Annotated in this window: 100 protein-coding genes, 1 tRNA gene, 2 pseudogenes and 1 other annotated feature (1 of these 104 cut by a window edge); of the genes and pseudogenes, 50 read left to right on the top strand and 53 right to left on the bottom strand. The window is 67.8% G+C overall.

Annotated features, from left to right (window positions below):
• Nucleotides 1–32: 32 nt before the first annotated feature.
• Nucleotides 33–884, bottom strand: coding sequence for a fumarylacetoacetate hydrolase family protein (locus tag ACTJKY_RS08920; RefSeq protein ID WP_440845529.1), 852 nt, complete (start codon nt 882–884; stop codon nt 33–35).
• Between the two features lie 202 nt (nt 885–1,086).
• On the opposite strand from ACTJKY_RS08920, the gene cobT reads away from it, so the two are divergent.
• A complete protein-coding gene (cobT, locus tag ACTJKY_RS08925; protein WP_440845531.1) occupies nt 1,087–2,916 on the top strand; it encodes a cobaltochelatase subunit CobT in 1,830 nt (609 codons plus the stop codon).
• A 4-nt stretch (nt 2,917–2,920) separates the two neighbouring features.
• Nucleotides 2,921–3,181: a ribbon-helix-helix domain-containing protein gene (locus ACTJKY_RS08930; protein WP_440845532.1), complete on the top strand. Its 261-nt coding sequence runs from the start codon at nt 2,921–2,923 to the stop codon at nt 3,179–3,181.
• Between the two features lie 146 nt (nt 3,182–3,327).
• On the opposite strand, the gene ACTJKY_RS08935 is transcribed toward ACTJKY_RS08930, so the two are convergent.
• On the bottom strand, nt 3,328–4,284 hold the full coding sequence (locus tag ACTJKY_RS08935) for an alpha/beta hydrolase (RefSeq protein WP_440845533.1): 957 nt from the start codon (nt 4,282–4,284) through the stop codon (nt 3,328–3,330).
• A gap of 362 nt (nt 4,285–4,646) precedes the next feature.
• Between ACTJKY_RS08935 and ACTJKY_RS08940 the strand changes: the two genes are divergently transcribed.
• The 4 genes from ACTJKY_RS08940 (at nt 4,647) to ACTJKY_RS08955 (ending at nt 9,492) form a co-directional block, all read left to right on the top strand.
• Nucleotides 4,647–7,022 (top strand): TonB-dependent receptor, encoded by a 2,376-nt coding sequence (locus ACTJKY_RS08940; RefSeq protein WP_440846312.1) that lies wholly within the window; start codon nt 4,647–4,649, stop codon nt 7,020–7,022.
• 140 nt (nt 7,023–7,162) lie between these two features.
• A complete protein-coding gene (locus ACTJKY_RS08945; protein WP_440845534.1) occupies nt 7,163–7,846 on the top strand; it encodes a Fe2+-dependent dioxygenase in 684 nt (227 codons plus the stop codon).
• A gap of 45 nt (nt 7,847–7,891) precedes the next feature.
• On the top strand, nt 7,892–8,443 hold the full coding sequence (locus ACTJKY_RS08950; protein WP_440845535.1) for a hypothetical protein: 552 nt from the start codon (nt 7,892–7,894) through the stop codon (nt 8,441–8,443).
• A gap of 59 nt (nt 8,444–8,502) precedes the next feature.
• Entirely contained in the window at nt 8,503–9,492 is a 990-nt protein-coding gene (locus ACTJKY_RS08955) for a hypothetical protein (protein WP_440845536.1), read from the top strand.
• Here the strand turns inward: ACTJKY_RS08955 and cobS are convergent.
• Together cobS and ACTJKY_RS08965 are read right to left on the bottom strand one after the other, a co-directional pair.
• On the bottom strand, nt 9,489–10,493 hold the full coding sequence (cobS, locus tag ACTJKY_RS08960) for a cobaltochelatase subunit CobS (RefSeq protein WP_084584531.1): 1,005 nt from the start codon (nt 10,491–10,493) through the stop codon (nt 9,489–9,491). The two genes, ACTJKY_RS08955 and cobS, sit on opposite strands and share 4 nt — an antisense overlap.
• Before the next feature lie 73 nt (nt 10,494–10,566).
• Nucleotides 10,567–11,247 (bottom strand): winged helix-turn-helix transcriptional regulator, encoded by a 681-nt coding sequence (locus ACTJKY_RS08965; protein WP_440845537.1) that lies wholly within the window; start codon nt 11,245–11,247, stop codon nt 10,567–10,569.
• Nucleotides 11,248–11,326: 79 nt separating this feature from the next.
• Here ACTJKY_RS08965 and ACTJKY_RS08970 point away from each other — a divergent pair, with 79 nt between their 5' ends.
• Nucleotides 11,327–11,758, top strand: a complete 432-nt coding sequence (locus ACTJKY_RS08970) for a VOC family protein (RefSeq protein WP_440845538.1) — start codon at nt 11,327–11,329, stop codon at nt 11,756–11,758.
• Nucleotides 11,759–11,786: 28 nt separating this feature from the next.
• Nucleotides 11,787–12,566, top strand: coding sequence for a VOC family protein (locus tag ACTJKY_RS08975; protein WP_440845539.1), 780 nt, complete (start codon nt 11,787–11,789; stop codon nt 12,564–12,566).
• Nucleotides 12,567–12,637: 71 nt separating this feature from the next.
• Here ACTJKY_RS08975 and ACTJKY_RS08980 read toward each other — a convergent pair.
• Nucleotides 12,638–12,919 (bottom strand): annotated as a pseudogene (locus ACTJKY_RS08980) (endonuclease domain-containing protein); the annotation flags it as partial.
• Nucleotides 12,920–13,155: 236 nt separating this feature from the next.
• Entirely contained in the window at nt 13,156–13,767 is a 612-nt protein-coding gene (locus ACTJKY_RS08985) for a J domain-containing protein (RefSeq protein ID WP_440845540.1), read from the bottom strand.
• 35 nt (nt 13,768–13,802) lie between these two features.
• On the opposite strand from ACTJKY_RS08985, the gene ACTJKY_RS08990 reads away from it, so the two are divergent.
• Nucleotides 13,803–14,087, top strand: a complete 285-nt coding sequence (locus tag ACTJKY_RS08990) for a BolA family protein (protein ID WP_093298168.1) — start codon at nt 13,803–13,805, stop codon at nt 14,085–14,087.
• Complete coding sequence (locus ACTJKY_RS08995) at nt 14,084–14,524, top strand: NUDIX hydrolase (protein ID WP_440845542.1); 441 nt, start codon at nt 14,084–14,086, stop codon at nt 14,522–14,524. The genes ACTJKY_RS08990 and ACTJKY_RS08995 overlap by 4 nt, the downstream gene beginning before the upstream one ends.
• Nucleotides 14,525–14,708: 184 nt before the next feature.
• Here ACTJKY_RS08995 and ACTJKY_RS09000 read toward each other — a convergent pair whose 3' ends face one another.
• Together ACTJKY_RS09000 and ACTJKY_RS09005 are read right to left on the bottom strand one after the other, a co-directional pair.
• On the bottom strand, nt 14,709–19,331 hold the full coding sequence (locus ACTJKY_RS09000; protein WP_440845543.1) for an NAD-glutamate dehydrogenase: 4,623 nt from the start codon (nt 19,329–19,331) through the stop codon (nt 14,709–14,711).
• A gap of 103 nt (nt 19,332–19,434) precedes the next feature.
• Complete coding sequence (locus ACTJKY_RS09005) at nt 19,435–20,703, bottom strand: PAS domain-containing protein (RefSeq protein WP_440845545.1); 1,269 nt, start codon at nt 20,701–20,703, stop codon at nt 19,435–19,437.
• Nucleotides 20,704–20,906: 203 nt separating this feature from the next.
• Between ACTJKY_RS09005 and ACTJKY_RS09010 the strand changes: the two genes are divergently transcribed.
• Nucleotides 20,907–20,982 (top strand) — tRNA-Thr (locus ACTJKY_RS09010).
• Nucleotides 20,983–21,416: 434 nt separating this feature from the next.
• Here the strand turns inward: ACTJKY_RS09010 and ACTJKY_RS09015 are convergent.
• Nucleotides 21,417–23,048 (bottom strand): Na+/H+ antiporter, encoded by a 1,632-nt coding sequence (locus ACTJKY_RS09015; protein ID WP_440846313.1) that lies wholly within the window; start codon nt 23,046–23,048, stop codon nt 21,417–21,419.
• 416 nt (nt 23,049–23,464) lie between these two features.
• Here ACTJKY_RS09015 and ACTJKY_RS09020 point away from each other — a divergent pair, with 416 nt between their 5' ends.
• Together ACTJKY_RS09020 and ACTJKY_RS09025 are read left to right on the top strand one after the other, a co-directional pair.
• Nucleotides 23,465–23,647 carry a CsbD family protein gene (locus ACTJKY_RS09020; protein ID WP_440845546.1) on the top strand — a complete coding sequence of 61 codons (183 nt, stop codon included), beginning with the start codon at nt 23,465–23,467 and terminating at the stop codon, nt 23,645–23,647.
• A 121-nt stretch (nt 23,648–23,768) separates the two neighbouring features.
• Nucleotides 23,769–25,280, top strand: a complete 1,512-nt coding sequence (locus ACTJKY_RS09025; protein ID WP_440845547.1) for a sensor histidine kinase — start codon at nt 23,769–23,771, stop codon at nt 25,278–25,280.
• On the opposite strand, the gene ACTJKY_RS09030 is transcribed toward ACTJKY_RS09025, so the two are convergent.
• The 11 genes and pseudogenes from ACTJKY_RS09030 to ACTJKY_RS09080 form a co-directional block, all read right to left on the bottom strand.
• Complete coding sequence (locus ACTJKY_RS09030) at nt 25,270–25,656, bottom strand: response regulator (RefSeq protein WP_440846315.1); 387 nt, start codon at nt 25,654–25,656, stop codon at nt 25,270–25,272. The two genes, ACTJKY_RS09025 and ACTJKY_RS09030, sit on opposite strands and share 11 nt — an antisense overlap.
• Before the next feature lie 137 nt (nt 25,657–25,793).
• A complete protein-coding gene (locus tag ACTJKY_RS09035; protein WP_440846343.1) occupies nt 25,794–25,967 on the bottom strand; it encodes a hypothetical protein in 174 nt (57 codons plus the stop codon).
• Between the two features lie 145 nt (nt 25,968–26,112).
• A pseudogene (locus tag ACTJKY_RS09040) lies at nt 26,113–26,451 on the bottom strand (hypothetical protein); the annotation flags it as partial.
• The gene (locus tag ACTJKY_RS09045; RefSeq protein WP_440845549.1) at nt 26,366–27,178 is read right to left on the bottom strand and encodes a molybdopterin-dependent oxidoreductase; all 813 of its coding nucleotides are present in this window, start codon (nt 27,176–27,178) and stop codon (nt 26,366–26,368) included. The gene ACTJKY_RS09045 and the pseudogene ACTJKY_RS09040, both read right to left, overlap by 86 nt.
• On the bottom strand, nt 27,115–27,615 hold the full coding sequence (locus ACTJKY_RS09050) for a molybdopterin-dependent oxidoreductase (protein ID WP_440845550.1): 501 nt from the start codon (nt 27,613–27,615) through the stop codon (nt 27,115–27,117). Before ACTJKY_RS09050 ends, ACTJKY_RS09045 begins: the two co-directional genes overlap by 64 nt.
• A gap of 15 nt (nt 27,616–27,630) precedes the next feature.
• Nucleotides 27,631–28,746 carry an LLM class flavin-dependent oxidoreductase gene (locus ACTJKY_RS09055; RefSeq protein ID WP_440845551.1) on the bottom strand — a complete coding sequence of 372 codons (1,116 nt, stop codon included), beginning with the start codon at nt 28,744–28,746 and terminating at the stop codon, nt 27,631–27,633.
• A 39-nt stretch (nt 28,747–28,785) separates the two neighbouring features.
• Nucleotides 28,786–29,631 (bottom strand): nitroreductase family protein, encoded by an 846-nt coding sequence (locus ACTJKY_RS09060; RefSeq protein WP_440845553.1) that lies wholly within the window; start codon nt 29,629–29,631, stop codon nt 28,786–28,788.
• Complete coding sequence (locus ACTJKY_RS09065) at nt 29,624–30,394, bottom strand: ABC transporter ATP-binding protein (protein ID WP_440845554.1); 771 nt, start codon at nt 30,392–30,394, stop codon at nt 29,624–29,626. Before ACTJKY_RS09065 ends, ACTJKY_RS09060 begins: the two co-directional genes overlap by 8 nt.
• Nucleotides 30,391–31,125, bottom strand: coding sequence for an ABC transporter permease (locus ACTJKY_RS09070; protein WP_440845555.1), 735 nt, complete (start codon nt 31,123–31,125; stop codon nt 30,391–30,393). The genes ACTJKY_RS09065 and ACTJKY_RS09070 overlap by 4 nt, the downstream gene beginning before the upstream one ends.
• Before the next feature lie 131 nt (nt 31,126–31,256).
• On the bottom strand, nt 31,257–32,351 hold the full coding sequence (locus tag ACTJKY_RS09075) for an ABC transporter substrate-binding protein (protein WP_440845556.1): 1,095 nt from the start codon (nt 32,349–32,351) through the stop codon (nt 31,257–31,259).
• Nucleotides 32,351–33,127 carry an aldo/keto reductase gene (locus ACTJKY_RS09080; RefSeq protein ID WP_440845557.1) on the bottom strand — a complete coding sequence of 259 codons (777 nt, stop codon included), beginning with the start codon at nt 33,125–33,127 and terminating at the stop codon, nt 32,351–32,353. Before ACTJKY_RS09080 ends, ACTJKY_RS09075 begins: the two co-directional genes overlap by 1 nt.
• On the opposite strand from ACTJKY_RS09080, the gene ACTJKY_RS09085 reads away from it, so the two are divergent.
• Complete coding sequence (locus tag ACTJKY_RS09085; protein ID WP_440845559.1) at nt 33,119–34,390, top strand: TonB-dependent receptor domain-containing protein; 1,272 nt, start codon at nt 33,119–33,121, stop codon at nt 34,388–34,390. The two genes, ACTJKY_RS09080 and ACTJKY_RS09085, sit on opposite strands and share 9 nt — an antisense overlap.
• 332 nt (nt 34,391–34,722) lie before the next feature.
• Here the strand turns inward: ACTJKY_RS09085 and ACTJKY_RS09090 are convergent, their stop codons facing one another.
• Nucleotides 34,723–35,460, bottom strand: coding sequence for a DUF72 domain-containing protein (locus ACTJKY_RS09090; RefSeq protein ID WP_440845560.1), 738 nt, complete (start codon nt 35,458–35,460; stop codon nt 34,723–34,725).
• A 94-nt stretch (nt 35,461–35,554) separates the two neighbouring features.
• On the opposite strand from ACTJKY_RS09090, the gene xth reads away from it, so the two are divergent.
• Nucleotides 35,555–36,337, top strand: a complete 783-nt coding sequence (xth, locus tag ACTJKY_RS09095; RefSeq protein ID WP_440845561.1) for an exodeoxyribonuclease III — start codon at nt 35,555–35,557, stop codon at nt 36,335–36,337.
• 24 nt (nt 36,338–36,361) lie between these two features.
• On the opposite strand, the gene ACTJKY_RS09100 is transcribed toward xth, so the two are convergent.
• Together ACTJKY_RS09100 and ACTJKY_RS09105 are read right to left on the bottom strand one after the other, a co-directional pair.
• Nucleotides 36,362–36,583 (bottom strand): hypothetical protein, encoded by a 222-nt coding sequence (locus ACTJKY_RS09100; RefSeq protein WP_440845563.1) that lies wholly within the window; start codon nt 36,581–36,583, stop codon nt 36,362–36,364.
• A 202-nt stretch (nt 36,584–36,785) separates the two neighbouring features.
• Complete coding sequence (locus tag ACTJKY_RS09105) at nt 36,786–37,082, bottom strand: hypothetical protein (protein WP_440845564.1); 297 nt, start codon at nt 37,080–37,082, stop codon at nt 36,786–36,788.
• A gap of 568 nt (nt 37,083–37,650) precedes the next feature.
• Between ACTJKY_RS09105 and ACTJKY_RS09110 the strand changes: the two genes are divergently transcribed.
• Entirely contained in the window at nt 37,651–38,316 is a 666-nt protein-coding gene (locus ACTJKY_RS09110) for an HAD family hydrolase (RefSeq protein WP_440845565.1), read from the top strand.
• Nucleotides 38,317–38,398: 82 nt separating this feature from the next.
• Nucleotides 38,399–38,779, top strand: a complete 381-nt coding sequence (locus tag ACTJKY_RS09115) for a response regulator (protein ID WP_440845566.1) — start codon at nt 38,399–38,401, stop codon at nt 38,777–38,779.
• Nucleotides 38,780–38,874: 95 nt separating this feature from the next.
• Nucleotides 38,875–38,990 (top strand) — a sequence feature (AL1L pseudoknot).
• Between the two features lie 212 nt (nt 38,991–39,202).
• Here the strand turns inward: ACTJKY_RS09115 and ACTJKY_RS09120 are convergent.
• Nucleotides 39,203–40,228, bottom strand: coding sequence for an ATP-dependent DNA ligase (locus ACTJKY_RS09120; RefSeq protein ID WP_440845568.1), 1,026 nt, complete (start codon nt 40,226–40,228; stop codon nt 39,203–39,205).
• A gap of 925 nt (nt 40,229–41,153) precedes the next feature.
• Between ACTJKY_RS09120 and ACTJKY_RS09125 the strand changes: the two genes are divergently transcribed.
• Together ACTJKY_RS09125 and ACTJKY_RS09130 are read left to right on the top strand one after the other, a co-directional pair.
• Complete coding sequence (locus ACTJKY_RS09125) at nt 41,154–43,643, top strand: glycoside hydrolase family 9 protein (protein WP_440845569.1); 2,490 nt, start codon at nt 41,154–41,156, stop codon at nt 43,641–43,643.
• 111 nt (nt 43,644–43,754) lie between these two features.
• Nucleotides 43,755–45,281 carry a sialate O-acetylesterase gene (locus ACTJKY_RS09130; RefSeq protein WP_440845571.1) on the top strand — a complete coding sequence of 509 codons (1,527 nt, stop codon included), beginning with the start codon at nt 43,755–43,757 and terminating at the stop codon, nt 45,279–45,281.
• Nucleotides 45,282–45,325: 44 nt separating this feature from the next.
• Here the strand turns inward: ACTJKY_RS09130 and ACTJKY_RS09135 are convergent, their stop codons facing one another.
• Both ACTJKY_RS09135 and ACTJKY_RS09140 read right to left on the bottom strand, forming a co-directional pair.
• On the bottom strand, nt 45,326–46,156 hold the full coding sequence (locus tag ACTJKY_RS09135; protein WP_440846317.1) for an aldo/keto reductase: 831 nt from the start codon (nt 46,154–46,156) through the stop codon (nt 45,326–45,328).
• Nucleotides 46,156–47,106: an NADP-dependent oxidoreductase gene (locus ACTJKY_RS09140; protein ID WP_440845572.1), complete on the bottom strand. Its 951-nt coding sequence runs from the start codon at nt 47,104–47,106 to the stop codon at nt 46,156–46,158. The genes ACTJKY_RS09135 and ACTJKY_RS09140 overlap by 1 nt, the downstream gene beginning before the upstream one ends.
• A 384-nt stretch (nt 47,107–47,490) precedes the next feature.
• Between ACTJKY_RS09140 and ACTJKY_RS09145 the strand changes: the two genes are divergently transcribed.
• Together ACTJKY_RS09145 and adh are read left to right on the top strand one after the other, a co-directional pair.
• A complete protein-coding gene (locus tag ACTJKY_RS09145; RefSeq protein ID WP_440845573.1) occupies nt 47,491–48,444 on the top strand; it encodes a GAF domain-containing protein in 954 nt (317 codons plus the stop codon).
• Nucleotides 48,445–48,587: 143 nt separating this feature from the next.
• Nucleotides 48,588–50,105, top strand: coding sequence for an aldehyde dehydrogenase (gene adh, locus ACTJKY_RS09150; RefSeq protein ID WP_440846318.1), 1,518 nt, complete (start codon nt 48,588–48,590; stop codon nt 50,103–50,105).
• Between the two features lie 66 nt (nt 50,106–50,171).
• On the opposite strand, the gene adhP is transcribed toward adh, so the two are convergent.
• The 3 genes from adhP to ACTJKY_RS09165 form a co-directional block, all read right to left on the bottom strand.
• Nucleotides 50,172–51,203 (bottom strand): alcohol dehydrogenase AdhP, encoded by a 1,032-nt coding sequence (gene adhP, locus ACTJKY_RS09155; protein WP_440845575.1) that lies wholly within the window; start codon nt 51,201–51,203, stop codon nt 50,172–50,174.
• A gap of 77 nt (nt 51,204–51,280) precedes the next feature.
• Nucleotides 51,281–52,672 carry an NAD-dependent succinate-semialdehyde dehydrogenase gene (locus tag ACTJKY_RS09160; protein ID WP_440845577.1) on the bottom strand — a complete coding sequence of 464 codons (1,392 nt, stop codon included), beginning with the start codon at nt 52,670–52,672 and terminating at the stop codon, nt 51,281–51,283.
• Nucleotides 52,673–52,800: 128 nt separating this feature from the next.
• Entirely contained in the window at nt 52,801–53,904 is a 1,104-nt protein-coding gene (locus tag ACTJKY_RS09165; RefSeq protein WP_440845578.1) for a LysR family transcriptional regulator, read from the bottom strand.
• Here ACTJKY_RS09165 and ACTJKY_RS09170 point away from each other — a divergent pair.
• Nucleotides 53,807–54,769 (top strand): NAD(P)H-binding protein, encoded by a 963-nt coding sequence (locus ACTJKY_RS09170; RefSeq protein ID WP_440845579.1) that lies wholly within the window; start codon nt 53,807–53,809, stop codon nt 54,767–54,769. The genes ACTJKY_RS09165 and ACTJKY_RS09170 overlap by 98 nt on opposite strands.
• Before the next feature lie 80 nt (nt 54,770–54,849).
• Here ACTJKY_RS09170 and ACTJKY_RS09175 read toward each other — a convergent pair whose 3' ends face one another.
• Complete coding sequence (locus ACTJKY_RS09175) at nt 54,850–56,952, bottom strand: malate synthase G (protein ID WP_440845580.1); 2,103 nt, start codon at nt 56,950–56,952, stop codon at nt 54,850–54,852.
• Between the two features lie 104 nt (nt 56,953–57,056).
• On the opposite strand from ACTJKY_RS09175, the gene ACTJKY_RS09180 reads away from it, so the two are divergent.
• The gene (locus ACTJKY_RS09180) at nt 57,057–57,932 is read left to right on the top strand and encodes a LysR family transcriptional regulator (RefSeq protein ID WP_440845581.1); all 876 of its coding nucleotides are present in this window, start codon (nt 57,057–57,059) and stop codon (nt 57,930–57,932) included.
• Between the two features lie 23 nt (nt 57,933–57,955).
• On the opposite strand, the gene ACTJKY_RS09185 is transcribed toward ACTJKY_RS09180, so the two are convergent.
• The 3 genes from ACTJKY_RS09185 to copC all read right to left on the bottom strand — a co-directional run bounded on the left by ACTJKY_RS09185 (nt 57,956) and on the right by copC (nt 61,680).
• On the bottom strand, nt 57,956–60,316 hold the full coding sequence (locus ACTJKY_RS09185) for a heavy metal translocating P-type ATPase (protein WP_440845583.1): 2,361 nt from the start codon (nt 60,314–60,316) through the stop codon (nt 57,956–57,958).
• A gap of 61 nt (nt 60,317–60,377) precedes the next feature.
• Nucleotides 60,378–61,307 carry a copper homeostasis membrane protein CopD gene (copD, locus tag ACTJKY_RS09190; RefSeq protein WP_440845584.1) on the bottom strand — a complete coding sequence of 310 codons (930 nt, stop codon included), beginning with the start codon at nt 61,305–61,307 and terminating at the stop codon, nt 60,378–60,380.
• A 1-nt stretch (nt 61,308) separates the two neighbouring features.
• Complete coding sequence (gene copC, locus ACTJKY_RS09195) at nt 61,309–61,680, bottom strand: copper homeostasis periplasmic binding protein CopC (protein ID WP_440845585.1); 372 nt, start codon at nt 61,678–61,680, stop codon at nt 61,309–61,311.
• Between the two features lie 120 nt (nt 61,681–61,800).
• Here copC and ACTJKY_RS09200 point away from each other — a divergent pair, with 120 nt between their 5' ends.
• From ACTJKY_RS09200 to ACTJKY_RS09220, 5 genes are all read left to right on the top strand, one after another.
• Nucleotides 61,801–62,076, top strand: a complete 276-nt coding sequence (locus ACTJKY_RS09200; protein WP_440845587.1) for a hypothetical protein — start codon at nt 61,801–61,803, stop codon at nt 62,074–62,076.
• The gene (locus tag ACTJKY_RS09205; RefSeq protein WP_440845588.1) at nt 62,073–62,513 is read left to right on the top strand and encodes a periplasmic heavy metal sensor; all 441 of its coding nucleotides are present in this window, start codon (nt 62,073–62,075) and stop codon (nt 62,511–62,513) included. The genes ACTJKY_RS09200 and ACTJKY_RS09205 overlap by 4 nt, the downstream gene beginning before the upstream one ends.
• The gene (locus ACTJKY_RS09210; RefSeq protein WP_440845590.1) at nt 62,510–63,073 is read left to right on the top strand and encodes an RNA polymerase sigma factor; all 564 of its coding nucleotides are present in this window, start codon (nt 62,510–62,512) and stop codon (nt 63,071–63,073) included. Before ACTJKY_RS09205 ends, ACTJKY_RS09210 begins: the two co-directional genes overlap by 4 nt.
• Nucleotides 63,074–63,141: 68 nt before the next feature.
• A complete protein-coding gene (locus ACTJKY_RS09215; RefSeq protein WP_440845592.1) occupies nt 63,142–64,932 on the top strand; it encodes a copper resistance system multicopper oxidase in 1,791 nt (596 codons plus the stop codon).
• Nucleotides 64,929–66,164, top strand: a complete 1,236-nt coding sequence (locus ACTJKY_RS09220) for a copper resistance protein B (RefSeq protein WP_440845593.1) — start codon at nt 64,929–64,931, stop codon at nt 66,162–66,164. The genes ACTJKY_RS09215 and ACTJKY_RS09220 overlap by 4 nt, the downstream gene beginning before the upstream one ends.
• A gap of 67 nt (nt 66,165–66,231) precedes the next feature.
• Here ACTJKY_RS09220 and ACTJKY_RS09225 read toward each other — a convergent pair whose 3' ends face one another.
• Genes ACTJKY_RS09225 through ACTJKY_RS09235 form a run of 3 tightly spaced genes read right to left on the bottom strand, consistent with a single transcriptional unit; the run spans nt 66,232 to nt 69,808 of the window.
• Nucleotides 66,232–66,837, bottom strand: a complete 606-nt coding sequence (locus ACTJKY_RS09225) for a cysteine hydrolase family protein (protein ID WP_440845594.1) — start codon at nt 66,835–66,837, stop codon at nt 66,232–66,234.
• Between the two features lie 20 nt (nt 66,838–66,857).
• Nucleotides 66,858–68,126, bottom strand: a complete 1,269-nt coding sequence (locus tag ACTJKY_RS09230; protein ID WP_440845595.1) for a sigma-54-dependent transcriptional regulator — start codon at nt 68,124–68,126, stop codon at nt 66,858–66,860.
• Nucleotides 68,123–69,808: a sensor histidine kinase gene (locus ACTJKY_RS09235; protein WP_440845596.1), complete on the bottom strand. Its 1,686-nt coding sequence runs from the start codon at nt 69,806–69,808 to the stop codon at nt 68,123–68,125. Before ACTJKY_RS09235 ends, ACTJKY_RS09230 begins: the two co-directional genes overlap by 4 nt.
• Nucleotides 69,809–70,029: 221 nt before the next feature.
• Here ACTJKY_RS09235 and ACTJKY_RS09240 point away from each other — a divergent pair, with 221 nt between their 5' ends.
• Both ACTJKY_RS09240 and ACTJKY_RS09245 read left to right on the top strand, forming a co-directional pair.
• Nucleotides 70,030–71,382: a dicarboxylate/amino acid:cation symporter gene (locus tag ACTJKY_RS09240; protein ID WP_440845597.1), complete on the top strand. Its 1,353-nt coding sequence runs from the start codon at nt 70,030–70,032 to the stop codon at nt 71,380–71,382.
• Between the two features lie 12 nt (nt 71,383–71,394).
• Nucleotides 71,395–72,840: an alginate export family protein gene (locus ACTJKY_RS09245; protein ID WP_440845598.1), complete on the top strand. Its 1,446-nt coding sequence runs from the start codon at nt 71,395–71,397 to the stop codon at nt 72,838–72,840.
• A gap of 13 nt (nt 72,841–72,853) precedes the next feature.
• Here the strand turns inward: ACTJKY_RS09245 and ACTJKY_RS09250 are convergent, their stop codons facing one another.
• The gene (locus ACTJKY_RS09250) at nt 72,854–74,050 is read right to left on the bottom strand and encodes an alpha/beta hydrolase (RefSeq protein ID WP_440845599.1); all 1,197 of its coding nucleotides are present in this window, start codon (nt 74,048–74,050) and stop codon (nt 72,854–72,856) included.
• A gap of 337 nt (nt 74,051–74,387) precedes the next feature.
• On the opposite strand from ACTJKY_RS09250, the gene ACTJKY_RS09255 reads away from it, so the two are divergent.
• Entirely contained in the window at nt 74,388–75,053 is a 666-nt protein-coding gene (locus tag ACTJKY_RS09255) for an acetylxylan esterase (protein ID WP_440845600.1), read from the top strand.
• 8 nt (nt 75,054–75,061) lie between these two features.
• Nucleotides 75,062–76,507 carry a family 43 glycosylhydrolase gene (locus tag ACTJKY_RS09260; protein ID WP_440845601.1) on the top strand — a complete coding sequence of 482 codons (1,446 nt, stop codon included), beginning with the start codon at nt 75,062–75,064 and terminating at the stop codon, nt 76,505–76,507.
• A gap of 7 nt (nt 76,508–76,514) precedes the next feature.
• Here ACTJKY_RS09260 and ACTJKY_RS09265 read toward each other — a convergent pair whose 3' ends face one another.
• On the bottom strand, nt 76,515–76,976 hold the full coding sequence (locus ACTJKY_RS09265) for a hypothetical protein (RefSeq protein ID WP_440845602.1): 462 nt from the start codon (nt 76,974–76,976) through the stop codon (nt 76,515–76,517).
• Nucleotides 76,973–77,917, bottom strand: a complete 945-nt coding sequence (locus ACTJKY_RS09270; RefSeq protein ID WP_440845604.1) for a sterol desaturase family protein — start codon at nt 77,915–77,917, stop codon at nt 76,973–76,975. The genes ACTJKY_RS09265 and ACTJKY_RS09270 overlap by 4 nt, the downstream gene beginning before the upstream one ends.
• Nucleotides 77,918–78,053: 136 nt before the next feature.
• Here ACTJKY_RS09270 and ACTJKY_RS09275 point away from each other — a divergent pair, with 136 nt between their 5' ends.
• Nucleotides 78,054–78,950: an MBL fold metallo-hydrolase gene (locus ACTJKY_RS09275; RefSeq protein ID WP_440845606.1), complete on the top strand. Its 897-nt coding sequence runs from the start codon at nt 78,054–78,056 to the stop codon at nt 78,948–78,950.
• 6 nt (nt 78,951–78,956) lie between these two features.
• On the opposite strand, the gene atzF is transcribed toward ACTJKY_RS09275, so the two are convergent.
• Genes atzF through ACTJKY_RS09315 form a run of 8 tightly spaced genes read right to left on the bottom strand, consistent with a single transcriptional unit; the run spans nt 78,957 to nt 88,944 of the window.
• Entirely contained in the window at nt 78,957–80,711 is a 1,755-nt protein-coding gene (gene atzF, locus ACTJKY_RS09280) for an allophanate hydrolase (RefSeq protein WP_440845607.1), read from the bottom strand.
• Nucleotides 80,708–84,310: an urea carboxylase gene (gene uca, locus ACTJKY_RS09285; protein WP_440845608.1), complete on the bottom strand. Its 3,603-nt coding sequence runs from the start codon at nt 84,308–84,310 to the stop codon at nt 80,708–80,710. The genes atzF and uca overlap by 4 nt, the downstream gene beginning before the upstream one ends.
• Nucleotides 84,307–84,942 (bottom strand): urea amidolyase associated protein UAAP2, encoded by a 636-nt coding sequence (locus ACTJKY_RS09290; RefSeq protein WP_440845610.1) that lies wholly within the window; start codon nt 84,940–84,942, stop codon nt 84,307–84,309. Before ACTJKY_RS09290 ends, uca begins: the two co-directional genes overlap by 4 nt.
• Nucleotides 84,942–85,760 (bottom strand): urea amidolyase associated protein UAAP1, encoded by an 819-nt coding sequence (locus ACTJKY_RS09295; RefSeq protein WP_440845611.1) that lies wholly within the window; start codon nt 85,758–85,760, stop codon nt 84,942–84,944. The genes ACTJKY_RS09290 and ACTJKY_RS09295 overlap by 1 nt, the downstream gene beginning before the upstream one ends.
• On the bottom strand, nt 85,757–86,200 hold the full coding sequence (locus tag ACTJKY_RS09300; protein ID WP_206364592.1) for a CopG family ribbon-helix-helix protein: 444 nt from the start codon (nt 86,198–86,200) through the stop codon (nt 85,757–85,759). Before ACTJKY_RS09300 ends, ACTJKY_RS09295 begins: the two co-directional genes overlap by 4 nt.
• Nucleotides 86,201–86,232: 32 nt before the next feature.
• Complete coding sequence (locus ACTJKY_RS09305) at nt 86,233–87,039, bottom strand: ATP-binding cassette domain-containing protein (protein WP_168845473.1); 807 nt, start codon at nt 87,037–87,039, stop codon at nt 86,233–86,235.
• Nucleotides 87,036–87,851, bottom strand: a complete 816-nt coding sequence (locus tag ACTJKY_RS09310; RefSeq protein WP_440845612.1) for an ABC transporter permease — start codon at nt 87,849–87,851, stop codon at nt 87,036–87,038. Before ACTJKY_RS09310 ends, ACTJKY_RS09305 begins: the two co-directional genes overlap by 4 nt.
• Before the next feature lie 13 nt (nt 87,852–87,864).
• Nucleotides 87,865–88,944 carry a putative urea ABC transporter substrate-binding protein gene (locus tag ACTJKY_RS09315; protein ID WP_440845614.1) on the bottom strand — a complete coding sequence of 360 codons (1,080 nt, stop codon included), beginning with the start codon at nt 88,942–88,944 and terminating at the stop codon, nt 87,865–87,867.
• A 229-nt stretch (nt 88,945–89,173) separates the two neighbouring features.
• Here ACTJKY_RS09315 and ACTJKY_RS09320 point away from each other — a divergent pair, with 229 nt between their 5' ends.
• From ACTJKY_RS09320 to ACTJKY_RS09360, 9 genes are all read left to right on the top strand, one after another.
• Nucleotides 89,174–90,730 carry an ATP-binding response regulator gene (locus ACTJKY_RS09320; protein WP_440845615.1) on the top strand — a complete coding sequence of 519 codons (1,557 nt, stop codon included), beginning with the start codon at nt 89,174–89,176 and terminating at the stop codon, nt 90,728–90,730.
• Nucleotides 90,720–91,637 carry a response regulator gene (locus ACTJKY_RS09325; RefSeq protein WP_440845616.1) on the top strand — a complete coding sequence of 306 codons (918 nt, stop codon included), beginning with the start codon at nt 90,720–90,722 and terminating at the stop codon, nt 91,635–91,637. The genes ACTJKY_RS09320 and ACTJKY_RS09325 overlap by 11 nt, the downstream gene beginning before the upstream one ends.
• A complete protein-coding gene (locus ACTJKY_RS09330) occupies nt 91,634–93,178 on the top strand; it encodes a sulfotransferase (protein WP_440845617.1) in 1,545 nt (514 codons plus the stop codon). The genes ACTJKY_RS09325 and ACTJKY_RS09330 overlap by 4 nt, the downstream gene beginning before the upstream one ends.
• 60 nt (nt 93,179–93,238) lie before the next feature.
• Nucleotides 93,239–93,613, top strand: a complete 375-nt coding sequence (locus tag ACTJKY_RS09335) for a hypothetical protein (protein ID WP_440845618.1) — start codon at nt 93,239–93,241, stop codon at nt 93,611–93,613.
• Nucleotides 93,614–93,819: 206 nt separating this feature from the next.
• Nucleotides 93,820–94,152: a UrcA family protein gene (locus ACTJKY_RS09340; protein WP_440845619.1), complete on the top strand. Its 333-nt coding sequence runs from the start codon at nt 93,820–93,822 to the stop codon at nt 94,150–94,152.
• A gap of 174 nt (nt 94,153–94,326) precedes the next feature.
• Nucleotides 94,327–95,211 carry a sterol desaturase family protein gene (locus tag ACTJKY_RS09345; protein WP_440845620.1) on the top strand — a complete coding sequence of 295 codons (885 nt, stop codon included), beginning with the start codon at nt 94,327–94,329 and terminating at the stop codon, nt 95,209–95,211.
• A gap of 3 nt (nt 95,212–95,214) precedes the next feature.
• On the top strand, nt 95,215–96,138 hold the full coding sequence (locus ACTJKY_RS09350; protein ID WP_440845622.1) for a Vgb family protein: 924 nt from the start codon (nt 95,215–95,217) through the stop codon (nt 96,136–96,138).
• Between the two features lie 317 nt (nt 96,139–96,455).
• Nucleotides 96,456–98,897, top strand: coding sequence for a TonB-dependent receptor (locus ACTJKY_RS09355; RefSeq protein ID WP_440845623.1), 2,442 nt, complete (start codon nt 96,456–96,458; stop codon nt 98,895–98,897).
• Nucleotides 98,898–98,986: 89 nt separating this feature from the next.
• A complete protein-coding gene (locus ACTJKY_RS09360) occupies nt 98,987–99,307 on the top strand; it encodes a 2Fe-2S iron-sulfur cluster-binding protein (protein WP_440845624.1) in 321 nt (106 codons plus the stop codon).
• Nucleotides 99,308–99,377: 70 nt separating this feature from the next.
• On the opposite strand, the gene ACTJKY_RS09365 is transcribed toward ACTJKY_RS09360, so the two are convergent.
• Both ACTJKY_RS09365 and ACTJKY_RS09370 read right to left on the bottom strand, forming a co-directional pair.
• On the bottom strand, nt 99,378–99,827 hold the full coding sequence (locus tag ACTJKY_RS09365) for a PH domain-containing protein (protein WP_440845625.1): 450 nt from the start codon (nt 99,825–99,827) through the stop codon (nt 99,378–99,380).
• A gap of 42 nt (nt 99,828–99,869) precedes the next feature.
• Nucleotides 99,870–100,337 (bottom strand): hypothetical protein, encoded by a 468-nt coding sequence (locus tag ACTJKY_RS09370; RefSeq protein WP_440845626.1) that lies wholly within the window; start codon nt 100,335–100,337, stop codon nt 99,870–99,872.
• A 130-nt stretch (nt 100,338–100,467) separates the two neighbouring features.
• On the opposite strand from ACTJKY_RS09370, the gene purB reads away from it, so the two are divergent.
• The 3 genes from purB (at nt 100,468) to ACTJKY_RS09385 (ending at nt 104,990) form a co-directional block, all read left to right on the top strand.
• Entirely contained in the window at nt 100,468–101,784 is a 1,317-nt protein-coding gene (gene purB / locus ACTJKY_RS09375) for an adenylosuccinate lyase (RefSeq protein ID WP_440845628.1), read from the top strand.
• 89 nt (nt 101,785–101,873) lie between these two features.
• Nucleotides 101,874–102,419, top strand: coding sequence for a biliverdin-producing heme oxygenase (locus tag ACTJKY_RS09380; RefSeq protein ID WP_440845629.1), 546 nt, complete (start codon nt 101,874–101,876; stop codon nt 102,417–102,419).
• Nucleotides 102,420–104,990 carry an HWE histidine kinase domain-containing protein gene (locus tag ACTJKY_RS09385; RefSeq protein ID WP_440845630.1) on the top strand — a complete coding sequence of 857 codons (2,571 nt, stop codon included), beginning with the start codon at nt 102,420–102,422 and terminating at the stop codon, nt 104,988–104,990.
• Nucleotides 104,991–105,011: 21 nt separating this feature from the next.
• Here ACTJKY_RS09385 and ACTJKY_RS09390 read toward each other — a convergent pair whose 3' ends face one another.
• The gene (locus tag ACTJKY_RS09390; protein WP_440845631.1) at nt 105,012–105,494 is read right to left on the bottom strand and encodes a cupin domain-containing protein; all 483 of its coding nucleotides are present in this window, start codon (nt 105,492–105,494) and stop codon (nt 105,012–105,014) included.
• 67 nt (nt 105,495–105,561) lie between these two features.
• Complete coding sequence (locus ACTJKY_RS09395) at nt 105,562–106,455, bottom strand: LysR family transcriptional regulator (protein ID WP_440845632.1); 894 nt, start codon at nt 106,453–106,455, stop codon at nt 105,562–105,564.
• Nucleotides 106,456–106,561: 106 nt separating this feature from the next.
• On the opposite strand from ACTJKY_RS09395, the gene ACTJKY_RS09400 reads away from it, so the two are divergent.
• From ACTJKY_RS09400 to ACTJKY_RS09420, 5 genes are all read left to right on the top strand, one after another.
• Complete coding sequence (locus ACTJKY_RS09400; RefSeq protein WP_440845633.1) at nt 106,562–106,966, top strand: (R)-mandelonitrile lyase; 405 nt, start codon at nt 106,562–106,564, stop codon at nt 106,964–106,966.
• Between the two features lie 37 nt (nt 106,967–107,003).
• Nucleotides 107,004–108,053, top strand: coding sequence for an NAD(P)-dependent alcohol dehydrogenase (locus tag ACTJKY_RS09405; RefSeq protein WP_440845634.1), 1,050 nt, complete (start codon nt 107,004–107,006; stop codon nt 108,051–108,053).
• A gap of 74 nt (nt 108,054–108,127) precedes the next feature.
• Nucleotides 108,128–108,859 (top strand): DNA repair protein RecO, encoded by a 732-nt coding sequence (recO, locus tag ACTJKY_RS09410; RefSeq protein ID WP_440845635.1) that lies wholly within the window; start codon nt 108,128–108,130, stop codon nt 108,857–108,859.
• Nucleotides 108,860–108,917: 58 nt separating this feature from the next.
• The gene (leuB, locus tag ACTJKY_RS09415) at nt 108,918–109,970 is read left to right on the top strand and encodes a 3-isopropylmalate dehydrogenase (protein ID WP_440845636.1); all 1,053 of its coding nucleotides are present in this window, start codon (nt 108,918–108,920) and stop codon (nt 109,968–109,970) included.
• On the top strand, nt 109,967–111,067 hold the full coding sequence (locus ACTJKY_RS09420; protein WP_440845638.1) for a glycosyltransferase: 1,101 nt from the start codon (nt 109,967–109,969) through the stop codon (nt 111,065–111,067). Before leuB ends, ACTJKY_RS09420 begins: the two co-directional genes overlap by 4 nt.
• An 82-nt stretch (nt 111,068–111,149) precedes the next feature.
• Here ACTJKY_RS09420 and ACTJKY_RS09425 read toward each other — a convergent pair whose 3' ends face one another.
• Both ACTJKY_RS09425 and ACTJKY_RS09430 read right to left on the bottom strand, forming a co-directional pair.
• On the bottom strand, nt 111,150–112,265 hold the full coding sequence (locus ACTJKY_RS09425) for an NADH:flavin oxidoreductase (RefSeq protein ID WP_440845639.1): 1,116 nt from the start codon (nt 112,263–112,265) through the stop codon (nt 111,150–111,152).
• Between the two features lie 84 nt (nt 112,266–112,349).
• Nucleotides 112,350–112,970 carry the 3' portion of a phospholipid carrier-dependent glycosyltransferase gene (locus tag ACTJKY_RS09430; RefSeq protein WP_440845641.1) on the bottom strand. 684 nt of this gene lie beyond the right edge of the window, so only the last 621 of its 1,305 coding nucleotides appear in the window; the start codon falls outside the window, past its right edge; it ends in the stop codon at nt 112,350–112,352.

Here is a 112,970-nt window from a genome sequence, read left to right on the forward strand (position 1 = left end):
GCGGGAGGGGGATTTAGAAGAAGGGGAGGGGCTCAGTCGTTGAACGCCCCAAGATCGAACGCGATCACGTCCTGCCGCTGGGTGCCGAGGCCGGTAATCCCCAGCTCCATCACGTCGCCGGGCTTGAGGAAGATCTTCTCCGGCTTCTGGCCCTCGCCGACGCCCGGGGGCGTGCCGGTGATCAGCAGGTCGCCGGGGTGGAGCGTGATGAAGCGGCTCATGTACGCGATGCATTCCGCCACCGGGAAGATCATCGTCGACGTGTTGCCGGTCTGCATGCGCTTGCCGTTGAGGTCGAGATACATGTCGAGCGCCTGGCAGTCCGCCACCTCGTCCGGGGTGACCAGCCACGGGCCGACCGGGCCGAAGGTGTCGCAGCCCTTGCCCTTGTCCCACTGGCTGCCGAGCTCCTTCTGGAAGGCGCGCTCGGACACGTCGTTGGCGAGCACGAAGCCCGCGACATGGTCCAGCGCGTCGGCCTGGTCGACATGGCGGCAGGTCTTGCCGATGATCACGCCCAGCTCGACTTCCCAGTCGCTCTTCTGCGAGCCCTTGGGGATCATCACCGGATCGTTCGGGCCGGTGAGGCACGAGATCGCCTTGGTGAAGAAGATCGGCTCGGGCGGCGGCTCGAGGCCAGCTTCGCGGGCGTGATCGGCATAGTTGAGGCCGATCGCGAGGAACTTGCCGATATTGGCGACGGGCACGCCGAGGCGGACATCGCCCTCGACCAGCGGCAGCGTGGTGGGATCGACCGCGCGGATCCGCTCGATCACGTCGACGGTCAGGTCGGGCACCAGGCCGGTCAGGTCGCGGATGCGGCCCTCTGCGTCCAGGATGCCGGGCTTTTCGCCCCCGCGCGGGCCGTAGCGAAGCAACTTCATGCAAGCGTCCTCATTCAGGAAAGACAGACGATTGCGCCCTAGCGCGGGCCGGCGCCCCGCCAAAGCGGGATTTGCCGATTTGTCGGATAAAGGGACCGGGGCAGGGGACAGCCCGATCCAATCCGCAGTGTCGCACCTGCCCGCTGGGCCACCTCGTGCCCGCCTTCCTTGACTTCTGCCCGATGCGGCGCATGTGGGAGAAATGGCGCAGGACAACCCTCTCGACCGGCTTCGCGACGTGCTCGCGGGCACCGCGCGCGCGCTTTCGGGTGCCGACGAACTCGAATTCGGCTTCACCGCCGACGCGCCGTTCCAGAGCGGCAAGACGATCAAGGTGCCCGCGCCCTCGCGCACGCTGCCGCCCGAGCAGATCGCCGAGGCGCGCGGCTTTGCCGACAGCTTCGCGCTGCGGATGCGGCACCACGATGCGAACCTCCACGGCCGCACCGCACCCCGCGAGCCGGTCGCCCGCGCCGTCTACGACGCGATCGAGGGCGCGCGGGTCGAGGCGCTGGGATCGCGCGGCTATGCCGGCATCACCGACAATCTGGAGCATGCGCTGGCGATGCGGCTGCGCTCCGATCCGATCGGCCGTGCCCGCACCCGCGACGAAGTGCCGCTGTCGACCGCGCTGGGGCTGATGGTGCGCGAGCGGCTTACCGGCCGCGAATCGCCGTCGAGCGCGGCGCTCGGCCTGGCGCTGGTGCGCGACTGGATCGAGGAGAAGGCGGGCGCCGATCTCGACGCGATGGCGATGGCGATCGACGACCAGAACGCCTTCGCCGCGCTCGCCGCCAAGCTGCTCCAGGATCTCGAGCTGACCGAAGGCGAGATGGTCCCTGACGAAGCCGATGAAGGCGGCGGCGAGGAGGAAGGCCAGGAAGAGCAGCAGGAGCAGGGCGAAGAGGCAGGCGAGTCCCAGCAGCAGCAGGGCGAGGGCCAGACCGAGGCGCGCGGCGAGCAGCGCGAATCCGACCAGGGCGAGGAAGGCGACCAGGAGCAAGAGTCCGAAGGCATGGACGACGGCGACGGTGAGCCCGGCGACGACGGCGACGAAGGCATGATGCCCGTCCGCCCGAACCGCCCGTGGAGCGACCTGCCGCCGAGCTTCGAATACCGCGCCTACACTACCCAGTTCGACGAAGTCGTCGCCGCCACCGATCTGTGCGACACCGACGAGCTGGAGCGGCTGCGCTCCTATCTCGACCAGCAGCTGGTGCATCTGCAGGGTGCGGTGACCAAGCTCGCCAACCGGCTGCAGCGCCGCCTGATGGCGCAGCAGAGCCGTAGCTGGGATTTCGACCAGGACGAGGGGCTGCTCGATGCGGCGCGGCTGGCGCGGGTGGTGGTGAACCCGATGCAGTCGCTCAGCTACAAGATCGAGCGCGATACCGAGTTCAAGGACACGGTGGTGACGCTGCTGATCGACAACAGCGGATCGATGCGCGGGCGGCCGATCTCGATCGCGGCGATCAGCGCGGACATTCTGGCGCGTACGCTGGAGCGCGTCGGCGTGAAGACCGAAGTGCTCGGCTTCACCACCCGCGCCTGGAAGGGCGGCCAGTCGCGCGAGAAATGGCTGGGCGAGGGGCGCATCGCGCAGCCCGGCCGGCTCAACGATCTGCGCCACATCATCTACAAGCAGGCCGACGAGCCGTGGCGCCGCGCCAAGAAGTCGCTCGGGTTGATGATGCGCGAGGGGCTGCTGAAGGAGAATATCGACGGCGAGGCGCTGCTCTGGGCGCATAGCCGGCTGATCGCGCGGCCCGAGGATCGCAAGATCCTGATGGTGATTTCGGACGGCGCGCCGGTCGACGATTCGACGCTGTCGGTGAATTCGGGCTCGTACCTGGAGCGGCATCTGCGCCAGGTGATCGGCTGGATCGAGGCGCGCTCGCCGGTGGAGCTGGCGGCGATCGGCATCGGCCATGACGTGACCCGCTATTACAGCCGCGCGGTGACGATCATGGATGCCGAGCAGCTTGCCGGCACGATGGTCGAGCAGCTGGCCGCCTTGTTCGATACCGAGTGACGCGGTGGCGCTGGAGATCACGGCGCCGCCGGGGGGCTTTCACGGGCCGGTGAAGCGCTCGATCACCATCGCCGGGCACCCGACCTCGATCAGCCTGGAGCCGATCTTCTGGGCGGCGCTGGAGGCGGCGGCAGTGGACGCCGCGCTGCCGCTGAGCGCGCTGGTCGCGGCGATCGACCATGCACGGATCAGCGCGGAGGATCCGCCGAACCTGGCGAGCGCGATCCGTACGTGGCTGATGGCGGAGGTATCCCCTCGTCAATGAGCGTATCCTCCCCCTGGCGGGGAGGTGGCCCGCGCAGCAGGTCGGAAGGGGAGGTTGCCAGAACCTCGCCGGCCGGCGTGCTTCCTCCCCCTCCGTCAGGCCTTCGGCCTGCCACCTCCCCCTGGCGGGGGAGGATAGGGTGGTCCTTACGCCCCGGCCTTGATCCAGTCGTGCATCGTCATCCAGCGGACGAATTCGTCGAACCAGCCGGTGCTCGTGGTCTTCTTCGGGTACATGCCGAAGCCGTGGCCGCCCTGCTCGAACAGGTGGAACTCCACCGGCCGCTTGGCGCCGCGCCAGCTGTCGATCAGCCCGAAGCCGGTATTGCCGAACAGCGGATCGTCGGCCGCGAGCGCCACGAACAGCGGCGGCGCGTCGGCGGGGACCTGGAAGGTGGTGAGCGGGCCGTAGATAGTGCCGATAAAGGCGGGCTTGGCATCCTGCCCGTCAAGCGCGGTCGCCAGCGTGAGCATCGCGCCGGCCGAGAAGCCGACCATGCCGATCCTGTCCGGCTGGACATGCCATTCGCCCGCGCGCTTGCGGACCAGCGCAAAGGCGGCGCGGGCATCGGTTACCTGAGTCGCAATGCCCGCCATCATCGCCTTGGGATCGGCAGCCCGCGGCGGGCCGCCGCCGCCGCCGGCGAAGCGCGCCTTCATCGCGGCCTCATAGGCGGCGAGATCCTGCGGCGTCTGGTTGAGTCGGTATTTCAGCACGAAGGCGGCGACCCCGTGCGCGGCGAGCGCCTTGGCGACATCCCAGCCTTCATTCTGCATCGAAAGCGAGGTGAAGCCGCCGCCCGGCGCGACGATCACCGCGGTGCCGTTCGCCCTGGCGGGATCGGGCAGGAACGGGGTGAGCGTCGCGACCGTCACGTTGCGGGCGAACACGCTGCCATATTGGCTGTGCCAGCTCTCGGTCGCGGTGGCGCCGGGCAGCGGGCCGGTGCCGAGTTCGATTGCCGACGGCTGCGCTGGCGTGGCGATGACCGCCATCTTGTCGTTCTGCGCAAGCGCCGGCAGCGGTGCCGCGAGCAGCGCTGCCAGGGCGAGACTCAGGCGCAGCACAGATGTGGGCCGATACTTCAACCGATGTGAATGCATCCGATCCTCCCCAATAGTTGCTTTTATCCAGTATCCGCGCGCGAATGCTGTTTGTCCAACAATTAAGTGGGCCATCGGCGCGATATTGATGCCATCCTCTAAAGAAATATATCCGATAAATAAGGGCGAAAGGAGGAGCGGAGACATCTGAAACCTTGCAGGTCCTTGCCTGCAGTTACCGAGATTACTCTGTCCAGAGGTGCGGGCCGGGCGGCATGCGTGCGGGCCAACCCGCGAAGCGCCACACAGCTGCAATGTTTATGCAAATCGCTCGCAATCGCATTGACAATGCGAATTGGTCGCAATAGGCGCAGCCGTAACGACGTTCAAAGGGGATTTACGTGAATCGCACTTCCGCGAAGATGGCCAGCGCGCCGGCATTCGTTGCACTGGCCTGTGTGGGCTTTCTCGTCTCGGCACCGGCCCAGGCCGACGACAAGCACCCGAACGATGGCACCACTACAAGCGCCACGTCCGACGACTCCGCGCAGGATCGCGACACGATCATCGTCAACGGCCAGCCCTATTCGCCCCACCAGCAGTCGCCCAAGGCGACCCGGCCGGTGCGCGACACGCCGCAGACCATCACCATTCTCACCAACGAAGTGATCGAGCAGCAGAACCTGCTCACCCTGCGCGACATGCTGTCGACCGTGCCCGGCATCACCTTCGGCGCCGGCGAAGGCGGCGGCGGCTATGGCGACTCGATCAACCTGCGCGGCTATTCGGCCAATACCGACATCACCGTCGACGGCATCCGCGACAGCGCGCAGTACACCCGTACCGACCCGTTCAACCTCGAACAGCTCGAAGTCGTCAACGGCCCGAACTCGGCACAAAATGGTGCGGGCTCTGTCGGCGGCTCGATCAACATGGTCACCAAGAAGCCGCAGGCGAATACCCGCATCCTCGCCTCTGGCGGCATCGGCACCGATAATTACTATCGCGGCACGGTCGATGCGAATGTGCGCGTCAACGATCTGATCGCCTTCCGCCTCAACGCGATGAAGCACGACAACGACGTGCCCGGCCGCGACGTAGAAAAGATGAAGCGCTGGGGCGTCGCTCCGGCGGTGACGATCGGCATCGACAGCCCGACCAAGCTGACCCTGCAATATCTCCACCAGGAAGACCACAACACGCCGCAATATGGCGTGCCCTATTTCTCGGTCGCAGGCGGTTCTTTGCCGGGCGTGAGCCGCTCCAGCTATTACGGCTTCCGCAACGTCGACACCCAGGAGAGCAATGTCGATCAGGCGACCGCGACCTTCGAGCATCACTTCAACGACCGGGTGACGATCCGCAACGTCACGCGCTGGCAGGACGTGACCCAGCACAGCATCGTCGATCCGCCCCAGGGCACCTGGTGCCTGGCGAACGGCCTGACCCCCACCGGCACGCCGTGCACCGTCGCCTTCACCGGCGCGACCACGGGCACGCTCACCGTGCCGGCCGGCTATTACTATGCCTCGGGCCCGCGCGGGAACACTCGCAACACCCGCAACCAGCTTGCCTATGACCAGGTCGACCTGATGGCGCGGTTCAACACCGGCTTCATTGAGCATTCGGTCACGCTCGGCACCTCGGCGAGCTGGGAGAAGTTCAACCTCTCCACCGGCAACGTGCTGCGCAATGCCGACGGCACCAGCCCGTTCCTCTATTACCCGCTGATCAGCATCACCAACCCGAACGCGGTGGTGGCAGGTCCGGCGGCAGCGAGCGGGATCGCGCGCACCTATGGCAGCAACGTCTATACCGGCCCGATCAACTTCATCGAAAGCGCGCGGCAGACCGGCGAGCTGACCAACTATGCCGTCTATCTGTTCGACACGATGAAGCTGGGCGAGCACATCGAGATCAATGGCGGCCTGCGCTGGGAGTCGAATGACGGCAGCTACCGCGCCGACACCGTCTCCACCACGACGGCGACGCTGGGCCAGGTGACGCCGGGTACCACCTTCTACAACAGCGACAAGCTGTTCTCCTACCGTGCGGGCCTGGTCTACAAGCCGGTCAAGGCGATCAGCCTCTATGTCGCCTATGGCAATTCGAAGACGCCGTCGAAGACCTCGGTCAACGGCTCGTGCACCGCGCTGACCTGCAACGTCGATCCGGAAACCGCGCGCAACTATGAAGTCGGCGGGAAGGCCGAAGTGTTCGGCGGGCGCCTGCTGCTCACCGCGGCGGTGTTCCGCAACGAGCGCACCAACTACAAGGTGGCGACCGGCGATCCGCTGGTCCCCGAGCAGCAGCTGGACGGCAAGTCGCGCGTTGATGGCATCGCGCTCGGCGCCGTCGGACAGATCACCAAGGCCTGGTCGGTCACCGCCAACTACACCTATCTGGACAGCACGGTGCTGCGCGGCATCGCGAAGAACAGCCCGGCCGGCACGATCGACTATGCCAAGAATGCCGAGCTGCAATATACGCCGGACCATTCGGGCAGCCTGTTCACCACCTATCGCCTGCCGATCGGCCTCACGCTCGGTTACGGCGTGACCTATCAGGGCAAGGCGGCGCTCACCCTGCCGGCGGCGGGCGCTCCCCAGGTGTTCTACAGCCCCGCTTATTGGGTGCACAACGCGTTCCTCTCCTACGAGATCACCCGTGCGCTGACCGCGCAGGTGAACGTGAAGAACGCGACCGACTCGCTCTACTACACGCGTATCCGCAACAATGGCTGGGCGATGCCGGGCGACGGCCGCTCGGCGGTGCTGAGCCTCAACTACCGCTTCTGATCGCGAAGGCCGCGATCCCTCGGCCCCTTCCGGTGCATGCCGGGAGGGGCCGCTTCTTTTCTCCGCCCTTGATCTGGCGCATGTCCCGCAGACCGCGGGCCGATCACAGGGCAGGATGTTTCCCGCGCAGGAGTGTGTGCATGTTGATCCCGATCCCCGACCTGCTCTCGCCCGCCGATCTTGCGCGCGTGCGTGCGCTGGTAGACGCGGCGGAATGGGTGGACGGCAACGTCACCTCGGGGCCGCAGGCGGCGCTCGCCAAGCGCAACGAGCAGCTGCCGGAGACCCATCCGGCCGCGCGCGAGGCGGGGGCGATCATCCTGGATGCGCTGGCACGCTCGCCCCTGTTCATCGCCGCGGCGCTGCCGCTCAAGATCTTCCCGCCCTTGTTCAATCGTTATGCCGGCGGCCAGAATTTCGGGCTGCATGTCGACAATGCCGTGCGCATCCAGCGCGGCAGCGAGTTCCGCGTGCGTTCGGACCTGTCGATGACCGTGTTCCTCGAAGACCCGCAGGCCTATGAGGGCGGGGAACTGCTGATCGAGGGGCTGTTCGGCGCGCAATCGGTGAAGCTGCCGGCGGGGCACGCGATCCTCTATCCATCGTCGAGCCTGCACCGGGTGACGCCGGTGACCAGCGGCGCGCGCGTCGCGAGCTTCTTCTGGCTCCAGTCGATGGTCCGCGACGACGGCGCCCGGCGGATCCTGTTCGACCTCGATCGCTCGATCCAGGGCCTGGTCGGCGAACTGGGGCAGGGTCATGCCGAGGTGGTGGCGCTGACCGGCGTGTACCACAATCTGCTGCGGCGCTGGGCGGACGCGTAAGGGGTCAGCCGGCAACGACAAGAGCGGTGCGAACGTTGTGCCGCCATGCCGGCCGATCCTCCCCAAACCGCCACCGTCGTCACCAGCCGCGCGATCCGCGCCGGGCACGAGCAGGATTTCGAGCGCTGGGCGGCGGCGCTGGGCGACCTGGCCGAGGCCGCGCCCGGCTATCGCGCGGCCATCCGGCTTGGCCAGACCGCCGGCTTCCAGCATCTGCTGTTCCGCTTCGATAACGGTGCGACCGCCGAGGCATGGCATGACAGCGACGCGGTGCGCGCGCATGTCGCCGTCGCCGATCGCTGGTCCACGGCGCTGCGCCAGATCCAGACCGGCGACCGGATCGCCTTTGACCTGCCGAGCGATGCAAGTGCCAGCAAGTGGAAGCGCTTCGTCACCACCTGGCTGACGGTGTTTCCGGTGCTGCTGCTCGTCAGCCTGGGCGTGCGCACCGTGCTGAAGGACGTGCCGCTGCCGCTGCAGCTGCTGCCCTCCTCGTTGCTGCTGACCGCGACGCTGCAATGGATCATCCTGCCGCGGCTGCAGCGCTACACCCGCTTCTGGCTGCTGCAGGACCGTTCGGGCACGCTGAAGACCTGAGCGCTGCGGATCGGCGCGGAACCTGCTATCCAAGGCTGCCATAGCTTTGGGGAAAGCCGATGACCGCCGCACCGTTTGCCGTCCGCCGTTCGGATCTGGGGACGCGGCTCCTGCCGATCCTGGTGCTGGCCGTGGCGGGATGGGCGGTGCGCAGCCCCATCGCGGCGGCGCACCCGCTGGTCGCCGGGCTGCTGTTCCTGTGGATCGCGAGCGACAGCCGGCTGCTGTCGCTGATCGCACGCGCGCCGCGCCGCCGCCCTGCGCCGCGGCAGATCGTCGCCGGGCTCGCGCTGGCCGTGTTCGCGGTGCTGGTCGCTGCGCCGACGGTGGTGCGGGAGGCGCTGCTGCGCCTGCCCGTGCTGGCGGGCGCGATGGCGATCGTGCTGGTCGTCCATCTCGGCTGGGGCGCCTGGGTCGCCTGGGGCCGGCTCCGGACGAGTGCGGAGGCGCGCTGGGTCGCGGCCCTGTCCGAGCTGTTGCCGCCGCAGCTCGTCCGGCTCGCGGCCGCCGAACTCCGCTTGCTCCATCTCGGCCTGTTCCGCTGGGGCGCGGCGCCGGACGTGCCGGACGGGTGCCAGGGCTTTGCCTATCATCGGCACCTGACGCCGATGGCGGTGACGCTGCTGGCGCTGCAGGCGATCGAGGTTGCGATCCACCATCTGCTGCTCGCCCAATGGAGCGCGTTCGCCGCCTACGTCCTCTTCGTGCTGAGCGATGTCGGGCTGATCTACATGATCGCGCTGATCAAGTCGTTCCGCCTGTGCCCGGTGCTGCTGACGCCGGAGGGTGTGCGGGTGCGCGCCGGGCTGCTGATCGACCGATTCGTGCCCTATGGCGCGATCGCAAGCATCGAGACCAGCTTCGATTCCGCGCTGGTGAAGGACAAGGCGACGCTCAACGCCGGGCTGCTCGCCTGGCCGAATCTCGTGCTGCGGCTGGATGCGCCGCTACCCGGCAGGCGCCCGCGTACGGCCATCGCCTTCCGCCTCGACGATCCCGAGCCGTTCGTCCGCGCGCTGCGCTGGCGGCTCGGGACCAATCCCGTTTAGGCGCGACCGACCACGCTCTCCGGCAGGTCCTTGCCGAAGACGCGCTGGTAATATTCGGCCACCTGCGCCCGCTCGGCCTCGTCGCACTTGTTGAGGAACGACAGGCGGAAGGCGAAGCCGATATCGCCGAAGATCAGCGCGTTCTGCGCCCAGGTGATCACGGTACGCGGGCTCATCACGGTCGAGATATCGCCGTTGATGAAGCCTCGGCGGGTGAGCTCGGCCACGCGGACCATGTTCTCCACCGTCTCCTTGCCGCCCGGCTTGTCGTACTCGCCGGACTTGGCGAGCACGATCCGCGCCTCGGTGGCCGCCGGCAGATAATTGAGCGTCACCACGATGTTCCAGCGGTCCATCTGGCCCTGGTTGATCTGCTGGGTGCCATGGTACAGGCCGCTGGTATCGCCCAGGCCCACCGTGTTGGCGGTGGCGAACAGGCGGAACCATGGGCTCGGGCGGATCACGCGGTTCTGGTCGAGCAGGGTCAGCTTGCCCTCGGTCTCCAGCACGCGCTGTATCACGAACATCACGTCCGGGCGGCCCGCGTCATATTCGTCGAACACGAGCGCGGTTGGGGTCTGCAGCGCCCAGGGCAGCAGGCCTTCGCGGAACTCGGTGATCTGCTGGCCATCCTTGAGCACGATCGCGTCGCGGCCGATCAGATCGATGCGGCTGATATGCGCGTCGAGGTTGATGCGGATGCACGGCCAGTTGAGCCGCGCCGCCACCTGCTCGATGTGGCTGGACTTGCCGGTGCCGTGATAGCCCTGGATCATCACGCGGCGATTGTGGGCGAAGCCGGCCAGCACCGCGAGGGTGGTGTCCGGATCGAACACATAGGCGGGGTCCAGATCGGGCACGCGCTCGTCCGCCTCGCTGAACGCGGGGACTTCCATGTCGATGTCGATCCCGAACAGGTCGCGCACCTTCACCATCTTGTCGGGCGCGTCGAGGATCGTGGAGTCCCGGCTGTCGGGCAGGGTGTTGGGGATGTCGGCCATATTAAATCCTTCAGTCGCACCGGACCTAGTGGCTTGTTTGCCGCACTGCAACCGCATGTCCGAAGGGGATGGTTCAGCCGCCGATCTTCGGCGGCAGCAGGAACAGGGCGGCGAAGGCGGCGGCACGGGCCAGGTCGCCTTCGACAACGAACCTGCCCTCGGCGAGTGCCATGGGCAGCGGCATGGTGCCGAACAGCACCGGCAGGAAGTCATTGGGTTCGCCGACGAACACCGCCTCGGTATCGGCGAGCGTGCCCCGGTCGATCGCCAGCGCACCATCGTGCACGGTGACGCGATAGGTTTCCTCGCCGAGCCGGAAGCCTATCCTGCCCGCCCAGCCTGCCGCCTTGTCCGGCAGCAGCAGCATGCGCAGCGCGAGCATCAGCGAGACGCGGGAGAAGGGCAGCGAGGGATCGTGCCGCGGCGATCGCAATGCCCAGCGGCCCATCGCCATCACCACCGGCTCCGCCTCATAGCCCCAGGGCGTGAGCGCATAGACCTGTACGCTGGCCGGCGGCGGCAGCTTCTCGCGCACGACGATCCCGTCGGCCTCCAGCCCCTGCAGCCGCTGGGTGAGCACATTGGCGCTGAGCCCCGGCAGCCCGGCGCGGATCTCGCCGAACCGGCGGGCCCCGAGCAGCAATTCGCGGATGATCAGCAGCGCCCAGCGCTCGCCGACGAACTCCAGGGCGAGGGCGGTGCCGCAGGCATCGTCATAGCGGCGTTTGGGTTTGGTTATATTTTCTAACTTCACGGTTGTTTTTTAGGATCAGACGCGGCACGAATCAAGCAGGACGCGACTCGAAAGTCGTGCCCGAACGGGAGAGACAGCAATGCCGAACGCTGTGTTCGTGAACCTGCCGGTGACAGACGTACCGCGCGCGACCGCCTTCTACGAAGCGATCGGTTGTACGAAGAACCCCCAGTTCAGCGGTCCGACCGCGAGCGCGATGGTATTCTCGGACACGCTTAGTTTCATGCTGCTCCACCGCGACTTCTTCCAGACCTTCACTCCGCGCGCCGTCGCCGATGCGACCAGCACGACCGAGGTGCTGATCGCGCTGCCGCTCGATGATCGCGCGGCTGTCGATGCGCTGGTGGAGAAGGCGATCGCCGCTGGCGGCGCGGGGGACATCCGCCCGGTGCAGGACATGGGCTTCATGTACGGCCGCACCTTCACCGATCCCGACGGCCATATCTTCGAGCCGTTCCACATGGACATGGCAGCAGCGGCCGCCGCGATGGCGCAGGCGGAGCCGGCCTGAACGGGCTGACGACAGGGGAGAGCGAGACGTGACCAATCGGCAGGGCGAAATCATCTGGTACGAACTGATGACGCGCGATGCGGACAGGGCTGCGGCCTTCTATGGCGCGGTGGTCGGCTGGCAGGTCGGCGCGCCGCCGCCGGGCGGGCCCGATTACCGGATGATCGTCGCGCCGGACGGCAATGCCGGGGGCATGCTGCAGCTCGATGTCGCGATGCTGGCAGCGGGGGCGAGCCCGACCTGGCTCGCCTATTTCGGAGTCGACGATGTCGATGCGCGCGTCTCGTCGATCGTCGGCGAGGGCGGCAAGGTGATGGTGCCGGCCTGGGACGCGGCCGGCGTCGGGCGGATCGCAATGGTCACCGATCCGCAGGGCGTGCCCTTCTACGTGATGCGCGGCGCGACCGAGGGGGCGACCAGCACCGTCTACCAGCGGAACGGCGTGGGCCATGTCGGCTGGAACGAGCTGTTCGCGCCCGATAGGGACGCGGCACTCGGCTTCTACCATCGCCAGTTCGGGCTTACCCGCATGGGCGGCATGCCGATGGGGGAGATGGGCGAATACAGCTTCATCGGCCATGAGGGCGGCGAGCCCATGGGCGCGATCATGCGCTGCCCGCCGGGTGCCAAGCCGGGCTGGAGCTTCTACATCCGGGTCGAGGATGTCGACGCGGCGAAGGTGCGGGTCGAAAGCGCCGGCGGGACGGTGATTAACGGGCCAATGGACGTGCCCGGCGGCGAGCGCGTGCTCCAGGCGGTGGATCCGGATGGCGCGACGTTCGGGCTGGTGAGCGGAGCCGGCGCATAACGAAGGCGTGCGGTTTCGAGGATGCGGCGGAGGACGCCGTCGAGATTGTGGAGCAGGGCGTCGGCGGGGATGCGGCGCGTGGCGATGCCGTTGGCGGCGAGCCAGGCGTCGCGGCGAGCGTCGTCCTGGGGGTGGTCGCCATGGGCATGGCCTGTGCCGTCCAGTTCGATCGCGAGACGGGCGCGGGCGCAGTAGAAGTCGAGGACATAAGGGCCGGCTTGATGCTGGCGGCGGAAATGAAGGCCTTCGGGGTCGCCGCGGAGGTGGCGCCAGAGGCGGCGCTCGGCGGGCGACATCTCGCGGCGGAGCTTGCGGGCGAGGCTGCGGGTGCGCGGGGTTCCACGAAGGCGCATTTGGGCGAGTCCCTGCCATTGGGGTCGGGCGGAGGATGTCGTATTTTTTAGAACGAATAAAGAACAACTTTCGCGGCAGGCCCCCTCCACCACCGCCTTCGGCGGCGGTCCCCCTCCCCCGCTTCGCGGGAGAGGAAATGGCAAGGAGACTAGCGTTTCCTCCACCGCGATAGCGGGGGAGGGGGACCGCGCCGCGCTAGCGGCGTGGTGGAAGGGGGGCTCCCCCCGGCCCAAACTCAAGCGAAGGCCGCCGACCCCTTCAACTGCTGATACGCCGCGATCACCCGTTGCAGCCGCGCCTCATGGCTGCGGTCGCCGCCGTTGCGGTCCGGGTGGAACTTCCGCACCAGTTCCGAATAGCGTTTGCGCAGCGTCGTGCGGTCGCAGTCGATCTCCAGGTCGAGCACCTTCAGCGCATCGCGATCCGCGCCGGAGAGCGGCCGCCCGTCCTTGCGCTCGCCGCGATCCTTCATCCGATCCCGGAACCGCGCGCCGATCGCGTCGAGCGGGTCGGCGAAATCGGCCCAGCGCGGCGGCACGTCGGGATTGGCGCTGAACACGCGCGTCTCGCGCTCCCAGCCGGAGATCGGGCGCTGTGCCTCCTGGATTTCGTCGGGGCTCATCCCCGAGAAGAAATTATAGCCCGAGTTGAATGCGCGGACATGATCCAGGCACAGCCAGCGGAATGGCGGCGGCCCGTCGAAGCCGCTGCGCGCGCCTTCCAGCGGCGGCGCGCGGAATTCGCCGGCGGCATTGCAGCCCGGCTCTGCGCACAATCTCCCCTCCGCTTCCACGCGACCGTGGAAACGGGCATTCGGACGATCCTTTTTCGGCGGACGGCTAGCCACGCGACTCCCTCGAACAAACCGCCTATATAGGCGCGATGACCGACCTCGCTACTGGCCCCCTGGCCGATCTTATCGCCGATCGCCTGCGCACCGCGCTCGCCCCGTCGCAGCTCCATGTCAGCAACGACAGCGCCCAGCATCGCGGGCATCTGGGCGACGACGGCACCGGCGAAAGCCACTTCACCGTCACGATTGAAAGCCCCGAATTCGCCGGGCTCAACCGCGTCGCCCGCCAGCGCAAGGTGAATCACGCGCTTGCCGACCTGCTCGCCACGCGCATCCACGCGCTGGCGATCAAGGCGACCGCGCCGGGCGAATGAGCACGCGTGTCGCGCGCCCCGCGGCGCGGATCCTGCTGCTCGACGGCGCGAGGCGCGTGCTGCTGTTCCGCTTTGATCCCAGCGACCGGCCGCCCTTCTGGTGTACGCCGGGCGGGGCGGTCGATCCGGGTGAGAGCTACGAGGCCGCTGCACGGCGCGAGCTGTGGGAGGAGACCGGCATCCGCGCCGATCCCGGGCCGGAGGTCACGCAGCGCGTCGTCGAGTTCGTGACAATCGAGGGCGTGCCGGTGTGGGCCGACGAGCGCTATTTCCTGGTGCGAACCGAGGTGGAGGCGATCGAGACCGGCGGGCATACCGCGCTGGAGCAGCGGGTGATGCGCGGCTGGCGCTGGTTCACCCGCGAGGAGATAGCCGCGCATGGCGAGGCTATCTTCCCGGAGGATTTGCTGGAGATGCTGGCAGCGCTGGAGGCGTAGCGCCTTCTATTCTCCCCTCCCGCTTGCGGGAGGGTGAGTGCTGGAAGCGCAGGCTTTGCTGGAAGAAGGAGGGCTGCGGCGGTGCAGCCTCTTTGCAGCGTGTCGCCTGTCACCCTCACGCACCCTCCCCTAACCCCTCCCGCAAGCGGGAGGGGGACTTAGAAGAAGCAGAGGGACTGCAGGGTTACTCCCTACCGAGCAGTACCCGGGCCTGGCCGGCGATCTGGGCGAGCATCGCCGCATTCGGCACTGCCGACTGCCGCGCACGCCGCACCAGTGCGCTGAACTGGTCGACGCGGGCGCGGTGCTCGGCGAGCCATGCGTCCACCGTCGCCTGCGGATCCTGCCCCTCGACGCGGCCGAGGAAGTCCAGCCGCAGCTGCTGGAAGTCGCGGGCGAGGCCGGCGATCAGCAGGCGTTCCCACACATCGCCGGTGGTGATCCGCGCCGCGGTCGCCTGCGCCCAGTCGAGCCCCAGCGCCTGGCCGAGCGAGGTGAAGGCGCGGGTGAGCACCACCTCGTCGATGCCGCGCCGCTGGCCGAGATCGGCAAGGCCGATACAGCCGTCCAGCTCGAACACATGGACCACGCGGTCGACCAGCTCGGCCGGTGCACCCGCCGTGGTGAGCTTGCTGCAGATCCGGTCGGCCTGGGCGCGCACTTCGGTGAGCATCAGCCCCTTGGCCTCGCGGCCCAGCGCGTCGATGCCCGGCTGCAGCCGCGCAATGACTTCGGCGGGGCTGGCGCCCGGGCGGGTGATGCGCAGCAGATCGGCGATCTGGCCGCGTACCGCCACCGCCAGCTCGTCGAGCAGCGCGACGCGGGCGCCTTCGCTGATCTCGGCGGTTTCCACCGCTTCCCACAGCGCCGGCAGGCCGAGCAGCCGTTCGGCGACGACGAACATCGCGGCGATGTCGCGCATCGAGGCGCCTTCTTCCTCGGCCAGCTCGAACGGGTGGAGCACGCCGAGGCGGTTCACCACGCGATTGGCGAGCTTGGTCGCGACGATTTCGTTGCGCAGGCGATGCTCGTCGATCGCCTTGCCGAAGCGCTCCTGCATCGCCTTCGGGAAGGCAGCGTGGAGATCGCCGACCAGCGCGGCGTCATGGCCCAGGTCGCCCTGTTCGATCGCGTCCTGCAGCGCCAGCTTGGCCGAGGCGAGCAGCACCGCCAGCTCCGGCCGGGTGAGCCCGCGGCCTTCCTGTGCGCGGCGCAGCAGGTCCTCGTTCGAGCCCAGGCCCTCGACATTGCGGTCGAGGCGACCGCTCGCTTCGAGGATCTCGATCACCCGCACATAGCTGGGCAGATCGAGCGCGCCGTCATTCTCCATGAAGGAGAGCGCCAGCGTCTGGAGACGATTGTCCTCCAGCACCAGGTGCGCCACGTCGTCTGTCATCGACACGAGCAGCGCGTTGCGGTCCTCGAAGCCGAGCCGGCCTTCGATCATCTCGCGGTTGAGCGCGATCTTGATGTTGACCTCGTTATCCGAGCAGTCGACGCCGGCCGAATTGTCGATGAAGTCGGTGTTGAGGCGGCCGCCATTGCGCGCGAACGCGATACGCGCCGCCTGGGTCACGCCCAAGTTCGCGCCTTCGCCCACCACCTGCGCACGGACCTGTTCGGCATTGATGCGGATACGATCGTTGGCGGGATCGCCCACCTCGCCGTTGCTCTCGCTCGCGGCCTTCAGATAGGTGCCGATGCCGCCGAACCACAGCAGCCCGACGCGCGCCTTGAGGATCGCGATCATCAGCCCGTTGGGATCGATGCTGTCGACGTCCAGGTCGAGCAGCGCCTTGACCTGCGGGCTGAGCGGGATCGACTTTTCGGTGCGCGGGAACACGCCGCCGCCCTCGGAGATGAGGTCGGGGTTATAGTCTGCCCAGCTCGAGCGCGGCAGTGCGAACATCCGTGCGCGCTCTTCCCAGCTCTTCGACGCGTCCGGGTTGGGATCGAGGAAGATGTGGCGATGGTCGAAGGCCGCGACCAGCTTGATCGTCTTGGACAAGAGCATGCCGTTGCCGAACACGTCGCCCGACATGTCGCCCACGCCCGCCACGGTGACCGGCTCCGACTGGATGTCGGTGCCCATTTCCAGGAAGTGGCGGCGCACCGAGACCCAGGCGCCCTTGGCGGTGATGCCCATCGCCTTGTGGTCGTAGCCGACGCTGCCGCCCGAGGCGAACGCGTCGCCCAGCCAGAAATTGCGCTCGATCGCCAGCGAATTGGCGACGTCCGAGAAGGTCGCCGTGCCCTTGTCCGCCGCGACGACGAAATAGGGATCGTTGCCGTCGAGGATCGTTACGCCCTCGGGATGGACGACCTCGCCCGCGACGATGTTGTCGGTGATCGAGAGCAGCGCACGGATGAAGATGCGGTAGCTCTCGGTGCCCTCGGCCAGCCAGGCGTCACGATCGACGGCGGGCGAGGGCAGGTGCTTGGGATAGAAGCCGCCCTTGGCGCCGGTCGGCACGATGACGGCGTTCTTCACGCGCTGCGCCTTCATCAGGCCCAGGATCTCGGTGCGGAAGTCGTCGCGGCGATCGGACCAGCGCAGGCCGCCGCGGGCGACCGGACCGGCGCGCAGGTGGATGCCCTCGACCCGCGGGCTGTACACCCAGATCTCGCGCCAGGGGAGCGGGGCGGGGAGGCCCGGTACCTTGGCCGAATCAAGCTTGAACGCCAGCGCTTCGGCACCCCCGGGCGCGAAGGCGTTGGTGCGCAGTGTGGCGAGCACCACGCCCTTGAACAGGCGCAGGATGCGATCGTCGTCGATGGCGCTGACCTGGGCGAGGCCCAGATCGATCGCACGGTGCGCATCTTCGATTGCTTCGGCATCGCCGCCGCGTGCAGGATCGTGCGCGGCTTCGAACCGCTCGACCAGCGCCGTGGCGACCAGCGGCGCGCGGCGCAGCGCGTCGACCACGGTGCCGAGGCCGTAGAGCATGCCGGTCTGGCGCAGATAGCGGAACCAGGCGCGCAGCAGCACCACCGCAGACGGGCTGAGGCCCGCTTCTACGATCAGCCGGTTGAACAGGTCGTTCTCGGCGCGGCCTTCGAGCACCGCGGCCACCGCCGCCTCGACGGTCGCTGGATCCTGGTCCAGCATCGTGCTGGGCGTCGCCGGCTCGACCTTGAAGTCGTGGATGAAGGCGCCGTTGGTCAGCTCGGTCGGTACTTCCTCGAGCACGCGGAAGCCGAAATTCTCGAACGCCGGCACCGCATCGGACAGCGCCAGCGCACCGCCCAGTCGGTACAGCTTGATCCGGTATTTGCCCGGCTCACCCTGCAGCGGCACGATCCGCACCGAACGGGCATGCTCGTCTTCGAGCCCGCCGATCCGCACCATGTCCTGCGCGGCTTCCTCCGGGGTGTGGGTGAGGCGGTAGACATCCGGGAAGGCGTTGGCGAGGCGCAGCGACAGGCGGGCGGCGCCGCTGCCGGCGATCTCGCCGAGGCAGGCTTCCACCGCCGGGGCCCAGCCGCGCACCATGCGGGCGATGCGCGCGTCGAGCTCGTCCTCGTCGGGCATCGTCGTGTCGCCGCGCAGGTCGAGCGTGTAGCGCAGCTGCGCCAGCACGCCGTCTTCCAGCGCGATCGACCAGTTGATCATCTTGGCGTGCGCGGCCTCGGTCAGCATAGTGCCGATCGTCTCGCGGTGACCGGCGGCGACCTGCTCGCGCGGCAGCCAGACAAAGGCGAACAGGTGGCGGCCCAGCGTGCTGCGCACCAGCACCAGCTTCGAACGCGGGCGATCCGCGACCGACATCGCGGTGAGCACCAGGCTCTCCAGCGCTTCCAGGTCGAAGGCGGTGGTCAGGTCGTGCGGCAGGCCGGTCAGGGCATGCGTCATCGCCTTGCCGGTATGGCCCGAGGGATCGAAGCCGAACTTCGATTCGAGCATCTCCAGCCGGCCGCGCAGCATCGGCACCATCGCCGGGGGCGTGTTGAGCGCCTGGCTGGTCCACAGCCCGTAATGGATCGACAGGCCGGTGACTTCCTGCCCGGTCATCAGCGGCGTGACGACGATGTCGAGCGGCACGCGGCGATGCACGGTGGAGGTGGCGTTCGACTTCAGCAGCAGCGGAATCTCGCCGCCCATCTCGAAATAATCGACCGCCAGCTTGCGCGAGGTATCGGCGAGCAGCGGCACTTCATGCGTGTAGCGGGCAAGGCCGACCTGGTCGGTGCTCTCGCCGCCGACCGACCATTTCTCATGGCCGAGCAGCGTCATCGCATCGTCGGCGAACCAGCGCAGCAGCGCCTCGCCTTCGCGCGAAGGGACGCGGGCGCCGTCGATCGACAGCGCCTGCTGGAGTGGGCGCCAATCGGAGACGACGTCGCGGACATGCTCCAGCACGCGCTCGATCTCGCTGGTCAGCGCGCGGCGGGTACGGGCGTCGGCGCGCTCCATCTCGATGTAGATCATCGACTCGGGCGAGGCATCCTTCGCCTTTTCGCCGATATCGGACACCACGCCCTTGGCGTCGCGCTCCACCGGCAGGATCGGGTGGATGATGCGGAAGATGCTCAGGTCGAACGAGGCGATCGCCGCCGCGATCGAATCGACCAGGAACGGCATGTCGTCGTTGATCACGGCGAGCCGCATCTTGCGGCTGGCATCGTCCTGATAGGTTTCTAGATTGAGCCGCACGGTCTGCGGCGGGCGTTCGGCCGCCGTCTCCGCGACGAACCGCGCCACTTCCGTGCGCTCGGCGTCGTCCAGTCCTTCCAGCTCTCCGGGCAGGGCACCTTCGAAGATCCGATCCTCAAAAGCCTGCATGATCTTTTTTTCTAGGTTCTTCATGGATGCGGCTATGCTCCCGGGCGAAGGCCACCTCAAGTCTGGAAAAACCGGGAGGAAAGGCGCAGAAGCGCCCTCCGCCGCCGTAAGACTCAGGCAGTGAGGCTCAGGCCGCCGCGCGGCGGACGGCGCGGTCGGTCAGCTGTGCGTCGTCTTCCAGCTTGGCGATGATATCGAGGCCCTGGTCGCCGGCGCGGGCCAGCAGCAGCACGAATTCGGCCTGTCCCGGCGCGATCGCCACGCGGGCGAGCGGCGGCCGCTGGCGCAGCGCTTCGACGGCGCGGGCGAAGGCGGCCGGGCGGCGCTCGCCGGCCACCGAGGCGCGCAGTTCGCGCTCGGCTGCGACGACACCCTTGATCCCGCCGGGGGTGATTTCGAGGAACGCGTCGAGCCCGTCCGCCGGCACCGCCAGCCGCCGGGCATGGGTAAGCACGGCGGCGAATTCAGCCAGCCGCGTCTTGTCATAATCCGCACCGAAGACGAGCTTGGCCACCGGCGTCATCGGCGCGCGCGCCTGGGCGGCGATCCCCGCCTCGGCGAGCAGCGCGGCATAGCCCTCCGCGTCCTTCTCGGCGGCGATCGCGAAGCCATAGGCACGATCGAGCGCGCGGTAGAGCGCCACGCGGCCGCGCAGCTCCGAGGCGCGGGCGGCGGCGGCCGACTCGCGGGCGAGCATCAGCTGGTCGGCGAGCGGCGAGGCGAGTTCGGTGCGCGGCAGCTCCGCCGTGGCGGGCGAATCGAAGCCGGCGCTGGGGCCGTCGGCCCAGACCGACTGGGTCGGTGCGGGATGCGGCACCGCGCGGCGCGAGGCCTCGATCTCGGCATCGAGTCGCGCCTGCATCTCGGCGTCGACCACTTCCTTCCAGTTGATCACGCCGTAGATGAAGTCGATCGCCTCCGGGTTCGACGCGAACGGCATCAGGATGCCGCGATAGAACATCTGGTGGCCGCGCTGGCCGACGAACTCGGCTTCGAAGCCGATTGGGGCGCGGTTGGCGATGATCTGGAGATAATGGTCGGTGAGGCGCGAAAGCAGCGAGCGGCTAGGCACTTCGCCGACATGGGCGATCGGCCCCTCGATCCCGCATTCCTCGCGCAGCGCGGTGCCGAGATAGCGGATCGCCGGGTTCTCGATGCCGGCGGTGAAATCGAGCAGCACGCTGTTCGGGCCGAAATCGGCGATGTTCTCGGGATCGAGATCGTGAATCGCGGGGTAGGGGCGGCCGCGCAGCAGCGAGACCCAGTGGTTATAGGCGCGCACGTGCATCCGCCGCTCGTCGCCGCCGATCGCCACGGGACGTTCGTCGATCGCCTCGTCCGCCACGATCACGGGCTCGGGTTCCGTCGGACGATTGATGCCGCGAGCCATGTTCATGCGGATGCTCCACTGCGGGCAAGGGCCCGAAAACGCTGATCCGGCGCCTTGTGCAGGGTCCATGGTAAATGCTGCGTAAAAGCCGGATCAGGAAAAGCCGCGGGCTGAAGAAAGTTGGCGGCAATGCAAGGAGGTGCTTGCATGCGCCGAAAACGGCTGGTAAGCGCGCCCTCCTCCGGGCAAACCAGCGCCCGGCACCGGGCGCCGCTTTAGCTCAGCTGGTAGAGCATCGCATTCGTAATGCGGGGGTCACAGGTTCGAGTCCTGTAAGCGGCACCAGTACGTCCAGTGAACATCGCTATAAAATCTCGGAAAACTGAGGGAAATGGGCCGAACGCGGTCCCATGCTTTCTCATTATTCCGCTGTGGGCGGCCCTTCAAAAGGGTCCACGAATCATGGGCCACAAACGCTTCGGGAGCCGTCGCCCCATGCTTGCCGTGGTCCAGATTCGAGCGCTTCCGCCGGCACCCCGACCCTTCAAGAATCGATGTGGGTGGGCTCTGGCTGCTCGTTCTATCGGGAACCTAGCGTTTTCTTCATCCCGCATCTGCATTCGACCTTGCGGCCGATCTCCGATGACAGATTGGATGTCGCGCTTCGGCGCCGCGTTCAAAGATGACGAGATGGCCAGCCGCGGCGTTCGTGGCATGGCGACACGCTGCTGAAGGAGTCGTATAGCAAGGAGGTGGGATCCCCTCCTGATGGACTCACGCTAGCGGTAGCGAATTTCCAGTAGATCCAACTCCCGGATGAGCTTCTGCGCTACCGCACTTCCGATCTCTCGCTCCCGGGCGAGACGGAAAATCGTATCGCGTTCGGCCTTGAGGCCGGCAAGGCGGAGGTCTCGGTCGATCTTGGTATACACCTGCATCTGGCTCTGGAGCCCGCCGTCCTGTGCCCGGCTGTCGATGCGTTCGCGATAAAGATCCATGATGCGCGTGCCGGCGACCGCGTAGACATCCACGTCCTTGCGCCCTTTGCCGAGGCGATGCTGGGTATTTTCGACGGCCTTGATCGCGGCATGCGCGGCGGCGACGCGTGCTCGGTCCTCTTCGGCCTGGCGCGACGGTTCGGCCGGCATATCGAGGCCGCGCAGCAGGAGCGGGAGACCGATGCTGGCCACGACGAGCGACGTGATGATGACGCCCGCGGCCAGGAAAATCGCAAGATCGCGCGCCGGGAAGGCGGTACCATCGCTCAGGGTAAGCGGGATGGTGAGAACGCCGGCCAGCGTAATCGCACCGCGGACCCCGGCAACCGACATGGCTGCGATCAGCCGCCACTCGGGCCGCCGATACGCCACGTCGCCCTTGGCGCGCAGCAGGGTCAGTCGGAACGATACCCATACCCAGGCGAAGCGGAGCGCTGCCAGCGCCGCCATGATCGAGAAGACGTAGATGCCGAGCCACCACGGGTCGGTATGGCCGGTGATCCGCACGGTTTGCTCGGCAGCGGCGACGATGCCGGGCAATTGTTCGCCGAGCAGCACGAAAATGATGCCGTTCAACGAAAACTGGATCGTGTCCCACACCGAGTTGCGCCGCATGCGGGTCGCCGGCAGCGCCTGGCGCGAGATCTCGGCGAAGGTCATCGTCACGCCGGCAGCAACGGCCGCCAGGATGCCCGAGCAGTGGAGATGTTCGGCGAGGATATAGGCAGCGAACGGGATCAGAAGGCTGATCAGGATCTGGGAGCCGGTATCCTCGCCGAAGCGCTGCGATATCCAGGCCTTGGCCCTGGTTACCCCGAGCGTCACGGCGGCGCCGACCGCGAGACCGCCGGCCGCGAGCCACAGAAAGGACAGGCTCGCCGCGCCGGCCGAGAAGCTGCCGGTCAGCGCCGCTGCGACCGCGAAGCGCAGGCACACCAGGCCGGATGCGTCGTTGAGCAGCGATTCCCCTTCCAGGATGTGCATCATGCGGCGAGGAATGGGCACGCGCGCGGCAATGGCGGAAACCGCGATCGGGTCCGTCGGCGAGACCACGGCCGCCAATGCAAAGCAGACGGCGAGCGGCATGGCCGGGATCATCCAGTCGATGAAGAAGCCGACACCCACCACCGTCAGAAGCACCAGGCCGAGCGCCAGTTCGAACACCGTCGAAACGTCCTTGAGCAACTCGTCCTTGGGAATGCGCCAGCCGTCGAGGAAGAGCAGCGGCGGCAGGAACAGCAGCAGGAACAGTTCTGGATCGAGCGCAACCCGAAGATCGGCGATCGAGCCGATGATCGCCCCCAGCGCGATCTGCACCAGCGGCGTCGGAAGTGCCCAAGGCAACATGCGCGAGATCGCGCTGCTGGCTACGACAGCCACCAGCAAAATGAGGACAATCGAAACTGCTTCCAATGGCTGCTCCAGGTGCATGGTTACCCGTCTCCTCGGGTCCTTGGCCGGGACGCGCAAGGCTGAATCGAACATGCGCAAGATGCGCTCCGGGAACCGGGTTGGCCGATAAGCCGGTTTTCGGGTCCGACCGGATCAAGTTCGGCGATGCGCAATGGTCGCCGCGGCGGGCCGCTACCGGGCAACCTCCATGGGGTGGCCAAAAGCGCGCGTGCAAACGGCGCGGGCATGGCATCGGCCCATCAGGTGAAGTACGGCCCCCCGTCGGCGCATGTGGCGCAGCCGAAGCGGCCGGGGAGCCATTTGTGATCAGCGGACCCCGCGAGTCACGAGAAGCATGCACCCGCTCCGAGGAACCTGACCTATGTCAGTCCGTTGATTGTATGCTATTTTGGCTAGATATCCTGAAAGGAACCACCGTGGGCGAACTCACCGACAAGATCAACGCCGCCGGCAACAAGATCGTTGGCAACGTCAAGGAAGCGATCGGCAAGGCGACCGACAACGAAAAGCTGGTCGCCGAAGGCGAGGCGCAGCAGCTGAAGGGCACGGCACAGGACGTAAAGGGTAGCGTCAAGGGCGCTCTGGGCGACGATATCTGAAGTATTCTCACAGACGCATGCCGCTGCGCATTCCTGCAGCGGCATGCGTCCGAGGCTGTTCGGCAGCAAAACCACGCCCTTGCTCTATCGGTTGTGAGATTTGGAAGAGATTGTTCCGCGAATGACCGACACCCTCGAGGGTAATTTCTGCCAGGATGAGGCCGTGCGGGCCGCGGCAATCCGGAGTTTCGGATTGGCGGATCTGATCGGCAGTGCCGAACTGACCCGGATTACCGATTTCGCGTCGACATTGTGTGAGGCGCCTATCGCGCTGGTCAGCATCGTCGAAGGCGAGCGGCAGTGGTTTCCGGTACGAACCGGGTTGGAGGTTGCAGAGACGCCGCGCGAGACGTCCTTCTGCGCACATGCGATGCGCGGCAAGGATGTCATGGTCGTACCCGACGCGACGCAAGACTCGCGTTTCCACGAGAACCCGCTGGTGACGGGAGAGCCGCGCATCCGCTTCTACGCTGGCGCGCCCCTGGCGTCGGAGGAAGGGGTACAGCTCGGCGCGCTGTGCGTCATCGACCGCGCGCCGCGCGCGGGCTTGACCGATATGCAGCATGAGGGTCTGCGCGTCCTGGCTGCGAACATCATGGCATTGCTCGGCGCCCGACGCGCTACACGCCGCACCGACCGCGAACTGGAGGAGCGGGAAGCAAAATTCCGCATCCTGGCGGACGCGATGCCGCAGATGGTCTGGTCGACGCGGCCGGACGGATTCCACGATTATTACAATGCGCAGTGGTATGCGTTTACGGGTGTGCCGTCCGGCTCCACCGACGGGGAAGGATGGAACGGCATGTTCCATCCGGACGACCAGTCCAAGGCCTGGTCCGCGTGGCGAAACTCGCTCGAGACCGGCAAGCCCTACGAAATCGAATATCGGCTGAGGCATGCCGATGGCGTCTATCGATGGGTGCTCGGCCGGGCGCTGCCCATCCGCGATCGGGATGGCGCGGTCACGCGATGGTTCGGGACGTGTACCGATATCCACGACCAGAAGATGATCCAGGTACAGCGCGAGATCGTCGCGCACGAGTTGAGCCATCGCATCAAGAATATCTTCTCGGTGATCAGCGGCTTGATCAGCTTCTCGACCCGGCATCATCCTGAGCTGGCCGAGGTTGCGAACGATCTGCGTGAGCGCATCCTGGCGCTGGGTCGCGCACATGATTTCGTGCGCCCCCACAGCGAAGCGTCGAAGCCGAGCGCCGTGCAGGACAGCCTGACGGCCATGCTGAGGGATTTGTTGGAAGCCTATGCGGGCCGCATCACGATCCTGGGCGATGACGCGATCATCGACGACCGCTCCGCCACGCCGCTGGCGCTTCTATTCCACGAGCTTGCGACCAATGCAGCCAAATATGGCTCGCTCTCGTCGCGCGACGGCGAGGTTCAGATCAAGATCGCTGCCGATGGCACCCACGTCTATCTCGAGTGGCACGAGCACGGCGGGCCTCCCATCGCAGTGCCCTCGCAGGAAGGCTTCGGCACCAAGCTGATCGAGCTGAGCGCCGTCCGGCAGCTGGGCGGACAGATCGAGCGGGATTGGTCCGTGGGAGGCTTGCGGCTGCACCTCGCGCTGCCGGCATCCGCGCTGAACCGCGTGCCGCCGCCCCCTACAGCCTGATGATATCCTGATGCGCGACGGGCATTGGTTCCAACTCCGCTGCGATCGCCGCCGCTGATAGTATCGCATCTTCGGAGAAAGGCTTGCGGATACAGCCAATCGCTGTCGGCGCAGGGTTCACGATCTGGCTCGGGTTGGCCGTGACGTAGACAATCCGCACACCGAAGCGTTCCGCCAGCTGCTGCGCCAGGTCCGGTCCGGTTGGGCCATCCCGGAGGTTCAGGTCGACAAAGGCCACTTCCGCTGCCGCCGCTGCAGCGAGCGCTTCCGGTTTATCGGCGGCAGTGCCGACCACCGTATAGCCGGCATCCTGCAGTATCCGTTCTATCTCCATGGCAATGAAGATTTCGTCCTCGACGATCAGCACCGACTTCATATTGCAAACCTCACCCGGGACACAATGCCAAGGAGGCCCCCGCGTTCCCCAATTTCTGCGGTTCATCCGTTTCCTTCGGTGAATAGATGCGCGTTTGATCAAATGGTTGATCCGCAGCATGCCGGCCGCGTCAGGCTTCAATTTCCACGCACCGCTCGAACTAGCGTCCCGTCGAAGCCTTTGTCTTCGAGGCTGGCGAACCCCTTGCGGTTCGGCATGCGAACGCGCGGAAGAGACGCTGCATCGAGCCTGGCATCGGCCTTCACGACGCCGTCCACCGACAGCAGATAGGCAACGACGCCATAGATCATCGCGCAGCGACTGCGGCGCGTTGAGCGGCATGGCCCAGCGGATATAGTCGAACAGCGGCGGTGCGTAGGGCCAGTAGCTCGCAACCGTCCGCACCGGCTTCGCCGAGCTGAGCGAGCCGACCCCGCCGGTCAGCCGATCGGCGAGGCCGCCCCGGCCCGTGGCGCCGTGGCAGGCCGCGCATTTCGCGTCGAACGTGGCGCGTCCGGCTGCAACCGAACCGGAACCGGGCGGAAGGCCGGTTCCGTCCGCAAGCACCGTAAGGTCCATTCGCTGCACCACCTCGGCGGGAGCGGTGCGGCCGAGCCTTGGGCCAGCCTCGACGGTGCGATCACGGACAACCAGGAACACCACCAGCAGAACGGCAACGGCAGCTATGCCGCCTATGAGCAACCTGCGCCTACGCATAGACATGGGCGACCTTGCCGTCCCCACCGATGCTCCAAGCCTGGATCGCATTGCTGTGATAGCCTTGTCCGGGCGCATATTTACCCAGCCAGTCGGCGCGACGGGGCTGTACCGCACCGGTTTCATCGGTGGCCCGGCTCATCAGCACGGCCGGCGCCCCGCTCCATCGCCAGCGCATGCGAAATGCGGTCAGCGCCTGGGGCAGCACCGGCGGGTCCAGCATCGCTTCCGCCCAGCTGGCACCGCCGTCGGCGGAGATTTCGACTTTGCGGATGCGGCCCCTGCCGGACCAGGCGAGGCCGTCAATCTCGTGATAGCCGGGGCGCTGCAGATCCAGCCCGAAGGAAGGTCGCAGCAGGATCGATTTCACGCCCATCCGCAGCGAGAACATCTCGGCTTTGCCGCCGACGAGAAGATCGGTGTATTTCGAAGTCTCCTCGCGCGACAAGGCGGGCGCTGCCAGCAGCTTGAGCCGCCGCAGCCATTTGACCGAGGCATTGCCCTCGATGCCGGGAAGTAGCAGCCGCACCGGGAAGCCTTGCGCCGGCCGCAGCGGCTCGCCGTTCTGGAACAACGCGATCATCGCGTCGTCGAGGCAAAGCGACAGCGGCACGCTGCGCGTCATTGCCGCCGCATCGGCGCCCTCTGCCTGCACCCACCGCACGCCCAGGGCGATCCCGGCTTCGTCGAGGAGGGTGGAGAGCCGAACGCCGGACCATTCCGCACCTGAGACCAGCCCGTTCAGCTGCCCGGCGCTCGCCTGTGCGGGGCCGGCGCCGCCAGCGTTCCGCTGTTGCCCGAGCATTCCAGGAACAACGTGCGTGTGTAGCGGGGGTAGCGCAGCAGATCCTCGTAGCGGAACAGCAGCGGCTGGCGCACCAATCCGTGCACCAGAAGCTCGTGCTGCGCCGGGTCGATCTCCGGGATGCCGTTGTGGTGCCGTTGAAAGTGGAGACCGTTCGGCGTTCGGACTCCGTGCAACTGCTCTAGCGGCGTGCGGGACGATCCCGTGCCCGGAAACGGCAGGTCCGGCACGATCCGCCGGGCCGGCTTGCCGGGCGTCCCTCCGCCGGAGAGTGGCGCACCCGGCCGCAGCATGGCGGCGGGGGACCAGGCGCCCAACGCGACGCGCACCCCGCACGCGAGGCCGGCGACCGCCAGCCCGCCGCCAAGCAGCAGCGCGCGACGGTGAAGCAGGCCACCGCCTGCAACCTGCTCCCATCCTTCGGATCGATCGGTCATCGGCGTTCGAGTGCGTCAGGCGACTGCATCGGCCCGGAGTGGCTCCGTCGACATCCTAACGGGCACCTCGCGCAGCAGCGGCAGCAGCTGGTCGCCTTGGCGGCGGATCTCCGAGAGATAGGGCGTGTCGGACAGGACGAATTGGGTGATGCCGAGATCGCGGTACTTGCGCAGCGAACGGGCCACGTCCTCGGCCGATCCTACCAGCCAGGTGGTCCCTGCGCCGCCACCGCCATAGCGGCCGGGGGCAGTGTAGAGATTGTCGTCGAGCACTTCGCCGCGCGCATGCAGGTCGAGCAGCCGCTGCTGGCCGACCGCGGGGCTGCGGCGATGCTGGTCGACCTGCGCCTGCTTCGCCGCCATTTCATCCACCTTCGCCTCGGCATCGGCCCAGGCCCGCTCGGTGGTGTCGCGTACCAGCGTGGTGATGCGGAGACCGAATTCGAGCGGCGGCAGATCGCGGTCGAGGTCGCGGCTCAGCCGTTTCAGTCGCGCGATCCGCTCCGCCACGCCGTCCAGCGGCTCGCCCCAGAAGAGTTGGACGTCCGCCTCGGTCGCCGCGACCCGCTCGGCAGCCTCGGACGCACCGCCAAAATAGAGCCGCGGGTGTAGCCGGTCGCCGCGGGGCGGGATGCGGGGCACCACCGTCGATCCGGCGACCTGGAAATGCTCGCTCTCGAAGGTGACCTCGGTCTCGGTCCAAAGCCGCCGCACCAGCCGCATGAAGTCCTTGGTGCGCGCATAGCGATGCGCCTGGTCGCCTTTGCTGTCGCCATAGGCGGCGAGATTGTCCTGGCCGGACACGATGTTGATGCGCACCCGCCCGCCGCTCAGCGCGTCCAGCGTCGCCGCCGCCGAGGCGAAATTGGCCGGGCGCCAATAGCCGGGGCGGATCGCGATCAGCGGCTCGAAGGTCTTGGTGCGCGCGGTGAGCGCAGCGGCGACGGTGAAGGTGTCGGGCCGCCCCCAGCCGGTGCCGATCAGCGCGCCGTCCCAGCCATGGTCTTCGAGGGCGAGGGCATGGCTGGTCAGGGTTTCCAGGCTGGCGGGCTCCGGATCGCTGACGTCGCCGCGATGGCCACCCTCGACCTGATTGGGAATGTACCAGAGGAACTCGGTGGGGTTCGTCATAAAGGCTCCATTGCGATGGGTGGGGAAGGGGGGCGCCGGCTAGTCGAGCCGGAAGCCGAGGCCGTGCAGGACGGCGCGAAGGGCATCGCGCCCGGCGATTGAGTCAGCACCGCGGACGCGCTGGGTCGCCTGGTCGCTCCAGTCGCGTTCGGGCATCTGCTGCTCGCGCTGGAAGCTGCGGAGACGGCGGTCATAGGCGGCGATCGCGGGCGGGCTGGCCGCCGCGCCATAGCGCTCGCGGAAGAGCACGGCGTCCTGCGGCAGGCGCGGCTTGACCGCGGCGGGCGCTTCGGGATCGGCATAGCCGACGGTCAGCCCGAACAGCGTGAAGCTTTGGGGCGGCAGGCCGAGTTCAGCTGCGACTTCGGTCGGCTTGTTGCGGATGCCGCCGATATAGCAGCTGCCGAGCCCGATCGATTCCAGCGCCACCACGGCATTCTGCGCCGCGAGCGAGGTGTCGACCGCGCCGAGCAGGAAGCTCTCGAGGAAGTGGAGCGCGTTCGCCGGGGTTCCCACGGTTTCGCCGATGCTGGTCAGCCGGTGATGGTCGACGATCCAGAGCAGGAATAGCGGGGCGTCGAGGATCTGCTTCTGGTTCCCCGCGAGCGCTGCAAGCCTGGCTTTGCGGGCCGGATCCTCGACGGCGATCACGCTCCAAGGCTGGAGATTGGACGAGCTTGCAGACGATTGGGCAGCGGCAACCAGCAGCTCCACCGTCCCGGCGGGAAGCGGATCGGGCAGATAGGCGCGGACCGAGCGGTGCGAGAGCAGGCCGTCGAGCGTCTCGTTCCAGAAGACGGGTGCCTCGCGGGGTTCGCGGTAGCGCTCGAACAGGCGCGCGGCCGGGACATCCGCCCAGTCGGCGGTCTCGATCAGGTCATCCATGGCGTTCTCCGAGCAACGGCAGCGGGATGGCGACGTCGGACGCGCCATCTTGGAATTCCTCGACGCCGAGCAGCCGGTGGAGCAGCGTGCGCAGCTCGGCGATGCGGGCGCGGCGGGCGATGCCGGTAGCAGGCAGGGCGACGGTGAGGTCGGCGGCCAGCCGGCCATCCTCGAGCAGGACGATGCGGTCGGCGAGCAGGATCGCCTCGTCGATGTCGTGGGTGACCAGCAGCACGGGGGGCTGGTGGACATCGACCAGCCGCCGCAGCAGCGTGTGCATCTGAACGCGGGTCAGCGCATCGAGCGCGCCGAACGGCTCGTCGGCGAGCAGCAGCTTGGGCTCGCGCACCAGCGCGCGGGCGAGGGCGACGCGTTGCTGCTCGCCGCCCGAAAGCTCGTGCGGCCAGGCGCTTTCGCGGCCGCCCAGGCCGACTTCGGCGAGCGCGGCGCGTCCGCGGTCGCGCCCGCCCGACACGCCGAGCAGCACATTGTCGAGTACCCGCATCCACGGCAGCAGCCGGGCGTCCTGGAAGATCACCGAGAGCCGCTCAGGCAGCCGGATTTCGCCTTCGCCCGCAGCCTCATGGTCGATCTGGGCGAGGGCACGGAGCAAGGTGCTTTTGCCCGAGCCGCTGCGGCCGAGCAGCGCGACGAACTCGCCCGGCGCAACGTCGAGGTCGATGCCGTTCAGCACGCCCTTGCTGGTGAAGGCCCGGGTAAGGCCGCGGACCTGCACGGCCAGGCTTTCCGCGCGCACGCTCACCGGCCGAGCGTCCGGCGCCAGCGCAGCAGGCGGCGTTCGAGCAGGCGGACCAGCGCGTCCGAGCCGAAGCCGAGCAGCGCATAGACGACGAGGCCGACCAGCATCACGTCGGTCTGCGCATAGTTGCGCGCAAGCGTGACCATATAGCCGATGCCGCTGGTGGCGTTGAGCTGCTCGACCACCACCAGCGCGAGCCAGGAGGAGGTGACCGCGAAGCGCAGGCCGGTGAGGAAGCCGGGCAGCGACCCGGGCACCACGACATGGCGGAGGAATTGCCAGCGACTGAGGCCGACCGTCTCCGCCAGCTCGACATGGCGCAGGTCGATCGCGCGCAGGGCGTTGTGGGTGTTGATGTAGATTGGCACGAACACGGCGACCGCGATCAGCGTGACCTTCATCGTCTCGCCGATGCCGAGCCACAGGATCATGAACGGGATCAGCGCTAGGATCGGCACGCCGCGTTTGATCTGCACCAGCCCGTCGATGACATAGCCGCCGAGCAGGGACAGGCCCGAGAGCAAGGCGAGGGTCGTTCCCGCCACCACGCCGAAGCCGAGCCCGGTCATCGCCCGCCAGGCGGAGATGCTGAGATGCTCCTGCAGCCGGCCTTCGCGGACCAGTTCGATGCCGGTGGTCACGGCAGTCCAGGGCGCCGGCAGGACCCGCGGGTCTAGCCAGCCGGTGGCAGACAGCAGCGACCAGTAGAAGAGCAGCAGCGCCGGCCCCAACATGCCGCCGTAGCGGGCGGGCGTGCCGGGGCTCAGCCTTTGCCTGGGTCGGGCCGGGCGGGCTTGGCCAGCGGGCGCAATGGCCGGAGCCCTTGGCGCCCTCGTCGGCACGTACAAGCGTTCCGCATAGGCGTTCATGGTGCAATTCCCTTCGCTGCTGCCGCCGCGCCGGCGATTCCCTCGAAGCGCCGGTCGAAAAGCGTCGCCGCGTCGAGGCGCGGGCGTTTGGTCTCGGGTGAGAGCGTGTCGATCGCCGCCTGCTCATAGGCGATGGCGCCATCCCATTTTTCGGGAATGGCGACATTGGCGGTGTAGTTGGCGAGCACGCGGGCATCGGCGAGCGGCAGGCCTCGCGTGCCGGCGTAGTAGCCGCGGGCAAGCGCCTCGGTATGGGTGTTGATCCACGCCTGGCCGCGGCCCCAATATTGGATGAAGATGCGCAGCGCCGCGGCCTTGCCGGGATCCGCGAGCACCTTTTCCGGCACGTAGAGGTTGCCGCCGTCGTCGCGGAAGGGCGGGTGCTGGAGCAGATGCGCGCCCTTGCCACCATAATCCCGCACATAGCGCTGGGCGACCAGATCATTGCGGATCGGCGCCGCGTCGATCGCACCGGAGGCGAGCGCGTTGGTATATACGTCGCCGCCGATGCTGGAGGGCAGCTCGACCAGCGTCACCTGGTCGCGCGGGATGCCGGCGGCTTTGAGCGTGTCGATGACGATCTGGCCCTGCACCTGGCTCGGGCTGAACGCGATGCGTTTGCCGCGCAGGTCGGCGAGCTTGGCGATGCCCGCCTTCGGCGCGATCCCGAAGACCCAGGCGTGGCGGCGGGTGCGATCGGCATATTCGCGGAAGGCGATGATGCGGACCGGGATGCCGGCCCAGACCGCATGGATCGGCGGAACGCTGGCGCCGAAGCCGACGTCGAGCACACCGGCATGGAAGGCCTCGGTCACGTCAGGGCCGCCGGTGACCTCCGCCCATTGGATGCGGAAGGGCAACTGCTTGTCCCAGCCATTATGCTCGAACACCCAGCGCGTTACCGGGTCGCCGACGCGCAGGACGACGCCCGGCGGCACGCGATCCGGTATCGGTGCGGCAAGCGCCGCGCGGGGTGCCGCCTCGGCCGCGCGCCGGACAGGCGCGAAGGCCAGCAACAGCGCGGAGGATGCCAGAACGACAACCGCCAGCGTGCCCGATCCCGTGGGCCAGCGAGGCGCCGTTCGCGCCATCAGGCCGGCACGGCGTCGGCGGGTACCGACTTCATCTGCTCGGCGGGATAGCGGTCCCCGACCGTGGCGCCATGCGGGAAGGCGGCTTCGAGTTCCTCGATCGTGCCTTCGTCGAGCTGGATCGCGCCCGCCGCCCAATTGTCCTCGAGATGGCGGATGTGCCGCGTGCCGGGGATCGGCACGACCTGCTTCGCCAGCACCCAGGCCAAGCTCACCTGGGCCGGGGAGACATGGAGCCGCTCGGCAACGTCCTCGATCGCCCGCCGCCGCCGGGTGTTCGCTGCGACGGCATCCGCCTGAAAGCGCGGGTGGATGTTGCGGCGGTCGTTTTCCTCCACCGGGCCGGCGCCGGCGAGGAAGCCGCGCCCGAGCGGGCTATAGGCGACGAAGGTGATGCCGAGGTCGCGCGCGGTGGGCAGGATCTCCGCCTCCACGCCGCGCGTCCACAGGGAATATTCGCTCTGCAGCGCGGCGATCGGCGTCACGGCATGGGCGGAGCGGAGTTGCTCGGCACTGACTTCGGACAGGCCGATCCCGCCGATCTTGCCCTCGTCCTGCAGTATGCGCAGCTCGCCGACCGATTGCTCCACCGGGATCTCGGGATCGACGCGGTGCAGATAATAGAGGTCGATACGCTCGACCTTGAGCCGGCCGAGGCTCGCCTCAACTGCCTCCCGCGCGGTGACGCGGCTGCCATCAATCGGCGCAGCCCGATCGAGTGGCAGGCCGGCGCGTTCCTCTATTATTCGAAGCTGCGTGACGATTATGTGGTCCACCAGTTCGGTGCGGACGTGATCCCCTGGTACAACGCCTATAACACGATCGCCGGCACGAGCTTCACACCGATCCCGCTGTCGTTCCGCTCGCAGCTGACCGGCGTGCAGATCATCGAGGACACCACGGTCAAGAACCGCACCGCCGCCGCCTATGGCCAGGCGACATGGCACCTCACCCGCAAGCTCGATCTCACCGGCGGCCTGCGCTACACCTATGATCGCAAGAACGGCTCCAGCCCGGTCGACGCCAGCCAGCTGCCGACGTCGCTTCCGGCGGGCATCACCAACGCCCAGTTGCTGGCCTTCTACAACGCGATCGACGCCGTACAGCGCAATCCCGGCGTCGCTTATGCCGTGCCCGGCTATCCGACGACGCCCGCCACCACCGGCTATGCGCTGAACCTGCGGACCTCGAACGACAACCTCTCCGGCACGGCGAGCCTTTCGTACAAGATTACGCCCGACGTCACCGCCTATGTGACCTATGCTACCGGGTTCCAGGCCGGCGGGCTCGATCTCAACAACCGGTCGCTCAACCCCACGGCACCGGCGATCCAGCCGACGACGACCAAGAACATCGAAGCCGGGATCAAGGCGGCGCTGTTCGACAAGCAGCTGACGTTTGCGCTCTCGGCCTATCAGGAGAAGCTCGACGGCTTTCAAACCTCGATTTCGTACACGTTGCCGGACGGCACGCCGCAGCGGGGCGCGACCAATGTCGGCGATATCCGCGCGCGGGGCGTCGAATGGAGCGTGGCGGCCAATCTCGGATCCGGCCTTCGGCTGACCTTCGACGGCAACTACAACGACGCGGTCTACACCCGCGCGCCCTCGCTGCCGGCGCCCGCCGAACTCAGCTATAACGGGATCGCCAATATCGACGCCAAGGGGCAGCGCGCGCCCTATTCGCCCAAATGGGCGCTCTCGGTCACGCCCTCCTGGGATGTTGCGATCAACGCCAAGACCGAATTCTACAGCTACGCCCAGCTCTCGCACACCACGGATTACGGCACCGGCGTGACGCAATCGATCTATACCCAGGTGCCCGCCCAGTCGAACCTCAACCTGCGCGCAGGGCTTCGTCTCGACAGCGGAAAATACGACATCTCGCTCTTCGCCGATAACGCCACGAACGAGCGGAACATCATCTCGCAGGCCCTGTTGGCGGCGCCGTCGGGGGCGGGGGTGACGGCCTATCTCGGGCGAACGGCCAATTACAACCACCCGGCCAGATATGGTGCGACGCTACGTGCCAAGATCTGAAGAACCGATACTGGATGCTTCTCGGCGAGTCATGAGCAGCCTAGCGAGGCACCTCGCGTCCCGGTCTCTTTTCCCCTTGCTGGGTTCGGTAATCTATTGGCCGAACACTGAACGGTCTTTCAAACACGAAGCCATCCTCGGCGCGGCTGGATACTCACCGCCGGCACGCGTGCGGAAGCCGTCCCATTTGGGCTCGCACTGCCAGCCCCCGTCCTCTGGCAGCTCGGCTACCAGGCGGGCTTCCATCGGTGAAAGATCCGGCACCGTCATGGGCTTTCCCGAAGCCTCGCGTGCAGTACGAACGCGCGGGGTATCCGTGCGTCAAGCAGCCGCTAGACCCCAGTCGCGTCGCCGTGCAGCAACTGGGAAAGGCGCAACGCGTCGCTCATGGCGGCAGACGAGGCGGTGTTGTCGAACATGCACCATAGCGTGCGATCTCCCTTGGCGTCTTCCGCCAGTGCCGCCGCGATGTCGTCGACGCGCGCAGCATAGGCCGATCGGTACATCACCGGCGATCCGTGCAACCGCCAGTAGGAGAGGCCGCGCCAGCCACCGGGCACCGCCGCTTCCGGCACCCGCGCCGGGTCGGCGGCGACCCGCGCCACCCGCAGGCTGGCGAGCAGCGCGTCGGCTTCCGGCGTGAACCAGCTCGGGTGTCGCGGTTCGCAGGTGATCGGCACGGCGGTCAGCGCCGATGCGGATTCGGCGAAGGCGGAAAGCACCCCGGGGTCGAAGACAAAGCTTGGCGGAAGCTGGAGGAGCAGCACCGCCAGCTTCTCGCCAAGTCCGCTTGCTTCTTCCAGGAACTGGCCCAGCCGCGCGTCCGCGTCGACAAGCCGCTGGTCATGGCTGATCGCCTTGGGGATCTTGGCAGCGAACCGGAATGTGTCCGGCACGCTCTCGCCCCAGCGCTGCCAGGTGGAGCGCCGGTGCGGGCGGTAGAAGGAGGAGTTCACCTCCACGCCGCGAAGCCGTGCGGCATAGCGTTGCAGCGCGCTGCCTTCGGCGGGGAAGGCGGGCCGGTCCGCTGCCGGGATCGCCCAGCCCGCCGTTCCGATCAGCGTTTCCATCGTATTCCTCCACGGCAGCGGGTCTGTGCTGTCTGATCGATTTCGGCCGGTGTTCGTTCCTGGACGCGGCGGGCAGCAAGGGAGCGCAGCGGCGGTGAAGATCGCGACGTACAATGTGAATGGGGTGAACGGCCGGCTGCCGGTGCTGCTCCGCTGGCTGGAGGAAGCAGCGCCCGACATCGTTTGCCTGCAGGAGCTGAAGGCGCCGCAGGAGAAATTCCCGGAAGGACCCATCCGCGATCTGGGCTATGATGTGCTGTGGCACGGCCAGAAGAGCTGGAACGGCGTCGCCCTGCTCAGCCGCGTGGGCACGATCCAGGAGACCCGGCGTGGTCTGCCAGACGACCCCGATCCTTCGCAGAGCCGCTATATCGAGGCGGCGGTGAACGGCATCCTCGTCGCGGGGCTCTACATGCCCAACGGCAACCCGCGGCCCGGGCCGAAATTCGACTATAAGCTGGCCTGGTTCGAGCGCCTGATCGATCACGTGGCAACGCTGGTGGAAAGCGGATTGCCGGTGGTGCTCGCCGGCGACTTCAACGTCATACCGACCGAGCGCGACGTCTACAAGCCGGAGCGATGGACCGACGACGCGCTGTTCGCGCCCGAGGTGCGGGCACTGTTCGCGCGGCTGCTCGCCCAGGGCTGGACGGATTCGCTGCGGTCGTTCCACCCGGATGCGACGATCTACACCTTCTGGGACTATTTCCGGAACGCCTATGGGCGGGACGCCGGGCTGCGCATCGATCACCTGCTGCTCAGCCCCCCGCTGGCCGATCGGCTGGTGCAGGCAGAGGTGGACCGGCATGTGCGCGGCTGGGAGAAGACGAGCGACCACGCGCCTACCTGGATCCGATTGCGCAGCGCGCCGGAATGAGCCTGCGGCCGGCCGTCAGCCTCGTCACTGCGGCGGATGGCGCCCCATCTTGCCGTCTGCCCAGCGCAGGAATGCCTCCATGTTCGGCGCATCGGTGTGGCCGCCGCGATGCTGGCGCCAGGCGAGCGCACCGTCCAGCAGATCGGTTTCGGGCGGCGGCAGCAGGGCGGTGCGATGGTCGTTACCGCGGCCGAGATCTTTGGCACCCAGCAGGGTCCATGCGCGGCCCGCGGCGATGGTCGCCATGTAGCTGCCCTGCTGATCCAGCCACTGGGCATCGCCGGCCGAGGGAATGCCGTAGCTGACGAACGCGAGCCGGGGGCGACCAGGGCCAGCAGTTCATGCGCATTTACGGGAATGTCGCCTGCCGTCTTGCGACCCAGCCGGCCCTTTTCGGTGCCATATTGCAGGAAATTGCCGGCCATCCAGTGATATTCGCCGACGATGGTCAGGTTCTCCACCTGCTCGCCGAAGTTGCGGCGGTGCGGCTTGACCCCACCTTCGCCGCCCGGATATCCACGGGGATGCCCGGTGCGGCCGGCTTGTCGACATGGCCGACAAGCTGCTGGGCGATAACCGGGCGGCCGGCAAAGAATTCGCGATCGACGGTGTCGACCCGCCATGCCACCGAAGGCACGGCGGCTGGCACGCGGCCATAGACTTCCCGCTCGAACAGCATGAGAAACTCCGGCCGCCGCTCGCGCAGCCACATCTCGGCGGTGGTGACCGGGCGACCATCCTGCATCTTCAGCAGCTCGGGCGAGTCCGATAGGGATCGGCCTTGGCGGGATCATAGTCGGCGGCGTTCGGCGCCGCAGGATCGCCGCTGCGCCGGGGCGAAGCTGCGTGATGCCCAGCTGGCGCATCATGTCCTGATGATCCTGCTGGGCGGACCACGGCTGCACGGCGGCGGAAAGGAACAGGCCCGCTAGCGCTACTCCGGCGATGCTTCCGATCCTCATCCCTGTCGCCTCACCGCAATGCGCGCCGTTGCGCGTCGGGATCGACTATCTTCGATGGGCATCTCCGGAGCAAGCTTCTGCACAGCGCCGCAAAGGTCGGCCGGAGCGCTCGCTCGGCGGAGCGCCATGCGCGAGAACGGTACGAAGCGGACCGGTCTGTCCATTCTGCGCCCGCCCCGCCGGCGCCAGCGCCTGCTCCCGGACCTTGCGCATGCCGGACGCGCTTTTGGCCGCGTGTGGCGCCGCGCCGGCGGTAAATGTCTCGGAACATCGGCCGATCCGGTGCGCTGGTCTGATCCGGGTGCCGCGACGCGCGTCACGCGAAATTCTCCTGTTAGCGCAAGGTGATGCATGCCGATCAAAGCCGTTCTTTTCGACATCGACGGCACTCTCGTCGATAGCAATGCGTACCATGTGGCTGCTTGGGAAGAGGCGTTTGCGTCGATCGGCCAGCGCTTCGATCGGGACGTGATCCATGACCAGATCGGCAAGGGCACCGATATGCTGGTTCCGGCGCTTCTCCCCGACATCGACGCCGAAGGCCAGGAGAGGCTCGGAAAGACGCAAGGGAAGGCGTTCAAGACGAAATTCCTGGACCGGATAGAGCCCTTCGCCGGTGCGCGGGACCTGCTGGTTCGGGTGCATGCGGCCGGGCAGCGCGTGGTGTTGGCCTCCTCGGCGTCGCAGGCAGAGCTGGACCATTATGTCGATTTGCTCGACGCGCGCGACATTCTTTCCGAGACGACCAGTGCCGACGATGTCGAGCGGACCAAACCGGCGCCCGACATATTTGCCACCGCGCTCGACAAGGTGGCGCCGCTCACGGCCGAGGAGGTGATCGTCGTGGGCGATACGCCGTACGATGTCGAAGCGGCGGCCAAGTGCGGCATTGCCGCGATCGGCCTGCGCTCCGGCAAGTTCACCGACGATGCCTTGATCGGTGCCGGGGCCGTGGCGCTGTACGATGACGTGGCGCACCTCCTGCTCGATTATGACCGTTCGCCCATCGCCCGTTGAATGGGACCGGCTGAAGCCTCGCCGCCAGCAAGGCTGAGGAACGTTTTTCCGGCCGGATGCATTACGCTTGTGGGAGACTCATATGACGCCCGACGAAGCGCACACTGTCCTTGTCGTAGAAGACGAAAACTTCGTGCGAATGATCGCCGCAGATGCGCTGGAAGAAAGCAGGTTTCGTGTCATCGAGGCACCCGATGCGATGACGGCGCTCGATCTGCTCGAGACCAATCTGGTGGCGGTCGTTTTTACCGACATCAACATGCCCGGTCCGATCGATGGTCTTGAGCTGGCCGATATCGTTGCCGTGCGGTACCCGCGGGTGAAGGTGATCATCACCTCCGGAAAGCAATGGCTAGAGCCGGTAGCCTTGCCAGACGAAAGTGTCTTCCTGCCCAAGCCGTACCGGCCCGCGCAGTTGACCGCCCTGGTCGGAAAACAGGCCGGGATGTCGGGCGGAGCCTGACGCCTGGTGGCGGCGGGTCATCCCGCTCGGGGGTGTCGTCCCACTCGAATGAGCACGGCGCATGACCAGGACCATTCTTGTCGTCGAAAGGCATCTGCATATTTCGCCCGGGCGGAGCTCGACTGCCGTTCCGGCGATGATGCGCCTGCTTCGACGATCATCGCGATGCCGATGAGGCCGAGCCGATCGGCCGCGTTCTGCCGATCGCCCATCGACCTGTTTGGAGCGTGTCCGTCGCCCGCTATACGGTCGCGCGGTTGATGCGCGAGACGGGCTTGGCAGGGTGGCCCGGGGCAAGCTGGAGCGCACGGCCAACAACGATGCCAGCAACCGCCGTAGCCTCCTCGCTTCAACGCCCGGGGGCGATGGCCCCCCGGAATCGACCATGATGCTCATGCAACCACGCAGATGGAGGCCGGGGCGTTACGCGCCGGGGCGCAAAATAGTCGATAATTCGCCGGGACGGGCCTCGCGGACCAGTTGCTCCATCCGGCATTGCGCGGGCGCCTTGTCGGGCCGCCAGCGCAGGAGCTTCGTGCCGTGGCGGAAGCGGTTGCCGGTCACCTGGTCGTACAGGACTTCCAGCACCAGTTCGGGTTGTAGCGGCACCCATGCGCTTTCGGCGCCGCCGTTCCACCGGCTGGGCTCGCCCGGCGCCTTGCCGGTGAAGCCCGGCGGCGCGATCAGCGGTTCCAGCTTGCGCAGAAGCGCGTGCCGCTCGGCCGCAGCGATGCCCGAGGTGAAGCCGACATGGTGCAGCAGCCGGGCATCGTCGTGGAGGCCCAGCAACAGTGATGCGACGCCGTCTCCCTCCTTGGTGCGACGGAAGCCGCCGACGACGCAATCGGCGGTGCGGTGCTGCTTCACCTTCAGCATCGCCCGCTCGCCGGGGCGATAGGGTTCGTCGAGCCGCTTGGCGACGACTCCGTCCAGCGCACCGCCGCCCTGCGCTAGCCAGGCATGCGCAATGTCCAGATCCTGGGTGCGGTGCGACAGCAACAGCTTTGGTTTGCCATGTGCCCGGTGGAAGGCTTCCAGCGCAGCGCGGCGCTCGTGCAGCGGCGCTTCGACGAACGGGCGGCCGTCGATGCCGAGGCAATCGAACAGCATCAGCTGCGCCGGGGTTTCCTGCGACAGGCGGCGAATCCGGCTCGGTGCGGGGTGGAGGCGGGCCTGGAGTGCGTCGAACGAGAGCACGTCACCGATCGGCAGGATCAACTCGCCGTCGAGGATGAACTCCGGGCAGTCTACGGCAGCGATGGTAGCGACGATCTCAGGGAAGTAGCGGCTGAGCGGCTTGCCTGACTTGGACAGCATCTCGACCGTATCGCCACGACGGAAAACCAGTGCCCGGAAGCCGTCCCATTTGGGCTCGAACTGCCAGCCAGGTTCTTCCGGCAGCGCATCGACCAGCTTGGCTTCCATGGGGGAAAGGTCGAGCGTGGCCATGATGCTCCCTTGGGAATGGTACGGAGACTGAACGCGCGGTGCTCCGCCAGGTTCAGGAGGGGGCGGCGGATGTGGAGCGTGTAGATGGCGGGCAGCAGAGATGGACTGTTGGCCGACAAGGGCAGCTCTGTTCCACAAACAGGCGAGCTGGCCTTCCCAATTGCGTATATGTCGAATTGCGCGATAGCAATAGTGTCAACTACGAGGTCGGGTTCTGGCGTTTGACCGACTGAGCTTCAGCGCTCGTCCGGCGCTTCCGTATCGCAGGAGGGCGAATGCTTGCGGCGCGAGCGGACGTTCAGCACGCCGACGGCTAAAATTAGAACTGGTCGATAGCTGCCGGAGCTCTTCATAAGTCGAGAGCTGCACAAGTGGTTTTCTACCAATACCAGACGAAAACGTGAAACCAATTGCCAGATGTTAGCGCTACCCTTAGCGTCGTTGAAAATGATAGTCCGGGAGAGGGTCGGCATGATTCGCGAATTGCTCACAAGCGGTGCCGACGAGCTTCAGCGTGCATGCTATGGCCCTCGTTACCCCGACGCCGTCGCAATGCTGGCCCCGACCTTGGCGGAAATCACCCTATGACGTCTATGAGCGTCCTAGGTCAGGTCGACGCCCCGCACCTTGGTACTGGCAAACGTTCGTGTTGAACTCCGAGCAGAGCGCGACGCCGCGGAACTTGGCAACTTGCCTACATTTGCCGCGGGATTGCGGTCGCCAGATCAGAGGCGCGAAGGGATGGTGGCCGGAGCCGCCCCGCAGATCGACAATCCGTGCTGGCTCGTGCTGATCCGCATGCTTGCCGACGACCGCCGCCACCCTGTTGGCCTCGACAGGATCGGTTTCTTGGCAGCGATAGCTTCCGCCGGGCTCAGCGCGCATTGCGCGAGTCACCGGCCAGGACAATCCACAGGAGAGATGCGTGCAACATAAGGTTCTGATCGCCTTGCTCACTTCGGCGGCAACTTGGGCTCCTTCGGGTATCGCCTTTGCCCAGTCGCTGACCGTCACCCCTGCGAATACGCTCGAGAAGCAGGGCCTCACGGTCATCGTGGACCAGAACCAGTTCAGTCCGATCTTCTTCGATGAGAAGAATGCCGGCATCCAGATCGTGCTGCACGGAAACCGCATCGCCACCGACGGCGCCGTGCGCCTAGACAAGACGCCCGAACAATGGGCGCCGGTCCCCGCCTTTGTGGACCGCACGCGCGGCACGGAGCCCAACCAGGTGGTGGTCCGCTCGACCTACAAGGACGTGAAGCTCGCCTATGCCGTCAAGGTCACCGCCGAGGGTGACGGCTTCCGCATCGCGGTCGATCTCGACCGTCCGCTTCCCGCAGCGTTGGTAGGCAAGGCGGGCTTCAACCTCGATTTCCTCCCGAGCGCCTATTTCGGCAAGACCTATCTGATGGACGCGGCGCCCGGGCTGTTCCCGCGCCACCCGACCGGTCCGATGGCGAGGGACGGGTCGGGTGACCCGCTGCCGCTGGCGTCGGGCGGCAAGTCGGTCACGCTGGCGCCCGAAGATCCGATGACGCGCGTCACCATCACCTCCGACCGGGGGCCGCTTGCACTCTACGATGCCCGTGCGCGCGCGCAGAATGGCTGGTTCGTCGTGCGATCGATGATCGCAGAAGGCGCCAAGGAGAATGCCGTCGTCTGGCATGTCCGCCCCAACGTCGTGAAGGACTGGGTGCGGCCGCCGGTCGTTTCGTTCAACCAGGCTGGCTATACGCCGAACCGGCCGAAGGTGGCGCTGATCGAGCTCGACCCGCACTTCACGGCACCGGCCGAGGCAGAACTGGTCCGGCTTACCGCCGATGGCCGTCAGGAGATGGTGTTGCGCGCGCGCACGCGGTCGCGCGGGCACTGGACGCGCTACGACTATGCGGCGTTCGACTTCTCGAGCGTGCGCGCGCCCGGCATCTACGCCATCCGCTATGCAGGCACCACGACCAACCCGTTCCGCATTGCGGCCGATGCCTATGCGCGGATCTGGCAGACCTCGCTCGACACGTTCATCGCCGAGCAGATGGATCATGTCGGCATTCGCGAGCAATATCGCGTCTGGTCCGCGCCGTCGCATCTCGACGACGCGCGCCAGGCGCCGCCGAACATCGTGCATTTCGACGGCTACAAGATGGGCGCGAACCTGGATTCCCCGTTCAAGGCCGGCGAGCACATCCCAGGCCTCGCGGTCGGCGGCTTTCAGGACGCGGGCGACTACGACATCCAGACGCCCGAAAACGCGTCCGTGGTGCGCGACCTTGTGTGGGCGCGCGAACTGTTCGGTCTGGATTGGGACGAGACGAGCGTCGACGAAGCGGCGCGCGCGGTGGAGATACGCAAGCCCGACGGCGTGGAGGATTCACTGCAGCAGATCCGGCACGGCGCGCTCCAACTGCTCGCGCAGTACAAGGTGTTCGGTCACGCCATCGTCGGGATCGTCGACCCGGCGCTGCGCCAATATGCCCATCTTGGGGATGCCGGCTCGCAGACCGATGGGCTGATCTTCGATCCGTCGCTCAAGCCGGCCGTGCGCAAGAACGGCGCATCGGGTGCGCAGGACGATCGCTGGGCGTTCACCACCGACCTCCCGGCCAACAACCTCTTCGTCGCGGCCGGGCTTGCTGGCGCGAGCCGCGCGCTGGCCGAGAGCGATCCGGCGATGGCAGCCGAAGCGCTCCGCGCCGCCAAGGCGCTTTGGGCCAAGCAGCAGCAAGGGGCCATTAAGGCCGGCGACGGCCGCGACGATTCGACGTCCCCGCGTTCGGCGGAAGGCGCCAACGTCACCGCCACGGTGGAACTGCTCATCACCACCAAGGGCGACAAGGTCTACGCCGACCGTCTCCGCGCGCTGCTGCCGTTCATTCGCGACCATTTCGAGTGGACCGCCGCCCCGGCGGTGCGCGCGGTCCCCTTCATGGATGCCGACTATCGCGCGCAACTCGTGCCGCTGGTCCGCGCGATGAAGGCAAAGGTCGATCAGGATCAGGCGAGCAACCCGTTCGGCGTGCCGATCGCCACCGGAACCTGGGCCGGCTCCAACCAGGTAGTTGCCTTCGGGTCGACGATGTACCTGCTGCACAAGGCGTTCCCGGAGCTGATCGGCACCAGCTACACCCTCGACGCGATCGACTATGTGCTGGGGCGGCACCCGGCTAACAACCTGTCCCTGGTTTCGACCGTCGGCACCGAGTCGAAGCTCATCGGCTATGGCCATAACCGCGCCGACTACAGCTTCATTCCAGGCGGCCTCGTCCCCGGGGTGCTGATCGTCAAACCCGATTTTCCGGAGGCGAAGACGGACTGGCCGTTCCTGTGGTTCGAGAACGAGTATACGGTCAGTACCACCTCCGCCTATATTCTCGCCGCCCGGGCCGCGATGGCCGCATCGGAGGAGGCAAACTAGACTGGGGGCCGTTCGCCGCGCCGCGATTCCGCTTGCGACGCGCCCTTGATTGCATGCTGCTACGCTACGGCACGCCGTCACGGCTGCCAGCCTGACGAGATCGGAAAATCGATGAAGAAGCGCCTATTCGCCGCCGTCCTGCTCGTTGCCGCTACCGCCTCCCCCGCGGCTGCGCAGCTCAAGCTGCCGCATCTCTTCAGCGACCACGCCGTCCTGCAGCGCGATCGACCGCTGCACGTCTGGGGTTGGGCACACGCCGGGGCCACCATTGTCGTCTCTCTGCACGGCCAGCGCGCAACGGCAGTCGGCGACCGGCTCGGCCGCTGGGAGGTCTGGCTGAAGCCGGAGGCGGCGGGCGGACCCTATGTCCTCACCGTCGATGGCGGCGCGACCGAGGGGCAGGCGCAGGTCCAGGATGTGATGCTCGGCGATGTGTGGTTCGCGTCGGGCCAGTCGAACATGGAGTTCCCGCTCAAAGGCTTCACAGGCGCGCCCTTGAACAACGGTGCGGCGGAGATCGCTGCGGCGACCAACCCCCGCGTTCGGCTTCTCCGCCTGGAGCACAAGAGCAGCACGACGCCGCTCCGCGACATTGATGCGACCTGGACGACGACCACCCCCGCCACCGCAACCGACTTCTCGGCGATCGGCTATTTCTTCGCGCGGGAAATCGCCGCTCGCGAGAAGGTGACGGTGGGCGTGATCGACTCCACCTGGGGTGGCACGCCCGCCGACAGCTGGGTTTCGACGGACGCTTTCGCCATCGACGCGACGCTCGCTCCAGCGATCGACGCGCGGGCCCGCTTCCAGCAGGACCAGACCGACGCCGATCTCGCACTCGCGGCCGAGGCGCGCGAGGACGCTGCTGTCCGCGCTGCCGGGGGCAAGCCTGCCGCACATGCGTGGCACCCGCCCGAAGAGGCGTATCGGCCGTCATCGCTCTACAACGCCATGGTCGCGCCCTTTACCGGCTACGGCATCAAGGGCGTGATCTGGTACCAGGGCGAAACCAACAGCAACGTCGCGCGCGCGCCTTATTATGCCGATCTGTTCCGGGGCCTGATCACCGACTGGAGACACGGCTTCGCACAAGGGAACTTCCCGTTCCTCTACGCGCAGATCTCGTCCTTCAACTCGCCCGCGGAAAACTGGGGTCTGGTACGCGACGCGCAGCGCCGCGCGCTGGGGCTGGTCAACACGGCAATGGTCGTCACGACCGACGTCGGCGATCCCGACAATGTGCATCCGGGCGACAAGCAGACGGTCGCCGCGCGGCTCGCGCTCGCGGCACGGGGGATCGCCTATGGCGAGCGCGTCGCCTATCAAGGGCCGCTGTTCCGCCAGGCAACCGGTGAAACGGGCGGGATGCGCATCTGGTTCGATCATGCCGCCGGCCTCACCAGCCGGGGTGCGCCCGTGCCGGGGTTCGAGATCGCCGGGCAGGACCGCAAGTTCGTCCCCGCAACCGCACGGATCGACGGCGAGACGGTGGTGGTGACCGGACCGGTGCCGCAGCCCCGCTATGTCCGCTACAATTGGAGCGGCGTCGTGCCCGGCAGCCTGTACAATGCCGCCGGCCTACCCATGTCCACCTTCACCTCCGAGGAGCGGATCCAGGGGCATCTCGCCTTTCCCTGAGCGGCTTGTCGCTCGGGCCAGCACGCAGCTCTGCAGGGAGGGCCCTATAGCATTTCGAGGGGACCTGGCCTTGCCGGTGCGGGGAAAGCCCGGTCGAGGGCATCGAGCACATCGTCGTCGAGGTTGAGATCCGCGGCACCGGCATTCTCGCGCGCGTGCGCCGCCGTTCCCGCCTTCGGTATGGCGATCAGGTTCTTTCTGCGGAGCAACCACGCCAGTGCAACCTGCGCCGGCGTCGCGGAAAGCGCGTCGGCGATCTGCTGGAGCGCCGGGCTTCCGACCAATCGCCCCTGCTCGACCGGACTATATGCCATGGTGATCATCCGTCGGGCATACAGCCAGGGAAGCAGATCAAATTCCGGGCCGCGTCGCCCGAGATTGTAGAGGATCTGATCGGTGGCACAGTCTTCGCCGCCCGCCGCGACGAGCTCCGCCATGTCGTGGATGTCGAGGTTGCTGACGCCCCAGTAGCGGATCTTCCCGGCGTCGCGCAGCGCGTTCATCGCGTCGACTGTCTCGGCAAGGGGTACGCTGCCGCGCCAGTGGAGCAGATACAGATCGATGCAATCCGTACCGAGCCGCCGAAGGCTGGCCTCGCACGCCTTCCGAAGTCGGTCGCGGCCGGCATTGTGCGGATAGGCCTTGCTGACGAGGAACAGCTCGTCCCGCCTGTCGCCGAGCGCCTCGCCGATCAGCGTCTCGGCTGCGCCCTCGCCATACATCTCGGCCGTGTCGATGAGCGTCATGCCCGCGTCCACGCCCGCACGCAGCGCCGCGATCTCGGCCGTACGCAACTCGCGGCGTTCGCCCATTTTCCAGCTGCCCTGCCCGAGGGCAGAGACGGTTTCGCCGCCGGGAAGCGTGACCGTGCCGATCACTCGCCCAGGTCCAGAATGACCTTGCCACGAGGATGCTCCTCGCGGGCGAAACGTTGCGCCTCGCGGATGTCGTCGAGCGGAAACCGCTTCGCGATTTCCACGCGCACCTGGCCGTCGGCGATCAGGCCGAGTGCCTGCTCGAGTTCGGCTGCATTGGGATCGGCATGCCAGCGCGGCACCGTGCGGACGCCGAGTTCGGCAGCCTTCTTCTCGTCCGGCTCCAGCGTCGAGACGAGGATGCCGCCCTTTTGGAGCGTGGTGAACGAGCGCGCCTGTGTCTCGCCGCCCTGCGTGTCGAATACCATGTCGAGATGCGTGGCGACGTCCTCGAAGCGCTCCTTCTTATAGTCGATCGCCGTGTCCGCGCCGAGCGCGCGCACGAACTCCAGATCGCGCTCGGAGGCGGTCGCGAACACGGTCGCCCCCTTCCAGCGGGCGAACTGCACCGCCATGTGGCCGACACCGCCGGCCCCGCCATGGATGAGCACGCGCTGGCCCGCCTCAAGCCCGCCATGATCGAACAGCCCCTGCCATGCGGTCATCGCTGCGAGCGCCAGCGCGCCGGCGACTTCGGTATCGATACCGTCGGGCACCTTCACCAACTCGCTGGTCTTCACCACGACGCGCTCGCTCTGGGCACCGCGGTCAGGTCCGATGAAGGCACAAACCCGGTCGCCGACCGCCCATTCTCCATTCGCGCTGCCGACCGTCTCGATCGTCCCGGCGAGGTCGCGTCCGAGCACGAACGGCAGCTTGTCCGCACCCATTGGCGGATACTTCCCCTCGGCCGTTTTCCAGTCGACCGGATTGATGCTGGCAACAGCGACGCGCACCACAACCTCGTCGGCAGCAGGCGCGGATACGGGCAGCGTAGCCACCTGGACGACCTCCGGGCCGCCGAACTTCTCGATCCATACGGCACGCGTCGTTTCGGCTTCGTTCGGCATGATTGTCTCCATTCGGGATCACGCACATAACGCTTGCGGAGCACGGCGGCTCCAGGTGGCTCTGACTTTTGCGGAGACGCGGCTGAGCCGTCGGTCATGGCGGGAGCGGCTGTTTTCGGTCGTCACTACATCACAACGGAATGTCAGAAATCGAGGCACGTCCTATCCTTGATAGCGACCGTAGCTCCCCGGTGGCGCGGGGAGCCGGCCGATGACGGGACGGGGCCGGCTCCAGAGCCATCACCATGTCATGGTCGACCAGGCGCCCGCTGCGCCTCGAAATCTTGCGACCGAAGGCTGCCGTGGCGGGCGCTCCCTAAGGACAAGCCCGACTTGACGGGTGCGCCGTATCGCGCGCAGCATCGCAGTGTAACGGAGTTCCCGATGTCCGCCCACTCGCCGCGCCACGCCGATATCGTGCTCGACGCCGTACGCTCGCCCAGTAGCGCCGCGGTGTCGCCGATTGCTGCTTCCTGGTGCCGTTCGGCGATCCACCACAAGCTCGATCCGGAGATGGGCACGCGCGAGCGCATCGGCGACGCCGCGCTTACCGAGCGGCGGACATTGCACCAGCCGCTGCTCCTGGTCGCCGGGCCGGTGCTGGACGAGATGTTCCGGACGGTCGGTCGCAGTGGCTGCGGCGTGGTACTGAGCGACGCGGAAGGCGTGATCCTGGAGGCGCGCAGCGCTCCCGGCGATGCCGAGGCCTTTACCCGTGCCGGCCTGGTAGAGGGCGCACGCTGGAGCGAAGCGGAAGAAGGCACCAACGGCATCGGCACCTGCCTGTTCGAGGACCAGCCGGTGATCATCCAGCGCGATCAGCATTTCGCCAGCCGGAACATCGGGATCAGCTGCATGGACGCGCCGGTCCATGATCCCGAGGGACGTCTGGTGGCCGCGCTCGACGTGTCGAGCTGCCGGGCGGACCATGGCCCGGCGATGGCGGAGATGATCGCCTCGCTGGTACGTGATGCCGCGCGGCGGATCGAGCGCGACTATTTCTGCCGCTATTTCGCCGATCGCCGTATCCTGTTCCTGGCCGACGACGCGGCGAGCGGCACCGCGCTGCTCGCCGTCGATCGCGACGATCTGGTGGTCGGTGCAAGCCGTGGCGCACGGTTGCGGTTGGGGCTGGGGGCGACGGCGCGGCTCGATCCGCAACCGCTCGAATCGCTGCTGGGCAATGGCGGGGCGCCGTCGTTCGACGAAGCCGAGCGCACCGTGCTGCGCCAGGCGCTCGCCTGCGCCGGTGGCAATGCCAGCGCGGCGGCGCGGCTGCTCGGTATCGGCCGGGCGACCTTCTACCGGCGGCTGAGCAAGGCCGGCATCCGCCATTGACCGCCGCCTGTCTCATAATCGAGACAGGACCGCCCATCACCCGCATCGGCCCTCTTCCCGCCGCCACGGCTGCGGCGCATCCTCAGCACCGGACGCCGATCACGGCGCATCACATTTAGGCAAGAGGATCCTGGCACATGGACATGGTGGTGGAAAAACGTGCGAGCGCGCTGAAGGCGCCGTTCGCGGCACGCTATGACAACTTCATCGGCGGCCGCTTTGTCGCACCCAGGGCAGGGCGCTACTTCCAGAACGTCTCGCCGGTAACGGGGATGGTGGTGTGCGAGATCGCCCGCTCCGATGCCGCCGACATTGAATTGGCGCTCGACGCTGCCCATGCCGCCGCCGATGCCTGGGGGCGCACCCCGGTCGCCGAGCGCGCGCTGATCCTCAACCGCATCGCCGATCGCATGGAGGCCAATCTCGAAAAGCTCGCCACCGCCGAAACCTGGGACAATGGCAAGCCGATCCGCGAAACCATGGCGGCCGACGTGCCGCTGGCGATCGATCATTTCCGCTATTTCGCCGGGGTGGTGCGAGGCCAGGAAGGCTCGATCGGCGAGATCGATCATGACACGATCGCCTATCATTTTCACGAGCCGCTCGGCGTGGTGGGGCAGATCATCCCCTGGAACTTCCCGCTGCTGATGGCGGCGTGGAAGCTGGCACCGGCACTCGCGGCGGGCAATTGCGTGGTGCTGAAGCCCGCGGAGCAGACGCCGGCCTCCATTCTCGTCTGGGCCGAACTGATCGGCGACCTGCTGCCGCCGGGCGTGCTCAACATCGTCAACGGCTATGGCCTGGAGGCGGGCAAGCCGCTGGCCTCGTCGCGCCGGATCGCCAAGATCGCCTTTACCGGCGAGACCAGCACCGGCCGCCTGATCATGCAATATGCCAGCGAGAACCTGATCCCCGTCACCCTGGAGCTCGGCGGCAAATCGCCGAACATCTTCCTGGAGGACGTGACGCGCGAAGATGACGATTTCTTCGACAAGGCGGTCGAGGGCTGCGTGATGTTCGCGCTCAACCAGGGCGAGGTGTGTACCTGCCCGAGCCGCGCGCTGGTGCACGAGAAGATCTATGACCGCTTCATCGAGCGCGCGCTGCAGCGGGTGCGGGCGATCGTGCAGGGCAGCCCGCTCGATCCTGCGACGATGATCGGCGCGCAGGCCTCGTCCGAGCAGCAGCAGAAGATCCTGTCCTATATCGATATCGGCCGACAGGAAGGCGCCGAGCTGCTGATCGGCGGCGGCGCGGCCGATCTTGGCGGCGATCTCTCGGGCGGATTCTACGTCAACCCGACGGTGTTCCGTGGGCACAACAAGATGCGGATCTTCCAGGAGGAGATCTTCGGGCCGGTGCTGTCGGTCGCCACGTTCAAGGACGAGGCCGAGGCGCTGCAGATCGCCAACGATACCGCCTATGGCCTGGGTGCCGGCGTGTGGAGCCGCGATGCCAACACCTGCTACCGCTTCGGCCGCGCGATCAAGGCAGGGCGGGTGTGGACCAACTGCTACCACGCCTATCCGGCGCATGCGGCGTTCGGCGGGTACAAGCAGTCGGGCATCGGGCGCGAAAACCACAAGATGATGCTCGATCATTATCAGCAGACCAAGAACCTGCTGGTCAGCTACAGCCCGAAGAAACTCGGCTTCTTCTGATCGCAACGATCCCGGCGCCGGGAGCAAGGCGGGGGATGCACGCCCCCGCCTCTTTCGGGCGAGGGCCTATCCATTCTCGAAATCGAGAACGATGCGGCCCTCGATCTCGCCGCGGTGCATGCGGCCGAAGACATCGTTGATGTTCTCCAGCGTGTCCGTGGCGACGGTCGCCCGGACCTTGCCGGAAGCGGCGAAGTCGAGTGCTTCCTGAAGGTCGAGCCGGGTGCCGACGATCGATCCGCGCACCGTCACGCCGTTCAGCACCGTGTCGAAGATCGAGAGCGGGAAATCGCCTGCGGGCAAGCCGTTGAGCGATACCGTTCCGCCGCGGCGCACCATGCCCATCGCCTGCTGGAACGCCTTGGGGCTGACGGCGGTGACGAGCACGCCCTGCGCGCCGCCGATCTCCTTCTTGATGAAGGCCGCCGGATCGGTGTGCAGCGCATTGACGGTGAGCGACGCGCCGAGCGACTCGGCCAGCTTGAGCTTGGCCTCGTCGATATCGACCGCGACGACGTTCAGCCCCATCGCCTTGGCATATTGCACCGCCATGTGGCCGAGCCCGCCGATGCCGGAAATCGCCACCCAGTCGCCCGGCTTGGTGTCGGTGACCTTCAGGCCTTTGTAGACCGTCACCCCCGCGCACAATATCGGCGCGATCTCGACGAAGCCGATATCTTTGGGCAGGTGCCCGACATAGTTGGGATCGGCGAGGACATATTCCGCGAAGCTGCCGTTGACCGAATAGCCGGTATTCTGCTGCAGGTCGCACAGCGTTTCCCATCCGCCCAGGCAATGCACGCAGTGCCCGCACGCGGTGTAGAGCCACGGCACCCCGACCCGGTCGCCTTCCTTGACATGGGTGACGCCCGAACCGACGGCCACGACATGGCCGACGCCCTCATGGCCGGGGATGAACGGCGGGTTGGGCTTCACCGGCCAATCGCCCTCGGCGGCGTGGAGATCGGTGTGGCAGACGCCGGTAGCGGTGATCTTGACGAGGATCTGGCCGGGGCCGGGCATCGGCACGGTCACCTCTTCGATGACCAGGGGCTTGCCGAATTCGCGGACCACCGCCGCCTTCATTGTCTTCTGCATGATGCTGCCTCGTGCTTGACAGGGGCGTACCGTCCGCGCCTGTCCGATGGGAAGGGCTCGCTCGGGATCGAGCGGCTTCAGAACGGCGCGTCGATATCCACCACGTCGATCAGCTTGTGATTGACGAACTCCTTGATGCCGAGGCCCAACAGCTCGCGGCCATACCCCGACCGCCGGACCCCGCCGAAGGGCAGATCGGCTTTGACCATGGTCGGGTGGTTCACGAAGACCATGCCGGTGGATATTTTGCGCGCGACCTCCGCGCCGCGCTTGGTGTCGGCGGTGAACACCGAGCCGCCGAGGCCGAACGGGGAATCATTGGCGATCCGCACGGCGTCGTCCGCGTCCTTGGCACGGAACAGCATCGATACGGGGCCGAAGAACTCCCAGTGGCGCGCGGGATTGTCGTCGTCGAGATCGGTGAGGATCACCGGCTGCAGGAACGCGCCGCGATTGGGCGCATCGGGGCCGACCGGTGTGGCGGTAGCACCATGTTCGACGGCGCGCGCGATCATCTCGCGCAGATCGGCAACCGCCTTCTCCGACGAGAGCGGCGCCAGCGTGGTTTCGGGGTCGGAAGGGTCGCCCATGCGCAGCGCGCTGACGCCCTTGGTGTAGCGTTCGAGGAACGCATCATAGACCTCGTCCACGATGATCATGCGCTTCGAGGAGACGCAGACCTGGCCGCCGTTCCAATGCCGGCCGAACACCGCCCAATCGACCGTCTTGTCGAGATCGGCATCGGCGAGCACGATAAAGGCATCCGCACCGCCCAGTTCCATCGTCGATTTCTTGAGCGCCTTGCCGGCTTGCGCGGCGACCACGGCGCCGGCGGCTTCCGATCCGGTCAGCGCGACACCGTGCACCCGCGGATCGTTGATGATGCGTTCGATCTGGTCGTGGGTGGCGTACAGGTTCCGGAAGGCCCCTTCGGGCAATCCGGCTTCGCGCATCAATGCTTCGAAGGCCGCCGCACATTGCGGGACGTTGGCGGCGTGTTTGAGGAGCATCGTGTTGCCGGCCGAGAGCTGCGGCGCGATGATCCGGGCGATCTGGTAATAGGGGAAGTTCCAGGGCTCGATCGCCAGCAGCACGCCGAGCGGCTCGTGGACCAGGGTCGCTTCACCCTCGCGCGGATCGGCCACGGGGAGGCGCTCCGGCGCAAGGAGGTGCTCTGCGTTCTTCGCGTAATATTCGAAGATCGCTGCCGACAGTTCGACTTCCGCCTTCGCTTCGGTGAGGAGCTTGCCCATTTCCAGCGTCAGAAGTCGGGCATAACGGTCCTGGTCCCGGCGCAGGATGGCTGCGGCGTTGCGCAGGATCGTGGCGCGCTCGGCGAAGCTGGTCTCGCGCCAGCGATGAAAGGCGCGATCGGCAGCTTCGATCGCTTGCGAGACTTCCGCGTCGGTCGCATCGGGAAAGGTCTGTAGCAGCTCGCCCGAATAGGGATTGATAGTCGCGTAGGTCATCGAACACTCCTCTCGGCGCCATTGCGCACGTTACTCGAGGCCCGAGCGGGCACGCGACCAGCGCGGAGTCCATCGGGCGTGTCAGGGTGATGACCGACCCAGTGTCGTATCCCTATGCGGATACTTACTTATCTTCTGGAGATTAGGTCGCGCGTCAGGCGCTGCCCATGGGCATTGAACGCCGTCACGAGATGATCGAATACCGCCCGGACCCTTGGCGAGGTCCGCAAGCTCTCATGGGTGGTGATCCGCGTCCGGAGCGGCGGGAGTTCGATGTCCGGCAACACCCGCCGCAGCCGATCGTCCGCCAGCCCGATGGCAAGCTGGACGACGGCGATGCCTAGCCCGGCGCGGGCAGCGGCCAGTTGCGCCGGATGCGAATCCGTTCGAACCACGTATCGATTGCGGGCGACGCCGGGGAGGAAGGCGGACGCGAACGCAAGGTCGGGAACGCTCCGGTCGGAGCCGATGATGTCGTGCCCGTCGAGATCGGCGACCGAACGGGGCGTGCCCCGCGCGGCGAGGTAGTCGACATGCGCAAAAAGCCCGATCGCGATGGGCGGCACCTCCCTGGCGACGAGCGCCTCCTGCGCCGGGCGGTGCATGCGGACGGCGATGTCGACTTCCTGCTCCAGGACGTTTGCCGAGGCGTTGCTCAGCACCGTCTCCAGGATGAGATCGGGATGGCGGTGCCGCAGCGGGACCAGCATCGCCGGCAGCAGCTCCACCCCCACCACGTCGGAAACACTCAAGCGGACGATGCCGGCCACCCGGTCGACAGGCTCCGACGCCGCGCGGATGAAGGTCTCCGATGCGCTGGCCATCATGCGTGCGGGCCCGATCAACGCCCGCGCCTGATCGGTCGGCACCACCCCGCGCATCGAGCGCGTGAACAGCACCACGCCCAGCGCCTGTTCCAAGGCGTTCAACCGCGCGCGAACGGTCGGCTGCGATACGCCAAGCCGTCGCGCGGCCGCGGAAAGGCTCCCCTCCTCCAGCACGGCGACAAAGGCACGCTGATCATCCCAGGAAACGCGAGGGTTCATCGAAAAGCTTTCAGCTGCTGAAGCAAGTTCACCAATTCCTTTCATGCGATCGCATCCGGTATTGGTTCGCACAAGAGGTGGAGCGATGATGAATTCGAAGAAAGCACTGGTTCTTGGCGCGAGCGGCGGCATTGGCGGCGAGACCGCGGCCGCCTTGGTGCGGCACGGTTGGGAGGTGATCGCCATGGTGCGCGACACGAGCAAGCGGGGTCGCGGCGGCCCGGCGCATCTCGCGGGCATCACCTGGGTGCAGGGCGATGTCATGGTCGCTGCGGACACGCTCCGCGCTGCCCAGGGGGTGGATGTCATCGTCCATGCGGTCAATCCGCCCGGCTATCGGAACTGGGGCGGCCTGGTCCTGCCGATGGTGGACAACAGCATCGCCGCCGCGAAGCAGGTCGGCGCGCGCCTCGTCGTGCCGGGCGGCCTTTACAATTACGGCTACGACGCCTTCCCGCTGGTGCAGGAAGACGCGCCCCAGCATCCGGTGACCGAGAAGGGGCGGATCCGGGCCGCGCTGGATCTGCGCCTGGAGGCGGCGAGCCGGGAGGGCGCGCCCGCGCTGATGGTGTGCTTCGGCGACTTTTTCGGTCCCGTTCCCGGCGGAAACTGGTTCGAGGCCATGGTCAAGCCGGGCACCAGGGCGACCTCCATCACCTATCCGGGCAAGAAGGGCGTCGGCCATAGCTGGGCCTATCTTCCCGATGCCGGCGAGACGATCGCGCGGCTGCTGGACCGGGAAGACGAACTCGCCGATTTCGCCCGCTTCAACTTCGAAGGCGTGTGGGATCCGGACGGGACCACGATGATCGATGCCATCAAGGCCGAGCTCGGTCGCCCCGAGATCAAGGTGAAGCCGCTGCCATGGTGGCTGCTGGGGGCCGCCGGCCTGGTGCAGGAAACGCCCCGCGAAGTCTGGAAAATGCGCTATCTCTGGCGGCATCCCGTTCGTCTGGACAATCGCCGGCTGGTGGCATTCCTGGGCGAAGAGCCGCACACCCCGCTACGAGACGCGGTGCGGACGACGCTGGCCGGCCTGCGCATCGGCTGATCACGCCGCGTTGAGGCGCAGCGCCGGCAAGGGCGGGTGCCGGGCCGCCCCGCAGAGTCGGGGGGCGGCCCGGCGCTGGATCAACCCTGCGCCTTCACCTTGGCGCGGAAGGCATGGAGCAGCGGCTCGGTATAGCCATTGGGCTGGTCGACGCCGTCGAACACCAGCGCCCGCGCCGCCTGGAAGGCGATGCTCGCCGCCGGGTCGCTCGCCATCGGCCGGTAGAGCGGATCGCCGGCATTCTGTGCATCGACCTTCGCCGCCATGCGCAGCAACGCGGCGTCGACCTGTTCGGGCGTGATCACGCCGTGGAGCAGCCAGTTGGCGAGGTGCTGGCTGGAGATGCGCAGCGTCGCCCGGTCCTCCATCAGGCCGATGTCGTGGATGTCGGGCACCTTGGAGCAGCCGACGCCCTGATCGACCCAGCGTACGACATAGCCCAGGATACCCTGCGCATTGTTGTCGATCTCGTCGCGGATCGCCTCTGCCGGCCAGTTCTGGCCATGTGCCAGCGGCAGCGTGAGCAGCGCGTCGAGCGGCGCGGCCGGCTCCGCTGCGCGCTCGGCCTGGCGTGCGGCGACATCGACCTGGTGGTAATGCGTCGCGTGCAGCGTCGCGGCGGTGGGGGAGGGTACCCATGCCGTGGTCGCGCCCGATTGGGGATGGCCGATCTTCTGGACGAGCATGTCCGCCATGCGATCGGGCATCGCCCACATGCCCTTGCCGATCTGCGCGCGTCCCGAAAGCCCGCAGGCCAGCCCGATCTGCACGTTGCGATTTTCATAGGCCTGGATCCAGGCGCTCGCCTTCATGTCGCCCTTGCGCAGCATCGCGCCGGCCTGCATCGAGGTGTGGATCTCGTCGCCGGTGCGATCGAGAAAGCCGGTATTGATGAAGACGATGCGGTCCTTCACCGCGTGAATGCAGGCCGCCAGGTTGGCGCTGGTGCGCCGCTCTTCGTCCATCACGCCGATCTTGAGCGTGTGCCGCGCGAGGCCGAGCAGATCCTCGATCGCGTCGAACAGATCGTTGGCGAAGGCGGCTTCCTCCGGCCCGTGCATCTTCGGCTTGACGATATAGACCGATCCGGCGCGGCTGTTGCGCAGCGGCCCCGATCCGTTGAGGTCGTGCAGCGCGATCGCCGAGGAGACGATGCCGTCCAGAATGCCTTCGGGCGCCGCGCTGCCGTCGGGCAGGCGCACCGCCGGCGTCGTCATCAGGTGGCCGACATTGCGGATCAGCAGCATCGAACGGCCGGGCAGGGTGAAGGGCGTGCCGTCCGGGGCCACATAGCGACGATCGGCGGCGAGCCGCCGGGTCATCGGCTTGCCGCCCTTGTCGAACGTCTCCTCCAGATCACCGCGCATCAGCCCCAGCCAGTTGGCATAGGCCTGCACCTTGTCCGCCGCATCCACTGCCGCGACCGAATCCTCGAAGTCGCAGATCGTGGAGGTCGCCGACTCCAGCACGACATCGGCGATGCCGGCCGGATCGGTTTTGCCGATCGGGTGATGGGGGTCGATGACCACTTCGATGTGGAGGCCGTGATGGACGAACAGCAGATTGTCGCCGGCCTGGCCGACGAACTGCGAAGGATCGGCGAGCGACAGTGCCGCGCCGTCCCAATCCGCCCAGCTGCCCAGCGCCAGCGGCACCGCGCGATCGAGGAACGCCTTGGCCCAGGCGATCACCGCCGCGCCGCGCGCGGGATCGTAGCCGGGGCCGGAGGCCGCGCCCGGAATCGCGTCGGTGCCGTAGAGCGCGTCGTACAGGCTTCCCCAGCGAGCATTGGCGGCGTTGAGCAGGAAGCGCGCGTTCAGCACCGGCACCACCAGCTGCGGCCCGGCGAGCGTCGCGAGCTCGGGATCGACGTTCTGCGGATCGACCTGGAACGGCGCGGGCTCGGGCACCAGATAGCCGATCTCGCGCAGGAACGCGGTGTAGGCGGCGGCGTCGTGCGGCTGGCCGGCACGCCGGCGATGCCAGGCGTCGATCGCCGCCTGCAGCGCATCGCGCTTCGCCAGCAGCGCCACGTTGCGGGGCGTGAAGCGTTCGAAAATGCCGGCTGCGCCCTGCCAGAAGGCGGCGGCGTCGATCCCCGTGTCGGGCAGCACCCGCGTCTCGATGAAGTCCGCCAAGGTGGCAGCGACCTGCAGGCCTGCCCGTTCGCGCGTCTCGCTCATGCTACACCTCGTCTCCATGTCGTCGGGTATCCGCAGCTGTAGCGCAGTGGCGGTTCCTCCGGTAGAAGGACATAAAGAACGACAGTCGTTCCTTCAGGTTTATAATGTTCGATCCGGACTATGATCTGTTTCTCGAGATTCTCGCCGCCGGGTCGATTTCGGCGGCGGCGCGGCGTCGGGGGCTTTCGCCGCCGGCGCTGTCGAAGCGGCTGATGCGGCTGGAGGATCGGCTGGGCGCGCGGCTGCTCCAGCGGACCACGCGACGGCTGGTGCTCACCCCCGCCGGGCGCGACCTGCGCGATACGATCGCGCCGATCCGCGCGGCGCTGGCCGATGCCGTAGCGCGGATCGCGGGGCGGCAGCGGGGAATCGGCGGCGCCGTGCGGGTGACGGCGCCCACCTCGTTCGGCCGGATGCACGTCGTCCCCGCGCTGCCCGCCTTTCTCGGCGCACACCCCGACATCGACCTTGCGATCGATCTGTCCGACGCCTTTGTCGACCTGCTGGAGGGCCGGCATGACCTGGCCATTCGCATCGCGCGGTCGGCGGGGCCGGGGCTGATCGGCCATAGGCTCGGCACCAGTCGCCGGGTGCTGTGCGCCGCGCCCGCCTATCTAGCGCAGCGGGGCGCGCCGCGATCGCTGGCGGAGCTCGCGCAGCATCGGCTGCTCGCGGCGGACGGCCAGCTTCCGTGGCGGCTGGAGGGGCCCGCCGGCCCGGTGACGCACCCGGGCCGGAGCCGTGTAGCCACCAATTCGAGTGAAGTGGTGCGCGAGCTGGCGGTCGGCGGCTGCGGCATTGCGCTGCGGTCCTTGTGGGATGTGGCGGATGCGCTCGCCGACGGCAGGCTGGTGCGCGTGCTTCCCGACTATGCCGGTTCCGAAGAGGTCGGCGTGTTCGCCGTGCATGCGCCGGATCCCCCGGCGCGCGTGCTCGCCCTCGTCGCGCATCTCAGCGCGACGATCGGGCCGCGCCTCTAGATCCCCGGCCGCGGCATCGCTCGTCACAGCTTCACGGCATTGAGGCGCAGCGCGTTGAGAACGACCGTGAACGACGACAGCGCCATCGCCGCCCCCGCCAGCATCGGCGACAGGAGGATGCCCGCCACCGGATAGAGCACCCCCGCCGCGACCGGCACGCCGATCCCGTTGAACAGGAACGAGAAGAGCAGGTTCTGCCGGACGTTGCGCATGGTGGCGCGCGCGAGCCTGCGGGCGCGGACGATCGCCGAGAGGTCGCCACGCGTCAGGGTCATGCCGGCGCTTTCGATCGCCACGTCGGTGCCTGTCCCCATCGCCAGGCCGACATCGGCGGCGGCGAGCGCGGGGGCATCGTTGATGCCATCCCCGGCCATCGCGACGCGGCGTCCTTCCGCCTTCAGCGCGCCGACGATATCCGCCTTGTCCCCGGGCTTCAGGCCGGCGTGCACCGCGTCCAGCCCGCCCACCGCTCGGGCAACGGCCTCGGCCGTGACGCGATTGTCGCCGGTCAGCATCACCACACGCAAGCCTTCCCGGCGCAGCGTCGCGATGGCGTCCCTGGCCGATGCGCGAACCGGATCGGCGACTGCGAGCAAGCCGGCAAGTTTCCCGTCGACGGCGACCAGCATGACACCCGCACCGTCCTGTCGCCGCCGGTCCGCGGCGACATCGAGCGGCGTCGGATCGGCGCCGACGCGCCGCATCTGTTCGGCATTGCCGATCGCCACCTCGTGCCCGTCGACCCGGGCGGTGACGCCCAACCCGGTCTGCGAGGCGAAGTCCTCCACCTTGCCCAGAACCAGGCCCTTGTCTCGGGCCGCCGTCACGATCGCATGCGCCAAGGGATGTTCGGACTGCGCCTCGACCGCCGCCGCGAGCGCCAGTACCGCGCTGTCGCCGAGCTCGCCCACGGGCTCCACGGCGATCAGCGCGGGCTTGCCTTCGGTCAGCGTACCGGTCTTGTCGATGACGATGGTGTCGACTGACTCGAACGCCTGCAGCGCCTCCGCATTCCTGACCAGCACGCCGGCCTGGGCGCCCTTGCCGGTGCCGACCATGATCGACATCGGGGTGGCGAGACCCAGCGCGCAGGGGCAGGCGATGACCAGAACCGCGATGGCGTTGAGCAGCGCGTGCCCGAACCGAGGCTCGGGGCCGAACAGCGCCCACACCGCGAAGGTCGCGAGTGCGATCAGCACGACCAGGGGAACGAACCATCCCGAAACGCGATCGGCGACCGCCTGGATCGGCGCGCGGCTGCGCTGTGCCTCGGCCACCATCCGGACGATGCGCGCCAGCATCGTATCCGCGCCGACCGCACGGGCTTCGATGACCAGGCTGCCGGTTCCGTTCACCGTGCCCCCCGTCACCGGCGCATCGACCTGTTTGAGGACCGGCGCGGGTTCGCCGCTGAGCATCGATTCATCGACAGAGGATCGGCCCTCGATGACGATACCGTCGACGGGAATCGCTTCACCCGGGCGCACGCGCAGCCGATCCCCCGTCGCCACATCGGCGATGCCGACGTCCTCTTCGGAGCCGTCGGCATGGAGACGCCGCGCCGTCTTGGGCGCGAGATCGAGCAGCGCGCGGATCGCCCGGCCGGTTGCGGCGCGCGCCCGCAATTCGAGGATCTGACCGAGCAGCACCAGCGTCACCACGACGCCGGCGGCTTCGTAATAGACCGGCACCATCCCGCCATGCGTCCGCAAGCGCACGGGGAACACGCCCGGCACCAAGGTGGCGACCAGGCTGTAGAGGAAGGCGGCCCCCACGCCGAGCGCGATCAGGGTGAACATGTTGAAGTGGCGGGTGCGGAGCGATTGCCATCCCCGTACGAAGAACGGCGCGCCGGCCCACAGCACGATCGGCGCGGTGAGCGCCAGCTGCACCCAAGGCGCGGCGGCCGACGGGACGAGGTGCAGCCCGAGCATGTCTGCGCCCATCGAGACGAGGAGCAGCGGGATCGTGAGGGTTCCGGCGACCCAAAGCCGGCGCGTGAAATCGACAAGCTCCGGATTGGGGGCGTCGTCGAGCGACGGTGCCTCGGGCTCCAGCGCCATGCCGCAGATCGGGCAGGTGCCGGGGCCTTCCTGCCGGATTTCGGGGTGCATCGGGCAGGTCCACATCGCGCCGGGGGCGGCCTGTGGTTCGGCGCGCGGCCTGTCGCCCAGATAGGCATCCGGGGCGGCGAGGAACTTGGTGCGGCAGCCGGCCCCGCAGAAATGATAGGCATGGCCGTGATGCTCGGCATGGTGCGGCGTCTTTGCAGGGTCCACCGTCATGCCGCACACGGGATCCTTCACCGTCGCGGCCGCGCCCTCGCCGCCGCAGCAACCATGGGCGGGCGCGGGATGGCCGGCATGGGAATGGTGGTCGTGCATAGCCAAAACTCCTTCGGCCCGAAATTCGATCGGGGCTTCCATAGCGCTCCGGGCAACCGCGTCACCCGGCCGATATCGGCGGTGCAAGCGTGCCCAGCCAGGCGACGAGCGCGAAAATTGCGACGGCGCAGCCCGTCTCCACGGCAAGGCTGCGGCGCAGCGCCGCGACCGCGGCACCAGGGCCCGACGTGGCAATCGCGCGATCGAAGGCCGGCGTCAGGCGAAAGCGGTTGAGCGACGCCAAGGCGAGCATCCCCGCGAACAAGGCGAGCTTTGCGAGAAGGAGCTGCCCGTAGAGCGTCGTGACGAGGCGCGTCAGGTTGCCCGGGCCGACCAACAGCCACGCATTGACGATGCCCGAGACGAGGATCGCGGCGACGAAGATCGTGCCGGCCAGCGAGAAGCGGTCCAGCGCGCGGTGCGTATGGCGGAGATGATGTTGGCCAAGGCGGTCGGCCGGGCGAGTCACCATCCGGGCCAGCGCGACCAGCGCCCCCAGCCATGCGCCGGCCGCCAGCAGGTGGATGGCATCGGCCAGCAGATGCACCCAGCCTGCTGTCCCCGCATCCATGGCGCCGTGCCCGGTCCAGGCCAGCGTCACGAGGGCGACGCCGGCGGCAATTGCCACGGAGCAACGTGCGGCGAGGCTGGCCGGTGCCCGCCATGCCGCGAGCGACACAAAGGCCAGCGCCGCCATGCGAATTTTCCAGGCCGCGCCGATCGCCGGGTCACTTAGGAGCATGGCGAGGGCATCGTAATCGATCGGCCAGGTCGGCATGCCGGCCATCGCCGCGGCCAGCAGCACGATGGCGATGCAGGACAGGAGCAGCCCGGCCACTCCCAATCCCGCCAGCCAGGGCCGAAGCGCGGAAACCTGGTCGCGGTCGCCGTCCGGCAGCCCGTAGCAATGGAACGCCGACAGGCCGAACAGCCCGCCAAGCGCCAGATACAGGGCGAGGCGAACCGATATCAGTGGCCAATCGGCCTCCACCTTATCGCACCGTGAAGGCGAAGCTGCCCGTCACCCGGTGCGTGTCGGTCGAGACGGCATGCCAGGCGACGGTATAGCGACCGGCGCGCAGCGGTGCTTTCGGCGTGAGGACCAGCGTGCGCCGATCGGTGCCGATCGCGGCAACCGCGGCAATCTTCACCGCCCCACCCGCCTTGCCGGCAGGGCCCGTCATCCTCAGGTCCGCGCCCGAAAATTTCGGCATCAGGGCTTCGCTGAAGCGGAGTGTGACGCGGTCCGGCCGGGCACCCACCGCGTTGGGCGCGGGCGAGGCGGAGACCAGCCGGGCATGGGCCTGGGCGGTCCCGGCCAAAGCGAGCAGGGCAAGGGCGGCGGGTAGGGCGAGGTGACGCATGGGGCTTCTCCGGCGAAGGTGTCGCTTGTTGTTACGCGGCAGCTCGCCGCGTCCCTCAACCGCGCGTGAGGGATGATGCGCGCCGATGCGTAAAGCTGCTAGTGGGGCGGAGTGAAGCGTATGGACGATCTGGACAGAACATTGGCGCGGCTGGCGGCGGCTCCGGTCCCCGCGGCGATCGAGGATATCGACGCATGCGTGCTGGCGCGCATCCGTCCGCACGCGCCCGCACGTGGCGGTGCCGGGCTCGGGATCGGTATCGTGGCCGTCACCGCGCTGGCGATCGGGATGGTCGGGGCGGGGCTGCCCGCCACCGCCAAGCCGGCAGCGCCGCTGGCGCCGCTCGGCGAAGTCTCGCCGCTTGCCCCTTCGGCGCTGCTGGTAGGTGACGAATGACGTCGGCGCCGCGGATCCTGCTGTGCGTTGTCCTTGCCTTTCTGGCGGCGATCGGCGGGGTGTTCGTCGGGCGCCTGATCGTGCCCCAGCCAACGCCGCCCGGCGCCGCCCTCCACGCGGTGCTGCACCATCAGCTCACCCTCGATGCCGGACAGCAGGCGCGGCTGAAGATGCTGGAGGACCGGTTTGCGGTGCAGCAGCGCGCGCTCGAGCTGGAGCTGCGCGCCGCCAATGCCCGGCTTGCCGAGGCCATCGAGACCGAACATGGCAACGGCCCGCGGGTCGCCGCGGCGGTCGACCAGAGCCATGCCGCCATGGGCGAAATGCAGAAGGCGACGCTGGCGCATATCTTCGCGATGCGCCAGCTCCTGCGGCCCGACCAGACTTCCAAATTCGACGCGGCAGTGGTGAAGGCGCTCACCGCCGACCGGGAATGAGCTTCGACTGGACAACCCTGTCGGACGGCGAGCTGGCGACGCTGAGCCTCGCCGGCCGCCAGGCGGCCTTTGCGGAGATCCTGCGTCGCTATCGCCAGCCGGTGTTCCGGCTGGTGCGCGCGTTCGTCGGCAATGGCGAGGATGCGGTGGACGTGACCCAGGAGGCGTTCGTCGCGGCGCACCAGGCGCTGGCGCGCTACGATCCCGATCGGCCGATGCAGGCATGGCTCACCACCATCGCGGTCAACAAGAGCCGGGACTGGACACGCAAGCGGGCGGTGCGCCGGTTCCTGTCCTTCGGCATGCCCGACGACGATCGGGTAGCGGCCATCCCCGACGACCAGCCGGGCCCGGACGAGTCGGCGGCCGATCGCCAGCAACTCGCCCGCGTCCGCCGTGCGATCGCGACGCTTCCGGCGAATTTAAAGGAGCCGCTGGTGCTGCGCACCATCGAAGGCCTGAGCCAGGCAGAGACCGCCGAGCTGCTGGGGATCAGCCAGAAGGCGGTGGAAACGCGCCTCCACCGTGCCCGGGCGCGGCTGATCGAGAAACTCCGATAAGGGGTGCGTCCCCGCGCCGCGTACAACCAGCCAGGGGGCCAGTTGGGGCCTTGTCCTGAGGAGCTTTCATGTCGCGGGTTCTCGATCGCCGCCAGCTGTTGCGCGGTGCCGGTTTGGCAGGGGGCGGAATTGCGCTCTCGGCCTGTCTGCCGGCTTGGGCACAGCGCGTTTCCGCCGGCATCGCCAAGCCGTTGCCGACCCTTGCGGGCGACGACATCACGCTGAAGATCGCCCATCAGATGCTCCAGGTCGACGGCCGGGCCAGCCATGCGATCGGCATCAACGGCAGCGTGCCGGCGCCCCTGATCCGCCTGCGCGAGGGGCAGAAGGCGCGCCTCCACGTCGTCAACGAACTGGACGAAGAAACCTCGCTCCACTGGCACGGGCTGCTGGTGCCCTTCCAGATGGACGGCGTGCCCGGTCTTTCCTTTCCCGGCATCCCGGCGCGCTCGACCTTCACGTACGAGTTCCCGGTCGTCCAGAGCGGCACCTACTGGTATCACAGCCATTCCGGGCTGCAGGAGCAGGAAGGGCTGTATGGGCCGATCCTGATCGATCCCCGCGATCCCGACCCCGTGCCGTTCGATCGCGAGCATGTCGTCCTGCTGTCCGACCACAGCTTCCTGCACCCGCACCAGTTGTTCGACCGGCTGAAGAAGGAGCCCGGCTATTTCAATCGGCAGCGCCAGACGCTCGCCGGGCTGCTGGCGGGCAAGGACCAGCCGCTGCAGGCGCGGCTGCGCTGGGGCGGGATGCGGATGGACCCCGCCGACATCGCCGACGTCACGGGTTCGACCTACACCTATCTGGTCAACGGCCATGGTCCGGCGGACAATTGGACCGCGCTGTTCCGGCCGGGCGAGCGGGTGCGGCTGCGCATCATCAACGCATCGGCGATGACGACCTTCAACGTCCGCATCCCCGGCCTGCCGATGACGATCGTTGCGGCCGACGGCCTCAACGTCCGCCCGGTCGAGATCGACGAGTTCCAGTTCGGCCCGGCCGAGACCTATGACGCGATCGTCACGCCGCCCGATCTGCGCGCCTATACGCTGGTGGGCGAGAGCATCGACCGATCCGGCATGGCCCGCGCAACGCTTGCCCCGCGGGAGGGGATGACGGCGGACGTGCCGCCGCTTCGTCCGCGTCCGCTTGCCACCATGAAGGACATGGGCATGGGCGGCATGGACCATGGCGCGATGGCGGGCATGGACCATTCCAAGATGAACCACGGCACGGCGGGCGCCATGCCCGAGGGCATGGACATGGCGGGTCCGGAAGAGGCGCCCATGGACATGGGCACCATGAAGATGCGCGATTTCTCCCACGCGCCCGAGGTCCGGAAAGGGCCTGGGGTGCAGACCATCTCGCCCATGCCGGTCGACCGCACCGGCGACCCCGGCCAGGGTCTGGAGAATGTCGGGCACCGGGTGCTGACCTATCGCGATCTGGTGGCACTGGATCGCAACCCGGATACGCGCGCGCCGGAGCGGGAGATCCGCCTGCACCTTACCGGCAATATGGAGCGCTATATGTGGGGCTTCGATGGCGAGAAGCTGTCCGAGAACCCCGCACCCATCCCCCTGCGCCACGGCGAGCGCGTGCGCGTGACGCTGATCAACGACACGATGATGGGCCATCCGATCCACCTGCACGGCCATTTCTTCGAGCTGGTGACGGGCAAGGGCGCCTATGCGCCCCGCAAGCATACCGTGCTGGTCCAGCCGGGCGGCATGGTGCGTTGGGACGTGACCGGCGAGGAAGGCGACTGGGCCTTTCACTGCCACATGCTCTACCACATGCACGCGGGCATGATGCGCGTCGTCCAAGTGCGAAAGCCGGAAGGGGCGGCAGCATGATCCGCGTCGCGCTGCTCGCCGGGTTGGCGTCGCTCGGCCTTGCCGCTCCCGCGCTTGGCCAGAGCATGGATCACGCGACGATGCCGGGCATGGCGATGCCCGGGATGCCCATGCCCGCGAAGAAACCGGCGAAAGCGCGGCCCAAGGCGAAGAAGCCGCCAGCCCGGAAGACGGGTGCCCGCAAGGCATCGGCCCAGTCTGCGCCGCCAGCCGATCCGGCCGCCGATCCGCACGCCGGGCACGACATGTCGAGCATGCACATGCCGGGCATGGCTGCGGGCCAGGCTCCAGCGGTCGATCCCCATGCAGGTCACGACATGTCCGCCATGCCGGGCATGCCCGCAGCGCAGAGTGCCTCGCCGGGCGCGCAGGGCGGCGATGACAGTACCGGGATGCCCGGCATGGACATGGCGCCGGGGCAGGCGATGCAGCACGACATGGCCTCGATGCCGGGCATGGTGACGGCGCCCGCCGGCACCGACCGCGCGCCCGGCAACGCCCCCGCGCCCGTGCCGGCGGCGACATATCTCGCCGATCGTTATTGGGGCGCGAAGGCGATGGCGGACGCGCGGGAGAACGCGCTGCGCCATGTGCATGGCGGCATGACCTACCACCAGCTGCTGTTCAACCTGGCGGAGATCCAGCTGCGCAAGGGCGGCGACGGCTATCGCTGGGACGGCGAGGCCTGGATCGGCGGCGACATCGATCGGCTCTGGCTGAAATCCGAAGGCGAAGGTCGGTTCGGCAAGCCGCTGGAGCGTGGCGAGGTGCAGGCGCTCTACAGCCATGCACTCGATCCCTATTGGAACCTCCAGGCGGGCGTCCGCTATGATGTCCGGCCCGATCCTTCCCGCGCCTATGCGACGGTGGGGGTGGAAGGGCTGGCACCCTATCAGCTCAAGCTGGGAGGGGCGTTGTTCCTGTCGGACAAGGGCGAGGTTCTGGCGCGGGCAGAGGGCTATTACGATCAGCGCGTCACCAATATGTTCGTGCTCCAGCCCAGAGTGGAGGCGAATTTCTCCGCCCAGCGCGTAGGCGAGACGGGTACGGGGGCGGGGCTCACCGATCTGGAGGCGGGCGTGCGCCTTCGCTACGAGCAGCGCCGCGAATTCGCCCCCTATATCGGCCTGTCCTGGGAACGGCAGTTCGGCGACACCGCGCGATTCAGTCGTGCGCGCGGGGAGGAGACGGGCGGCTTCAGCGTCGTCGCGGGCGTGCGATCCTGGTTCTGAGCCCGCGGCCCCAAAGGCCTGATCAAAGCCATCGCCTCAGCCTGCGCCGCGCGCAGCGCCCGTCAGCCTAGGCGCTGACGGGCATTTCCTCCCCCAGCCGGACGGGCTTGCCGGCAAAATCCTCGGCGAGCACCTGCGCGATCGGCCGGGCGATGCCGCGGGTGAGCGCGACGGGCACCTCGACCGTGAAGCCGTGCGCCACCGCGCCGTCGATCGCCCAGCGCACGCAATAATCGGCGGCGACGCCGATCACCGTCAGTTCGGTAACCCCTTCTGCCCGCAGCGCCGCGAAGAAGGCGTCGCGCGGGCGGGCCTCGCCGCTGCCGACCGCTTCCACCGCCAGATCGGGTTCGGCCCACATGTCGAACACGCCCTTCTCGATCCGATAGACCGGGATGCCCGGCGCGACGGCAGCGAGATCGAGGACATTCTCCCAGCCCGGCGTGCCCCGTTCGCAGTGGATCGGGAATTGCTCGGCCTCGGGCGATCCGGTGAAGCGTTCGGCCGTGTGGGTGTCGAAGGTGAACAGCACGCCTGCCGTGTCCGCCGGGTCGAGAGCGGCGAGCCATGCCCGCATCGGCGAGATCAACGCCTCGGCGCCTGCAACCGCCAGCGCACCATCGGCGTGCATGAAGTCGGCCTGGGTATCCACTACGATGACGAAACGCCGCAATTTCGGTCTCCTTGCTTGCCCTAGTCGACCCCGCGCGCGCGTCGCAGGTCGATGCCGAGCCGTTTGACCCGGTAATAGAAGGTCTTGCGCGGCAGGCCCAGCGCCGCGATCGCCGCGTTGATCTCGCCACCCGCCGCGGCGATGGCATCGAGGATCGCGCTGCGCTCAAAGGCTTCCAGCCGTTCGGTGAGCGGCTGGGCTTCCGGGGGGGGCATGTCAGCGGCCGGCTCGAGCCCGAGCACGAAGCGCTCCGCCGCGCGCTCCAGTTCGCGGACATTGCCGGGCCAGTCGCGCCGCGCTGCGGCGTGCGCGGCCTCGGAGAGCGGCGGTGCAGGGCGGCGGTGGCGCTGCGCCGCCTGCAGCGCAAGCTGGGCGAACAGCAACGGCACGTCCTTGCGCCGCTCGGCCAGCGGCGGCAGCCGCAGCGGTACGCCGGCCAGCCGGTGGTAGAGCCCGGGCGGCAACGCCGCCGCGCCGCCCTCGCCGATCGCGGCGATGATCCGCACGTCGACGGGATCGGGGTCGCGCTGCTCGGTGGCGACGGTGCGTGCCTCGGCGAACTGGGCGAGGCGATGGTGCAGCTCGGGCGGGGCGAGGTCGAGATGATCGAGGAACAGCGTGCCGCGATCGGCGCGGGCGACCAGCCCGTCGCGGGCGAACAGCTCCCGCGCGCCGATCCCCGGCGGCAGCGTCGCGCAATCCACCGCCTGGAAGCGATGGCGTGCGCGGCGGCCGGCACGATGGACCAGCCGGGCATAGAGTTCCTTGCCGGTGCCGGTCGCGCCTTCGAGCACGAGATCGAGCGCGGCATCGGCCAGCACCGGGATCATCTCGCGCAGCCGGCGGATCGCGGGCGCCTCGCCGAGCAGGGCGGTGTCGACCTCTGTCGTCGTCGCCCGCAGCCGCCGGTTCTCCAGCGCGAGCGTGCGCGCGGTGCCGGCACGTTGCAGCGCTGCGCCCAGCGCATCCCCGGGGAAGGGTTTGGTGAGGAAGTCCCAGGCGCCCGCCTTGATCGCGTCCACCGCCATGGCGACGTCGCCGTGGCCTGTCATCAGGATCACCGGCAGCTCGGGATCGACGGCGCGCAGCCGGTGGAAGAAGTCGACCCCCGACATGCCCGGCATCCGCACGTCGGTGACGACCACGCCGGGAAAGTCGCGGTCGATTGCCGCCAGCGCGCTTGGGGCATCGACGAAGGGGCGGACGTCGTGCCCCGCCAGCGTCAGCAGCTGGATCAGCGCCGTGCGGAAATCGGCATCGTCATCGACCAGGGCGACGGGCAAGCTCATGCCTGGCGCAGCTCTAGCTCGAAGCACGCGCCACCTTCGTCGGGCAGCCAGCGCAGGCTGCCGCCGAGCTCGGTCATGATGTCGCTGGCGATCACCAGCCCCAGGCCCAGTCCGTTGCTGCGGCTGGTGGCGAAGGGGGTGAACAGCCGCGCGGCGATGTCCGGCGCGATGCCCGGGCCGTTGTCCTGGATGCGCACCCAGACCAGCCCATCGGCGAGGGTGGTGCGGATCGTTATCGTCGGATCGGCGCGACCGGCGAGCGCCTCGCTCGCATTCTGCAGCAGATTGACGAACACCTGTTCCAGCCGCACCCGTCCGCCCATCACCAGCAGATGCCCGCCGATCGTCGGGCGCTCCAGCCGGACGTTGCGCAACTGCTCCTTGAGGATCAGCAGCGCCCCGTCGAGCACTTCGGCGAGCGGCAGCGGGCGGACTTCGCCCGGCTGGCGGCGCGAGAAGCCGCGCAGCTGCGCGGTCACCGCGCCGATCCGGTCGCTCAGACGGCGGATCGTCTCCAGATTGCCCCGCACCATGTCGGTCGCGCCGTGCTCGAGCAGCTGGACGCTGGTCTCGGCATAGGTGCGGATCGCGGCGACGGGCTGGGCGGTCTCGTGCGCCACGCTGGCGGTGACCTGGCCAAGCGTGGCGAGGCGGTTGGCCTGGCGCAGCCCCTCGCGCAGATCGGCGGCGCGGGCTTCGAGCGCGGCGCGTTCCTCGATCTCGCGGCGAAGCTCGGCGGTTCGCTCGGCGACGGCGACTTCCAGCTCGGAGGTACGCCGCTGGCGCTGCGTCGCGCGCTGGCGCAGGCCCCAGAGCAGCAGCGCCAATGCCAGCACCGCCATCAGCCCCGCCAGCCCGGCCGTGCGCTGCGCGGCTGCGACCGCGGGGCCTACCGCGCGGCGCAGTGCCAGCGTCCAGCCCGGCTGGCTGGTCGCTACGCGTGCCTCGATCAGGTCGCCGCGGGCGGGGGGCAGCAGCACCGGCGCGGAGCTTTCGGGCAGCGCAGCCTCGCGCCGCAACGCCGCGAGCACCGCCGGCAGGATCGGGCGGGCGACCGCGAAGCGCAGGCCGGGATCGCTGGCGACGAGCACCAGCCCGGCGGGATCCTCGACATAGGTGTCGCCGCCCGCGCGCCGCCACGCCGTCTCGATCGCATCGAACTCGAGCTTCACGACGATCACGCCGTTCGTGGGGGGGCGACGGGCGAGGTAGAGCCCCGAATGGCGGCTGACCGTGCCCAGCGCGAACTGGCTGGCCTCGCCGCGCGTGCTCGCCTCGCGGAAATAGCGGCGGAAGCGATAGTCGGAGCCGACGAAGCTCTGCGGCGTCCGCCAGTTGCTTGCCGCACGGGTGCGGCCGTCGGCGCCTATGACATAGATGGCGGCCGCGCCGGTGGTGCGGGCGAGGCTCTCCAGCTTCTCGTTCAGCGCTCGCGGGGGCGCACCGGCGAGCGTCGCGGCGACGTCGCGGTCGTCGCCCAGCGCGAGCGGGAGCAGGCGGAAGCGGGCGATCTCGCTGTCGAGCAGCGCCGCGCGCAGCTGGGCATTGGTGCGAGCGCCGGCGACCAGCGTGTCGCGGGTACGATTGCCGGCGATCCAGCCGCCGGCCACCGCCACCACCGCGCCGAGCAATGCGGCGAGCGCCCAGTAGCGCCAGCCCGAAAACGAGTCGCGTCGCGTCACCGCTTCGCTATCCGCCAGCGCGCGGCGATGTGCAAGTTTTTGCACTTTGCACAGCAGGCATGTGTCGATTTTGGCGCACCATCGGCGGTGAAATGCAGCTAAGCCTTTGAAAAGCAATGGTACAAAGTCTCGCTGCTTTTCGCTTCCTCCGCACCTTTCCGCAATCGAGAATGCACCGATCGAGTCCTACCGGCGCAACGGAGGCCGAAGGAGAGGAAGTGATGGTTCGTATCCCCGCCGAGTCCCATGAGGGCGCACACGCAACGACGCCCGCCAAGGCGCTGCCCTGGTACCGGCACCTCTATGCGCAGGTGCTGGTCGCGATCCTGGCGGGCGTGCTGATCGGCCATTATGCCCCCGCCACCGGCGAGGCGCTCAAGCCGATCGGCGACGGGTTCATCAAGCTGGTCAAGATGATCATCGCACCGGTGATCTTCCTCACCATCGTCACCGGCATCGCCGGCATGCGCGACCTCAAGGCGGTGGGCCGGGTCGCGGCCAAGGCCTTTGGCTATTTCCTGTTCTTCTCCACGCTGGCGCTGGTCGTCGGCATGATCGTGGCCAATGTCGTGCGGCCGGGTGCGGGGCTCAACATCGATCCGGCCTCGCTCGATGCGGGCAAGGTCGCCGACTATGCCGCCAAGGCGCATGAGAGCACGCTGACCGGCTTCCTCCTCGGCATTATCCCCGATACCTTCCTGTCGGCGATCACCGGCGGCAATATCCTGCAAACGCTGTTCGTCGCGATCCTGTTCGGCATCGGGCTGGCGCTGGTCGGCGACCGCGGCGAGCGGATCACGAACGCGCTCGAAGACATTTCGCTGGCGATGTTCAAGGTCGTCGCGATCCTGATGAAGGCGGCGCCCGTCGGCGCGTTCGGCGCGATGGCGTTCACCGTCGGCAAATACGGCGTCGGCACGCTCGCCAACCTCGCGATGCTGGTCGGCACCTTCTACTTCACTTCGGCGCTGTTCGTGCTGGTCGTTCTCGGCGCCGTCTCGTGGATGGCGGGCTTCTCGATCCTGCGCCTGATCGCGTACCTCAAGGCCGAACTGCTGCTGGTGCTCGGCACCTCCTCGTCGGAAAGCGCGCTGCCCTCGCTGATCGAGAAGATGGAGCGCGCCGGCTGCCCCAAGACGATCGTCGGCCTCGTCGTGCCGACCGGCTATTCGTTCAACCTCGACGGCACCAACATCTACATGACGCTGGCGGCGCTGTTCATCGCCCAGGCGACCAACGTCCACCTTTCGATCGAGCAACAGCTGCTGCTGCTCGGCGTGGCGATGCTGTCGTCGAAGGGCGCGGCAGGCGTGACCGGCGCCGGCTTCATCACGCTGGCGGCGACGCTGTCGATCGTGCCGAGCGTGCCGGTGGCCGGCATGGCGCTGATCCTCGGCGTCGACCGGTTCATGTCCGAGTGCCGCAGCCTCACCAACTTCATCGGCAATGCGGTGGCGACCGTGGTCGTCTCGCGCTGGGAAGGGCGGCTCGATCACGAGGCGCTCGACGCCGCGCTGCACGGCCGCGCGCCCCGCGTCGACCAGTTGGCCGCCGACGCCGTCCCCGCCGAGTAAAGGGAAGCCTCCATGCGTAGCGTAACCCGCGTCCTGGGCGCCACCCCGGCGCTCGCCCTGGGCATGCCTGCCGAAGCGCAGGTCGTCGAAACCGCCGGCTACCCGGCTGCCGCTACCGGCGACGGCACCACTAGCGGCGGCTACAACCTCTCCCGCTGGGCGGAGGACTGGCGCAAGCTGTGCGATCCCGCCCGGCGGGACGATCCGATCGATGCGCTCAAATGCATCAAGCTGACGCCCGACGGCGACGTGTACGTCACCCTTTCCGGCGAGGCGCGGCTGCGGATGAACCACACCACCAACCCCAATCTGCGGGACAGCCGCGCGCAGCGGCAGGACATCGTCCGGCTGGTCGGCGGCGCGGACGTACACATTGGCGAGCATCTGCGCGTCTATGGCGAAGTGGCGCATGGCGGCATCACGGGTGTCGAACTCGGCGCCCCCGCCGCGACGCTGCGCAACGACGTGGCGGTCCAGCAGCTGTTCGTCGAGGCGAAGGGCGAGGTGGCCGGCGTGGACGTCGGCGCGCGCTATGGCCGGCAGGAATTCACCGACGGGCCCAATCTGCTGGTCTCGCAGCGCGACAACAACACCATTCGCTACACCCTCAACGGCTTTCGCGGCTGGGTGCGCGGCAAGACGGTGCGGGTGGACGTGTTCGACCTGAAACCCACCCGATATGGCGACCTCGGCACCGACGACGACGTGACCGATCCAGCGCGCCGCTTCTCGGGGGTGAGCCTCGGCTTCGTCGTGCCCAAGGGGTGGGTGGGTGGTGCCAAGCTCTATTTCGATCCGTTCTTCTGGCGTCGCCGCAACAATGTGGGCGCCTGGGGCGGCCGCATCGGCCCGGGCACACGCTTCTATCTCGGCACCCATCTCTGGGGCGAGGCGGGGCCGGTGACGATCGACTGGTCGGTAAACCATCAATGGGGCTATTGGCGCGATCAGCAAATCGACGCCTGGCAGGGCTTTTTCGCGCAGAACGTCCAGCTCGGCTCCGACAAGCGCGCGCCGCGGATCGGCTTCCATGCCGATTATGCAAGCGGCGGGGGCGGCTATGGCGACGGCAAGCTCCGCAACGCCTATGCGCCGTTCGGCAACAACATCTATTACAGCTACGGCCTGTTCCTCACGCCCAGCAATCTGGTGGCGCTGGCGCCGACGCTGAACCTGTCGCCCACCGCCAAGCTGCGGCTGAACATGGAATATCAGCGGGCCTGGCGGGCCAATGTGTACGACGCCGTGTACCGCGCCAACGGCCAGCCCTTTGCGGGCACGCAGAACATCCGCGACTCCCGCATCGCCGATGTGGCGCGGGTGCAGGCGGTGTGGGCGATCACCCCGCGGCTGTCGCTCACCGGGCGCTACGAGCACCTCGCTGCGGGACCGTCGCTGACCAAGGCGGGCTATGCCAGCTCGGACTTCGTCGCGGGCTGGCTCAGCTTTCGCTTCTGACGTTGCCGCGTGCTCAGTCGCGGAACAGCAACGGCGCCATTTCGTGCAGGCTGCGGCGCCAGGTCTGAAACTCGTGGCCGGTGCCCGGCGAGACATAGAAGGCGCTGGGAATGCCCGCCGCCTTGATCGCCTCGGCATTGGCGCGCGGATCGACCTTGGGGCCGCCCGGCGGGCCCGAGCGGCCGCCCTCGATCTCGCGGCTGCCGAAGCTGACGAAGGTCAGCTTCACCTTGTCGCGATAGCCGGGCGTGGTGTTCACATCCTCCAGCGAGATGGTGCCGCCGCTGAGCAGGCCGATATAGGCGAAGCGATCGAGATTCTTGAGCGCGATCAGCTTGGTCTCGAACCCGCCCATCGACAGGCCGGCCATCGCCCGGTGCTTCTGGTCGGCGAGCGTGCGGTAGTGCGCGTCGACATAGGGGACCAGTTCGTCCAGCAGCACCGTCTGGAACGGCTTGATGTCGAAGCTGGCGAGCCCGCCGGGCTGGCCGGGCCGCACGTCGTTGGTCATGCCATAGGTCATGACGATCAGGAACGGTCGCGCCTTGCCCGCGGCGAGCAGGTTGTCGAGGATCAGATTGGCATGGCCCTGGTTGCTCCACGCCGTCTCGTCCTCGCCCCAGCCATGCTGGAGATAGAGCACCGGATAGCGGGTGCCGGCGTTCTTCTCATAGCCGGGCGGCGTGTAGACGAAGGCGCGGCGCTGGGTGCCGGTGCTGGGGGAGGGGAACAGGATCTGCTCGACATGGCCGTGCGGCACGTCCTTGAGCGCATAGAAATCGGCATCGTGCGCCGGGATCTCGATGCCGCTTTCCCAGCGGGTCGAGCCGTAGAAACTGAGCGTGCCGGGGTCGTTGAAAACGCCGCCGTCGATCGTCAGGTGATAATAATGGAAGCCCTCGTCGAGCGGGCCTTCGGTGGTGCCGGTCCAGCTGCCGTCGGATGCCTTGGCTAGCGTGGTGCCGCCGCGGCCGCCCAGGCCCAGGCTCACCTTCACCGCGGTGGCCTCGGGCGCCATGACGCGGAAGCGGACATAGCCCTGCGAATTGACCTGCGGATATTGCTGCCCCGGCTGGTTGAACGCCGAGGGCTTGAAGTCCTCGGCGATCGGCGCCGGCGCAGCTTGCGCTGAGGCCGTCGGCGCGGTCTGCGCCTGGATGGGATGCACGGCGAGCATGGCCGCGGCCATGGCGGCAGGAGCGATCTTCACGGCAGTTCCTCCCCTAAGTGCTACCGGCGTCATGGGCCGGAAGCCTTGGATGTTAGCGCGCACATTAGGACAGTTTAGTCGGAGAAAATCAAGCGCGTTCGGCGCAATGTCGGTGTCTTGCAAGACATTAGTATAGTGCTGAAAAGAATAGCATAAGTCGTTCTTCCGGGCTTGTGGAAGGCAGGGCAATCGTTTCGCCAGTTGACGGCGCAGGTCAGCCCCGCCTAGCCATACTGTTACCGATAACAACGGTGACCGCTTCGAGTCGCCGGGGAGAGGAGACATGGCGATGGGCAGGCCCCGTTCGGCTGCGCGATGGTGCGCGCTGGCAATTGCGATGGTGGCACCGGCAGCGCTGCAGGCACAGACCGCCGGCATGGTGGAAGAGAAGCTGCCGCCGCCTACCGGCCTCGCGCCCTATTTCACCCCGGCCTCCGCCGATCCGCTCGTGCCCGATGCCGATGGTTTTCTCCGTCGCTGGCTGCTGCTCGAACCGGTGGTGAAGCCCAACCGCACCAATACCGGCTTCACCCCCAGCTATGTCCGCGCGGCGATCGCGCCCGCCACCTATCCCGGCAAATTCGAGGGTGTGCCGCACGACGGCGACAGCGCGCCCGGTGCCTTGCGCTGGCACGCGCTCGATTCCAGTCTGTTCGACATCAAGCTGTTCTACCTGGCACAGGGCCTCGGCAAGCCGACTTACGGCGTGATCTTCTGGGCAGTGACGGTGGTGAACGCACCCCGCGAGATGCGCGGGGTGCGGCTGGCGATGGGGTCGAATTCCGCCTCGCGCTGGTGGCTGAACGGCAGTGAGGTCGCCTGGCTCTATGGCGATCGGCGAATGGTGATGGACGACGTGCTGTCGCGCCCGATCACGCTGCGCAAGGGCCGCAACGTGCTGCGCGGCGCGGTGATCAACGGCCCCGGCCTCAGCGATTTCTGCGCCCGCTTCGTCGACGAGGCCGGCAAGCCGATCCGCGACATCACCATCGACGTGCAGTGAGGAACGCCATGAAGTTCGCAAGCCTGCCGCTCGTGGCGCTGTTCCTCGTCGCACAGCCCCAGGCCGCCTCCGCCCAGCTGGCGGGGGAGCCGTTCATCCACGATCCGTCGACCATCACCTATTCCGACGGCCGCTGGTGGACCTTCGGCACGCGCGGCGGCGGGCTCGTCTCCGAGGATGGCTGGACCTGGGCGAGCGGCGGCGAGCGCCCCGGCGGCGGCGTCGCGCCCGACGTCATCAGGATCGGCGACCGCTTCTACATCGCCTATGCGGTGGGCGGCGGCGGCATGAACGGGGGGCACGCCAGCAACGTCAAGGTGATGTGGACCAGGTCGCTCGACCCCAAGTCGCCCGACTTCGGCTTCCACGATGTCGGCATCGTCGCCTCGACCAACGGGTTGGAGCCGGCCGATGCTATCGACCCCGCCTTCCTGTTGGCGGAAGGGCGGCTGTGGCTGAGCTACGGCACCTATTACGGCTACATCCGCATGCTTGAGCTGGATCCCAAGACCGGGGACAAGATGCCGGGTAGCCAGCCGGTCGATGTCGCGATCGACATGGAAGCGACGGCACTGATGCACCGCGACGGCTGGTATTATCTGCTCGGCACCCATGGCACTTGCTGCGACGGGCCGAACTCCTCGTACAACATCCGCGTAGGCCGATCGCGCAGCCCTACGGGTCCGTTCGTCGACAATATAGGTGTGCCGCTGCTCAAGGGCGGCGGCAAGCTCGTCGTGGCGGGGCGCGGGCGGCAGTACGGGCCCGGACATTTCGGGCTGCTCGACCTGGGCGACTGCGTCGAGAAATTCTCGATGCATTATGAGGCCGATCTCGATCGCGGCGGGCGCAGCGTGCTCGGCATAATGCCGCTGCTGTGGAAAGACGGCTGGCCGGTCTCGGGCGAAAACCTCCCCGCTGGCATCTACGAGATCCAATCCGAGCGCGGCGGCGGGGCGCTGGAACTCGCGGTCGACTTCGTCCGCATGCCGTTCGACGCCCGCCGCAGCTTCTTCGCCAAGCCGGGCGACCCCACCGGGCCGATCCCCAACCAGACGCTCGCCGAGAACCGGGTCAGCTGGCCCGAGGGCGCGATCGAGGTGGACCTAGGCGATTACATGATGCGCGCGCACCAGCTCTGGTCGATCGCCCCGGCGGAAGGGGCAGGCGGGGCGTTCGGCGCGCCCTATTACAAGATCCTGATCGCCGGCACCGAGCGCGCGCTGGCGGTAGGGCCCGAGGGCAGCGTGCAGGCGGTGCCCGCCTTCACCGGAGCAGCCGAGCAGCTCTGGCGGATCGACCAGCTGACCGACGGCAGCTACCGCATCCAGCCCAAGGCGCAGGCCGATGCCAAGCACCCCAAGGCGCTGGTTGCGATCGGACGGAGTACTTCGGCCCTGATGCCGTTCGATCCCGCAAGCGATAGCGGCCGCTGGACCTTCCAGCGGCCCTGAGGTCTCGTCAGGCCGGCACCGCTTCGGCGGTGTCGGTGCCGAGCAGGTGCGCGCGGAATAGCTTATGGGCATTGCGCTGCTCGATGACGCGGCCCGCAAGGTACAGCGCCGCGAAGATACCGGCGAAGACATAGCCGGGGATGCGCATCGGCTGCGCGGCATAGGCGAGCGCGGCGAAGGGCGCGGGGGCGATGAAGCACCAGAGCAGCGGGTGGCTGGTCAGGTCGTAGCGCAGCGTCGGGCCGGCGTCGGTCTCGACGAACTGCAGCGTGCCATGCTCGAACGAGGCGAGCTTGTCCTGCGAGTCCGGATTGTCCTTGTGGAACACCAGCGTGTCGAGGCCGCGCTCCAACGTGGTGCCGCGCTCCTCGAACACCGGTTCCAGCGCATGGAAGGAGGCCGGGCGAGCGGGCAGTGCCAGCGTGCCGCGGACGTGCCAGATCCAGTCGATCGCGCGTAGCCAGCTCATTCGGCGGCCACCGCTTCGGGCAGGCGCGGCGCGCGCAGCTGCTTCACCCAGCCGACCATCGGGCGGAACGGATAGACCATCTGCTCGCGGATCCCCAACCGGCGGCAGTCGTCGAGCCCGACATGGGCGGCCTCGGAGTCGCGGCAGGTACCGAAGATCCGGTCGATGAAGATGAAGGTGTTGGCGTAGTTGGTCCGGCTGCTGTCGTAATCGGGCGAGTGGTGCAGGCTGTGATGCTCGACCGTGTTGAACAGGAAGGACCACCAGCGCGGCGTGTTGAAGCGGATATTGGCGTGGGTATAGGCGCCGATCGCCATGCCGATGCCGCCCGCGAGCAGCGCGGCGCGCGGCAGGAAGTCGAAGAAGCCGCCCAGGCTCAGGCCGATCAGGAACAGCTCGATCGGGTTGCCCACGGAGCCCTTCAGCGCGTTGAGCTGGGTGATGTGGTGGTGCGGCGCATGGGTGAGCCACAAGGGCGTCCAGTTGTGCATGCCGCGGTGCATCCAGTATTGGCAGAAATCGAAGATCAGCAGGATCGCCAGCGCCTGGAACAGGATCGGGATCTGCGCGGCCCAGGCCGTTTTGAAGTGGAAATAGTGCTTGATCGCGTCGATGATCGCGTCGTCGCCGAACTGCTTGCCGGCATATTTGATCAGCGTGTAGCTCATGCCGACATAGAAGAGGTCGCTGGCGAGCTCCTTCCAGGTCAGCCGCCAGTGGCGGTGGCGCTCGCTGATCCGCTCCATGCCGAGCAGGCAGAGCTTGAACACGATGCCGATGCCGACCGCGACCGAGGCCTTGGCGATCGAATCCGGCGCCAGCGTCCAGAACAGCACCATCGCGAGCAGCACCGCGGGCTGGAACCAGGTGAAGATGAAGCGCTTGATCGGGCCGCCCTGCACGCCGGTTGCCTCGAAGTTGGTCGGTACAGCTGCATCCATGATCGCGCCCGGTCCTCGCCCGTGATTCCGATGATTCGAAGATGACCGAAACGGGCGCTGCGCGCCGTAAGTCGTTTGACGTAGCGGGGGATTTGGCGGCTTGTCGGGTGGCGATGGGTGGCCCAGCATGGCCGGCATGAACCGGATTCAACGCTGTTTTTCGCTGGGCCTGGGTGCCTGTCTGCTGCTCGGCGCCGCGGACCCCAAGCCGCTGGCGTTCGCGCCCTGGATCAACGGCACCGCGGCGAACGAGCCCGAGACGCAGGTGCAGGCGATCGACGGCGACACCTTCGTGATCCGCCAATCGGTGAAGACCAATTTCGAGGCGCCGTTCCTGTATCTGATCTTCGGCCGAGACCGGGCGCTGCTGCTCGATACCGGGGCAGGCGGGTTGAAGGTCCGGCCGACGGTCGACCGGCTGATTGCCGACTGGCAGGCCAGGCACGGCGGCCGCGCGATCCGGCTGGTGGTCGCGCATTCGCACGGCCATGGCGACCATCACGCCGGGGACGACGAGTTCCGGGCCCGGCCGGACACCGACGTGGTGGGACTCAAGCCCGCCGAGGTGGCGTCGTTCTTCCACTTCACCAATTGGCCGCGCGACGTGGCGCGCTTCGACCTGGGCGGGCGGGTCCTCGACGTGCTTGCGACACCGGGGCACCAGCCGGCACACATCATGGTCTATGATGCGCGGACGCGGCTGCTCTTCTCGGGCGACATGCTCTATCCGGGGCGGCTCTACGTGCCGCTGAACCATTTCGACGATTTCCGCGCGAGTGCGAGGCGGCTGGCGGCGTTCGCCAGGACGCACCCGATCCGGGCTCTGCTCGGCGCGCATATCGAGATGACGACCACACCGGGCAAGGATTACGGGATGGAAGCGCCGGTACATGCGGACGAGCATCGGCTACCGCTGGCCCCCTCCGCCATCGAAGAACTGAGCGCCGGGGTGGAGAAGGCGGGACCGGTGCCGGCGATCGACCGGCACGCGGACTTCATCGTCTACCCCGTGCCCGCGCGGCCGAACGACTGAGGCCGCTCAGCCTCGCGCGATGTACGCGCGCCAGCCGCCGAGCGCGGTGATGTCCTCGGCGCCCGTCATCGCGCGCGGTTCGGCGACGAAGCCCTTGACCATGCTGCCGTCGGCCAGCGTCACCGTGCCGATGGCGAGCGGCGGCGGCACTTCGGCGACGAAGCTGCCGAACGCGGCCATGTCGAGCTCGTAGACTTCCAGCGCGATCGCCGCACCGTCCTCGCTATGGACCAGCGCGGGCTTGGGCGGCACGCTCTCTGCCATGGCGTAGAGCTTGTAAGTCGGCGCCGTGGTGGTCGCCTCGACGAACTTGGCCTCGCGCGAGGTCAGCTGCCAGTGGAGCGGCATGCCTTCGAGATGGGCGCCTACGACCGCGAGCTTTACCGTTTCCATCCGTCCCTCCAGGTCCAGCGGCGGCGGGGATGCCGGCGCGGGGAAAAGTGCGTTCGCCGCGTCGAGCAGTGCGCGATCGGTGCCCGCCGGGCCCATCAGCGTCAGGCCGAAGCCGACGCCGCTGGCGTATGTGCCGGTCGGCACCGCGATCGCGGCCATGTCCAGCAGGTTCACGAAATTGGTATAGGCGCCGAGGCTTGCGTTGAGCCTGATCGGTTCGGCGAGCATCTCCGCGACGCGGTAGCTGGTCGGCGCGGTGGGCAGCGCGAGCAGGTCGACCTGCTCCCACATCGCCTCGGCGATGCGGGCGAGTTCGGCCAAGCGATAGGCGCCGTTGAACGCGTCGATCGCGCTATAGCCGAAACCGCCCTCGACGATTTCGCGCACCACCAGGTGGATGGCGTCTGGGTTCTCGAGCAGCAGGCCTTGTAGCGCGGCGGTGCGCTCGGCGACCCAGGGGCCGTCGTAGAGCAGGCGCGCGGCTTCATCGAGCGGGGCGAGGTCGATCTCGACCAGCTCGGCATTGAGGCCGGCGAGCGCCTGGCGGTAGAGAAACTCGGATTCGATATCGCCGAACCAGCGGCATTGGTCCGGCCGGGGCACGCCGATGCGGCGACGGGCGCGGGGTACGTCCGGCAGGTCGCGGGAGAGCGAGTCCGTCCGATCGAACCCGGCCGCGATGCTATCGACGAGCGCGGCGTCCTCGGTGGTGCCGGCGAAGACGGTGATGCAATCGAGCGTCCGGCACGCAGGCACGAGGCCGGTGCTGCTCCAGCGCCCCTTGCTGGGCTTGAGGCCGACGAGATGGTTGAACGCGGCGGGGACGCGCCCCGAGCCGGCGGTATCGGTGCCGAGCGCGAAGGCGACCAGCCCGGCGGCGACTGCCACGGCCGAGCCCGAGCTGGAGCCGCCGCTCACCCAGGCGCGGTTATAGGCGTTGCGCGGAATGCCATAGGGGCTGCGCGTGCCGTTGAGCCCGGTGGCGAACTGGTCGAGATTGGCCTTGCCCACCGGGATCGCGCCCGCCGCTACCAGCTTCGCGACCACGGTGGCCGATCGCTCCGGCTGGTAGGCGAAGGCGGGGCACGCAGCGGTGGTGGCGAGGCCCGCGAGATCGATATTGTCCTTCACCGCGAACGGCACGCCGGCGAGTGGCAGCGTCTCGCCTGCGGCGATCCGCGCATCCACTGCGGCCGCAGCGGCACGCAGCGCTTCGGGTTCGAAGCGCGAGATCCACACCGCCGGTTGGATCGCATCATAGGCGTCGAGCCGCGCCAGCACATCCTCGATCACCGCGACCGCACTGCGCCTGACCGCCTGCACCTCGGCGGCAATGCCCGCCACCGAAAGCTGGTCGAGCGCGGTCATGCCCGCACCAGCGCCAGCACCGGCGAACCCGGGGTGACGGTCTGCCGCTCCGCGACATAGAGCGCCGCCACCGTGCCCGCCGCCGGGCTGGTGACCGGGAACTCCATCTTCATCGCTTCGAGCACGGCGATCGTCTCGCCCGCGTCGATGGTGTCGCCCACTTCCTTGAGCAGCTTCCACACGCTGCCGCCGAACGGCGCCTCGACCAGTTCGGCACCCTCCGGCACCGTCACCGCTTCATCGGCGCTGTCGTCGGCGGTTTCGGTGAGGCTGGCGACGCGATCGAACTCGCCCTTGCGTTCCCAATCTGCACGCTCGGCCGCAAAGGCCGCGTTGCGCTGCTTCTCGAACGCGGCGATCGAGCGCGCATTCTCGGCGAGGAACTCGCGATAGTCGGAGAGCCGGAACTCGGTCTCCTCGATCTTGATCTCGCGACGCCCCAGCGGGAAGTCGCGCCGCCATTCGGTCAGCTCTTCATGGCTGACCGGGAAGAAGCGGATCTGGTCGAAGAAGCGGAGCAGCCAGGGCTTGCCCTCGGCGAAGGCGCCGGTCTGCCGGTACGTGTTCCACACCTGGATGGTGCGCCCGAACAGCTGGTAGCCGCCCGGCCCCTCCATGCCATAGATGCACATGTACGCGCCGCCGATGCCGACCACGTTGGGCGGCGTCCAGGTGCGGGCCGGGTTGTACTTGGTGGTGACCAGCCGGTGGCGCGGATCGATCGGGGTGGCGACCGGCGCGCCGAGATACACGTCGCCCAGGCCATAGACGAGGTAGCTGGCGTCGAAGATGATTCGGTGGACTTCCTCGGCGCTCGCGAGGCCATTGGCGCGGCGGATGAACTCGATATTGTCCGGGCACCAGGGCGCGTCGTCGCGGACCGCGCGCATGTAGCGCTGGATCGTCTCGTGAATCGCGGGGTCGTTCCAGCTGAGCGGCAGATGGACGATGCGCGAGGGGATGACGAAATCCTCGAGGTCGCCGAGCTCTTTCTCGATCTGCACCAGCCGCTCGATCAGCGCCGCCTCCTTCAGGCGGATGCCGTCGATATGCACCTGGAAGGATCGGATGCCCGGTACGATGTCGAGGATGCCCGACAGCGCAAGTTCTGCGAGCGCGGTGGTCGCGGCATGGACACGCAGGCGCAGCTCGAGGTCGAGCGTGATCGGGCCATATTCGACCAGCAGGTTGCGATCGCCCTGGCGGCGGAACAGCACGCGCGGGCGACGGCCCTTGGCGGGCAGGTCGACCAGGATCGCGTCGCGCCCGCCGCCCTTGGCGGGGCTGGTCGCGGTGGCGGCGCGGCCTTCGATCAAGGCTGCTTCCACCTGCGCGGCGGCACCGGCCTCGTCGAGGCTGACCTGCTCGAACTGGATGCGGTCGCCCGGCGCGAGCTGGCCGACCTTCCACAGGTCTGCCGCGATCACCACGAACGGGCAGACGAAGCCGCCGAGCGAGGGGCCGTCGGGGCCGAGGATGATCGGCATGTCGCCGGTGAAATCGAGCGCGCCGATCGCGTACGGGTTATCGTGAATGTTCGACGGGTGGAGCCCCGCCTCGCCGCCATCCTTGCGCGCCCAGTGCGGCTTGGGGCCGACCAGCCGCACGCCGGTGCGGTTACTGTTGTAATGGACTTTCCACTCGACCGAGAGGATCGTGTCGACATCCTCGGGTGCGAAGAAGTCGGGCGCGCCGTGCGGGCCGTAGAGGACGCGGATCGTCCAATCCGGGCCGAGCTGCTCCTGCTCGATCGCACGGGGCCCGGGGATCACGGCGGGGGCATGACCGGTAAGGTGCAGCGTGTCGCCGACGCGCAGCACGCGCCCGCCATGGCCGCCGAACTCGCCGAGATCGAAGGTGCTGGCGCTGCCGAGATAGCTCGGCACGTCGAGCCCGCCAGCGAACAGGATATAGCCGCGCATGCCGCCGCCGGTGACGCGGCCGAGCGCCAGCGTCTGACCCTCGGCGATGGCGAGCGGCTTGTTGCGCTCGGCTGGCTTGCCGTCGAGCGTCGCGGCGAAATCGGCGCCGGTGAGGACGATGCGGGTCGCGGCGTTGAACTGCAGTGTGGGACCAGTGGCGGTCATCTCCAGCCCGGGGGCGGTGCTGTCGTTGCCGAGCAGCATGTTGCCGAGCCGGAAGGCGCGGGCGTCCATCGGGCCCGAGGGCGGCACGCCGATGTCCCACAGGCCGACGCGGCCGGGATAATCCTGCACGCTGGTCGCGGTGCCGGCCGAGCGGACGACGATGCTCTGCGGGCGATGGACGACGGTTTCGAGCGAGCGGGTGGAGACATCGCCGGTCACGAAGTCTTCGCTGCGGGCCACGTCGCGCAGCCAGCGGACATTGGTCTCGATGCCGGCGAAGCGGGTGTGGTCGAGCGCAGCCTGCATCGCCGCGACGGCGGATTCGCGGTCCTCGCTATGGACGATCAGCTTGGCGAGCATCGGATCGTAGAAGGAGGAGACGGCGCTGCCCGATTCCACCCAGCTCTCGACGCGGACGCCCTCCGGGAAGGCCACGTCGGTGAGCGTGCCCGAGGCGGGGCGGAAGTCGACCGCCGGATCCTCGGCATAGAGCCGCGCCTGGATCGACCAGCCTTTGGGGGCGGGGACGGGGGTGTCGAGGAAGCTGTAGTCGCCGCCCGCGCCGCGGACCATCCACTCGACCAGATCGACGCCGGTCACTTCCTCGGTGACGCCGTGTTCGACCTGGAGGCGGGTGTTCACTTCGAGGAAGAACCAGTCCTCGCGCGCCGGATCGTAGAGGAACTCGACGGTGCCGGCGGAGCGATAGTTGGCCGCCTGGCCGAGCCGCACTGCCGCTTCGATCAGCGCCGCGCGGACGCGTTCGGGCAAATGCGGGGCGGGGGCCTCTTCCACCACCTTCTGGTTGCGGCGCTGGAGCGAGCAGTCGCGCTCGCCGAGCGCCACGACGCGGCCCTGGCCGTCGCCGAAGATCTGCACCTCGACATGGCGGGCGCGGGGCACGAAGCGTTCGAGGAACAGCCCGGCATCGCCGAAATTGCCCGCGCCCAGCCGCGCCACCGCGGCATAGCCGTCGCGCACCGCCTGTTCATCGGTGCAGACGCGCATGCCGATGCCGCCGCCGCCGGCGGTCGCCTTCAGCATCACCGGATAGCCGATGCGCTCGGCCGCTTCGAGCGCCGCCTCGACGCTGTCGAGCAGGCCGGTGCCGGGGGCGAGGGGGACGTTCTCCGCCTCGGCGAGCGCGCGAGCGCTATGCTTGAGGCCGAAGGCGCGAATGCTGTCCGGGGTCGGGCCGATGAACGCGATGCCGGCGGCCTCGCACGCCTCGGCAAAGCCGGCGTTTTCGGAGAGGAAGCCATAGCCGGGGTGGATGGCGTCTGCGCCGGTTTCCTTTGCCGCCGCCAGGATGCGCGCGACGTCGAGATAGCTTTCCGCCGCCGGTCCCGGGCCGATCCGCACTGCGATGTCGGCGAGCGCGACATGGCGCGAGGCCTCGTCGGCATCGGAGAAGACGGCGACCGAGCGGATGCCCATCTTCTTGAGCGTACGGATGATCCGGCAGGCGATCGCCCCGCGATTGGCGATCAGGACGGTGCGCACGCCGCTCATGCGGTGACGATCATGCGGACGGGGGTGGGATTGAAGCCGTTGCAGGGATTGTTGATCTGCGGGCAATTCGAAACGACCACGGTCACATCCATTTCTGCGCGAAGGTCCACGGTCAGGCCGGGCGCCGAGATGCCGTCGACGATGCCCAGCGCACCATCGGCCTCGACCGGCACGTTCATGAAGAAGTTGACGTTGGACACGATGTCGCGCTTGCCCCGGCCGTCGCGCAGATTGGCTTCGAGGAAATTGTCGACACAGGCGTGCTGCGACTTGGTGAAATGGCCGTAGCGCAAGCTGTTGGACTCGCAGGAACAGGCGCCGCCGATCGTGTCGTGATACTCGACCGCCGTCGCGGTGATCGTCATCATCGGCCGACCTTCGTTGGAGCGCAGCACGCTGCCGGTGCGCAGGAAGATGTTGGCCTGCGCCGCGATCGTGTCCTGCGCGCTGTAGCGTTCGGCATCGTCGTGGGTGGCGTAGAGGAGGAAGTCGACGGCCTGGTTGCCTTCGAGGTCGACGACGCGGAGCGTCTCGCCCGCTTTCACCCGGTGCAGCCAGGGGGCGCGGGCGGGGACGATCTCGTCATGGATCACCCGGCCGGTGAGGCCGGCAAGTGCCACATCCTGTTCCATCAGCGGCGGACCCAGTCTTCGGTGTTGAGGAAGGCGCGCTGCCGCTCGGGCGTCGCGTTGCGGATCGGATCGTCGGTCGTCGTCACCGGGCCGCGCCAGGCGGTGGCGCGCAGCGGCGTGACGGTCCAAGGGCGCGGATCGAGCACGTGCGGGCAGTTCGCCAGCACGACGATCAGGTCCATCTCGGCGCGCAGCACCAGCGCGCGGCCGGGCGTAAACGGCCCGAGCTGCGGTTCGGTGGTGCCGTCGGCCGCGATGCGGACGCCCTTGAACAGGTTCACGCACGGATGGACGTCGCGGCGAGAAAGGCCGTGCTTGGCGGCGCCGAGCAACAGCCGATCGCGCGCATTGGGGGTGGGCCCCGAATTGCTGCCGTCGCCATAATGCCGCGCGTTCGATGCGGCATTCGAGGCGCCGCAGAAGGCGTCATGCGTGCCCGCGTCGTCGCGCTCGATGCTGGCGAGCACGCGGCCCATATCCGAGAGGAACAGGCTGCCCTCGCCAAGATAGGCGTTCCACTGCACCTTCACCGTGTCCGCGACGTTCAGGCGCTCGGTCGGCATCGCAGCGTTGAACAGCTGGAGCGAGGCGCACGCATCGCCCTGCAGGTCGATCAGCCGCAGCCGGGTGCCGCGCGACAGCACCCGGCTGGCATAGCCGCCCGCGGCGACCGTTTCTTCCCATACGAGATCGTCTGCATGCACGCCCGCGGGCAGGTCGTCCGCGCGGGGCGGCAGGATCGGCATCGCCTCTACGACGGTGCCGGCCATCGCCCGCGCATGGTCGCGCGCGGCATTGGGGTCGGCGAGTGTGCTCATGCCGCCTTGCTCCCGGTTGGGGCCGCCGCCTCGTCCTGCTCGTGGAGCGGGGGCAGCAACGCGGTGGTGGTGAAGAGGCGCAGCTGCTGTACGCCGCGCACCTTGCGCAGCGCGTCGCACAGGTCGCGGAGCCGGCGTGCCGGCCCCTGGACCAGCAGCACCTCGAGCGACTGGTCGTCCTCTAAAAAGACGTGCTGCGAGGAGATGACCTCCTTCAGATACTCGGCCTGGGTCTGCGCCAGCTGGTGGCGCACCCGGCCGAGATCGGCGCGGTACACAAGGGTGATCGTGCCGGCGAGCATCTCCTCGGGACGCGAGGCGGCGCTCTGCTCGGCGAGTTCGTCGCGGATCAGCTCGGCGATTAGCTGCGAGCGCGAGGGGAGCCCGCGGTCTTCCACCATTTCATCGAGCTGGCGGAAGAGTTCGGCGGGCAGGCTCATGCTGAGCCGGGCGAGGGAGGAGGAGGGTTCCTTCACAATGATTCCTCTTTCCCGGTTATTACTGATTCTGTCAATCGTAATACTTCCTGCTGCGCCTCGACGATCGCCTCGCGCCGCTTGCGGGTTAGGTGGAGGTCGTAGACGGCGGTCGCGCCGAAGCGGTGCGGGGCGTGCGGATCGATGCGGCGCTTGTCGAAGGTGAGCACGCGGGTGCCGAGGTTGAACGCCTCGGAAATGTCATGGGTGACCATCAGCACGGTGAGTGCGTGCTCCTCCCACAGCTTGAGGATCAGCCGGTGCATGTCCTGGCGGATGCCCGGATCGAGCGCGCCGAACGGCTCGTCGAGCAGCAGTACGCGCGGCCGGGCGATCAGGGCCTGGGCGATGGCGAGCCGCTGCTGCATGCCGCCGGAAAGCTGGGCGGGGTAGAGGTCGAGCGCGTCGCCCAGCCCCACCTCGGCGAGCATCGCGGCGGCTTCGTCGCGGGCGCGGCGGCGGGCGGCGCCGAACAGCCGGGCGGTGAGCGGCGCGCCGACGCATTCGCGCTCGAACATCACGTTCCTGAGTGCCGTAAGATGCGGAAACACCGAATAGCGCTGGAACACCACCCCGCGATCCGGGCCGCATTCGCCGGGCAGCGGGGTGCCGTCGAGCAGGATCTTGCCGCGGGTCGGGCGCTCCTGGCCGAGCGCCAGCCGCAGGAAGCTGCTCTTGCCCGCGCCCGAAGGGCCGACGATCGAGACGAAGCTGCGCTCGGCAATGTCGAGCTCGACGCGTTCGAGCACGACCTTGTCGCCATATTCGAGCCAGACATTCTGGAAGGAGAGGAGCGCGCTCATCGGCCGGCTCCATGCGCCCAGGCGAAGGCGCGCTTGCTGAGCTGGGCCAGCGCCACGTCCATTAGGATGGCGAGGATCGAGATCCAGGCGACATAGGGGATGATGATGTCCATCGACAGATAGCGGCGGACGAGAAAGATCCGGTAGCCGAGGCCGATGTCCGACGCGATCGCCTCGGCCGAGATCAGATAGACCCAGGCCGGCCCGAGCGAGAGGCGGATGCCCGCGATCAGCCGGGGCAGCGCCTGCGGCAGCGCGACGCGGAGCGCGAGCTGCCAGCTGCTGGCGCCGAGCGTCTGCGCCTTGATCAGCTGCTCCTGCGGGATGGCGGTGATGTGGTCGGCGAGGTCGCGGATCAGGAACGGGGTGACGCCGATCACGATCAGCGCGACCTTGGCGGTGTCGCCCAGCCCGAAGACGATGAACAGGATCGGCAGCAAAGCGATCGGCGGGATCACGGCGATGGTGGTGACGAAGGCGCCAAAGGTGGCGCGGGCGGCGGGAAGCACGCCCAGCACCATGCCGACGAGCAGCGCAGAAAGCGCGCAGATGCCGAGCGCCATTCCCAGTCGCTCGAGACTGGCCAGCGTGTCCGCCCAGAAAAGCAGGCGGCCGCTCAGCGGATCGGCCTGGGCGAGCAGGCCGTGCATCGCCTCGACCATCGCACCCGGCGTGGGCAGCAGCTTGTCCGAGGGGTTCTCGGCGTGCCGCGCTGCCGAGGCGAAGAGGTAGACGATCGCCACCAGCAGCAGCGGCAGGCTCCCCAGCAGCCAGCCGGTGCGGCGGCGGGGTCGGATGTTCACCCAGCGCATATGGGGTCCGGCCTCAGAGCTTGCCGGCCGCGGCCAGCTCCATATAGGTCGGGTCGAAGCGCAGCTTGACGTTGCCCGCGTCCCCGATCGTCTTCCCCGGCACCGAGATACCGATCGCATCGGCGGACTTGGCGCCCTGGCCGAACAGCCCCTTGGAGAAGCTGAAGTCGCGCACCTTCACCATGGTCGCGCCGATTGCCGGCGACTTGACCGCGGCGACCGCATCCTGCGGCGTGGCATAGAGGTGCGTGGTGCTGAGCTGCGCGTCGAACGATTGCGGGGTGGTGCCGGCGAGCTTCGCCATGGCCGCGCGGGCGGCCGCGCCGGTGGCGTCCTTCTTCTGCATCAGCTGCATCGTCTCGTACCAGATGCCGGCCAGCGCCTTGCCGAGGTTGGGGTTGGCCTTCAGCGTCGCGGTGTCGACCGCGAGCAGGTCGAGGATCTCGGCGGGGACCTGGCTCGAATCGAACACCTTGGTGGCACCCGGCAGCTTGGCGACTTCGGTCAGCTGCGGGTTCCAGGTGACGACGGCGGTGGCGGCGGGGTTGGCGAAGGCGCCGACGATGTCCGCATCCGAGGTGTTGACCGTCTTCACGTCCGACAGCTGGAGACCCACCGTGGAGAGCCCGCGCGCCAGCAGATAGTGCGAGACGGAGAGCTCGACGAGATAGACGGTGCGGCCCTTGATGTCGGCGAGGCTCTTGGCGTTCTTGAGCACGATGCCGTCATTGCCGTTGGAATAATCGCCCAGGATGATCGCGCTGGTATCCTTGCCGCCCGCGGCGGGGATGGTGAGCGCGTCCATGTCGGTGACGGTCACGCCGTCCAGCTTGCCGGCGTTGAACTGGTTCACCGACTCGACGTAGTCGTTGACCTGGGTGAAGTGGATCTTCACGCCGTATTTGTCGGCCCATTTCTTTACGATGCCGGCCTGTTCGGCATAGGGCCAGGGCATCCAGCCCGCATAGATCGACCAGCCGATATTGAACTCGGTGCGCGCCTTGGGTGCAGTGCCGCTACCGCCGCACGACGCCGTCGCCAGCATCGCCACCGCCGCTACCGCGATCCGCGCCTTGGAAACCCATACTGTCATGATCGACCCCCATCTTCGCAGCGCGAGAAAGCGCGAATTTCAGCCGCCGGACGGTCGCATCCGATATTACGTTTGCTCAATCCAGTAATACGACTTATAGGCATGTCGTATGGCATGTGTCACCCCAAATCGTGATGCTGCAATGCGTCATTCAGGCACTGGCGAACCCCGGTTTCGGGGCGCTGCCGCCGCGCGTCCTTGCAGGCGAAGGGGCTGAACCGACATGGCGATGGCGCGCATTCTTGGGACGATTTGCCTGGGGCTCGCGCTGGCCGTTGCTGCCACTTTTGCCCGGCTGTTCCTGAAAGCGCGCGAGGGGCATCGCGCCGCCGAGGATGCGAATCGCGCGCAGACCGAACGGCTATGCGCCGAGATCGTCGCGCACCGCGAAACCGAAGCGGCGCTGGCCAAGGCCAAGGAAACCGCCGAGGCCGCCAATGCCGCCAAGACGCGCTACCTGGTGGCAGTTAGCCACGAGATCCGTTCGCCGCTCAACGCCATCTATGGCTATGCCCAGCTGCTCGAACGCGGCGACTCGATCCCGCCGCGCGAGGCGGGCGGGGTGATCCGCCGCTCGGCCGAGCATCTCACCAACCTGGTCGAGGGCCTGCTCGACATTTCGCGCGTCGAAAGCGGCGTCCTGCAGGTGCGGCAGGAACTGGTGCGGCTGCCTGCGTTGCTCGACCAGGTGGTAGAGATGTTCCGCGTCCAGGCCTCGGCCAAGGGGCTGTCGCTCGACTATGTCGTGGAGGGGCGGCTGCCCGCCTATGTCCGCACCGACGAGAAAAGGCTGCGGCAGATCCTGATCAACCTGCTGTCCAACGCGATCAAATATACCGACAAGGGCGGCGCGACGCTCACCATACGCTACCGCAGCCAGAGCGCCGCCATCGAGGTGCGCGACACCGGGCCCGGTATCCCGGCCGAGGACCTGGAGCGGATCTTCGAGCCCTTCGAGCGGGGCCGCGAGCCCGATACCGTGATGCAGCCGGGCATCGGGCTCGGGCTCGCGATCACCCACGTGCTGGCGCGGATCCTCGGCGGCGAAGTGACGGTGACGAGCAAAGTGGGAGAGGGCAGCAGCTTCCTCCTCCGCCTGCTGCTGCCCGAGCCGATCGAGGCGCCCGCCGGGGCGGCCGCCTATCGCCGCGTTACCGGCTATCAGGGGCCGCAAAAGACGATCCTGGTGATCGACGACAGCCCCGCGCAGACCACGGTGGTCAACCATCTGCTGCGCCCGCTGGGCTTTTTGGTGTTCGAGGCGAGCGGCGGCAGTGCCGGCCTCGCGCTCGCCGAACATTGTTCGCCCGATCTCGTGCTGCTCGACATCCAGATGCCCGGCACCAGCGGCTGGGACGTGGCCGAGCAGTTGCGCGCCCGCTTCGGGGCGGGACTGCGCATCGTGATGGTCTCGGCCAATGCGCATGAATTCCATGCCGGCCGCGACGGACGCCGCGCGCACGATGCCTTCCTCACCAAGCCGGTCGATCTCGACGCGCTGCTCGACATGATCGCGCGCCAGCTGGGGCTCGACTGGATCGTCGAGGACGCCGAGGCGCCCGCCGCGCGCCCAAGTCCACCGATGGCACTGCCCGAGTCGGCGGCGCCCTATCTCGATGCGCTGCGCCGCTTTATGAAGCTCGGGCATGTCCGTGGAATTGAAACGACACTCGTGACTTTGGAGAGGGACGTTCCCGAAAGCGCCGACCTCGTCGCGCGGCTGCGGCCGCAGCTGGAGGCGTTCGATCTGCGCGGGCTGGCAAGGACGCTCGACGATGTCGGCTAGCGATCCCGGCGCCACGATCCTGGTGGTGGACGACACCCCCGAATCGCTTCGCTTCCTGACCGCGACGCTGGAGCAGGCGGGGATGACGGTGCTGATCGCGGTCGACGGGCTCGCCGCGCTGGAGCTGCTGGAACATGGCACGCCCGACCTGATCCTGATGGACGCGGTGATGCCCGGGCTCGACGGGTTCAGCACCACCCGGCGGATCAAGCAGGACGGTCGCTTCCGCCATGTGCCGGTGATCTTCATGACCGGGCTGACCGAGAGCGAGCATGTCGTGCGCGGGCTCGATGCCGGGGCGGTGGATTATGTCCACAAGCCGATCGTGGTCGATGAGCTGCTGGCGCGCGTAGCGGTGCACCTCGCCAATGCCCGGATCGCGCAGAGCAGCCAGCTGGCGCTGGATACCGCCGGGCGACCCTCCTTCGCAGTCGACGGCGAGGGGCAGACCGGCTGGCTGACCCCGCTCGCCGCCGAGACGATTGAGCGACTGTTCCCCGATTGGTCGCCGCGTGCGCTGGACCTGCCCGACGAGTTGGCCGCGATCGTGCGGCGGCTGCAGGATCCGGCGGTGCCGCCGGGCGCGCAGGCGACGCTGCAGATCGGCGACAGTGCGCTCCAGTGCAGCTTCCTGCGCCAGACCAGCGCGCGCGAATGGCTGTTCCGCCTCACCGAGAAGCGCGAGGGCGATGCCGAACGCATCCTCGCCGAGCGTCACGGGCTTACCTCGCGCGAGGCGGAGGTGCTGGTGTGGCTGAGCCGCGGCAAGCAGAATCGCGAGATCAGCGAGATCCTGGAAATCAGCCCGCGCACGGTCAACAAGCATCTCGAGCAGATCTTCCAGAAGATGGGCGTCGAGAACCGCGCATCGGCCACCGCGATCGCCGTGGCGACGCTCGCCGGATGAGCGCGACGGCGGCGCGGGCGGCGCTGGAGCAGGGGGATTTCGAGGCGGCGGCGCGGCTGGCCTCGGCGGCGCTGCCGTCCGCCGAGGGTGCCTTCCTGCTGGGCGTGATCGCGGCGGAGCAGGGGCGGGTCGGCGAGGCGATCCGGCAGATCGAAGCGGCGGTGGCGGAAGCCCCGCTGGGCGAATATCGCGCGCAGCTCGCCCGGCTCTACACGTTGGTGCGGCGCGATGGCGAAGCGGCGGTGCAACTCGCAGCGGCGGAGGCTGACCCGCCTGGGGATGCGCTGTCGCGCGATACCATCGGCTGCGTCTATGCGCGGCTCGGCGACCATGAAGCCGCGCTGCCCCACTTCGAGGTCGCGGTGGCGCTGGCGCCGGAGAACGAAGCGTTCCTTTATAACCACGCGGCGACGCTGAGCTTTCTCGGGCGCATGGACGACGCCGAGGCGGTGCTGGAAACGCTGCTCGCGCGCAGCCCCGACGATGCCCGCGCGCACCATCTGCTCGCCGGGCTGCGCAAGCAGGGGACGGAGCGCAACCATGTCGACCGGCTGCAGGCGGCCAAGCAGCGCGCACGCGGCCCCAACCGGTTGCTCACCGGCTATGCGCTGGCCAAGGAGCTGGAGGATATCGGCCGCGGCGACGCGGCGCTGGCCTGTCTGTTGGAAGTGAACGCAGAGCACCGAGCTGCCCTCGGCTATGATCCGGCGCGCGATGCGGCGATCGTCGATGCAGTGGCGGGAAGCTGGCCGGCCTTCGCCGCCGCGCCGGTCACGGACGCACCCGCCGAGGCGCCGATCCTGATCATCGGCATGCCGCGCACCGGCACCACGCTGGTCGACCGCGTCCTCGCCGCGCATCCGGCGGTCGAGAGCGTCGGCGAGCTCCAGGCCTTGCCGCTGGCGGTAAAGGCCGCCTCGGGCACGCGCAGCCGCACGGTCCTCGACCCCGAAACGCTGCACGCGGCGGCAGACACCGATCTCGGTGCGATCGGCCGCGACTATCTGGCGCGCGCAGCGCATCACCGGCGGCTGCCCGAGCGGCGCTTCGTCGACAAATTCCCCGGCAATTTCCATTATGCGGGCATCGCCGCACGGGCGCTGCCGAATGCGGCGATCGTCTGCCTGCGCCGCAACCCGATGGACACGGTGCTGGCGAACTTCCGCAACCTGTTCGCGATCAGCTCGCGCTATTACGACTATAGCTACGACCTGCTCGATATTGCCGCGTACGTGGCCGGGTTCGAGCGGCTGATGGCGCTGTGGTGCGCGGCGCTGCCCGGGCGGATCCTTGAGCTGCGCTACGAGGATATCGTCGCCGACCAGGAAGGCGCCACCCGCCGCCTGCTCGCGCATTGCGGGCTCGATTGGTCGGAGCGGTGCCTGGAGTTCCATGCGCAGGGCGGGGCGGTCTCCACCCCCAGCGCGGCGCAGGTCCGCCGCCCGATCTACCGCGACTCGGTCGCGCGCTGGCGCAAGCACGAGGCGGTGCTGGCGCCCGTCGCCGCCTATTTCGCCGAACGCGGCATCGCCATCGCCTGAGCGCCGCGTACGTCAAACGGCGCATGGTGCGCCGCGGCGCGCTCCGGCAGCTTGCCGGATATGGCATTATTCTCCCGTTTCGCCCTCGCCGCCGCGCTGCTGATCGCACCGGCGGCGTATGCCGATGCGCGTCCGAGCGCCAAGCTGGTGCGCTGTTCGGAAGGCGACTGCCTGCTGATCCGGGGGACGCGCAGCTCCGCCGCCCAGACGATCACGATCAACGACCGCGTCGTCGCGGCAAGCGGCGGGCGCGGCTGGAAAGTCCGCGTGCCGGTGGCGGCGGTGCGGGGCTTCGCCTCCCCCTTCGCCCGCACGCTCGACGTGGCGGTGGTCGATGCGGCGGGGCAGGTCGAGCGGCGGGAAAGCGTCCGCCTGCCGGTTGGCCTGATGGGGCACACCACCGAGCTCGCCTCGCTGGTAGTACGTGCGCGATGATTTGTAATAATGATGGAGTCAGTGTCTGAAGTATGAAGAATGGTTGAAGCTGTAATAAGCGATTGCTGCGTTGCAAAACTTGCTATACCGTGAGGTGTGGAAGTTGCGTAGCATATCTATAGCTTTTCAACTTGCCGTTTGTCGTTCCTGCGACTAGATGCGCCTCAGCCGCTCGGGTGAGGCGGTCTTGGTTGCAGGAGATTGCCATGAAGATGCTCGTCGCGGCCGCCGCCGCCCTTTCGATCAGCACCGCCGCCTTCGCGGCTCCGTCCGACACCGGCTTCGGCAAGCCGAGCGCGACGCTGACTCTCGCCGGGCTCGATCTCGCGACCGCCGATGGCCAGCAGCGCCTCGCCACCCGCGTCGACCAGGCCGCCCGCGCGGTGTGCGGCGAGAATCTCGCGACCATCCACCCCGATCTCGAAGCTCGCGCCCGCCTGTGCCGCGCCGATGTCGCCGAGCAGGTGCGCAGCCAGATCGAGGCGCGCGTCGCCCAGGCGAACAAGGCTCGCGGCGTGCAGGTCGCCGCGCTGCGCTGAGCCCGAGCGCCTGAACGGCCTTTTCCCGGCCGCGTGTGTCCCGAAAAGATGCGCGCGGCCGCGTGCTTTTGGGTGCGCTACGTCATTCGGCCACCTGCGCTGGCATCCTTTGCATGGCTAGCTTCGGATCGAAACGGGGCTGCATCGCCCTGCTCGCGATCGGGACGACAGCGCATGACCAAAGGGCTCGTGAACCTCATACCGCCGGCGACCGTGGTGGCGGTCGTCTGCTTCTGGGCCTTCGCGCCCGCCGCCATCCTCGCCAACCCCTGGACGATCGTGATCGTCTCCGCGCTGATCACGCTCTACATCCAAGGCCTTGAGTTCGTCTTCGAGCGGCACGCCGGCTGGCGGATGCACTGGCGCGAGTTCTGGACCGACCTGTTCTACGTCGTGCTCGGCTCGACGGCGATTTCCTGGGTGTCGCGCATGCTCGCCGATACACCGCTGCTCGCGCTCAAGCAGTCGCTGGGGATCGCGACGCCCTGGGCAATGCACTGGCCGTTCCTGGCGCAGGTGGCGCTGGTGATCTTCCTGATCGAGTTCGGCCAATATTGGATGCACCGGCTGATGCACAATTCGGCGCCCTTCTGGATGACGCACGCGCCGCATCACCACATCACCCAGCTCAACGCCGCCAAGGGCTATGTCGGCAATCCGATCGAGCTGTTCCTGATCAGCCTCAGCGTCGTCGCGCTGTTCGACCTGCCGCTGACTGCGATCTTCTGCGGGGTGAGCGTGCTCGGCGTCGTCTCCGGCTTCGCGCATGCCAATGTCCGCGCGGATCCGCCGATCTGGTACAGCTTCATCTTCACCACGATCCGCCACCACAGCCTCCACCATTCGGTGCCCTATGAGGATACGCGCTGCAATTACGGCAACTCGCTGATCCTGCTCGACCGGATCTTCGGCACCTACAAGGAGGGCGAGGCAGCGGTGGTCGGCCAAGACGAGCGGCGGCGGCTGTCGATCCGCGAGCAGTGGCTGTTCCCGTTCCAGCCGATCCTGGCACGGCTGAAGCAGCGACCGAGCGCCACCACCGACGTCGCGGCGGGCTGAGCGATGGTCTGGATGCCGATGCTCGCCATGCTGCTCGCCGCCGCGCCCGCAGTTGCCGACGCGCAACCGCGCGAAGAACAGGTGCTCACCGTGCCCGGCTTCGCTGACTTTCTCGCGGTCGACGGCGACAGCGTCTGGGCGACCAACAAGGGCCGCGTCGAGCGCTGGTCGCGCGGCGGCAAGCTCGCCGAAGTGGCGATGACGCATCCCTGCGGCGCGATGGCGATCGCGGCGGGATCGCTCTGGGTCGCGGACTGCAAGGAGGGCACGCTCAACCGCATCGACCTCAAGACCGCCAAGCTGCTGGCGGCGATCCCCACCGGCATCGCCAATCCGGCGGGCGAGCTCAACGTCGTCGCGGGGGCGGGATCGATCTGGGTGGCCAGCGACAATGCCGGCAAGATCGCCCGCGTGGACCCGGCCGATAATCAGGTGGTTGCTTCGATCGCGGTCGACCCGGGCACGCACTATCTCGCCTTCGGGTTCGACGCGGTGTGGGCGGTGAGCAGCGGCCAGCAATCGCTGCAGCGGATCGACCCCGCGACGAACCAGGTGACCGGGCGCACCAAGCTCGGCAAGCAACCGGGCTTCCTCGCGGCGGGTGAGGGGGCGGTGTGGGTGCAGGAGCAAGGCGACGGCACGCTCGCGCGGATCGATCCCGCGACGGTGGAAGTGTCCGGCCGCGTGAAGGTCGGTGCCGATCTGCTCTACGGCGACATCGATACCGGCGGCGGCATGGTCTGGCTGCGCACCACCGCCGACCAGACCTTCGTCACCATCGATCCCAAATCGCTCGCGATCCTCGGCCGCCTCGGCAAGCCGAGCGGCAGCGGCGCGCTGCGCTTCGCCGGCACCGGCGTGTGGACCAGCGCGCACGACGTCCACACCCTGTCCTGGTGGAGCCTGGCGCCGGCGGTGGGCAAGTAGCGCCGCCTTGTTCCCCTCCCGCTTAGGGCAGGGGGCGTGTGGGGCCGAGGCTTTGCTCCAAGAAGCGAGGCTGCGCCCTTGTTCCCTCGACAGCCATCGTTTTAGCCTGCGTCCCTCACACACCCTCTCCTAACCCCTCCCGCAAGCGGCAGGGGGATTTACGTTCGCCAGGGACGCATCTGTCCCCGCGCGGGATTGCTGCGATGCGGTACGTCAAACGCCCCATGGCGGCGCATCGGATTTCCCCAAAGGCTGCAAGCACAAGCCAGCCGCGCGCAGTGGCGGCCGGGGACCAAATCAGAAAAAAGGGGGCCAGGGTGGCACGATCGATTTCCCGCGCGGCGCTATTGGGTGCAACCGTTCTCGCAAGCTTCGGCGCGACCCGCGCGGCAGCGCAGACCGAAGGGGCCGGCACGGCTGCGGTCCAGCAAGCCGATGACCAGGGCGGCAATAGCGCCAACGAGATCGTCGTCACCGGCAGCCGCCGCAGCGTCACGCTGCAGGATGCGCCGATCAACATCAGCGCGGTTTCGGAAGAAACGCTCGCGCGCCAGCGGATCGACGATGTGCGCGGGCTCGCCGCCTTCACCCCGGGCATGACGATCGTGGACACCGGGCCGGCGAGCACCGGCAACATCATCCTGCGCGGCATCGAATCGGGCGATACCAGCGTCAACGGTTCGAACGACAACAGTGCCGTCGGCGTCTATCTCGGCGAAGTCCCGCTCTATCTCGATTTCAAGCTGATCGACATCGCGCGCGTCGAGACGCTGCTCGGCCCGCAAGGCACGCTATACGGCCTCGGCACGCTGGCCGGCGCGGTGCGCTATATGCCGAACCGGCCCGATACCAGCCGCTTCTCGGTGGATCTCCACGGCCGCGGCTATGCGCAGTCGCACAGCAGCGACTTCGGGCGGATCGGCGACGTGGTCGTCAACGTGCCGATCGTCAGCGATCATGTCGCGCTGCGATCGGTGGTCGGCTATTACGACAATGCCGGCTTCATCGATTACAACTATCTGCTGCAGCAGCCGGGCGTTTCCGATCCGCAGCCGGTGCGCGGCACCACTGCCGCGGATGCCTCGCTCGGCACGCGCGCCGATTATGCGCGCAACTTCAAGCGGCAGGACGATGTCAATTTCGAGCACACCTTCACCACGCGCAACACGCTGCTGCTCGAATATAACCCCAATGTGAAGGCGTTCCTCACCTATGCCCACCAGGACACCCAGACCAATGGCCGCCAGGCCAATGGCGCGGGCGTGCTGGGCACCGGAAACTTTGAGGGGCCGTGGCGCTATCTCGAACCATTCCACCGCAGCGCGGACCTGTTTTCGGCCGAGTTCAACATCAACCTGTTCAACATCGCGCAGCTCGTCAGCACGACGGCGTATACCGAGCAGAAGATCTTCAACGTCGATGACAACACCGATCTGCTGCTGGATCTGAACTACGGCTACGAAGCGTTCCCGGCCTTCTCGTCCTTCGCCAACAACCACCGCAAGTACAAGCAGTTCAACCAGGAAGTCCGCTTCGTCTCGTCACATGGCGGGCCGGTCAACTGGGTGATCGGCGGCTTCTACAATCGCCTGAAGTACTCGAGCGACCGCCAGGAATATACGCCGGGCTTCGCCGCCTTTGCGGGCATCAACCGCCCCGACGATCTGGAATATATCTCCTTCGTCGATACCAAGACGGTCGAAAAGGCGGTCTATGGCGAGGCGACGCTGCACGCGGCCTCGGCGTGGCAGGTCACCGGCGGCCTGCGCTATTTCAAGTACGACGCCACCGCGACCGGCGGCACCGACACCCCGCTATTCGGCGGCGGTCTCACCCGCACGCCCTATCCGTTGATCCAGTTCGATCCCAGCCGGGTGCGTTCGGGCAGCACCGGCGACGACGGCGTCGTGTGGAAGGCGAACACCTCGTACAAGTTCAGCCCCGATCTGCTCGCCTACGGCACCTACAGCACCGGCTACCGGATCGGCGGCGTCAATCGGGTGGCGCCCTGCGTGGTCCCGTTGCCGCCGGGCCAGAATGTCTGCGCGCTGCCCAACGAGCTGGTCTATGGGCCGGACAAGACCCGCAACATCGAAGTCGGCGTGCGCGCCTCGCTGTTCGACAAGCGGCTGCAATTCACCCTCGACGCCTTCCGCGTGACATGGAGCGACGTGCAGGTGCCCAGCCAGACGGTGAACGGTGCGGTCGGCATCACCACCAATGCGGGTGCCGCGGTCTCCAAGGGCATCGAGTTCACCGGATCGTTCAAGGTCCTGCCGCAACTGACCCTGCAGGGCACCTATTCCTACACCGACGCCCATTTGACGGAGGACGTGGCCAACCTCGTCGTCAGCCAGGGGGTGCGCTATGACGCCAAGGACGGGGACCGCCTGCCGGGATCGGCCAAGCATTCGGGCAGCGCACAGCTGACCTACACCTACCCGCTGCCGCGTGGCGGCTCGATCGAGGCCAACTGGGCGGCGACCTATATGGGCGACATCTATTCGCGCGTCGGCCTGCGCGGCAATGGCGAGGTCATTCCCGACTATATGACCCACCGCGCCTCGGTGACCTATCGCGACAAGATGTTCGAGGTCGGGCTGTTCGCCGACAACATCTTCAACAAATATGCCTATACGTCGATCAGCAACGACATCAGCTCGTTCAACCAGACGCGCACCGGGGTGGTCGAGCGCTATTATGCCCGATCGGTGCTGACCCCGCGGCGCGTCGGCATCGACTTCCGCATCCACTACTGACCCGCTGCCGCCTGTCCGGCGGCGCGCACCGGTTGCTCCTGCGGGAGGCGCTCCGCACGCCTCCCGCACCCCATTTCCAAGGTGAAGACATGCTGAAACTGTTGGTTACCCCGCCCGCCGGCGCCCAGACGGTCGTCGAGGCGCAGGAAGGGCTGAGCGTGATGGAGATCATTCGCGACGCCGGCTTCGCCTCGCTGCCCGCCTTTTGCGGCGGCAGCCTGTCGTGCGCGACCTGCCACGTCTATGTCGATCCCGCCTTTGCAGCGCTTCTCCCGCCGATGAGCGACGACGAGGACGCGCTGCTCGACAGCGCCGAGCAGCGGCGGCCGGGCTCGCGGCTCTCCTGCCAGATCCCGTTCGGCCCGGCGCTCGATGGGCTGACGGTGGAGATCGCACCCGATTTGGGTTGACCCGGCCGCGTCCGTGCAGCGCGCGGCGGGCGATAGGGGACATGCCGCCGCCGCAAAGATAGCGCAGCTCTCAGCCGCGCAGGTCTTCCTGCACCATGTCGAACTCGCGCACCCCGCGCAGCCGCCGGGCGTTGCTCACCAGCTCGCGCAGCTTCTCGCGGCGCTCGCGGGCATATTCGACGTCGCGGATCACCAGCGGGCCGCCGCGCGTAGTCTCGTCCGACGAGGTGATGGTCAGCGTGCCGATGCCCGAGATCTGGTTGACGATCGAATAGTCGAGCCGCACGTCCTTCACCCGGTACAGCTCGATCTCGTCGATCGATTTGCGGACGATGCCGCGATAGAGGACGATGCGGTCCTCGGTGACTTCGTACAGCGTCGCCTTGTTGCCGATCCAGCGCACGGCGAGGATGACGAAGCCGATGCCGATCAGGCACGACGCCACCGTCGCCCACCCGGCGAACGAGCCCTTGAGCCATCCGGCGGTGGAGGATTGGAAGCGATCGATCAGCTGCGCCATGCTGCCATCATAGCCGGGCCGGCGGCCGCCGCAACGGGGATGTCAGCCGGTGATGGGGGTAAGGAAGCGGACCCATTCCTCGCGGCTGATCTTGTCGTCGCGGTTCGTGTCGGCGCCGATGAAGCTGCGGTCGATCCAGGCCTTGGCCTCGGGCGTCTCCGGCTTGAAGTCCGCATCCTTGGCGGTGCGCAGCGCGACGAGCCAGCTGCCATATTCGGCCTTGTCGAGCGCGCCGTCGCCATTAGCGTCATAGCGGGCGAACTGCGTTTCGATCGGCAGTTTGGCGGGATCGGGGCGCGGCGTGGGCTGGGCGGCCTCGACGGCGGGGGGCGGCGACCCCGGTGCCTCGGTCCCTTGCAGCGGCTTGTCGGCCGGGGTGGGCTGCGTCCCCGGCATCGCCTGGTTGGCGGCGGGGGCGGAGGGCTGGCCCGTCCGCGCGGGCTGGGCTGGGGCCTGCGGGGCGGGGGCGCTGACCTGCAGGGCGGCAACAAGCAACAACGGCGTCAGCATCGGGTGATCTCCTCGCGCCGAACAACGGCCGGGGCGCGGGTTCGGTTGCCGCTGTGGCCGGTTCTTGCTAGGCGCGGCGGCGACCCGCCCGGGGCTGCCGGGCACTCCCATTCCGCACAGAAGGAACGCCATGGTCCCCCGTTATGCCCGCGCCGCGATGACCGACATCTGGTCGCCCGAGACGCGCCTCGCCATCTGGTTTGAGATCGAGGCGCATGCCACGCAGGCGCTCGCCGACCTCGGCGTGGTGCCGCAGAGCGCGGCCAAGGCGCTGTGGGACTGGTGGGCGACCAAGCCGGCGATCGACGTCGCCGCGATCGACGCGATCGAGGCGGTGACCAAGCATGACGTGATTGCCTTCCTCACCTGGGTGGCCGAGCAGGTGGGCGACGAAGCCCGCTTCATGCACCAGGGCATGACCAGCTCCGACGTGCTCGACACCTGCCTGGCGGTGCAGCTCGCCCGCGCCAGCGACCTGCTGCTCGCCGATATCGACGCGCTCTTGGAAGTGCTGGAACGCCGCGCCCGCGAGCACAAGATGACCCCGACGATCGGCCGCAGCCACGGCATCCATGCCGAGCCGGTCACCTTCGGCCTCAAGCTCGCGGAGGCGCATGCCGAGTTCCAGCGCAACAAGGCGCGCCTGCTCGCCGCGCGCGCCGATATCGCCACCTGCGCGATCTCGGGCGCAGTCGGCACCTTCGCGAACATCGATCCGCGCGTCGAAGAGCATGTCGCGGCCAAGCTCGGCCTGTCGGTGGAGCCGGTCTCGACCCAGGTGATCCCGCGCGACCGCCACGCGATGTTCTTCGCGACGCTGGGCGTGATCGCCTCGTCGATCGAGCGGCTGGCCGTCGAAATCCGCCACCTGCAGCGCACCGAAGTGCTTGAGGCCGAGGAATATTTCTCGCCCGGCCAGAAGGGCAGCTCCGCGATGCCGCACAAGCGCAACCCGGTGCTGACCGAAAACCTGACCGGCCTCGCCCGCATGGTGCGCGGCTATGTCACCCCGGCGCTGGAGAACGTCGCGCTGTGGCACGAGCGCGACATCAGCCACTCCTCGGTCGAGCGCTATATCGGCCCCGACGCGACGATCACGCTCGACTTCGCGCTCGCCCGCCTCACCGGCGTGGTCGACAAGCTGCTCGTCTATCCGGTGCGGATGCAGAAGAATCTCGATCGCATGGGCGGCCTGGTCCACTCGCAGCGCGTGCTGCTGGCGCTGACCCAGGCCGGCGTGAGCCGCGAGGACGCCTATCGCCTCGTCCAGCGCAACGCGATGAAGGTTTGGGAGTCCGATGGCGAATTGTCGCTGATGGAACTGCTCAAGGCCGATCCCGAAGTCACTGCGGCGCTGAGCCCCGACGTCATCGAGGAGAAGTTCGACCTCGGCTATCATTATCGCCATGTCGACACGATCTTCGCGCGGGTCTTCGGCGCGGCATAAGTTGCGGCCGCTTCGGCCGTAATGGAACGGATCCACGGTCGGCGGCTTTTGCCTGCCGTGGATCTACCTTTCTCGAAATCGCTATCCGCATGAACGCCGCGCATCGCCGATTGCGCGAGGCCACGGGCGCCGCACACGCGCGGGTCGATGCGCTGTTCAGCCGCTTCGATCTCGCCCGCCGCGACGACTATGCCGGGCTGCTCGCCGCGCATGCCGAAGCCCTGTTGCCGGTGGAGGCGCTGCTCGACGAGGGCGGGGCCGAGTCCGTCACGGGGGATTGGCCGCAGCGCCGCCGCGCGGGCGTGATCCAGGTCGATCTGGACGCGCTCGGCATCACCGTCGATGCCCCGGAAACCCAGGAATCCGTTACGTCGGCTGCCGCCATGGCGGGCATGCTCTACGTCCTCGAAGGCTCGCGGCTCGGTGGGCGCTTCCTGGCGCGCAGCGTGCCGGACAGCTGGCCGCGCGCCTATCTGGGCAGCCACCAGCCGCCGCATATGTGGCCGGAATTGTTGGAAAAACTAGACGCGCTCCTATATGAGCCGGAATCCTTGGAACTTGCCGTAACCGCCGCCAACCAGACCTTCGGGCGGTTTGAGGCCGCCGGCACGAAGTGGCTGGCGAAGGTTGCATAAGTGGACGATGGCGTTTTCCAGGTCGATCTGACCAACTGTGATCGCGAGCCGATCCACCAGCTGGGCGCGATCCAGCCGTTCGGCTTTTTGATCGCCTTTTCGAGCGACTGGCTGATCAAGCGCGCCTCGGCAAACGTGGCGCAGCATTTCGATGTGTCGGCCGAAGACATGCTCGGCACCCATGCCAGTGACTATCTGGAAGACGATGCGATCCACGCGCTGCGCAACCGGCTGACGCTGCTACGCGGCGACGATGCGCTGGAGCGGATCTTCGGCATCAAGGCGCTGCGCACCCGCGGCCGCACCTACGACCTCGCGCTCCACATGACCGGCGACACGATCATCGTCGAAGGCGAGCCCTGCACCTCGGATGCGGCCGGCGATACCGCCAGCACGCTGCGCGCGATGATGGGCCGGCTGGACGAGAAGGAAAAGCTCGCCGACTTCTTCCGCGAAGGCGCACGGCAGGTGCGGGCCCTGACCGGCTTTGACCGGGTGATGGTCTATCGCTTCGAGCGGGACGGATCGGGCGTGGTGGTGGCGGAAGCGGCGCGCAGCGGCATCGGCAGCTTCATGGACCTGCGCTATCCCGCCAGCGACATCCCGCAGCAGGCGCGCAAGCTGTATTTGCGCACGCCGTTCCGGATCATCGCCGACGTGCATGCCGAGCCCGTGCCGATCGTCCCGGGACGCGACGAGTTCGGCGCGCCGCTCGACCTCTCGCTGTCGGTGCTGCGCTCGGTTTCGCCGATCCATATCGAATATCTGAAGAACATGGGCGTGAAGGCCTCGCTGTCGATCTCGATCATCGTCGAGGGCAAGCTGTGGGGCCTGTTCGCCTGCCACCATTATGGCGGCCCGCGCTGCCCGGGCTTCGAGCGCCGCTCGATGGCCGAGCTGTTCGGCCAGATGTTCGCGCTCAAGCTGGAGAGCCGCGAGCGCAAGGAACTGTCGGCCTACGAAGCGGCGGCCCGCGCGACCAGCGACCGGCTGCTAGCCGCGGTGGCGAGCGACGGCGGGCTGCTCGACGATCCCGAATGGCTGGGCAGCCGTTTGCGCGAAGTGGTGCCGTGCGACGGCATCGCGATCTGGATAGGTGGCAAGGTGGCGTTCAGCGGCATTACCCCGCCGCCTTCCTCCTTCGCCGCGATCACGCGCCGGCTGAATGCGATGGCGGCAGGGCGCGTCTTCGCGACCGACCATCTGGCCGACGTGCTGCCCCAGGCGGCGGACTATGCCCATGTGGGCGCCGGGCTGCTGGCGATCCCGATCAGCCGCTCCCCGCGCGACTATGTGCTGCTGTTCCGCCAGGAACTGGTTCGCACCGTCAATTGGGCGGGCGATCCCCACAAGCCGGTCGATCTGGGCCCCAATGGTGCGCGCCTGACGCCGCGGCAGAGCTTCGAGCTGTGGAGCCAGGAAGTCCGCGGCCGCTCGCTGCCCTTCACCGAAGTGGAGCTGCGCATCGCCGAGGTGTTGCGCGCTTCGCTGATCGAAGTGGTGCTGCGCCTGTCCGACGACGCGCAGGAAGAGCGCCAGCGCGCCTCCGAGCGGCAGGAGCTGCTGATCGCCGAGCTCAACCACCGGGTGCGCAACATCCTGGGGCTGATCCGCGGGCTGGTCCGACAGTCGCGCGCGCCGGGCATGGATACCGCCACCTATATCCGGATGCTCGACGGCCGGATCGAGGCGCTGGCGCGTGCGCACGACCAGATCACCGAGGACAATTGGGGTCCGGCCCCGCTCGGCCGGCTGCTGCGCACCGAAGCTGCGGCCTATCTTGGTGGCCGGTCGGAGCGGCTGGATCAGGACGGCCCGATGGTGCTGCTGCGCCCGGCGGCCTTCTCGACGCTGGCGCTGGTGTTCCACGAGTTGATGACCAACTCGGCCAAATACGGCGCCTTGTCCGACAGCGGCACGGTGTCGGTACGCTGGGAGCTGGATGCGCAGGGCGATTGCCGGATCGAATGGCGCGAGCGCGGCGGCCCCGTCGTCCAGCCGCCGACGCGGCAGGGCTTCGGCACCACGATCATCCAGCGCTCGGTCCCCTATGACCTGGGCGGCAAGGCGACGGTGCGCTATCCGCTGACCGGCCTGGAGGCGGAGTTCTGCATCCCTGCGCGGCACGTGGTGCTCGACGGCGACGCGGCGTCGAAGCATGCGCGCGACATGGAAGAGCCGGTCCCGATTCCGGTCGGCGGCGAGATGCGCCCGGTGCTGCGCGGCCCGGTGCTGCTGGTGGAAGACAGCCTGATCATCGCGATGGACGCCGAGGACATCCTGCTGCGCCTGGGCGCCGATCGGGTGGTGACCGCCGCCTCGATCGGCACTGCGCTCGAGGAAATCGGTGCCGAGCAGTTCGACGTGGCGATCCTCGACGTCAATCTCGGTGCCGAGACCAGCCTGCCCATCGCCGACCGCCTCCGCGCTGACGGCGTGCCCTATGCCTTTGCAACGGGCTATGGCGAGCAGCTCCAGCTGGACGCGGACCATGCCGGGGTGCCGGTGCTGCAAAAGCCCTATACCGCGGTGAACATGGCGCGGATGCTGGAAGGGCTGCTCGGGCGGTAAGACGGGGGTACGGTCGGGCGATCACTGCCCCTTGGGCAGCTTGATCCCCAGCAGCACCAGCCGCTCGGCGGTGATGCCGAACCAGTGCGGCACGCCCGCCGGCACCAGGATCACGTCACCCGGCGCGAGGGTGCGAGTAGTCCCGCCCTGGATCCGGCTGCCTTCCACCAAGGTCGGATTGCGAACCTCGCGATCGGGCATGGTCCCGCCCGAGACCAATGTGCCCGCGCCCTCCAGCACGATCGCATATTCGGCCTGGTCGGGGTGGACGGCGGGCTTGCCCGGCTTCTTCCAGATCTCGATCGCGGCATTGTTGCTGCCGTCGCGGACCAGCGGCTTCCAGGCGAAGCCCTGGCCCGGCTTCATCTCGGCCAGCATCGTCTTGAGCTGCGCCTGCACCTCCTTGGCGCTCGCGAAGGACGTGGGATCGGCCGCGGTCTGAGCGGCAGCGGGAACGGCGAGCAGCAATGCGGCCGCGGCAAGCGCGCTGGGCAGGATCTTCACGACATCTCTCCCTGTAGGCTCTTGAGAACGCTCGGCGTCTCTTCTCTGCCAACCTGCCACAGCCGGATCAGCTCCGCCAGCGCAACCGCTCGACCAGCAGCGCGAAGGCCGGCGTGGGCTGGCGACGGCTGGGGTAATAGAGATGGTAGCCGGCAAAGGGCGGCGAAAAGGCCGTCAGCACCGCCTCCAGCGCCCCGCTGTCCAGATGGGGCTGCACCACCGCATCGGGCAGGCAGGCGATGCCGAACCCGTCGAGTGCTGCGCGCAGGATCGGGAAGACCGAAGAGAAGGTGAGGGGGCCGTCTACCCGCACCTTGCGCTCGCGGCCGTCCTCTTCGAACTCCCAGGCGTAGAGCCCGCCATAGGTGGGCAGCCGCAGGTTGATGCAGGCATGGTCGGTCAGATCCTCGATCGCCTGCGGCCGCCCGGCCCGATCGAGATAGGCGGGGGAGGCGAACGCCAGCATCCGCGCATCGGGGCCGATCGGCACCGCCACCATGTCCTTGGCGATGATGTCGCCGAAGCGCACGCCCGCATCGAAGCGCTCGGCGACGATGTCGGTCAGGCGGTAGTCGCTGTCGATCTCGACCCGGATGTCCGGAAACTCGCGCAGGATCGGGGCGAGCCGCGGCCAGAGGATCGTCTTGAGCGAGATCTCGTCCGCGCTGATCCGCACCAGCCCGGCCGGCTTTTCCCGCAGCGCGCTCAGCGCCGCCAGCTCGGCTTCGATCTCGTCGAGCCGGGGGCCAAGCGTGGCGAACAACCGCTCGCCGGCTTCGGTGAGGCTCACGCTGCGGGTTGTACGATGGAGCAGCCGCACCCCCAGCCGCTCCTCCAGCCCGCGCATCGCATGGCTGAGCGCCGAGGGCGTCACCCCGCTCTGCGCGGCGGCTCGGGTGAAGCTCTTCTGGCGGGCGACGGCGAGGAAGGCAGTCAGTTCGGAAAGCTGCTGGCGGTTCATTGTTGAACTCTATTCAGCACTGCATGCAGATACCAGCGTCTAATCGAGGGAGTGCGGCAGGCATATCTCTGAACCAAGCGCACTTCCCGCGCCGGCAGGAGCATGCATGCAACTCAAGCGCAACGGCAGCCAGCCCTCGCAAGCCGGCCCCGCCGACTGGTTCACCGGTCGCGTTCGGATCGACCCGCTCAACACCGCACCGCCGCCCGCGCGGCATGGGGTGGCGAGCGTCACCTTCGAACCCGGCGCGCGCACCGTCTGGCATACCCATCCGCTCGGGCAGACGCTGGTTGTCCTCTCCGGGACCGGCTGGACACAGTGCGAAGGCGAGGCGATCGTCGAGATCCGCGCCGGCGACGTCGTCTGGTGCCCGCCGGGCCATCGCCACTGGCACGGCGCCAGCGCCACCACCGCGATGACTCATATCGCCATCCAGGAGGCGCTGGACGGCACGATGGTCGAATGGATGGAGCCGGTGGACGAGGCAACCTATCGCGCCGGCCCGCGCTGAACCTTTCGAACCCCCACCACCCCAGGAGATACCCACCATGGCAACCAAAGCGTACGGCGCCTATGCCGCCGACAAGCCGCTTGAACCGATCGACATCGAGCGCCGCGCGCCCGGCGATCACGACGTGCAGATCGATATTCTCTATTGCGGCGTTTGCCACTCGGACCTTCACCAGGTGAAGGCCGAATGGGACGGCACGCTGTACCCGTGCGTGCCGGGCCACGAGATCGTCGGCCGGGTGAGCGCGGTCGGCGGACACGTCTCGAAGTTCGCGGTGGGCGATGTGGTCGGTGTCGGCTGCATGGTCGATAGCTGCCAGCATTGCGCCTCGTGCGACGAGGGGCTGGAGCAGTACTGCGAGAACGGCTTCGTCGGCACCTATAACGGCCCGACGCCGGACGCCCCCGGTCACACGCTGGGCGGCTATTCGCAGCGCATCGTCGTCAGCGACAAGTTCGTGCTCAAGGTCGGGCATGGCGAACAGGATCTCGCCGCGGTCGCGCCTTTGCTCTGCGCGGGCATCACCACCTGGTCGCCGCTGCGCCACTGGCAGGTCGGCCCGGGCAAGAAGGTCGGCATTGTCGGAATCGGCGGGCTCGGCCATATGGGCGTGAAGCTGGCGCACGCCCTGGGCGCGCATGTCGTCGCCTTCACCACCTCCGAGAGCAAGCGCGCCGATGCGCTGGCGCTGGGCGCCGACGACGTCGTCGTCTCGCGCGATGCCGAAGCGATGGCGGCCCATGCCGGCAGCTTCGACTTCATCCTCAACACGGTGGCCGCCAGCCATAACCTCGACGCCTTCACCGCCCTGCTCAAGCGGGACGGCACGCTGACCCTGGTGGGCGTGCCCGAGCATGCGCACCCGTCGCCCAACGTCGCGGCGCTGATCTTCAAGCGGCGCTCGATCGCCGGCTCGCTGATCGGCGGCATCGCCGAGACGCAGGAGATGCTTGATTTCTGCGCCGAGCACGGCATCGTCGCCGATATCGAGATGATCCGTGCCGAAGAGATCAACACGGCGTATGAGCGGATGCTCAAGAGCGACGTGAAGTACCGCTTCGTCATCGACATCGCGTCGATGGGCTGAGGCCTACCGCGGGGGCGGCGGTTTGCGTCGCCCCCGCATTTCCCTTTCCGCCGCGCGCACCTTACATCGCAGCAATGCATCTCCGCGCCGAAGCCATATTGCTCAGCGTTCGCGCCCACGGCGAACACGGCGCGATCGTGCGGGCGCTCACCGAGAGCGACGGCGTCCAGCCCGGCTATGTCCGCGGCGGACGATCTCGGGCACTGCGGCCGGTGCTGCAACCGGCGAACCTCGTCCAGGGCGAATGGCGTGCCCGAACCGAGGAGCAGCTGGCGGGGCTCACCGTCGAGCTTCTCCACAGCCGCGCGCCGATGTTCGGCGAGCCGCTCCCCGCGGCCGCGCTCGCCTGGGTGACCGCGCTCACCGCCGCGACGCTGCCCGAAGGGCTGCCCTATCCCCGACTCCATGCCGCGCTGGGTGGCGTGCTTGACGCGATCGAAGCGGCGCCCGCCGCGCGCGGCTGGGCCGTGGCGCTGGTCCGCTACGAGCTGCTGTTGCTCGCGGAGCTCGGCTTCGGTCTCGATCTGGAACGCTGCGCGGCGACCGGGGCGAGCGAGGATCTCGCCTATGTCAGCCCCAAGAGCGGCATCGCGGTAAGCCGGGCTGGGGCGCTCGGCTATGAGCATCGACTGCTCGCATTGCCGGATTTCCTCACCAAAGGCGGCGCGGCGGACTGGGAGGACATCCTTGCCGGCCTGCGCCTCACCGGCCACTTCCTCGCACGCGACCTGCTGATCGGCCGGGGCGCCGATCTGATGGCGGCGCGCGCCCGGCTGGTCGACCGGTTGTTGCGGGCAGTTGCATGAATGCCCCCGGGGCGGCTAAGCGCGCCTTTCAGGACATGCTGCTAGCGTGGGGATCGGAATGCCGTTGATTGCTGTACTGCCGGGTGACGGGATCGGCCCCGAGGTGACGCGCGAGGCGCGCCGGGTGCTCGAAGCACTGGATCTGGGCCTCAGCTTCGAGGAGGCGCCGGTCGGCGGTGCCGGCTATCTCGCCTCCGGCCATCCGCTGCCCGAAGCGACGCTTGCGCTCGCCAAGCGCGCCGATGCGGTGCTGTTCGGCGCGATCGGCGATCCCCGCTTCGAGAAGCTGGAGCGCCACCTGCGCCCCGAAGCGGCGCTGCTCGGCATCCGCAAGGCACTGGGCCTGTTCGCCAATCTGCGCCCGGCGACCCTCTTTCCCGGCCTCGAAGACGCCTCGCCGCTCAAGCCCGAGGTGGTGAACGGCCTGGACATCGTCATCGTCCGCGAGCTGATCGGCGACATCTATTTCGGCGAGAAGGGCCACCGCACCACGCCCGAAGGCCTGCGCCAGGGCTATGACGTGATGAGCTATGACGAGCAGGAAGTGACGCGGATCGCCCGCGTCGGCTTCGAAATGGCCAAGCGCCGCCGCAAGAAGCTCTGCTCGGTCGACAAGGCGAACGTGCTCGAGACCTCGCAGCTGTGGCGCGACGTCGTCACCGCGATGGCGGCGGAATATCCCGAGGTCGAGCTGACCCATATGTATGTCGACAATGCCGCGATGCAGCTGGTGCGCGCGCCGGCGACATTCGACGTGATCGTCACCGGCAATCTGTTCGGCGACATCCTCTCTGATCAGGCGAGCATGTGCGCGGGTTCGATCGGCATGCTGCCCTCCGCCTCGCTCGCCGCCTGGTCGGGGGCGAACGGCATGTACGAGCCGATCCACGGCAGCGCGCCGGACATCGCCGGCCAGGGCAAGGCCAATCCGTGCGCCGCCATCCTTTCCGCAGCGATGCTGCTGCGGCACTCGCTGAGCGACGAAGCCTCGGCGCAACGAATCGAAAAAGCGGTTGCCGCAGCCCTCGCCAAGGGCGCGCGGACGGCTGATCTCGGGGGTGATTTATCAACGTCCGCGATGGGGGACGCGGTGCTGCTGGAGCTTCAGTGAGCGAAACCCTGCTCGAACTTGCGGTCGTTATCCCCACCTTTAACGAACGCGCCAATGTTCCACTCCTGATCGCCAAGCTCGACGCAGCCCTTGCCGGCCGCGCCTGGGAGGCAATTTTCGTCGACGACGACAGCCCCGACGGGACTGCGGACGCTGCGCGCGCCATCGGCCGAGAGGATCCGCGCGTGCGCGTGATCCAGCGGATCGGGCGGCGGGGGCTTTCCTCGGCGTGCATCGAGGGCATGTGTGCCACCGCCGCGCCGTGCGTCGCGGTGATCGATGGCGATCTGCAGCATGACGAGACGCTGCTGCCCAAAATGCTCGATGCATTGCAGGCCGATGCCGCGCTCGACGTGGTGATCGGCTCGCGCTTCTGCGAGGGCGGCTGCACCGGCGAGTGGGACAGCGAGCGCGTCGCCAAGTCCGCCTTGGCGACCAAGCTGTCGCGCAAGGTGCTCAAGGCCGACCTGACCGATCCGATGAGCGGCTTCTTTATGATCCGCAGCGAGATCGCCCGCGGGCTGGTGCCGGTGCTCTCCGGCATCGGCTTCAAGATCCTGCTCGACATCATGACCGCGAGCCCGAAGCCGCTGCGTTTCCGCGAACTGCCCTATACCTTCCGCGTCCGGACCGAGGGCGAGAGCAAGCTCGACTACGTCGTGGCGATGGAATATCTGATCGCGCTCTACGACCGGATGTTCGGCAAGGTCGTGCCGGTGCGTTTCGCGATGTTCTCGGCGATCGGCGCGATCGGGGCGGCGGTGCACCTGACGGTGCTGTTCCTGTTGTTCCGGATGGCGGGGCTGCCCTTCGTTACCGGCACCATCGTCGCGACGATAGTGGCGATGACCATCAACTATCTGCTCAACAACGCGCTGACCTATCGCGAGCGGCGCCTCAAGGGCGCGGCGCTGATCGGTGGCTGGGTGAGCTTCTGCCTGGTATGCGCAGTGGGCGCGGCGGCCAATGTCGGGCTCGCGGCGTTTCTCCACAATGTCCAGCATGGCGACTGGCGGCTCTCCGCGCTGGCGGGGATCGCGGTTGCGGCGGTGTGGAATTTCGCGCTGTCGTCGCGGTTCGTGTGGGGGCGGTACTGATTAAGCAATAGCCCCTCCCTTCTTCCTTATTCCCCCTCCCGCAAGCGGGAGGGGGTAAGAAAGGGGGGATGAAGTGGCGTCCTTACACCAGCTCGGCCAGCTCCGCCGGGCTGAAGCCCTTCAGATCTTCGCCCGCACCGGCCTGGACCTTCTTTGCCCAGTCCGGATTGCTGATCAGCGCGCGGCCGACGGCGATCAGGTCGAACTCGTCGCGTTCCATCCGCTCGACCAGCTTGTCGAGATCGCTGTGCTGCGAGGTCTCGCCGCCGAACGCCGCGATGAACTCGCCCGACAGGCCGACCGAACCGACGCTGATCGTCGCCGCACCGGTGAGCTTCTTCGCCCAGCCGGCGAAGTTGAGGCCGTTCTCGCCGTAGAGCTCGGGGAACTCCGGCTCCCAGAAGCGGCGCTGCGAGCAGTGCAGCACGTCCGCGCCGGCATCGACCAGCGGCTGCAGCCACGCGGCCATCTCGTCCGGCGTGGTGGCGAGGCGGGCGCTGTAATCCTGCTGCTTCCACTGGCTGAGCCGCAGGATCACGGGGAAGTCCGGGCCCACCGCCGCACGCACCGCCTTGACCACCTCGACGGCGAAGCGCGAACGCTCGGGCAGGGTCGCGCCGCTATAGCCGTCCTCGCGGGTGTTGGTGCCTGCCCAGAAGAACTGGTCGATCAGATAGCCGTGCGCGCCGTGGATCTCGACCGTGTCGAAGCCGAGCCGCTTGGCATCGGCCGCGGCCTTGGCGAAGGCGGCGATCGTCGCTTCGATGTCCTGCTCGGTCATCGCCACGCCGCGCGGCTTGCCCGGCGCCACGACGCCCGAGGGGCTTTCCACGTCGACTGCGGGCACCCAGTCGGTCTGCGCCTTGGTCGATCCGGTGTGCCAGATCTGCGGCGCCATCTTGCCGCCCGCGGCATGGACCTCGTCGATTACCGTCTTCCAGCCGGCAAGCGCGGCGTCGCCGTGGAAGAAGGGGATGTTGGGGTGATTGCGCGAGGCCGGCCGGTCGATCACCGTGCCCTCGGAGAGGATCAGGCCGACACCGCCCTCGGCGCGGCGGCGATAATAGGCGGCGTTGGCCGCGCCGGGAATGCCCTCGGGCGCGAAGGTCCGCGTCATCGGCGCCATCACGATCCGGTTGGGCAGATCGAGCGACTTGATGCGGAACGGGCGGAACAGGACATCGGTCGACGCGGTCATAGGGGCTCCGTTGCAGTTCGAAACTGATGTGAAGCTAGCGACTGCCGGGCGCGGATCAAGATGGCCGCGCGGCCGCGCCGTGATTTATCGCCAGCTCGGCAGCCACATCCAGTAGGTGAAGCTCTGCGGATCGTGGAGCGGCGCGGCCGACAGGATCGGATAGAAATAGCCGAAGCTGACCAGCGCCAGCGCCAGATACCATTCCTCCCATCCCTTGGCGCGCAGCCGGTCGAACTGGTGGAAGGTCACCGGCAGCACCAGGCACAGGAAGATCGCCGAGAGGTGGTAGTAATAATAGAAGCCGAGCGACTTGGGGATGATCGCGTAGATCCCCACCGAGAAGGTCCAGAGCAGCGCGAGCGCGAGCGGCCGCCAGGCCTTGGTGCGGAACCACAGCACATAGCTCGCGAGCACCGCGACCAGCCCACCCCACATGATCACGGGATTACCGATCAGCAGCACGCCGCGCTGGGCGCCGTGATCCCATTCGTAGAAGAACCAGATCGGCCGCAGCATCAGCGGCCAGCTCCACCAGTCGGACTGATAGGTATGGTGCGGCAGCACCTGGGTCTGCGCCGCGTACATCTCGCGCTGGAGGTGCAGCAGCCCGCGCAGGCCGTCGGTTGCGCCGGTCAGGTAGAAGAAGGTGGGGGCGAAGGTGGCGAAATAGACGGGGATGCTGATCGCGCCGAGCAGGACGAGGGC

Source organism: Sphingomonas sp. 22176 (assembly GCF_052045505.1).
Classification (GTDB): domain Bacteria; phylum Pseudomonadota; class Alphaproteobacteria; order Sphingomonadales; family Sphingomonadaceae; genus Sphingomonas.

Bases quoted from the DNA above. Each gene is read 5' to 3' on its own strand.
- ACTJKY_RS08935 (WP_440845533.1), bottom strand. From the start codon at position 4,284: ATGCATTCACATCGGTTGAAGTATCGGCCCACATCTGTGCTGCGCCTG.
- cobT (WP_440845531.1), top strand. From the start codon at position 1,087: ATGGCGCAGGACAACCCTCTCGACCGGCTTCGCGACGTGCTCGCGGGC.
- ACTJKY_RS09160 (WP_440845577.1), bottom strand. From the start codon at position 52,672: ATGACCTACGCGACTATCAATCCCTATTCGGGCGAGCTGCTACAGACC.
- ACTJKY_RS09370 (WP_440845626.1), bottom strand. From the start codon at position 100,337: ATGCTGACGCCGTTGTTGCTTGTTGCCGCCCTGCAGGTCAGCGCCCCC.
- ACTJKY_RS09050 (WP_440845550.1), bottom strand. From the start codon at position 27,615: ATGACCGATCGATCCGAAGGATGGGAGCAGGTTGCAGGCGGTGGCCTG.
- adh (WP_440846318.1), top strand. From the start codon at position 48,588: ATGGTGGTGGAAAAACGTGCGAGCGCGCTGAAGGCGCCGTTCGCGGCA.
- cobS (WP_084584531.1), bottom strand. From the start codon at position 10,493: ATGGCCGACATCCCCAACACCCTGCCCGACAGCCGGGACTCCACGATC.
- ACTJKY_RS09315 (WP_440845614.1), bottom strand. From the start codon at position 88,944: ATGACAGTATGGGTTTCCAAGGCGCGGATCGCGGTAGCGGCGGTGGCG.
- ACTJKY_RS09205 (WP_440845588.1), top strand. From the start codon at position 62,073: ATGACGTCGGCGCCGCGGATCCTGCTGTGCGTTGTCCTTGCCTTTCTG.
- ACTJKY_RS09030 (WP_440846315.1), bottom strand. From the start codon at position 25,656: ATGAAGTCGGTGCTGATCGTCGAGGACGAAATCTTCATTGCCATGGAG.
- ACTJKY_RS09060 (WP_440845553.1), bottom strand. From the start codon at position 29,631: ATGGATGACCTGATCGAGACCGCCGACTGGGCGGATGTCCCGGCCGCG.
- ACTJKY_RS08995 (WP_440845542.1), top strand. From the start codon at position 14,084: ATGAGCACGCGTGTCGCGCGCCCCGCGGCGCGGATCCTGCTGCTCGAC.
- ACTJKY_RS09245 (WP_440845598.1), top strand. From the start codon at position 71,395: ATGCGTAGCGTAACCCGCGTCCTGGGCGCCACCCCGGCGCTCGCCCTG.
- ACTJKY_RS09075 (WP_440845556.1), bottom strand. From the start codon at position 32,351: ATGGCGCGAACGGCGCCTCGCTGGCCCACGGGATCGGGCACGCTGGCG.
- ACTJKY_RS09290 (WP_440845610.1), bottom strand. From the start codon at position 84,942: ATGGAACAGGATGTGGCACTTGCCGGCCTCACCGGCCGGGTGATCCAT.
- ACTJKY_RS09220 (WP_440845593.1), top strand. From the start codon at position 64,929: ATGATCCGCGTCGCGCTGCTCGCCGGGTTGGCGTCGCTCGGCCTTGCC.
- ACTJKY_RS09340 (WP_440845619.1), top strand. From the start codon at position 93,820: ATGAAGATGCTCGTCGCGGCCGCCGCCGCCCTTTCGATCAGCACCGCC.
- ACTJKY_RS09345 (WP_440845620.1), top strand. From the start codon at position 94,327: ATGACCAAAGGGCTCGTGAACCTCATACCGCCGGCGACCGTGGTGGCG.
- ACTJKY_RS09215 (WP_440845592.1), top strand. From the start codon at position 63,142: ATGTCGCGGGTTCTCGATCGCCGCCAGCTGTTGCGCGGTGCCGGTTTG.
- ACTJKY_RS09325 (WP_440845616.1), top strand. From the start codon at position 90,720: ATGTCGGCTAGCGATCCCGGCGCCACGATCCTGGTGGTGGACGACACC.
- ACTJKY_RS09090 (WP_440845560.1), bottom strand. From the start codon at position 35,460: ATGGAAACGCTGATCGGAACGGCGGGCTGGGCGATCCCGGCAGCGGAC.
- recO (WP_440845635.1), top strand. From the start codon at position 108,128: ATGCATCTCCGCGCCGAAGCCATATTGCTCAGCGTTCGCGCCCACGGC.
- ACTJKY_RS09265 (WP_440845602.1), bottom strand. From the start codon at position 76,976: ATGAGCTGGCTACGCGCGATCGACTGGATCTGGCACGTCCGCGGCACG.
- ACTJKY_RS09350 (WP_440845622.1), top strand. From the start codon at position 95,215: ATGGTCTGGATGCCGATGCTCGCCATGCTGCTCGCCGCCGCGCCCGCA.
- ACTJKY_RS09130 (WP_440845571.1), top strand. From the start codon at position 43,755: ATGAAGAAGCGCCTATTCGCCGCCGTCCTGCTCGTTGCCGCTACCGCC.
- adhP (WP_440845575.1), bottom strand. From the start codon at position 51,203: ATGCAGAAGACAATGAAGGCGGCGGTGGTCCGCGAATTCGGCAAGCCC.
- uca (WP_440845608.1), bottom strand. From the start codon at position 84,310: ATGAGCGGCGTGCGCACCGTCCTGATCGCCAATCGCGGGGCGATCGCC.
- ACTJKY_RS09310 (WP_440845612.1), bottom strand. From the start codon at position 87,851: ATGCGCTGGGTGAACATCCGACCCCGCCGCCGCACCGGCTGGCTGCTG.
- ACTJKY_RS09295 (WP_440845611.1), bottom strand. From the start codon at position 85,760: ATGAGCACACTCGCCGACCCCAATGCCGCGCGCGACCATGCGCGGGCG.
- ACTJKY_RS09380 (WP_440845629.1), top strand. From the start codon at position 101,874: ATGAACGCCGCGCATCGCCGATTGCGCGAGGCCACGGGCGCCGCACAC.
- copC (WP_440845585.1), bottom strand. From the start codon at position 61,680: ATGCGTCACCTCGCCCTACCCGCCGCCCTTGCCCTGCTCGCTTTGGCC.
- leuB (WP_440845636.1), top strand. From the start codon at position 108,918: ATGCCGTTGATTGCTGTACTGCCGGGTGACGGGATCGGCCCCGAGGTG.
- ACTJKY_RS09005 (WP_440845545.1), bottom strand. From the start codon at position 20,703: ATGAACATGGCTCGCGGCATCAATCGTCCGACGGAACCCGAGCCCGTG.
- ACTJKY_RS09405 (WP_440845634.1), top strand. From the start codon at position 107,004: ATGGCAACCAAAGCGTACGGCGCCTATGCCGCCGACAAGCCGCTTGAA.
- ACTJKY_RS09105 (WP_440845564.1), bottom strand. From the start codon at position 37,082: ATGCAGGATGGTCGCCCGGTCACCACCGCCGAGATGTGGCTGCGCGAG.
- ACTJKY_RS09365 (WP_440845625.1), bottom strand. From the start codon at position 99,827: ATGGCGCAGCTGATCGATCGCTTCCAATCCTCCACCGCCGGATGGCTC.
- ACTJKY_RS09360 (WP_440845624.1), top strand. From the start codon at position 98,987: ATGCTGAAACTGTTGGTTACCCCGCCCGCCGGCGCCCAGACGGTCGTC.
- ACTJKY_RS09300 (WP_206364592.1), bottom strand. From the start codon at position 86,200: ATGAGCCTGCCCGCCGAACTCTTCCGCCAGCTCGATGAAATGGTGGAA.
- ACTJKY_RS09165 (WP_440845578.1), bottom strand. From the start codon at position 53,904: ATGGCGATCACCTCCCAACCGTGCCGCACCAAGGCGGCCGCGGTCTCG.
- ACTJKY_RS08945 (WP_440845534.1), top strand. From the start codon at position 7,163: ATGTTGATCCCGATCCCCGACCTGCTCTCGCCCGCCGATCTTGCGCGC.
- ACTJKY_RS09260 (WP_440845601.1), top strand. From the start codon at position 75,062: ATGAAGTTCGCAAGCCTGCCGCTCGTGGCGCTGTTCCTCGTCGCACAG.
- ACTJKY_RS09210 (WP_440845590.1), top strand. From the start codon at position 62,510: ATGAGCTTCGACTGGACAACCCTGTCGGACGGCGAGCTGGCGACGCTG.
- ACTJKY_RS09185 (WP_440845583.1), bottom strand. From the start codon at position 60,316: ATGCACGACCACCATTCCCATGCCGGCCATCCCGCGCCCGCCCATGGT.
- ACTJKY_RS09275 (WP_440845606.1), top strand. From the start codon at position 78,054: ATGAACCGGATTCAACGCTGTTTTTCGCTGGGCCTGGGTGCCTGTCTG.
- atzF (WP_440845607.1), bottom strand. From the start codon at position 80,711: ATGACCGCGCTCGACCAGCTTTCGGTGGCGGGCATTGCCGCCGAGGTG.
- ACTJKY_RS09180 (WP_440845581.1), top strand. From the start codon at position 57,057: ATGTTCGATCCGGACTATGATCTGTTTCTCGAGATTCTCGCCGCCGGG.
- ACTJKY_RS09425 (WP_440845639.1), bottom strand. From the start codon at position 112,265: ATGACCGCGTCGACCGATGTCCTGTTCCGCCCGTTCCGCATCAAGTCG.
- ACTJKY_RS09055 (WP_440845551.1), bottom strand. From the start codon at position 28,746: ATGACGAACCCCACCGAGTTCCTCTGGTACATTCCCAATCAGGTCGAG.
- ACTJKY_RS09120 (WP_440845568.1), bottom strand. From the start codon at position 40,228: ATGGCCACGCTCGACCTTTCCCCCATGGAAGCCAAGCTGGTCGATGCG.
- purB (WP_440845628.1), top strand. From the start codon at position 100,468: ATGGTCCCCCGTTATGCCCGCGCCGCGATGACCGACATCTGGTCGCCC.
- ACTJKY_RS08920 (WP_440845529.1), bottom strand. From the start codon at position 884: ATGAAGTTGCTTCGCTACGGCCCGCGCGGGGGCGAAAAGCCCGGCATC.
- ACTJKY_RS09255 (WP_440845600.1), top strand. From the start codon at position 74,388: ATGGTGGCACCGGCAGCGCTGCAGGCACAGACCGCCGGCATGGTGGAA.
- ACTJKY_RS09115 (WP_440845566.1), top strand. From the start codon at position 38,399: ATGACGCCCGACGAAGCGCACACTGTCCTTGTCGTAGAAGACGAAAAC.
- ACTJKY_RS08940 (WP_440846312.1), top strand. From the start codon at position 4,647: ATGGCCAGCGCGCCGGCATTCGTTGCACTGGCCTGTGTGGGCTTTCTC.
- ACTJKY_RS09395 (WP_440845632.1), bottom strand. From the start codon at position 106,455: ATGAACCGCCAGCAGCTTTCCGAACTGACTGCCTTCCTCGCCGTCGCC.
- ACTJKY_RS09305 (WP_168845473.1), bottom strand. From the start codon at position 87,039: ATGAGCGCGCTCCTCTCCTTCCAGAATGTCTGGCTCGAATATGGCGAC.
- ACTJKY_RS09025 (WP_440845547.1), top strand. From the start codon at position 23,769: ATGACCGACACCCTCGAGGGTAATTTCTGCCAGGATGAGGCCGTGCGG.
- ACTJKY_RS09070 (WP_440845555.1), bottom strand. From the start codon at position 31,125: ATGTTGGGGCCGGCGCTGCTGCTCTTCTACTGGTCGCTGCTGTCTGCC.
- ACTJKY_RS08950 (WP_440845535.1), top strand. From the start codon at position 7,892: ATGCCGGCCGATCCTCCCCAAACCGCCACCGTCGTCACCAGCCGCGCG.
- ACTJKY_RS08970 (WP_440845538.1), top strand. From the start codon at position 11,327: ATGCCGAACGCTGTGTTCGTGAACCTGCCGGTGACAGACGTACCGCGC.
- ACTJKY_RS09240 (WP_440845597.1), top strand. From the start codon at position 70,030: ATGGTTCGTATCCCCGCCGAGTCCCATGAGGGCGCACACGCAACGACG.
- ACTJKY_RS09200 (WP_440845587.1), top strand. From the start codon at position 61,801: ATGGACGATCTGGACAGAACATTGGCGCGGCTGGCGGCGGCTCCGGTC.
- ACTJKY_RS09270 (WP_440845604.1), bottom strand. From the start codon at position 77,917: ATGGATGCAGCTGTACCGACCAACTTCGAGGCAACCGGCGTGCAGGGC.
- ACTJKY_RS09100 (WP_440845563.1), bottom strand. From the start codon at position 36,583: ATGGCGACCATCGCCGCGGGCCGCGCATGGACCCTGCTGGGTGCCAAA.
- ACTJKY_RS08990 (WP_093298168.1), top strand. From the start codon at position 13,803: ATGACCGACCTCGCTACTGGCCCCCTGGCCGATCTTATCGCCGATCGC.
- ACTJKY_RS09400 (WP_440845633.1), top strand. From the start codon at position 106,562: ATGCAACTCAAGCGCAACGGCAGCCAGCCCTCGCAAGCCGGCCCCGCC.
- ACTJKY_RS09230 (WP_440845595.1), bottom strand. From the start codon at position 68,126: ATGAGCTTGCCCGTCGCCCTGGTCGATGACGATGCCGATTTCCGCACG.
- ACTJKY_RS09000 (WP_440845543.1), bottom strand. From the start codon at position 19,331: ATGAAGAACCTAGAAAAAAAGATCATGCAGGCTTTTGAGGATCGGATC.
- ACTJKY_RS09145 (WP_440845573.1), top strand. From the start codon at position 47,491: ATGTCCGCCCACTCGCCGCGCCACGCCGATATCGTGCTCGACGCCGTA.
- ACTJKY_RS09330 (WP_440845617.1), top strand. From the start codon at position 91,634: ATGAGCGCGACGGCGGCGCGGGCGGCGCTGGAGCAGGGGGATTTCGAG.
- ACTJKY_RS09320 (WP_440845615.1), top strand. From the start codon at position 89,174: ATGGCGCGCATTCTTGGGACGATTTGCCTGGGGCTCGCGCTGGCCGTT.
- ACTJKY_RS08955 (WP_440845536.1), top strand. From the start codon at position 8,503: ATGACCGCCGCACCGTTTGCCGTCCGCCGTTCGGATCTGGGGACGCGG.
- ACTJKY_RS09110 (WP_440845565.1), top strand. From the start codon at position 37,651: ATGCCGATCAAAGCCGTTCTTTTCGACATCGACGGCACTCTCGTCGAT.
- ACTJKY_RS09175 (WP_440845580.1), bottom strand. From the start codon at position 56,952: ATGAGCGAGACGCGCGAACGGGCAGGCCTGCAGGTCGCTGCCACCTTG.
- ACTJKY_RS09335 (WP_440845618.1), top strand. From the start codon at position 93,239: ATGGCATTATTCTCCCGTTTCGCCCTCGCCGCCGCGCTGCTGATCGCA.
- ACTJKY_RS09170 (WP_440845579.1), top strand. From the start codon at position 53,807: ATGAATTCGAAGAAAGCACTGGTTCTTGGCGCGAGCGGCGGCATTGGC.
- ACTJKY_RS09045 (WP_440845549.1), bottom strand. From the start codon at position 27,178: ATGCTCGGGCAACAGCGGAACGCTGGCGGCGCCGGCCCCGCACAGGCG.
- ACTJKY_RS09035 (WP_440846343.1), bottom strand. From the start codon at position 25,967: ATGATCTATGGCGTCGTTGCCTATCTGCTGTCGGTGGACGGCGTCGTG.
- ACTJKY_RS09140 (WP_440845572.1), bottom strand. From the start codon at position 47,106: ATGCCGAACGAAGCCGAAACGACGCGTGCCGTATGGATCGAGAAGTTC.